Here is a 111,337-nt window from a genome sequence, read left to right as displayed (position 1 = left end):
GGGGTGGTGCCCGCAGCGACCGGAGTTGGGGCCGGTGGCGACAGCGGTCGGGAAAGCGGGGCCGTCCGCGCCGTGATCGACGAGGCGCCGCTCCAGCTCCAGCGCGAGATGGCGTTCGGTACGGCCCACCAGGATCGACTCAAGCAGCTCGCCCAGCGCCTGGTCGGCGATCTCGGCCGCGATCCGCAGGCAGGCGATCTCCTCCTCGTCCTTGACGATCCGCTGCTGCTCGACGGCGCCGCCCAGATCGGTCAGCCGCAGCCGGGGCGCGACGGAGCCGATCGCGCGGTGCCGGGCGACGGTCAGATGGTGCTCCTCCACGGCGAAGGTCCCGGCGGCCGACGAGCCAAGGGTTCCGGCGGCCGCGATCGCGGGGTCGCCGATGGTGTGGGGCAGCACGGTGAGCCGGAGGTGTTCGTCGATCCGCCGCCCCCCGGCGTCGTCGTCCGCGGGGGGACGCGGACAGAACAGCATGTCTCCGTCGGGACCGGGGCCGAGCAGCAGTACGGCACCGGGAGGCGCCCCGCCCGCGAGGTAGCGGACATTGGCGGGGCGGGAGACCAGCGCCGCCGCGTCGCCCGCCGCCGAGCACCGGTCACGCAGCCGCGCGCGGCGCGCCGCATACACGTCTGACATGACCCGAGCGTATGAGCGAGGGCGTCACCCGGCCGGTTCAGCGCGTCCGACCGGGGGGCGTCTCCTTTCCCCGCCCGCGCGCCGCCTGCCGGTCGTCGGACATCACCAGTTGGGCGGGCTCGTGAGGGAACGGGCGAGGATGTCGTCCAGCACCCTGGCCGTGGTCTCCACGTCGTACTTGGTGTTGTCGATGATCGGCAGCCCCGAGCCGTACCAGCCGGCCATCCGGCCATGGATGCCGGCCACCTCCTCGTCGGAAAGCCGGCGGTTGCCGCTGCGCTCGGCGTTGCGCTCCAGCACGATCTCCAGACCCGGCAGCAGGACCACCGGCAGCAGACCGGGGCCGACATGGCGCTTCCAGCCGCCGAGACCGACGACCGGCCGGTCGGGGAAGACCGCGTCGTCCAGGATGCAGGAGATGCCGTTGGCGAGGAAATTGCGCGCGGCGAAGCCGCAGGTACGGCGCGCCAGCCGGTACTGCGCCTCGGAGTGGTCGTTCCATCCGGACTGCGGATCGGCGAAGCCGGAGCAGACCCATTCGCGGACATCGTCGAGGCTGATGTGCGCGGTGGGCACCTGGCGGCTCATCGCCCAGTGCCGGGCCACGGTCGTCTTGCCCGCGCCGGCCGGGCCGATCAGCAGGACGGCGAGAGTCGCCGCCCCGGTGCCGCCGTCGGGGGCGCGGGGCGGCGCGGGCATGGGGACCGGGCCGCCGGGCGGCAGCTGGATGTGTCCGGTGGAGTCCATGGCGGGGGGCCCGGCGGGCGGCCCCTGCGGCGGTACGGGCGCGCTGTGCGGCGCCTGCGCGGGACGCGGCCCGGGTGGCTGGTGGGGACCGGGGGGCTGATGTGGGCCAGGGGTCTGGTGCGAGCCCGGTGGTTGGTGCGAGCCGGGTGGCTGGTGGGGCGCGGGCGCACGGTGCGGCCCGGGGGGCTGATGTGGCGTGGGGGGCTGGTGGGGCAGGGGAGGCTGCCCCGGCCCCTGCCGCGCCCATCCGCCGGATCCGTACCCCGGTCCCTGGGGAGGCGGCAACGGAGCCCCTGCTGAGTGCTGCATCCGGTGCCACTCCGTCTCGTGCGACTGACGCTGGTCGGCGACTCCCTGCCCTGTCGGCCGCGCGCTACCGAACGGTACCGCCCCCGGCCGCCACACTGGCAACGGCCCGGGCGCGCCAACAGTGCCCCGTCAGCCGGACACTTCCTCCGCCAGTGCCCGAAGGGCGAGCCGGTACGAGCCGATACCGAAGCCCGCGACCGTACCGCTGGCGACGGCCGCGACCACCGACGTGTGGCGGAATTCCTCCCGTGCGTACGGATTCGAGATATGCACCTCGATGAGCGGCGCGGTGCGCTGAGCTGCCGCGTCCCGCATTCCGTACGAGTAGTGGGTGAACGCACCGGGGTTGAGAACGACCGGAATTGAACCGTCCGCGGCCTCGTGCAGCCAGCGGATCATCTCCCCCTCGTCGTTCGTCTCACGGACGTCGACCTCGAAGCCGAGCTCCTTGCCGAGCTCACGGCAGGCGTCCACCAGACCCGCGTACGAGGTCGCGCCGTAGACATCGGGCTCGCGCGAGCCGAGACGGCCGAGATTGGGGCCGTTGAGTACGAGGACCCGTCGGCTCACGCCGACACCTCCCCGTACGCGGCGAGCAGCACCGCCGGGTCGGGACCCTCCAGGACGGTCGGCTTGGCGAGCCCGTCCAGCACGATGAAGCGCAGCAGATCGCCGCGGGACTTCTTGTCGACCCTCATCGTCTCCAGCAGCTTGGGCCACTGGTCACCGCGGTAGGTCAGCGGCAGCCCGACGGACTCCAGTACGGAGCGGTGCCGGTCCGCGGTCGCGTCGTCCAGCCGGCCGGCGAGCCGGCCCAGCTCCGCGGCGAAGACCATGCCGACGGAGACCGCGGCGCCGTGCCGCCACTTGTAGCGTTCGTTCTTCTCGATCGCGTGGGCGAGGGTGTGGCCGTAGTTCAGGATCTCGCGCAGCCCGGATTCCTTGAGGTCGTTGGAGACGACCTCGGCCTTCACCCGGATCGAGCGCTCGATCAGCTCGGCGGTGTGCGGGCCGGAGGGCGTACGCGCGCCCTCCGGGTCGGACTCGACGAGATCGAGAATGGCCGGGTCCGCGATGAAACCCGCCTTGATGACCTCGGCCATGCCGCTGACGTAGTCGTGGACGCCCAGCGAGTCCAGCGCGGCGAGGTCGCACAGCACCCCGGCGGGCGGGTGGAAGGCGCCGACGAGGTTCTTGCCCTCGGCGGTGTTGATACCGGTCTTGCCGCCCACCGCCGCGTCGACCATGGCGAGCACCGTGGTCGGTACGGCGATCCAGCGCACCCCGCGCAGCCAGGTCGCGGCGACGAACCCGGCCAGGTCGGTGGTGGCCCCACCGCCGACACCGATGATCACATCGGTACGGGTGAAGCCGGTCTGCCCGAGCGCCTTCCAGCAGTACGCCGCGACCTCGACGGTCTTGGCCTCCTCGGCGTTGGGCACCTGGATCGCGACGGCCTCGTACCCCTGGTCCGCGAGATCCTGGCGCAGTGCCTCGCCCGTACCCTCCAGCGCCTCCGGGTGCACGACCGCGACCCGCTTGGCCTTCGGGCCGACGAGCGCGGGCAACTCCCCCAGCAGCTGCCGGCCGACCAGCACCTCGTACGGGTCGTGTCCGGCGGTGCCGCCGACCTGGATACGGGTGACTGTCTGGTCCGTCATGCGGGGTTCTCCTTGCCGGGGGTCCGGGGTTCTTCTGCCGGGAGGTGCTTGAGCTCCAGCGCGTCGAGGACGGCCTCGGCGACCTCTTCGGGGGTGCGGTCGTCGGTCGGGACCACCACCCGGGCCACATCCGTGTAGTGATGGCGGCGGGCCTCCATCAGCGTCTTCCACTGCTGGCGGGGGTTGACGGCCAGCAGCGGGCGGGCGACGTTCAGCCCGACCCGCTTGACGGCCTCACCGACCTCCATCGACAGATAGACGACGGGGAGCCCGGCGAGCAGTTCCCGCGTGGCGGCGTCGAGGACCGCGCCGCCGCCCAGAGCCAGTACGCCCCCGTGCTCGGCGATCGCCCGCCCCACCGCCTCGTGCTCCAGCTCACGGAAGCGCGGCTCGCCCTCGTCCACGAAGATGTCCGCGATCGACCGTCCCTGGGCCGCGACGATATCGGCGTCGCTGTCGCGGAAGCCGGTGCCCAGACGCTCGGCGAGCAGCTCACCGACGGTGGACTTGCCGACCCCCATCGGCCCTACCAGCACGATGACCGGTGCGCTCACCCGATCCGCCCTCTTCACCGAAGCCGCCTCCCTCACCGGATCCGGCCCGCTCATCGGATCCGGAGGTTGTCGAGGTACGAGCGGACATTGCGCCGTGTCTCGGGCACGCTGTCGCCGCCGAACTTCTCGGCGACCGCGTCCGCGAGGGTCAGCGCGACCATGGCCTCGGCGACGATGCCGGCGGCCGGCACGGCACACACGTCGGAGCGCTGGTGGTGCGCCTTCGTCGCCTCACCGGTGACCACATCGACGGTGGCCAGCGCGCGTGGCACGGTCGCGATGGGCTTCATCGCGGCCCGCACCCGCAGCAGTTCACCGGTCGTCAGCCCGCCCTCGGTGCCGCCGGAGCGGCCGGACGCGCGCCTGATGCCGTCGTCGGTCGCCACGATCTCGTCATGCGCCTGCGATCCCGGCACCCGTGCCAGTCCGAAGCCGTCGCCGATCTCGACGCCCTTGATCGCCTGAATACCCATCAGGGCGGCGGCGAGGCGCGCGTCGAGCCTGCGGTCCCAGTGCACGTGCGAGCCGAGGCCGACGGGCACTCCGTACGCGAGCACCTCGACCACGCCGCCGAGGGTGTCGCCGTCCTTGTGTGCCTGGTCGATCTCCGCGACCATCGCCTCGCTCGCGTCCGCGTCCAGACAGCGCACCGGGTCCGCGTCCAGCTTCGCCACATCGGAGGGCACCGGGTACACGCCGTACGGGGCCTTGGCCGTGGCCAGCTCGACGACATGGGACACGATCTCGATCCCGGCCGTCTCCTTCAGATACGAACGCGCCACCGCGCCGAGCGCGACCCGAGCGGCGGTCTCCCGCGCGCTCGCCCGCTCCAGGACCGGCCGGGCCTCGTCGAAGCCGTACTTCTGCATCCCGGCGAGATCGGCGTGGCCGGGCCGGGGCCTGGTCAGCGGCTCGTTACGGGCCAGTCCCGCCAGCACCTCGGGGTCGACCGGATCGGCCGCCATGACCTGTTCCCACTTGGGCCACTCGGTGTTGCCCACCATGATCGCGACGGGTGATCCCATGGTCAGACCGTGCCGTACACCGCCGAGGAAGGTGACCTCGTCGCGCTCGAACTTCATCCGGGCACCGCGCCCATAGCCGAGGCGCCGCCGGGCCAGGTGGTCCGCCACCATCTCCGTGGTGATGGGCACACCGGCGGGAAGTCCCTCCAGCGTCGCCACGAGTGCGGGGCCGTGGGACTCCCCCGCGGTCAGCCAGCGCAACCTGCTCAACGGTGCTCCTCATACTCGCGCCCGGAACTGCAGCGGCACGACCGGGTGCGCGGCCCTGGCCCGCCTTGTCCGATCCTCCCACGGCCGGGAGGCCGACCGACGACACGGTCCGATACGCGGACAAAGAAGCGCGGAGAGGGGCCTGCCGGACGGAGCGCCCGCTCGTCAGGAAGAGGAGGACGGGGACGGAGAGGACGACGGGGACGGGGGCGAGGACGATCCGGTGGCCTCCCCGTTCCCGCCGAGCGCGGCGTTTCCCGCCGCCCGCATGGCGGCGAGCGGCCCCGGTGAGCGGCCCGTCATCAGTTCCACCTGGAGCACCGCTTGGTGCACCAGCAGATCGAGCCCGCCGATGACCGCCCCGTCGTGCTTCTCCCAGGCCGCCGCGAGCGGTGTCGGCCAGGGCTCGTACAGCACGTCGAAGAGCGTTCCGGCCCCGGCGGGGACGGCGGCGGTCAGCTCGTCGGTGGCACCGGCCGGGGTGGTGGCGATCACGAGAGGGGCGCGCAGAGCCCGGTCCGCCTCCGCCCAGTCGGCGATCCGGACATCGACGGCGAGCCGCTCGGCCCAGCCGCGCATCTCGGCCGCGCGGGTCTCACTGCGTACGTACGCGGTGACCGGGCCCGTGCAGATCAGGGAAAGCGCCGCGACGGCGGACGAGGCGGTCGCGCCCGCGCCGAGGATCGCCGCGGACTCCACCTTCTCGACGCCACGCTCCCGCAGCGCGGCGATCATGCCGGGGATATCGGTGTTGTCGCCGGTACGCCGGCCGTCGTCGCCGAAGACGACGGTATTGACCGCCTCCACCGACGCGGCGGTGCCGGTGATCTCGTCCAGCAGCGGGATCACGGCCCGCTTGAGCGGCATGGTCAGCGAGAGACCGGCCCAGGACGGATCTGCCCGCAGCGTCTCGAAGAAGCCGGGGAGCCCGACCTCTCCGACCTCGAACCGGTCGTACGACCAGGTGTCGAGGCCCAGCGCGTCGTACGCGGCGCGATGCAGCACCGGGGACAGGGAGTGGGCGATGGGCGATCCGAGGACCGCCGCCCGCCGGCTTCTGGTCACGGCTTCTTGCTTTCCTTCTCGTACTGCTGGCGGTTCTCCTCGTGCTCCTCATTGGTGACGGCGAAGAGCGTCTTGTCCGAGGTGACCGAGACGAAGTAGTACCAGGGACCGTCCGCCGGCTCGATCGACGAATTCAGCGCGTCGGCGCCCGGATTTCCGATCGGCCCCGGGGGCAGCCCCTTGATGTCGTACGTGTTGTACGGATCCTTGATCTTCCGGAGATCGTCGACCGCACCGAGATCCAGTCTGCTCTGGGCCTTGATGTAGTTGACCGTGGAGTCGAACTCAAGACGTCCGACGGTCTCCGTGTTCTCCGGCTGGAGGCGGTTGTAGACGACGCGCGCGACCTTGTCGAAGTCGTGCTTGTACTTGCCTTCCGCCTGGACGAGGCTCGCGACCGTGATCAACTGGAGCGGTGATTTCAGTCCGAGCTTCTCGGCCTCGCCCGCGAGGTCCTGCTTGCCGTATTCGGCGTTGGCGCGGGCGACCATCTTCTTGAGGACGGCCTCGGGCGTCATCCCCTTGGCGACCGGATAGCTCGCGGGGAAGAGGAAACCCTCCAGCGGGTCCTTGACCTCGTTGTTGTCGTTCGCCCACTTCGGCAGACCGAGGTTCTTCGCCTCCGCCTTGGCGACAGCGGCGGTCTCGCCCTTCTTGAGTTCGAGCCGCTTGTCGATCTCCTCATAGACCCAGACATTGCGCTTGCCCTCGGGAATGACCAGCGCATTGCGGCTGCTCGGGCTCAGCATTGTCTTCACCGCGTTCGCCGCGGACATTTTCTTGCTGAGCCGGTAGACGCCCGCCTGAATGGTATTTCCCTTGGGATTCGCCTGCTGCGCGGAGACAAAGGCGCGCTGGCTCTTCACCACGCCCTGTTTCACCAGGAGCGCGGCGATCTCATATCCGCCCGCGCCCTGCGGAATCACCACTTCCACCGAGCCGGAGCCGGTGCCGACATAGTCCGGCGGGGGGCCGAATTTCTGCTGCCAGTACTGATAGCCGACATACCCGGCGCCACCGACACCGCCGACCAGCACCGCGGCCACGACAACGCAGGCGACGCCGTTGCGGCCCTTCTTCTTCGTCTTGCCGCGACGGTCTCTGCCACCGCCCCGGCGGCCATCGCCCGGTTCGGCGTCCTCGTCGTCGCCGCCGTCACCGGTGAAGAAGGGGTGGGTCTCCTTCTGCTGCTCTTCCTCCCAGCCGTCACCCTGGTCGGGCGCGGGCTCAGGTTCGGCGCGCCGCTGAGCGGGGGGCTGTGGCGGCGGATACGCGTCGGAGGTGGCGTAGTAATCCTGGTTGTCGCCGTAGCCGGCGGGCTGCTGCGAGTCGTAGGACGTACCGGGCTGTCCGCCGTACGGCATGGTGGCCTGCTGGCCGTTGTCCCAACTGCCGTTGTACTGGGGGTCGTTGTACTGAGGCTGCGGATGCTGCTGATGGGGCTGGCGCGCCTGCTGGGCATGCTGCTGCGGCTGCTGGGCATGCTGTTGTGGCTGCTGGGCATGCTGCTGATGATGGGGATGCTGCTGTTGATCGCCGTACTGCTGGGCCTGGTGGGACTGCTGCGGCTCGCCGTACTGGGGGTTGTGGTACTGCTGCCCGCCGTACTGCGGCTGGTGCCCCTCGTAGTGCGGCTGCCCACCTCGCTGCGGGTGGTACTGCTGCTGGTACGGGTCCTGACCAGCCCCGTACGGTGCCTGCCCCTGCGGGTGCGGCTGCTGCGCGTACTGCTGCTGAGGCTGCCCGGCATAGGGAGCGCTGCCGTCGGTGGCCTGCTGTGCCGCCCACCCCTGGTCCCCGTACAACGGGTCCCCTGGGTGCCACGGTTCGGAGCCGGAGCCCCGGCCATAGTCAGTCATCGATCCCCTTGAGCCGCGAGACGATGATCGCGGTGCGCCGTGGCACCGCGTCCGTTTCGCCTCTTTGCTGTGCGCCGACTGTTCGAACACTGGCGCATCGCGCGGAACGTTACCGTATCGCGATCAGATGACCACTTCGACGCCCTCGCCGGGAGGATTACCTGATACCCGTTCGGCCTCAAGCGCGCTCTGGAGAATGACAACCGCCGCCATTTGGTCGATCACGGACCGGCCCTTCTTCGCCTTCACGCCCGCGGCGCGCAGGCCCTGACCGGCCGTCACTGTGCTCATCCGCTCATCGACCAGTCGTACGGGCAGTGGCGCGATGGACCGCGCCACCTCGTCGGCGAACGTACGTACCTTTACCGCGGCCGGTCCCTCGCCCCCGTTGAGGGAGCGCGGGAGCCCGATCAGCACCTCGATCGGTTCGTACTCCTCGACGATCTGACGCAGCCGCCGGTGGGCGGCCGGGACATCGCGTCCCGGCACGGTCTCCACCGGTGTGGCGAGGATCCCGTCGGGGTCGCACGAGGCGACCCCGATCCGGGCGTCCCCGACATCGATCGCGAGCCGGCGTCCGCGTCGCATACGGCGTCAGGCCGTTTCGGTGACGAGGCGTTCCACGGCGGCGACGGCGTCCCCGATGGCGTCCGGGTTCTGGCCGCCGCCCTGAGCGACGTCCGGCTTGCCGCCACCGCCGCCGCCCAGGGTCTTGGCGGCGGTACGGACCAGGTCACCGGCCTTGAGACCGCGTCCTCGGGCGGCCTCATTGGTGGCGATGACCGTCAGCGGGCGCCCGTTGGCCGTGGTGAACAGCGCCACGACGACCGGCCGGTCGCCCTGGATACGGCCCCGGACATCGAGGACCAGCTTGCGCAGATCGTCGGCCGAGGTGCCGTCCGGGACCTGCCCGGTGACCAGCGCCGTGCCCCGTACGTCCTTGGCGCTCTCGGCGAGTCCGGCGGCGGCGGCGAGCACCTTCTCCGCGCGGAACTTCTCGATCTCCTTCTCGGCGTCCTTCAGCTTGGCCAGCATGCCGGAGATCTTCTCGGGCAGTTCCTCGGAACGGCCCTTGACCAGCTCCTGGAGCTGGGCGACGACGGTGTGCTCCTTGGCGAGGAAGTTGTAGGCGTCCACACCGACCAGAGCCTCGATACGCCGCACCCCGGAGCCGATCGACGACTCGCCGAGCAGCTTCACCAGACCCAACTGGGCGGTGTTGTGGACATGCGTACCGCCGCACAGCTCCTTGGAGAAGTCGCCGATGGTGACGACACGGACGCGCTCGCCGTACTTCTCGCCGAACTCGGCGATGGCGCCCTGCTTCTTGGCCTCGTCGATCGACATGACCTCGGCCTGCACATCCAGCTCGCGGGCCAGGACCTCATTGATCTTCTGCTCGACATCGAGGAGGACCGTGCCGGGTACGGCGGCGGGCGAGCCGAAGTCGAAGCGGAAGCGGCCCGGCGAGTTCTCCGAGCCGGCCTGGGCGGCCGTCGGGCCGAGGGCGTCACGCAGCGCCTGGTGCGTGAGGTGCGTGGCGCTGTGGGCGCGGGCGATGGCGCGGCGGCGGTTGGTGTCGATGGCGGCGTAGGCGGAGGAGCCCACTGTCACCTCGCCGACCTGCACGGAACCCTTGTGCACGGAGACACCGGGGACCGGCTGCTGGACATCGCGGACCTGGATGACGGCACCGGTGTCGAGCTTGATCCGGCCCTGGTCGGCGAGCTGGCCGCCGCCCTCGGCGTAGAAGGGCGTGCGGTCGAGGACGATCTCGACCTCGTCGCCCTCGGTGGCGGCGGGCGACGGCACACCGTCGACGAGCAGGCCGACGATGGTCGACTCACCGGCGGTGGAGGTGTAGCCGGTGAACTCGGTGGAGCCGCTGTTGTCGGCGACGGCACGGTAGGCGGAGAGGTCGGCGTGGCCGGACTTCTTGGCCTTGGCGTCGGCCTTGGCCCGCTCCCGCTGCTCCTTCATGAGCCGCCGGAAGCCGTCCTCGTCCACGGAGAGGCCCTGTTCGGCGGCCATCTCCAGGGTGAGATCGATCGGGAAGCCCCAGGTGTCGTGGAGCAGGAACGCCTTGTCGCCGGAGAGCACCCGGCCGCCGGCGGACTTGGTCTCGGTGACGGCGGTGTCGAGGATGTTCGTGCCGCCCTTGAGGGCCTTGAGGAAGGCGGCCTCCTCGGCGAGGGCCACGGTCTCGATGCGCTTGCGGTCGGTCTCCAGCTCCGGGTACTGCTCCCCCATGGTCTTGATGACCACGTCGATCAGATCGGCGACGACCGGTTCGGTGGCGCCGAGGAGCCGCATATTGCGGATGGCGCGGCGCATGATGCGGCGCAGCACATAGCCGCGGCCCTCGTTGCCGGGGGTGACACCGTCGCCGATGAGCATGGCGGACGTACGGATGTGGTCGGCCACCACGCGCAGGGAGACGTCCGAGCCGTGGTCGGCGCCGTAGCGCACCCCGGTCAGTTCGGTGGCCTTGTCCATGACGACGCGCAGGGTGTCGGTCTCGTACATGTTCTGTACGCCCTGGAGGATCATGGCGAGACGTTCGAGGCCGAGACCGGTGTCGATGTTCTTGGACGGCAGCTCACCGAGGATCTCGAAGTCCTCCTTGCCGGTCCCCTCGCCGCGCTCGAACTCCATGAAGACCAGGTTCCAGATCTCCACATAGCGCTCGTCGTTGACGGCGGGGCCGCCCTCGATCCCGAATTCGGGGCCTCGGTCGTAGTTGATCTCCGAGCAGGGGCCGCAGGGTCCCGGCACACCCATGGACCAGTAGTTGTCCTTCTTGCCCAGCCGCTGGATGCGCTCGGCCGGCACGCCGATCTTCTCGCGCCAGATCTGCTCGGCCTCGTCGTCGTCGAGGTAGACGGTGATCCACAGACGCTCCGGGTCGAGCCCGTAACCGCCGTCGGCCACGGAGCTGGTGAGCAGCTCCCAGGCGTAGGTGATCGCGCCTTCCTTGAAGTAGTCGCCGAAGGAGAAGTTGCCGCACATCTGGAAGAACGTGCCGTGCCGGGTGGTCTTGCCGACCTCTTCGATGTCCGGTGTGCGCACGCACTTCTGCACGCTGGTGGCGCGCGGGGCGGGCGGCTTGACCTCGCCGAGGAAGTACGGCTTGAAGGGCACCATGCCCGCCGGGACCAGCAGCAGAGTCGGGTCGTCCGCGATGAGCGACGCCGAAGGGACGACGGTGTGACCGCGCTCCTCGAAGAAGCTCAGCCAGCGGCGACGAATTTCAGCCGACTCCATCAGTGGTCCTCATTCCGGTTGTGCGAGTCGTAGTGACGCGGGTGGTGGTTCTCGATGGCGGCGAGCCGCCGGGGCGCGGGGAGCGCGGGGTCGAGGGGGGCTTCGAGGCCGAGCGCCTCGCCCAGCTCCGCCTCGCGCCGCACCATTCCCGCCCTGACGTCAACAGCGAATTCCCTGACTTTGTGCCCGGCGTCGATCGCCTTGTTCGCGGCCTGGGCGGCAAGGCTCTCCGGGGTCAGCTGCTTGAGCTTGCGGTGGACCTTGGTGGTGGCCCAGACGCCGGCTGCCGCGCCCGCGGTGAACCAGAACGTACGGCGGAACATCGCTGCGTCAGCCCTTCTTCTTCCTGCGCCGGGCGGACGGCAGCGTGCGCCCGGCGATGACCGTGCGCCGGACGGCCGGCTCGGGCGCCGTGCCGGTGCCGGGTACCGCTCGGCGCCCGAGCGCCTGGCGTACGCCGTAGCCGAACGCCGCGACCTTGACCAGCGGTCCGCCGAAGGTCGAGGCGACCGTCGTGGAGAGCGCCGAGGCGTTGGAGGTGACTTCCTGGACGTCCGTCGCGATCGCGTCCACCCGGTCGAGCTGGGTCTGCGCGGAACGGACCGTCGCCGACGCGTCCGCCAGCAGCGGCACGGCCTGTTCGGTCACCTCCGCCACCAGTCTGGTGGTCGCCTTGAGCGTCTGGGCCAGCCTCACCAGCACCACGGCCAGGAAGGAGACCAGAATGGCCCAGAACACGGCCACCAGGATCCCGGCAACCTCTCCACCGGTCACGCCGCACCGCTCCCTGATCGTCGACGGTCATCTGGAAGGCGACTGGAAAGTCGTCCTCCGACCCTATCGCGCCGGGGGTCGCCTCCCGTACCGCATTAGCGAGGCCCAGGGTGGCGTTCGGCGAGAGATATTGTACGGAGTGCGGCCAGTTGAGTACTCTGCGTGTCCCATGCGACGCCCCTTTCGCTCCGGCCCTCCGTCGGCCGTTCCCGCACCGGCTCCGGGCAATCTCCCCGCCGAGCTGAACCGCTTCGTGGGGCGCGCCGACGAGCTGGCCGCCCTGACGCGGCATCTCGGGGAATCCCGGCTGGTCACGGTGGTGGGGGTCGGCGGAGTCGGCAAGACCCGGCTGGCGCTGAAAGCGGCGGACGCCCTGAAGAAACGCTACTGCGATGGCATTTGGCTCGTCGAGCTCTCCGCGCTCCGCGACCCCGAACTGCTGGAACACGCGCTGGTGGAGGCGCTCGGGCTGACGGACCACAGCAGCAGGCCCACGAGCCGGGTGCTCGCCGGTCATCTCGCCACCCGTCAACTGCTGCTGGTCATCGACGGGTTCGAGCAGCTGATCGACGCCTGCGCCACACTCGTCAGGGAACTGCTGCTCAGGGCACCGGAGTTGCGAGTGCTCGCCGTCGGCAGACGACCGCTCAGGGTGGACGGTGAGCTCACGTTCTCGCTCGCCCCGATGAAGGAGACGGACGCGATCCGGCTCTTCACGGAGCGGGCCGCCGCCGCTTCGCCGGGCCCGCGGCCGGCCGACGCAGGACCCGCCGCCGTACCCGAGCTGTGCCGGCGCCTCGACGGGATCCCGCTCGCACTGGAACTGGCGGCCGGACGGCTCCATGTCCTCTCCGTCGAGCAGATCCTCGACCGCGTCGGGGACCGTTTCCGGGTGCTCACCGCGGGCAGACGGGGCGCGCCGCCGCGCCATCAGACGCTCAGGACCGCGATCGGCTGGAGTCACGAGTTGTGCACCCCGGCCGAACGGCTGCTGTGGGCACGGCTGTCGGTCTTCGCCGGACCGTTCGATCTGGAAGCCGCCGAGTATGTGTGCGGCGGACCGGAACTGCCGGACGAAGAGGTGCTGGACGTACTCGCCGAGCTGATCTCGCAGTCGCTCGTCATCCGCGAGGAGACCCCGGCGGGTACGCGCTACCGGATGCTGGACACGGTCAGGGCGTACGGCGCCGAGTGGCTGGAGGCCCTGGAGGACACCGACCGGATGCGCCGCCGGCACCGCGACTGGTACATGGGGCTGGCGACCTGGTACGAGCTCGACTGGTTCAGCGCGCGCCAGTCCGATGTGGCGGCCGGCACGGAGAGCGCGCTGCCCAATCTGCGCGCGGCGCTCGAACTGTGTCTGGAGAGTCCCGAAGAAGCCCATCTGGGCCAGCATTTGGCGGGCACGCTCTGGTTCTACTGGGCGGGATGCGGCCGGCTGACCGAGGGGCGGCACTGGCTGGTCCGGGCCCTCTCGCTGGACACCCCGTACGACGAGTCACGGCTCAAGGCCCTGTGGGTGCTCGGCTATGTGGCGGTTCTCCAGGGCGACAGCACGGCCGCGGTGGGCGCCCTGCACGAGTGCCGGGAGGAGGCCGCGCGTACCGGCAACGCGCTGGCGCGCGCCTACGCCGTGCACCGGCTGGGCTGTCACGCGCTGCTCACGGATGACATGCCGCGCGCCGAACGGCTGTTGCGCTCGGCGCTCGACACATACCGGGAACTGGGCGAGCTGAACAGCAATGTGCTGATGGGCCAGGTCGAGCTGGCCATGTCACTGATCTTCCAGGACGATCTGGAGGCGGCCGTCGCCCTGTGCGTGGAGGTCCGCGAGATCTGCGAGGACAGCGGCGAGCGCTGGGCCCGGGCGTACGCGCTGTATGTGCTGGCCTACGCGGCCTGGACGCGCGACGCGCACGCCGAGGCGCGGGCGCTGGCCACGGAGTCGATCACCATCCACCATGGTTTCAACGATCTGGTGGGTCTGGTACTGGCCGTCGAGCTGTTGGCGCTGGTGACGGCGAGCGAGGGCGATCCGGCGGAGGCCGCGGTGCTCCAGGGGGCCGCGAGCCGGCTGTGGGAGTCGGTCGGCCCGAAGCTGTTCGGCTCCGGTTTCTTCGGTGCGCCGCGCGCGCTGTGCGAGCGGCGCGCGAGCGAGGCGCTGGGTACGGAGCGGTACGCGGCATGCCAGGGCGAAGGGCTCGGGCTGTCGATCAGCGCGGCCGTGGAGCGTGCGCTCGCCGAGCGCCGGCCCGCCGCCGGGCCCCCGCATCAGCCGGGGGCCTCCCGGCCGGCCCGGAAAACGCGGAGGCCCGCCGGCTCCCCCACGCGGGGCGGGGAAGCGGCGGGCCGAGACGCCTGAAGCCGGGTGGTGTCCGGATCAGCGGGCGTAGTACTCGACGACCAGCTGCTCGTCGCAGATGACCGGGATCTCCTTGCGCTGCGGGTCACGGTCCAGACGGAACGCCAGGGCCTTCAGGTTGACCTGAAGGTAACGCGGGGTCTCGCCGTCCGTGTCGTAGCCACCCTCGCGCGCGACCTGGAAGGGGACCTTGTCGCGGCTGCGCTCGCGGACCATCACGACGTCGTCGGGACGGACGCGGAACGACGGCTTGTCGACCTTGCCACCGTTGACCTCGATGTGGCCGTGCACGACCATCTGGCGGGCCTGGTAGATGGTGCGGGCGATGCCCGACCGCAGGACGAGCGCGTCGAGGCGGCGCTCCAGCTCGACGACCAGGGCCTCACCCGTCTTGCCCTCGGCCTTGCGGGCGCGGTCGTAGGCACGGGCCATCTGGCGCTCGCTGATGTCGTACTGGGCACGCAGGCGCTGCTTCTCCAGCAGACGGACCTTGTAGTCACTGTTCTGCTTGCGTCCACGGCCGTGCTCGCCCGGCGGGTAGGGACGGGCCTCGAAGTACTTGACGGCCTTCGGCGTCAGCGCGATACCGAGCGCGCGAGACTTCTTGACCTTGGGACGCGACTGGTTAGGCACGTTCTCCAGACCTCCGTTGTAGGTTAGGTTAGGCTCACCTTACTTAAGGAGATCGCATGTCTCGCCCTGGGAACACCACGCGCATCACAGACAGCCTCGGCGCACAGAGCGACGATTCGACGGAGGTCCGATCAGCTCATGGTCAGCCGCGTCCCAGCGGGCTTGAAATCGATCGGATGCCGTCAGCAGCCGAGCGCACACGAACTCTCGTACAGAGTACATGCTCGGCAGTACTGATCATTCCGGGCCTGGACGGGGCCAAGCCTCACCAGCTGATGCCCGACACCCGGAGCGTCGGACCGGACGGCGAGGTGTTTCTCGCGTTCCCCGCCGACTCCCCCGCCGTACGCGCCGCGGCGCACGCGCAGGACGACGAGCTGACCGCGGTGCTGGAGATCACGGACGTCGCGCCCGTGTCCGTACCCCACCGTATCCGGGGCCGGGCCTGGCTCTCCGGCTGGCTCACCCGCGCACCCGGCGGGGCGGAGCCCGGGCTGATGACGCTGCGTCTGGAGGTCGGCGAGGTGGGTGTGGACGATCTCTGGGGCGTGGCGACGGTGGAGCCGGAGGACTTCGCGTCGGCCGTGGCCGATCCGCTGGTGGAGCACGAGGCGGAACTGCTCCAGCATCTGCACTCCGCCCACAGCGCGGAGGTCCAGTCGCTGCGCGGGCTGCTCGGCGAGCGGGCCGGGGGCTCCCCGGCGGCCGGGACCGCCGCCGGGACCGTCGCCGTACCTGTCGCGCTCGACCGCTTCGGGCTACGGGTGCGCTTCACCGGAGTGCGGTGCTTCGACGCCCGCTTCGACTTCCCCGACCCGGTGCGGAACGTCAACGAGCTGCGGTACGCGATGCACACGCTCTTCGACGCGGCCGCCGGATAGCCGGCTCAGACGCCGTCCCCACGCAGCCGCTCGCGCACCTTGTCGACCACATCGGCGTAGCGCGCCTCCGCGCCGTACCGCGTGGGCTCGTAGTAGCGCCTGCCCCGCACCTCGTCCGGGAGATACCGCTGGGCCGCGATCCCGCCCGGCACATCGTGCGGATAGATATAGCCCTGGGCATGGCCGAGCTTGGCCGCGCCCTTGTAGTGGCCGTCGCGCAGATGCGCGGGGACCGGCCCCGCCAGCCCCTTCTTCACATCCTCCAGGGCCGCGGAGATGGCGGTCGTGGCCGCGTTCGACTTGGGGGCCAGCGCGAGCGCGATGGTGGCATGGCTCAGGGTGAGGGCGGCCTCCGGGAAACCGATCATGGCCACGGCCTGGGCGGCGGCGACCGCGATCGGCAGGGCGGCCGGATCGGCCAGACCGATGTCCTCGCTCGCCGAGATCATCAGCCGTCTGGCGATGAACCGGGGGTCCTCCCCCGCCTCGATCATCCGGGCCAGATAGTGCAGCGCCGCGTCCACGTCGGAGCCCCGGATGGATTTGATGAGCGCGCTCGCCACGTCGTAGTGCTGATCGCCCTCACGGTCGTAGGCCACCGCCGCCCGGTCGACGGTCTCCTCCACGGTCCGGAGGCTGATCTCCTGCTCGCTCTTGTCGATCGCGGCGCCGGCCGCCGCCTCCAGCGCCGTCAGCGCGCGCCGGGCGTCGCCCCCCGCGATCCGCAGCAGATGCGCCTCGGCGTCGTCGGGGAGGGTGACCGCGCCGCCGAGGCCGCGCTCCTCGGCGAGCGCCCGCCGCAGCAGTCCGCGCAGATCGTCGTCGGTGAGCCGCTCCAGCGTGAGCAGCAGGGAGCGGGAGAGGAGCGGGGAGATCACCGAGAAGTACGGATTCTCGGTGGTGGCGGCGATGAGCGTGACCCAGCGGTTCTCGACGGCGGGCAGCAGGGAGTCCTGCTGGGCCTTGCTGAAGCGGTGGATCTCGTCGAGGAAGAGGACGGTCTCCTTGCCGAAGCCACCGGCCGCGCGGCGGGCCCCGTCGATGACGGCCCTGACCTCCTTGACGCCCGCGGTGATCGCGGACAGCTCCACGAACCGCTTGTTCGTCGCCTTGGAGACGACATACGCGAGGGTCGTCTTGCCCGTGCCCGGCGGGCCCCAGAGGATCACGGACGAAGGACCGGCGGGGCCGCCGTTGCCCTCCCCCACCAGTCTGCGCAGCGGCGATCCCGGCTTCAGCAGATGGCTCTGTCCGACGACCTCGTCGAGGACGCGCGGGCGCATCCGGACGGCCAGCGGGCTGCTGGACGGGTCCTTCTCCTGGCGGTCTTCCGCCGCTGCGGTAAAGAGGTCGGGCTCCACGCGTGAAGCCTATGCCAGACCACTGACAGCGCCGTCGCCGTCGGGGATCGGGGCCCCCGGCCACGGTGACCTCAGCCGGTCCAGAAGTCCCACCAGCGGGTCAGGATGAGCATCCCGATGATCCCGATGTGCAGCACGGGCAGCACCCAGGTGAACTCGCTCAGGAAACCGCGCAGCCAAGGCGGCGCGGGCAGCACGCCGTGGCGGATGTTGTGGGACGTCACGTACCAGAACATCAGGATCGTGGCGACCCAGGCCAGGCAGCACCACAGGCAGAGCGAGTTGATGGTGTACAGCGACTGGTACTGGAGCCAGGTGCAGAATCCGACCCCGAAGAGGGTGCCCGCGTTCAGCCCGAGCCAGAACCAGCGCCGGTAGCGCGCCCCGGCGAGCAGTCCGACCCCGATGGAGATCACCACGGCATAGGTGACGAGTCCGAGCATCGGGTTCGGGAAGCCGAAGACCGACGCCTGGTCGCTCTTCATGATGTTGCCGCAGGAGACCACCGGGTTCAGGCTGCATCCGGGGGTGAAGTTCGGGTCTGCCAGCAGCTTGAACTTGTCGAGAGTGATCACCCAGGCGGCCAGCAGCCCCGCCGCGCCGGTGATGACCAGCAGGAGCGCGAACGCCCGGCTGCCGCCGACCGCGCCCGTGGCCGTCCCCTCCTCCCGGTCGGAGGAGACGTCGTCCACCACTGCTCTCGTCATCATCACCGTTCCCAACACTCAGGGAGTTCCCGCACCCGGGGACCCTCGGGGCAGCCTCATTGTGCCGCACGGGCACCGGGGCCCACCGTTCGACCGGCATAAAGAGAGCGGGGCCCGGACGGTCTCCGTCCAGGCCCCGCACCGTCTCCGGGCGGTCAGCCGAGCCGCTGTGTCAGCTCCGTCACCAGGTCGTCGAGAGCCACCGCCGACTGCTCGCCGCTCTCCATGTCCTTGAGCTGCGCGACACCCTCCGCGAGATCGCGCTCGCCCGCGACGATCGTGTAGCGGGCACCGGACCTGTTGGCGTTCTTCATGGCGCCCTTGAGGCCCTTCGCGCCGTACGAGAAGTCCGCGGGGACCCCGGCCTTGCGCAGCTCGGTGACAACGGCGAACAGCCGCCGCCGCGCCTCCTCGCCGAGCGGTACCGCGAAGACGCTGGTGGCGTTGGGCAGAGCGAGCTCGATCCCCTCGGCCTTCAGCGCCAGCACCGTACGGTCCACGCCGAGCGCCCAGCCGACGGACGGGAGCGGCGGGCCGCCGATCATCTCGGAGAGCCCGTCGTAACGGCCGCCGCCGCCCACCGCGGACTGCGCGCCGAGACCGTCGTGGACGAACTCGAAGGTGGTCCTGGTGTAGTAGTCGAGACCGCGTACGAGCTTCTCGTCGTCCTCGTACGCCACCCCGGCGGCCGTCAGCAGCTCGCGCACCTCCTCGTGGTACGCCTTGCACGCGTCGCACAGATAGTCGCGCAGCATCGGCGCCCCGACGAGCTGCTTCTGTACGTCGGCGCGCTTGTCGTCGAGCACCCGCAGCGGGTTGATCTCGATGCGCCGACGGGTGTCCTCGTCCAGGTCGAGCCCGCGCAGAAAGCCCTGGAGCGCCTCGCGGTAGACGGGGCGGCACTCCTTGTCGCCCAGCGAGTTGAGCAGGATGCGGAAGTCGCGCAGCCCCAGGGAGCGGTACGCCTGGTCGGCCAGGATGATCAGTTCGGCGTCGAGCGCGGGGTCCTCCGTGCCGATCGCCTCCGCCCCCACCTGCGAGAAGTGACGGTAGCGGCCCTTCTGCGGGCGTTCGTAGCGGTAGTACGAGCCGGAGTACCAGAGCTTGACCGGCAGATTCCCGGCCTTGTGCAGATTGGCCTCCAGCGCGGCGCGCAGCACGGAAGCGGTGCCCTCGGGGCGCAGCGCCAGCTTGTCGCCGCCCTTGGTCTCGAAGGCGTACATCTCCTTGGAGACGATGTCGGTGGACTCGCCGACCCCGCGCGCGAACAGCTCGACGTTCTCGAAACCGGGCGTCTCGACATAGCCGTAGCCGGAGTTCCTCAGCGGCGCGGAGATGGCCTCGCGCACCGCGAGATAGACCGCCGAGGCGGGCGGAATCAGATCGTAGGTGCCCTTGGGGGCCTGGAAGGTGCTCATGGAGATCGGTGCTTCACATTCCTCGTCGCGGTGCGGCGGTCGGGCCGCTTCCGTGGCCGGCGGCCAGTTCCCTGAGGTAGGGGTTGGTGGCGCGCTCGCGGCCGATGGTCGTCTGGGGGCCGTGTCCGGACAGCACCACGGTCGAATCGTCGAGCGGCAGGCACACCCGTGCCAGCGACTCCGTCATCTCGGTGTGGTCGCCACCGGGCAGATCGGTGCGTCCGATGGAGCCGGCGAAGAGCAGATCGCCCGAGAAGAGGACCGGCGGGACATCCGCGCCACCGACCGCCTCTGGCGTTCCGAACGTCACCGACCCCTTGGTATGGCCCGGCGCGTGCGCGACGGTGAACTCCAGGCCCGCCAGCCGCAGTTCGGCGCCGTCGGTCAGCTCCTGGATCTCGTCCGGCTCGCCCACGGTCAGCTCGCCCAGCAACGGCATCCCGATCGAGCGGCCGATGCCCTTCTCCGGGTCGCTCATCATGTAGCGGTCCGCGGGGTGGATCCATGCCGGTACGTCATGTGCCCCGCACACGGGGACGACCGAGGCGACATGGTCGATGTGCCCATGGGTCAGGATGACGGCGACGGGCTTGAGCCGGTGCTTGCGCACCGCGTCCTCGACGCCCTGAGCGGCCTGGTGGCCCGGGTCGATGATCACGCACTCCTCGCCCGCGGCGGGGGCGACCAGATAGCAATTGGTCCCCCAGGCCCCGGCGGGGAACCCGGCAATGAGCACGATCGTCCTTATATGTCGTCCGTCGGGAGAATGCAGCAGTTCAGAGACTACCGGCGGTCCTCAAGCCACAGCGAACCCATATCCACAGCGAACCCATATACCGTACGGGCTCGGGCCTGTCTGGCAGGCCCGGAATCAGGCCGGACAGGATCACACACAGATACGAGGAGTGGACCCGGTGGTCAACAGCGATCAGCGGCGGCGGCAGCTCGCCCGGGAGAAGTTCGAGCGGCAGCAGCAGCGCCGGACCGAGGCCCGGCAGAAGGCGAAGCGCCGCAACGTCATCATCGCGTCGGTGCTTGCCGTGGTGGTGCTCGCGGGAGCCGCGGCATACGCCTCGGTCGGTCTGTCGGACGGCGACACCAGCGACAAGGCCGCCAGTCCGGAATCGAGCGCCTCGGCCACCGCCTCGCCCTCGCCGAGCGAGAGCGGCGAGCCCGAGCCGAAGATGACCATCGACAAGAACGCCACGTACACGATGGCGCTCAAGACGAGCCAGGGCGACATCTCCATCGCGATGGACGCCAAGAAGACACCGCACACGGTGAACTCGTTCAAGGCGCTCGCGGACAAGAAGTACTTCGACAACACGAAGTGTCACCGGCTGACCACCGAGGGGATCTTCGTGCTCCAGTGCGGCGACCCGAAGGGCGACGGCACCGGCGGTCCCGGCTACACGATCGAGGACGAGAATCTGACGGCTCTGGGCAAGGCGGGCGCCGACGGCTCGGTCACGTACCCGGCGGGGACGGTCGCGATGGCCAATACCGGCCAGCCGCACACCGGCGGCAGCCAGTTCTTCCTCGTCTACAAGGACACCAAACTCCCGCCCAGCTACACGCCGTTCGGGACCCTGGACGACACCGGCCTGAAGACGGTGGAAGCGGTGGCGAAGGCCGGAGTGGACGGTGGCACGGGCGACGGCGCGCCCAAGAAGACCGTCACCGTGGAGAAGGGCACGGTCGACAAGGCGTGACCCTGTGAATTTCGGCCGTGCTGAGTGCGGACAGCCGGGCGGCCGGTCGCCTAGATTGGCGTTGTGCAGGGCGGGCGCAGCCCGTCCCAGGAAACTGTGGATGATGCCCGGGGGCCATACCCCTCACGGACATCAGGTGGAGGAGGCGCTGTGAGCAGCGACCCGTGGGGCCGTGTCGATGAGACGGGCACCGTGTACGTGCGTACGGCCGACGGCGAGCAGGTCGTCGGATCGTGGCAGGCTGGCTCTCCGGAGGAGGCTCTGGCCTATTTCGAGCGCAAGTACGAGGGCCTGGTTGTCGAGATCGGCCTCCTCGAACGGCGGGTGAAGACCACCGATCTGTCCTCGAAGGATGCGACGACGGCGATCGAGCATCTGCGAGGCCAGGTCGACGAGCACCACGCCGTGGGCGATCTCGAAGCACTGCGCAAGCGGCTCGACGCGCTGGTGGCGACGGTCGATTCGCGCCGTGAGGAGCGCAAGGCGCAGCGGGCGAAGCAGACTGACGAGGCGCGTCACGCCAAGGAGGCGCTGGTCACCGAGGCGGAAGAGCTGGCGCAGAGCGACCAGTGGCGGTCGGCCGGTGAGCGGCTGCGGGCGCTGGTGGACACCTGGAAGGGCCTGCCGAGGCTGGACCGGAAGTCCGACGACGAGCTGTGGCACCGCTTCTCGCACGCCCGTTCCGCGTTCTCCAAGCGCCGCAAGGCCCACTTCGCGGCGCTCGACGCGCAGCGCGAGGACGCCCGTAAGGCCAAGGAGAAGCTGGTCGCGGAGGCCGAATCGCTGTCCGGCTCCACCGACTGGGGCGGTACGGCCGCCCGCTACCGCGAGCTGATGACCGAGTGGAAGGCGGCGGGCCGCGCCCAGCGCGAGGCCGAGGACGAGCTGTGGAACCGCTTCCGCGGCGCCCAGGACGTCTTCTTCGCCGCGCGCGGGGAGGTCTTCGCCGAGCGGGACGCCGAGCAGACCGAGAACCTCAAGATCAAGGAGGATCTCGCGACCGAGGCGGAGCGGCTGGTGCCGGTCACCGACCTCAAGGCGGCCAGGGCCGCGTTCCGGGCGCTCAATGAGCGCTGGGAGGCCGTCGGCCATGTACCGCGTGACGCCCGGCCCAAGGTCGAGGGCCGGATGCACGCGGTGGAGCGGGCGCTTCAGGAGTCCGAGGAGAACGAGTGGCGCCGGACGAACCCGGAGGCGCGGGCACGCGCCGCGGGTCTGACGGGTCAGCTCCAGGGCGCGGTGGACAAGTTGCGTACGCAGATCGACGCGGCGCGCGCGGCGGGCAACAACGCCAAGGCGGACAAGCTCGTCAAGGAGTTGGAGGGCCGGCAGGCCCTGCTGGACCAGGCCCTGAAGGGTCTCCAGGAGTTCGGCGGCTGACCGGACCCGCTCGGCTCGCGTCCGACAGGCGAAGGGGCTCCCCGCATCCGCTGCGGGGAGCCCCTTCGCTGTTGTCCTCTGCACGGCCCATGGCCCATGGCCTGTTCGTACGGCTTACGGCCTGCGCGCCGAGGTGACCCGGTAGACGTCGTAGACGCCCTCCACGCCCCGTACCGCCTTCAATACGTGTCCCAGGTGCTTCGGATCGCCCATCTCGAAGGTGAAACGGGAGGTGGCGACCCGGTCGCGGGAGGTCTGGACGGCCGCGGACAGGATGTTCACATGCTGGTCGGACAGGACGCGGGTGACGTCCGACAGCAGCCGGGAGCGGTCCAGCGCCTCGACCTGGATGGCGACCAGGAAGACCGACGACTGGGTCGGCGCCCACTCGACTTCGAGGATCCGCTCGGGCTGCTGGGAGAGCGAGTCGACATTGACGCAGTCGGCGCGGTGCACCGAGACTCCACTGCCGCGCGTGACGAAGCCGATGATCGGGTCGCCCGGGACCGGCGTACAGCAGCGGGCGAGCTTGACCCAGACGTCCTCGACGCCCTTGACGACCACACCCGGGTCGGCGTTGGCGCGGCGTTTGCCGCGGCCGTGCGAGGGCGGGGCGCTCTCGGCGATGTCCTCGTTGGCCGCCTCCTCGCCGCCGAGGGCCTGCACGAGCTTCTGCACGACGCCCTGCGCGGCCACATGGCCCTCGCCGATCGCCGCGTACAGGGACGAGATGTCGGGATAGCGCATCTCGTGCGCGAGCGTGACCAGCGAGTCGCCGGTGAGGATGCGCTGGATCGGCAGGTTCTGTTTGCGCATGGCCCGCGCGATGGCGTCCTTGCCCTGCTCGATCGCCTCGTCGCGGCGCTCCTTGGAGAACCAGGCGCGGATCTTGTTCCTGGCCCGTGGCGACTTGACGAAGCCGAGCCAGTCCCGCGAGGGACCCGCCCCGGACGCCTTGGAGGTGAAGACCTCCACCAGATCGCCGTTGTCCAGCGTCGATTCGAGCGGTACGAGCCGCCCGTTGACCCGTGCTCCTATGGTGCGGTGGCCGACTTCTGTGTGTACGGCGTACGCGAAGTCGACGGGTGTGGCACCGGCGGGCAGCGCTATGACATCGCCCTTGGGCGTGAAGACGAAGACCTCGTTGCGGGACAGGTCGAAGCGGAGCGACTCCAGGAACTCGCTGGGGTCCTCGGTCTCCTTCTGCCAGTCCAGCAGCTGGCGCAGCCACGCCATGTCGTTGACGGTGTCCTGGCCGGCGCCCTTGCCCGCGTTCTTCGGCACGTCCGTACGCACCTTGGAGGCGCCCGCGACGGCCTCCTGCTTGTACTTCCAGTGCGCGGCGATGCCGTACTCGGCGCGGCGGTGCATGTCGAACGTACGGATCTGGAGCTCGACGGGCTTGCCGTTGGGTCCGATCACCGTCGTGTGCAGCGACTGGTACATGTTGAACTTGGGCATCGCGATGTAGTCCTTGAACCGGCCGGGGACCGGATTCCATCGCGCGTGGACGGTGCCGAGCGCCGCGTAGCAGTCACGGACGGTGTCGACGAGGACGCGAATGCCCACCAGGTCGTAGATCTCCGCGAAGTCCCGGCCGCGGACGATCATCTTCTGGTAGACGCTGTAGTAGTGCTTCGGCCGACCGGTGACGGTGGCCTTGATCCGGGCGGCGCGCAGATCCGACTGGACCTCGTCGGTCACTATGGCCAGATACTCGTCCCGCTTGGGGGCGCGCTCCGCGACGAGCCGGACGATCTCGTCGTACATCTTCGGGTAGAGGATCGCGAAGGCGAGGTCCTCCAGCTCCCACTTGATGGTGTTCATGCCCAGCCGATGGGCCAGGGGCGCGTAGATCTCCAGCGTCTCGCGGGCCTTCTTCTCCTGCTTCTCCCGCTTGAGATAGCGCATGGTGCGCATGTTGTGCAGCCGGTCGGCGAGCTTGATGACCAGGACCCGGGGGTCCTTGGCCATGGCGACGACCATCTTGCGTACGGTCTCCGCCTGCGCCGCCTCGCCGAACTTGACCTTGTCGAGCTTGGTGACGCCGTCGACGAGCAGCGCCACCTGGTCGCCGAAGTCACGGCGCAGGGTGTCGAGCCCGTACTCGGTGTCCTCGACGGTGTCGTGCAGCAGACCCGCCATCAGAGTGGCCGGGTCCATGCCCAGCTCCGCGAGGATCGTCGTCACCGCGAGCGGATGGGTGATGTACGGGTCGCCGCTCTTGCGCTTCTGACCGCGGTGCCAGCGCTCGGCGACCTGGTAGGCGCGCTCGATCTGGCGGAGCGTGGCGGTCTCGATCTTCGGGTCGTTGCCCCGCACGGTCCGCAGGAGCGGTTCGAGCACCGGGTTGTAGGGCGACGAGCGCTGCACCCCGAGCCGGGCGAGCCGGGCCCGTACACGATTGGAGGACCCGCCGGAGCGCGGCGTGGCCGTGGGGCCGGGCTTGGGGGCGCTGACGGGCGTGCCGGGGCGCTCCGAGGGCGCGGTGGGCAGGGGCGCCGGGGACGCACCCGCGGGGAGCGCGTCCGAGGTCTCCGCGGACGCGCGGGCGGCCTTCTCCTCCGCCGCGACCGCGGCCTTGTGCCGCGACACGGCTGATGCCGCCGCTGCCTGCTCGGCGGAGTGATCGGGCGTTGCGGCGGCCAGTGGCTGGACCTCTTCTGGCAAGGGCGCTCCTCGTGCGGATCCAGGTCCCCCGGTCAGGCCCGGAGGTTCCATCGTATCGACCTCGGGCGTACCTCTCGCCCCAGGATCCTGGAGCCCACAGAACGACGGACGGGCACCCGGTTGTTCCCGGGTGCCCGTCCGTACGCCTCACAGGGCCGCTCAGAGCGTGATCAGAGCCTCCAGCGGGGCTCCGCGCAGCGCGGGCTCCAGCCTGGCCCGGCCGCCCAGGAAACCCAGCTCCATCAGGACCGCGACGCCCACCACCTCGGCGCCGGCCCGCCGGACCAGCTCCAGCGAGGCCTCGGCCGTACCGCCGGTGGCCAGCACGTCGTCGATGACGAGAACCCGGTCGTCCTGGTCCAGGTCCTCCGCGTGGACCTCGATCTCCGCGGAGCCGTACTCCAGCTCGTACGCCTGCGACAGCGTCGCGCCGGGGAGCTTGCCCGCCTTGCGTACGGGGATGAAGCCGACGCCTGCCCGGACCGCCACAGGGGCCGCCAGGATGAAGCCGCGGGCCTCCAGGCCCACGATCTTCGTCGCGCCACACCGCGCGCACAGTTCCGCGAGCGCGTCGGTCAGCGCGGTGAAGGCCTTCGGGTCGGCCAGCAGCGGAGTGATGTCCTTGAAGACCACGCCCGGCTCGGGGTAGTCCGCGACATCACGGATGCGGCTGAGAAGCAGCTCCCGCGTACTGGTGTCGGTCACCGACGCCTCCCCGAACCCGACGGGCGGCCACGGCCGCCCCTGCCCCGTTGACCGGCGACAGCGGCCGCCGGTGCCGGTGCTCCCGGAACCGCGTCCTCCGGGCCGTCCTCGACGGCGCCGGCGTCGTCCGAGGACCCCTCGGCCGACTCCTCCTTCGCGGCGGCGGAGGCCCGCTTGGCGAGCACCCGCTTCTTCAGCGCCTTGATCTGCGGGTCGCGTTCCTTCAGGTCGGCGACGAGCGGCGTGGCGATGAAGATCGAGGAGTACGCACCGGCGGCGAGGCCGACGAAGAGCGAGAGCGAGATGTCGTTCAGCATGCCGGCGCCGAGGAAACCGCCGCCGATGAAGAGCAGCCCGGCGACCGGCAGCAGCGCGACCACGGTGGTGTTGATGGAACGCACCAGCGTGCTGTTGATCGAGCGGTTGGCGACCTCGCTGTAGGTCCAGCGGGTCTGCTTGGTGATCCCCTTCGACCCCTCCTTGAGACTGTCGAAGACGACGACGGTGTCGTAGAGGGAGTAACCGAGGATGGTGAGCAGACCGATCACCGTACCCGGGGTGACCTCGAAGCCGACCAGTGCGTACACACCGACGGTGATGGTGAGGTCATGGATCAGCGCGATCAGTGCCGCGACCGCCATGCGCCATTCGAAGGCGATCGCCAGATAGATCACCACGAGGATCATGAAGATCGCCAGGCCCGTCCAGGCCTTGTTGGCGATGGTCGCGCCCCAGCTCGGACCGACGAGGTCGGCGTTGATGTCCGCCTCGTTGACGTCCAGATCCTTGGCGAGCTGCGTCCGCACGCTGTCGGCCTGCTTGGTGTCCAGTTCGGTGACCTGGATCCGCATGCTGCCGTTGCCGAGCTTCTGGACGATCGCGTCATGGCCGGAGGCCTCTTGGGCGTCCGCCCGGGCCTGCGTCACGGAGACGCTCGTGCTCGGGATGGTGAAGACGGCACCCCCCTTGAACTCGATGCCCATGTTGAGGCCGCGCACCATCACGCCCGCGATGGCCGTGATGGTGATCAGGACCGAGAGCGCGTACCAGAACTTGCGCTTCCCGATGAAGTCGTAGCCGACTTCGCCGCGGTAGAGCCGGGCGCCGAGTGCGCCGAGTCGCGACATCTCACGCCTCCTTCGGGTCGGTGTGAGCGCTGACACGGCGGGAGCGGCGCAGCGGGGGCTTGGCGCCGAGCCGCTTCGGGTCCAGTCCGGACCAGGCATGGCCGCTGGCGAAGAACTTCGTGCGAGCCAGGATCGTCATCACCGGCTTGGTGAAGAAGAACACCACGACCACGTCGAGGAGCGTGGTGAGGCCGAGGGTGAACGCGAAGCCCTGGACCTTGCCGACCGTGACGAGGAACAGCACGGCGGCGGCGAGGAACGAAACGAAGTCGGAGACCAGGATCGTGCGCCGGGCGCGCGGCCAGGCCCGTTCGACGGCGGGCCTGAGCGTGCGGCCCTCGCGGATCTCGTCGCGGATGCGCTCGAAGTAGACGATGAACGAGTCCGCGGTGATACCGATGGCGACGATCGCGCCACACACGGCGGGCAGGTTCAGCGCGAAGCCGATACCCGGTCCGAGCAGCGACATGATCGTGTACGTCATGATGCCCGAGGCGCCGAGGCTGACGATCGCGATACCGGCGAGGCCGCGGTAGTAGGCGACCAGATAGATGACCACCAGAGCGAGGCCGATGGCGCCGGCGATCAGGCCCGCCTGGAGCTGCTCACCGCCGAGCGCGGCGGTGACCGTCGTGGCGCTCTGCTCCTGGAAGGTGAGGGGCAGCGCGCCATAGGACAGGATGTTGGCCAGGTCCTGGGCGGACTGCTGGGTGAAGCTGCCCGAGATCTCGGCGCTGCCGCCGAGCGTCTGGCTCACCGAGGGCGCCGAGACGACATTGCCGTCGAGCACGATGGCGAACTGGTTCATCGGCGGCTGCTGCTGGGAGAGCTTGCCGGTGATGGACTGGAACTTCTTCGTACCGCCACTGCTGAAGTCCATCGTGACGATCCACATGCCACGCTGCTGGTCGAGAACGCCCTTGGCGTCGTCGACGTCCGTGCCCTCCAGCTCGGCCGGGCCGAGGATGTACTTCTCCCACTCCCCGCCTGAGTTGGTGCCACAGGCCACGATCGTGTCCTTGGGCGTGGCTCCCTGGTTGGCCTTGGTGCGCGCGGTCTTGTCGGTGCAGTCCAGGTCCGTGAACTTCTTCTCCAGCGCGGCCGTGGCCGGGTCGGCGGAAGGCGTGGCGGCGGGGTCGGGGCTCTCCGTGGAGGCGGGCTTGTCCGAGTCGGACGCGCCCGGGGAGGGCGTCTCGTCCTTCAGTGCGTCCGTGACGGCACGGCCCTGAGCGGTGGAGCTCGCCGACGGGTCGGGGTTACCGGCCGACTCGTCGCTCGACGGGTTGCCCGCGGAGGGAGAAGGGGAGCCGCTCGGAGAACCGCTCGGGGAGCCGCTGGTGGAGGGCGCCGGAGCGGCCGGGCCGCCCGCGGCGACCGTCAGTACCGGCCGGAAGTACAGCTGGGCCGTGGTGCCGACCTGATCGCGGGCCTGCTTCTCGTTCGTCCCCTTGGGGATGTTGACGATGATGTTGCTGCTGCCCTGGGTCTGGACCTCGGCCTCCGAGACACCAAGACCGTTGACACGCCGCTCGATGATGCTGACGGCGGTGTCCATGTTCGTCTTGTTGATCGCGTTCGGCTGGCCCGGCGTGTTCTTCGCCTGGAGCGTGATGCTCGTGCCGCCGGCGAGGTCGATCCCCAGGCGTGGCGTGACATGCCCGGACCAGAACATCCCGCCCGTGAGGGCGACCATGGCAATCAGGAACAGCGCCAGGGTGCGCCCTGGCCTGCCTGGGGACCCCGCTTGCCTGCGGCCCTTATTAGGTGCTGCCACCTTCTCGTTTCTCCCTGTCCAACCGCCCCACGCCGGGTGTGCGCCGGAGCGGCCACGAAGTGTAGTGGGGACCTGCCCCCGCAGAATTCCAGCGCAACCGTACGCCGCGACGGGCCGCGGAGCGGCCCGTCGGCACGGTCGGGACTACTTCGCGCCGGCCTCGCCGTCGGCCTTGCCGTCCTTGGGCTCGGCGTCGTCGGCCTCGGGCTTCTTGCCCAGGTCGATCTTGGCGTCGTCCGGGGTGCCGTCGGCCTCGGTCAGCGAGGAGGCGTCATCCGGGACGACCGGGGCGTCGAGCTTGAGGTCGTCGTCGCCGTGCACGATGCGGTTGTACTCGTCGTCGTCCAGGACGGCGCCGATGGCGTTCTTGGCGTAGACGGCGTGGACGCCTGGAGCGACCTCCAGAAGGACCGTGTCGTCGTGCACCTCCTTGACGGTGGCGTACATGCCCCCGATGGTGCGGACGCCGGTGCCGGGCTGCATTTCGTCGCGCATCTGTGCGGCGGCCTGCTGCTTCTTCTTGGCGGACCGGGTCATCAGGAACATGGCCCCGATGAGCACGATGAAGGGGAGGAGGGTCACGAGACTCACGGGAGGGAACTTCCTTCGCACGACCGCGCTGTCGAGCGGCCTGGTATACGGGGGTGGGCATGCCGGCCCGGAAGGGCGGCATCGGCGGAGTCTAAGCGAGTCCGCTTCGTTGGAACAACGCCCAGCATCGCACCGGGGTTCCTCACCGCGCGAGTGTCGTCGCCCTCACGCCCCGAACAGACCCTGTTGTCCGCTCGCTCCGGGGGCCTGCTGAGGCGGGACGAGCCCCAGGTGTGCCCAGGCGGCGGGGGTGGCGACCCGGCCGCGCGGAGTGCGTGCGAGCAGCCCCTCCCGTACGAGAAAGGGCTCCGCGACCTCCTCGACCGTCTCGCGCTCCTCCCCCACGGCCACCGCCAGGGTCGACAGCCCGACGGGGCCGCCGCCGAAGAGCTTGAGCAGGGCTTTCAGCACGGCGCGGTCGAGCCGGTCGAGGCCGCGGGCGTCGACCTCGTACACCCCGAGGGCCACGGCCGCCACCTCGCGGTTGATGACTCCGTCGGCCTTGACCTGCGCGTAGTCGCGTACGCGCCGCAGCAGCCGGTTGGCGATACGGGGCGTGCCGCGCGAGCGCCCCGCGATCTCCGCCGCGCCCTCGGCATCGATCTCCAGGTCGAGGAGATGGGCGGAGCGGTGGATCACGCGCTCCAGCTCCGCGCTCTCGTAGAACTCCATATGACCGGTGAAACCGAAGCGGTCGCGCAGCGGGGGCGGCAGCAGTCCGGCCCGGGTCGTGGCGCCCACCAGGGTGAACGGTGGCAGCTCCAGCGGGATGGCGGTGGCGCCCGGGCCCTTGCCGACGATGACGTCGACCCGGAAGTCCTCCATCGCCATGTAGAGCATTTCCTCGGCGGGCCGGGACATCCGGTGGATCTCGTCCAGGAAGAGGACCTCGCCCTCCTGGAGGGAGGAGAGGATCGCCGCGAGATCGCCGGCGTGCTGGATGGCGGGCCCCGAGGTGATCCGGATCGGGGCGTTCATCTCGGCGGCGATGATCATGGAAAGGGTGGTCTTGCCGAGCCCGGGGGCGCCGGAGAGCAGCACGTGATCGGCGGTCGCGCCACGCGCCAGGGCGGCCTTCAGCACCAGGTCGAGCTGCTCTCGCACCCGCTCCTGGCCGACGAACTCACCCAGCGACTTGGGCCGCAGCGCCGCCTCGACGGCCTGGTCCTCGCCATCGGCGGACGAGCCGACGAGCCGGTCGGCGAAATCGTCCGGCGGCGTCCCGCCACTGCTGTCGTCCCAGTTCACTCTGTTTCACCTCGGGAAAGGGGCGCGTCGCTGGACGGCCCTTGACGTACGGCGCTGAGGGGCGGGCAGCGCCGGCTCAACGCGTTCTGTTCAGACTCTGGAGCGCGGCCCGCAGCAGTCGCGGCACGGGCGGCTGCGCCCCCTCGGCGAGCGCCGCCTCGGCCTGCGGGGTGACCAGCGCGACCGCGTCGTCGGCCTCGCGGGTGGCATAGCCGAGTCCGATCAGGGCGGCGTGCAGCTGGTCGCTCCAGGAGGCGGTGACGGCGGAGCCGACGCCCTGCCAGCCGACCGTGGCGACCGGCTCGCCGAGCCGGTCCTTCAATTCGAGCAGCAGCTTCTGGGCGCCCTTCTTGCCGATGCCGGGGACCGCCGTCAGCGCCTTCTCGTCGCCCGTGGAGACCGCGACGCGCAGCGCGTCCGGGCTGTGCACGGCGAGCATGGCCTGCGCCAGCCTGGGGCCCACCCCGCTCGCCGTCTGCAACAGCTCGAAGATCTGGCGTTCGTCGTCGTCCGCGAAGCCGTACAGGGTCAGCGAGTCCTCCCGCACGACCAGGGACGTGGCGAGCCTCGCCTCCTGGCCGACGCGCAGCCCGGCGAGCGTGCCGGGCGTGCACTGGACGGCCATGCCGACGCCGCCGACCTCGACCACCGCCGTGGTCGGGGCGAGGGCGGCGACCGGGCCGCTGACGAAAGCGATCATCGCGTGACCTTCCGTACGGATGCGGTGGTGGGGATACGGGAGGGACGGGCCGCCTCCCGCGCCCGCTGAAGCCGGTGCAGCGCGGGGGCACGCCAGATATGGCAGATGGCGAGCGCCAGGGCGTCGGCGGCGTCGGCCGGCTTCGGCGGGGCGTCGAGGCGCAGCAGCCGGGTCACCATCGCACCGACCTGGGCCTTGTCCGCACGGCCACTGCCGGTGATGGCAGCCTTGACCTCGCTGGGGGTGTGCAGCGCCACGGGGATGCCGCGGCGCGCGGCGCAGAGCATGGCGATCGCGCTGGCCTGCGCGGTGCCCATGACCGTACGCACATTGTGCTGGGCGAACACCCGCTCCACCGCGACGAGTTCGGGCCGGTGCTCGTCCAGCCAGGCCTCGATGCCCTGCTCGATGGCGACGAGCCGCTGGCCGGCCTCCGCGTCCGCCGGCGTACGGACCACGCCGACGCCGAGCATGGCCAGCGGACGGCCCGCGACGCCCTCGACGACCCCCACACCGCACCGGGTCAGCCCGGGGTCAACTCCCAGCACCCGCATGGCACCCCCCTCCCTCGGTCACATGTTCCCGCTGATCAGCACAGTATCGGTCGTCACTGACAACGCGACGGGCCGACGGGAAGGCGTGTCCCGTCGGCCCGTCAGATGAAGCCGTGTCAGCCGTGACCGTCAGGCGTCGACCTTCTCCATCACATCGTCGGAGACATCGAAGTTGGCGAAGACGTTCTGTACGTCGTCGCTGTCCTCAAGGGCGTCGATCAGCTTGAAGATCTTGCGCGCACCCTCCTCGTCCAGCTCGACCTGCATGGTCGGGACGAAGTTGGCGTCGGCGGAGTCGTAGTCGATACCCGCCTCCTGGAGCGCGGTGCGGACCGCGACCAGATCGGTCGCCTCGCTGAGCACCTCGAAGGACTCGCCGAGGTCATTGACCTCCTCGGCGCCCGCGTCGAGCACCGCGCCCAGGACATCGTCCTCGCCCAGCTCGCCCTTGGGGACGATCACGACGCCCTTGCGGTTGAAGAGATACGAGACGGAGCCCGGGTCGGCCATCGAGCCACCGTTACGGGTCATGGCGACGCGGACGTCGGAGGCGGCGCGGTTGCGGTTGTCGGTCAGACACTCGATGAGCACCGCGACACCGTTCGGGCCGTATCCCTCGTACATGATCGTCTCGTAGTCGGCGCCACCGGCCTCCAGACCGGCGCCGCGCTTGACGGCCGAGTCGATGTTCTTGTTCGGCACCGAACTCTTCTTCGCCTTCTGGATGGCGTCGAAGAGGGTCGGGTTTCCGTCGACATCGGCGCCCCCCGTACGGGCCGCGACCTCGATGTTCTTGATCAGCTTCGCGAAGAGCTTGCCGCGCTTGGCATCGATCACGGCCTTCTTGTGCTTCGTCGTAGCCCATTTAGAGTGGCCGGACATCTGCCTGTCTCCTTCGCGTAACCCATCCTGCTCCGTTCGGCAGCGATCCTACCGGGATCCGGTCACCGCGCGGAGCGCACCATGTCCGTGAAGAACCGGTGCAGCCTGTGGTCGCCCGTCAGCTCCGGATGGAACGAGGTGGCGAGGGCGTTGCCCTGCCGTACGGCGACGACATGGCCACCGTACTCCGCGAGCACCCGCACCTCCGCGCCGACCGATTCGACCCAGGGGGCCCGGATGAAGACCCCTTCCACGGGACCGCCGTCCACACCGCTGACCTCGACAGCCGCCTCGAAGGACTCGTTCTGCCGGCCGAAGGCGTTCCGTCGGACGATCATGTCGATCCCGCCGACCGTCTCCTGGCCCGAGCGCGGATCGAGGATCTTCTCGGCGAGCATGATCATCCCGGCGCAGGTGCCGTAGACCGGCATCCCGGCCCTCACGCGCTCCCGCAGCGGCTCCAGCATGCCGAAGAGCGCGGCCAGCTTGGACATCGTGGTGGACTCGCCGCCCGGGATCACCAGCCCCTCGACGCCGTCGAGTTCGGTCGGGCGCCTGACGGTCCTGGCCTCGGCTCCCGCCGCCGCCAGGGCCGCCAGATGTTCCCGGACGTCGCCCTGAAGTGCCAGGACGCCGATCACAGGGGTGTTCATCGCGGGTTACCAGCCACGGTTCGCGTAGCGCTCGGCCTCGGGAAGGGTGTCGCAGTTGATGCCGACCATGGCCTCGCCCAAGTCACGGGACGCCTCCGCGATGACCTTCGGGTCGTCGTAGAAGGTGGTGGCCTTCACGATCGCCGCGGCGCGCTTGGCCGGGTCACCGGACTTGAAGATGCCGGACCCGACGAAGACGCCCTCTGCGCCGAGCTGGCGCATCAGCGCGGCGTCGGCGGGGGTGGCGACACCACCCGCGGAGAACAGCACCACCGGCAGCTTGCCGAGCGCCGCGACCTCCTTGACGATCTCGTACGGCGCGCGCAGCTCCTTGGCTGCGGCGTACAGCTCGTTGTCGTCGAACCCGCGCAGCCTGGCGATCTCGTTCTTGATCTGCCGCAGATGCCTGACCGCCTCGACGACATTGCCGGTGCCCGCCTCCCCCTTGGAGCGGATCATGGCGGCGCCCTCGCCGATCCGGCGCAGCGCCTCACCCAGGTTGGTGGCCCCACAGACGAAGGGCGTGGTGAACGCCCACTTGTCGGAGTGGTTGACCTCGTCGGCCGGGGTCAGCACCTCGGACTCGTCGATGTAGTCCACACCGAGCGACTGAAGGACCTGGGCCTCCACGAAGTGGCCGATCCGGGACTTGGCCATCACCGGGATCGAGACCGCGTCGATGATGCCCTCGATCATGTCCGGGTCGGACATCCGGGCAACGCCGCCGTCCTTGCGGATATCGGCGGGCACCCGCTCCAGCGCCATCACGGCGACCGCTCCGGCGTCCTCGGCGATCTTCGCCTGCTCCGGCGTGACGACGTCCATGATCACACCCCCCTTGAGCTGCTCGGCCATACCGCGCTTCACCCGCGCGGTGCCGGTTTCGGGGGACTGGGGAACGGGGGGAAGCGTGGTGGACACGGAGCGACCTCACTGGCTGAAAAGGATGGGGAAGTGCACCCCAAGAAAACGCCCCGCGACCAGTCCACAGCAAGGGCCAATAACCAGGCGGTGGCTCGTTTCGCGGGCTCAGGCCGGCCGGTCGGCCAGCGCGACCGGCGGCTCGTCGTCCATCTCGAACGCGAGCGGAAACGGCGCGTGGCCGGCGAGCCGGAACCAGCGGACCTTGCGGTGCCGCCGCAGGGCGCGGGCCGCGCGTACCGAGTCGTTGTGGAACCGCCGCGCCATGGGTACCCGCCGCACCGCGGCGGCGAGCTCCCCGGCGGCGTCCTCGCCCCCGGGGGCGGCCTGTACCGCCTCCACCTGCGCGGCCTCCCCGAAGACGGCCCGCAGCGCCTGGCTCAACTCGCTCTCCGCGACCTCCCGTTGCTCCTCCTCGGCCTGCCGGGCGGCGTGCGCGGCCTGATAGAGGACGATCGACGCCGCCGGATCGAGCACGCCGGAAGAGGCCAGTTCCTGAGTGATCGAGGCACGCCGCAGCAACTGGGCGTCGAGGGCGGCGCGGGCGGCGTCGATGCGGGCGTGGAGGCGGTCGAGGCGGCCGGCGGTCCAGCTGAGGTAGAGGCCGATCGCGACGACGGCGACGACGATCCAGATAAGGGTCTCGATCACAACGGGCAACGGTATCGCCTTCCGGCGGGGGGTCGTGGTGCGGTGGGCGCCTCCGGCGGGGGTGCGGGTGCGGTGCGTGGGTGGTGGTACCGGGTGCCGGGGTCCGGGGTCCGAGCGGAACGCCCCGCACCCGCGGGGCTATCCGCCCAGGAACAGCGCCTCGTTCGACGACGAGCCGCTCTCCCCACGCCGCCACAAGCGACCCACCAGCCCCGTCCGTTCGTCCGCCGCCACCGACGCCGCCCCGTCCGTCACCGTCTCGTACACCGCCAGGATGTCCGCCGCCACCGTCGACCAGTCGAAGCGCCGCACATGCGCGCTCCCCCGCTCCCGCAGCTCCGCGCGCCGCCCCGTGTCGCCCAGCAGCCGTACCGCCGCCCCCGCCAGCGCGTCCGCGTCCTCGTTCGTGAACAGCTCGCCCGCCGCGCCCTGGTCCAGGACCTGCGCGAACGCGTCCAGATCGCTCGCCAGCACCGCCGCGCCCGCCGACAGCGCCTCGACGAGGATGATGCCGAAGCTCTCGCCGCCCGTGTTGGGCGCGACGTACAGGTCGACGCTGCGCAGCAGCCGCGCCTTGTCCTCGTCGCTGACCATCCCGAGGAATTCGACGCGCTCCCGCATCTCCTTGGGAAGCGACCCCACCGCCTCCTTCTCGTCCCCGCGCCCGGCCACCAGCAGCCGTGTCTCCGGGTAGACGGCGAGGATCTTCGGGAGGGCGTTCATCAGCACGGGCAGGCCCTTGCGCGGCTCGTCGATCCGGCCGATGAAGCCGATGGTCCGCCCCTGCCAGGCCGGATCGACCTCGGCCTTGGCGAAGAAGTCGACGTCGACACCGTTCGGAATGACCACGGCGTCGCCGCCCAGATGCTCGACCAGCGTCCGTCGCGCGTACTCGCTCACCGCGATCCGCGCGCTGATCTTCTCCAGCGCGGGCTGGAGGATCGGGTACGCCGCGATCATCGCGCGCGAGCGGGGGTTCGACGTGTGGAACGTCGCGACGATGGGGCCCTGCGCGGCCCAGCAGGTGAGCAGACCGAGCGAGGGCGCGGTCGGCTCATGGATATGGATCACGTCGAAAGCGCCGTCGTGCAGCCATCGCCGTACCCGTGCCGCCGAGAGGAAACCGAAGTTCAGCCGGGCGACCGAGCCGTTGTACGGGACGGGCACGGCGCGGCCGGCCGAGACGACGTACGGCGGGAGCGGGGTCTCGTCGTCCGCGGGGGCCAGTACGGACACCTCGTGTCCGAGCCCGATCAGATGTTCCGCCAGGTCCCTGATGTGGAACTGGACGCCGCCCGGTACGTCCCAGGAGTACGGGCAGACGATGCCGATCCTCACTCGGGCCCCCGCTCCAGGTCTTTGAGCCACAGTCGCTGCAGCATGTGCCAGTCCTCCGGGTGCTCGGCGATTCCGTCGGCGAAGGCATCGGCCATCGCCTGTGTCATCACAGACGTCTTCTCGGCGCGGGTACCTGTCCCGGGCACCTCGATCGCCGGATACACCCGTCCCCGCATGACCGTCGAATCGTCGAACCAGAGCGCCGCCGGCATCAGCAGCGCCCCGGTCTGCTGGGCGAGCAGCGCGGGACCCGCGGGCATCCGGGTGGCGTCCCCGAAGAAGTCGACCTCGATACCGGACGACGACAGATCGCGGTCGGCGACCAGACAGACCAGACCGCCGCTCCGCAGCCGGCGCGCGAGCCGGCCGAAGGCGGAGCCGCCGGTGTGCGGCAGCACCTCCATGCCCAGGCTCTCGCGGTAGGCGACGAACCGGTCGTACAGCGTCTCGGGCTTGAGCCGCTCGGCGACCGTCGTGAACGGCACGCCCTGGCCGCGGGTGAGCCACGCCCCCGCCAGGTCCCAGTTGGCCATGTGCGGCAGGGCGAGCACGACGCCGCGGCCGGAGGCGAGTCCCTCCATCAGCAGGTGGATGTCCTTGATCTCGACGCTCTCGCGTACCCGTCGCGTGCTCCAGGCGGGCAGCCGGAAGGACTCCATCCAGTAGCGCGTGTACGAGCGCATCCCGGCCTTGGAGAGCGCGGCGAGCCGTTCGGGCCCGGCATCGGGCACCACACGCGCGAGATTGGCTTCGAGGCGCAGTACGCCCGGCCCGCGCCGTTTCCACACGGTGTCGGCGATGGTCCGGCCGAGGGCCGTGGCCACGGGCTCCGGGAGCTTCTTGACCGTGCCCCAGCCGAGCCCGTACAGGGCGTCGGTCACACGGTCGCGCACACCGCTCATGAGGTGGCCCCGCTGTTCCGGGTGGCGGCGTCGGCCTCGGCGGACTCGCGGCGCACCGTGACGACGCGCTGGCCGAGTGTGACGAGGCTGCCCACGGCGACGATCCACAGGGCGATCGGCAGCAGGATGTCGATGCCCGGGACCCCGAAGCCGTGCAGTCCGGCGAGCCCGGCCGCGACCAGCGAGATGACCAGCCGCTCGGCGCGCTCGACCAGTCCGTTGACGGCCACCGGCAGTCCGATGGACTCGCCCCGGGCCTTGGTGTACGAGACGACCTGGCCGCTGGCCAGGCAGAAGATCGCGACGGCGCACAGCGTGTTGTTGTCGCCGGTGCCCGCGTACCAGAGCGCGAAGCCCGCGAAGATCGCGCCGTCCGCGACCCGGTCGAGGGTCGAGTCGAGGAACGCGCCCCAGCGGCTGGAGATCCCCGCCTGCCTGGCCATGTTGCCGTCGATGAGATCGGAGAAGACGAAGAGGGTGATGACGATGGTGCCCCAGAAGAACTCCCCGCGAGGGAAGAAGACCAGCGCTCCCGCCATCACTCCGGCCGTACCGATGAGCGTGACCGCGTCCGGACTTACTCCACGCCGGAGCAGAAACGCGGCGAACGGTGTGAGAACACGCGTGAAGAATGCACGCGCGTACTTGTTCAGCATGGCCTTCCCGAGGTTCGGTGGGCCGAGTGGCCCCGACGGCCACCGGCTGGGCCCTGCCCGGTGGGTCTCCGTGGGCCTTCGGACAGGACCTGGCCCATCGTAGCCAGGACCCCGGCGCCTTACTTCCGGGCACCCGCACCATACGGCCGGGTACGACGTATGGACGCACCATGGCCGGAGTGCGAAGCTCGAAGGACCAGCGCGGGCCTCGCCGGAGCTGCCGCGCGGCTCACCCGGCCCGCTCCTCTCTCCACCGTCCCACCGCGGACGCGTGGACGATCGAGAGGCAGGAATCATGGGCGACAAGGCGCGTATACACCCCGGGGCCGCCGGAAGGGCGCCGACGGCCGACCGGCCCGCGTCCGTACGGAACGTGGTGCTGGTGGGCCACAGCGGTTCGGGAAAGACCACCCTGGTCGAGGCCCTCGCGCTCACCGCCGGAGCGGTGAACCGGGCGGGCCGGGTCGAGGACGGCGCGACGGTCTCCGACTACGACGAGATCGAGCACCGCCAGCAGCGTTCGGTACAACTCTCTCTCGTGCCCCTGGAATGGGGCGGGTACAAGATCAATCTACTGGACACCCCCGGCTACGCGGATTTCGTCGGGGAGCTGAGGGCCGGTCTGCGCGCCGCGGACGCGGCCCTCTTCGTTGTGTCGGCCGCCCAGGAGGCGGAGGCCGTGGCGGGTGCGACCCGTACCGTCTGGGACGAGTGCGCGGCCGTCGGGATGCCGCGCGCGATCGTCGTCACGCATCTGGACACGGCGCGCACCGGCTTCGACGAGATGACCCGGACCTGCGCGCGGATCTTCGGGGGCGACGACCCGGACGCCGTACTGCCCCTGTACCTCCCGGTGCACGGCGCGGAAGGACCGGACGGACACGCTCCGGCCACCGGGCTCGTGGGGCTGCTGTCGCGGAAGATCTTCGACTACGCCACCGGGGAGCGCCGGGAGATCGCGCCGGGACCCGGCGAGCTGCCGCGGATCGAGGAGGCCCGCAACCGGCTGATCGAGGGGATCATCGCGGAGAGCGAGGACGAGACCCTCATGGACAGCTATCTCGGCGGCGGGGAGATCGACGTCAAGACGCTGATCGAGGATCTGGAGAAGGCCGTGGCGCGCGGTGTCTTCCATCCGGTGCTCGCGGCGGCCCCCGCTCCGCCCGGGGCCCGGCAGGGGCTGGGTACGGTCGAGATGCTCGACCTGATCGCCGGCGGCTTCCCGACCCCGCTGGAGCGGCCGGCCCCCGCCGTGACCACGGTGCGGGGCGCCCCGCGCCCGGAGATCCACTGCGATCCGCAGGGCCCACTGGTCGCCGAGGTGGTCAAGACCGCCTCGGACCCGTACGTCGGCAGGATCTCTCTCGTACGGGTCTTCTCCGGCACCCTGCGGCCGGACGAGACAGTCCATGTCTCGGGCCATGGCCTCACCGACCGGGGGCATGAGGACCACGACGTCGACGAGCGGATCGGCGCGCTCTCCTCGCCCTTCGGCAAGCAACAGCGGGTGCTGGCCCACTGTGTCGCCGGTGATCTGGCCTGTGTCGGGAAACTGTCCCGCGCCGAGACCGGGGACACGCTGTCCGCCACGGACGATCCGCTCCTGGTGGAGCCCTGGACCATGCCCGACCCGCTGCTGCCGCTGGCCGTCGAGGCGCACAGCAAGGCCGACGAGGACAAGCTGTCGCAGGGGCTCGCGCGATTGGTCGCGGAGGACCCGACGATGCGGCTCGAACAGAATCAGGACACCCATCAGGTGGTGCTCTGGTGCCTGGGCGAGGCTCATCAGGAGGTCGCGCTCGACCGGCTGCGCGGCCGGTACGGCGTGCAGGTGGACGCCGTACCCTACCGGGTCGCGCTGCGGGAGACCTTCGGCGAGGGTTCGGCGGGGCGCGGCCGGCATGTGAAGCAGTCCGGTGGCCACGGACAGTTCGCGATCTGCGAGATCGAGGTGGATCCGCTGCCGCCCGGGTCCGGGATCGAGTTCGTCGACAAGGTCGTGGGAGGCGCCGTACCGCGGCAGTTCATTCCCTCCGTCGAGAAGGGCATACGCCTCCAGGCGGCGCGCGGGGTCGCGGCGGGGCATCCGCTCGTCGACATCCGGATCACGCTGCTGGACGGCAAGGCCCACTCGGTGGACTCCTCCGACGCCGCTTTCCAGACGGCGGGCGCGCTGGCGCTGCGTGAGGCGGCGGGTGTCGCGTCCATCCATCTGCTGGAGCCGGTCGCCGAGTTGGCGGTCCTCGTCCCCGACGAGTACGTGGGTCCGGTGATGAGCGATCTGTCCGGCAGGCGCGGCCGGGTGATCGGCACCGAACAGGCCGGGCCGGGAAGGACGTTGGTCAAGGCCGAGGTCCCGGAGCTGGAGATCGGACGGTACGCGGTGGACCTGCGGTCGGTCTCGCACGGCACGGGCCGCTTCAGCCGGTCGTACGCGCGCCACGAGCCCATGCCGCCCGGGGTCGCCGACCGACTGCGCGGACAGGAGGAGGTCGGGGTCTGAGCCGACGCCCACACGTCCGTTCCGGCAAGTCCACTCCGAGGCCGGCGAGTTGCCCTGCTCCGGACTCCGGGGGTCCGCGCGTGGCGAAAGAGCGCCAGGTCTCCTGACGCGGAGGGTGCGACCCGGTTACGCTGTGCCCAGCTCAGCAGGTGTGCGGGGTGCGCGCGCCGATAAATCGGCCGCGGCAGCGGATCCTTGTGGCGAAGGGGCGTCAGTGGCGGACGACGTATTCGACTTCGGCCCGGGGGCACAGGTCCCGCTCCTGGGCTCGGCGGGACAGACCGCGGCGACGCATGCCCTCGCCTCGGCCGCGTACCGGGACAGCCCGGTCCAGGAGATCCTCAAGGCCGACAACGAATGGCACAAGTCCTCCGTCTCGAAGGGCAAGTTCTCGCTCTTCGAGCCGAATCTGGGCGAGGCGTTCGCCCGTGCCGTACAGCTGAGGATGCTCGGCGGCGGCCGTGGCGCGCTGATCCAGTCCTTCGGCATGGAGCCTCAGACCGTGGTGGAGCACGCCCTGGCGGCGACGCATATCCGCAAGGAGCGTGATGCCAAACTCACCGCCGTGACCGTGGTGTTCGGAGTGCTGTTCCTGCCCGGACTGCTGCTCTGGCTGGGCGTGTTCCAACTGCGCCGCACGCTGGCCGGGGCCAAGGACAAGCGGGCCGGCATGGTGGGCGGCGCCCTGCTGCTCGGGGTGGCGGTGCTGGCCGTGATCGTCATGGTCGCGCTGCCGTTCAACGGCGTGCTCGGCTGGTATCTGCGCGGCATGATCATCGCGCCCGCCGTCGGCTGGCTGATCGCCAGGCGGATCTGCGAGACGACGGCGAAGGATCTGCGTAGCCGCTGGGACGGTCTCCTCTCGGGCGGCGGCGTGGGGGCCAAGATCCCCGACGCCGTGCCGGGGGACCCTGGCGACGCGACCCGCGAGGCGCTGCGCCAGGGCCTGGAGAAGCTCACCGCCGAGCAGCGGTCCAACATGGTCTTCTATGCCGGTTCCAAGGGCATACTCGGCATGGGCACCCGCTGGGGCAGCTGGCAGCTCGCCGAGGATCTGGTCCCCAAGGACGCGGGCAAGGAGATCCATCAGTTCCGCGCCTACGACGTGATACGGGCGATCCACGACCAGCTGAAGCTGCTGGAGCGAGGCCCGCTCAACTCCGGCGGTTTCCCGACGCCTTCGGTGAAGCACTGGATCGTGTCGGCGGTCGGCGAGGGCGCCGGCTCGGTGTCCCGGCGCGAGGGCCAGGACGTCGAGGCCTTCCAGGTCAAGCCGCACGAGATACAGCGGATCTGCAACCACCAGCAGTTCGGCAGCGGCGACCGGCACTATCTGGGCGTGCAGTTCGTCCTCTGGGACGGCCAGTTGGTGATCACCATGATGATCACGGTCACCGTGCTCCACGAGACCCTGCGCGTCGAGGTCACCGGCCATGCCCTGGGCCCGGTGCACTCCCTGTTCACCACGAAGTCCTCGCCGAAGACGGTCACGGTCGCCAAGACGGTCCGGTTCTGGGAGACGACCTCGCGGACACTGCCCCTGGTCGAGCCGCCCGAGGTGGTGCGGCTCGCGGTCCGCGCGCCCTTCACCTGGTATCCGCCGATCCTGGACTTCCTCGGCGGCAAGCTGTCGCTGCCCGAGCCCTTCGGCCTGCGGCACGCCTGGGCCGATCAGCCCTGGCGCCACCGCTTCATGGCCGACGACGCGATGCGCGCCGCCACCCCGGTGCTGCGGGTGGCACACAACGCCGCGCTGCGGGTGCTGGAGGAGCACGGCGTGGACACCGAGCGCTTCCGGGGCCGCGCGTCCTCGCTGAGCGGCGCGGTGCAGGACCTGTCGCCGAAGAAGGCCGACGCCTACGACGCGTAGCCGCGCTGACGCACCGCCGCACCGCCGCACCGCCGCGCTGCCTACGGGCGGTGCGGCCAGGCGTCGGCCAGCATCGCCCGGGTGTCGGCGAGCAGCTGCGGAAGCACCTTCGTATGTCCGACGACGGGCATGAAGTTGGTGTCGCCGCCCCAGCGCGGCACCACATGCTGGTGCAGATGGGCGGCGATCCCGGCCCCGGCCACCGTGCCCTGGTTCATGCCGATGTTGAAGCCGTGCGCGCCGGACGCCGTACGGAGCGCGGTCATCGCCCGCTTGGTGAACAGTCCCAGCTCGGCGGTCTCCGCCTCGTCCAGCTCCGTGTAGTCGGCGACATGACGGAACGGCACCACCATCAGATGCCCGCCGTTGTACGGGTAGAGGTTCAGCACCGCGTACACCCGCTCGCCGCGCGCGATCACGAGCCCGTCCTCGTCCGACTTGGACGGGATGGAGCAGAAGGGACAGCCGTCCTCGGCGCCCGGCCCGGTGGGCTTGTTCTCGCCCTGGATGTAGGCCATCCGATGGGGCGTCCACAGGCGCTGGAACGCGTCCTGGGTCCCCACTCCGATCTGCTGCTCCGGCTCACTCGTCATGCTGTGCAGCATATGACTTAGGCCCCGTGGAGCGTGTCGCCGGGCCCGCGCCCGACGGGCCCCCGCGATGCTGGGGCGATGCATGTCCGACATGGTGCCGACCGGCAGCTCGGCTGGGAGCGGCGTACGGAGTTGCCGCTGCTCGTGGCCTCGGTGCTGTTCCTCCTCTGCTACGCGGTACGCGTCCTCAACGAAGGCGCCGCTCCGTTCTGGCGCGACCTCGCGACGGCCGTGGCCCTGCTGATCTGGGTGCTCTTCGCGGTGGACTACGGGGTGCGGCTGGTGCTCAGCGGCCAGGGGCTCCGGTTCGTCCGTACGCACTGGCTGGACACCGTCGTACTGGTACTGCCGCTGCTGCGGCCCCTGCGGATGGTGAACACCTATGAGACGCTCCAGCGGCGCCGGGACCGCCCCCGGCTCAATCTGTACGCGCGGGTGATGGCGTACGCCGGGATCACATCCGTCCTGCTGAGCTTCGCCGCCGCCCTCGCCGTCTATCAGCAGGAGCATGACGCCCCGGGGGCCACGATCGTCACGTTCGGGGACTCGGTCTGGTGGGCCTGCTCGGCGATCACCACCGTCGGCTATGGCGATGTGACGCCTGTGACGCCGCTCGGCCGGGTGTTCGCGGTGTTCCTGATGGCGTGCGGGCTGGCGCTGCTCGGCGCGGTGACCGGTTCCTTCTCGTCCTGGCTGATCCAGGTCTTCGCCAGGGAGGACAAGGAGAAACCCCCGGGAAGCGCGGGCTCCCCGGGGGTCTGAGTCCTCGAACCGGACCCCGGACCCCGGACCGGTCCTCGGTCCTCGGTCCTCGGTCCTCCAAGGTCCTGTCAGACCTGGGCGCGCTCGTCGACGATCTTGGCGATCTTCGCGATGGCCTCGTCGACGGGGATCCCGTTCTCCTGCGAACCGTCGCGGTAGCGGAAGGAGACGGCGCCGTTGGCCATGTCCTCGTCACCCGCGATGATCATGAACGGAACCTTCTGCTTCTGCGCGTTCCTGATCTTCTTCTGCATACGGTCGGACGACGAGTCCACCTCGACCCGCAGCCCCCTGGCCCGCGCCGCCTTGGCGAACTCCTGGAGATACGGGATGTGCGCGTCGCCGATCGGAATGCCCGTCGCCTGCACCGGCGCCAGCCACGCCGGGAACGCGCCCGCGTAGTGTTCGAGGAGCACCGCGAAGAAGCGCTCGATCGAGCCGAACAGCGCGCGGTGAATCATGACGGGACGCTGCTTGGACCCGTCCGGCGAGGTGTACTCCAGGTTGAAGCGCTCGGGCAGATTGAAGTCCAGCTGCACGGTCGACATCTGCCACGTACGGCCGATGGCGTCCCGCGCCTGCACCGAGATCTTCGGACCGTAGAACGCGGCGCCGCCCGGGTCGGGGGTCAGCGGCAGGCCCTGCTTCTCGGCCACGGCCCGCAGGACCTCGGTGGCCTCCTCCCACGCCTCGTCCGTGCCGACGAACTTCTCCGGATCCTTGGTGGACAGCTCCAGATAGAAGTCGGTCAGACCGTAGTCGCGCAGCAGGTTCAGCACGAAGGTGAGCGTCGAGTCCAGCTCGTCCGCCATCTGCTCCTTGGTGCAGTAGATGTGCGCGTCGTCCTGGGTGAAGCCGCGGGCCCGGGTCAGTCCGTGCACGACGCCGGACTTCTCGTACCGGTAGACCGTCCCGAACTCGAAGAGCCGCAGCGGCAGCTCACGGTAGGAGCGGCCCCGCGCGTCGAAGACCAGGTTGTGCATCGGGCAGTTCATGGGCTTGAGGTAGTAGTCCACGCCCTCGTCGAGCTGCATGGGCGGGTACATGCCGTCGGCGTACCAGTCCAGGTGCCCGGACTTCTCGAAGAGCTTCCCCTTGGTGGCGTGGGGCGTGTAGACGAACTCGTAGCCCTCCTCCTCGTGCCGGCGGCGCGAGTAGTCCTCCATCGCCCGGCGGATGACGCCGCCCTTGGGGTGGAAGACCGCGAGACCCGAACCGACCTCGTCGGGGAAGGAGAACAGGTCCAGTTCGCTGCCGAGCTTGCGGTGGTCGCGCTTCTCGGCCTCGGCGAGGAACTCCAGATGCGCCTTCAGCTCCTCCTTCGACGGCCACGCGGTGCCGTAGATGCGCTGGAGCATCGGGTTCTTCTCACTGCCACGCCAGTACGCGGCGGCGTTCCGCATCAGCTTGAACGCCGGGATGTTGCGGGTGGTGGGCAGGTGGGGACCGCGGCAGAGGTCCTTCCAGCACAGCTCGCCGGTCTTGGCGTCCAGATTGTCGTAGATGGTCAGCTCGCCGCCGCCCACCTCGACATCCGCGCCGTCGTCGGTGGAGGCGGCGCCCTTGATGCCGATGAGCTCCAGCTTGTACGGCTCGGCGGCCAGCTCCTCGCGGGCCTCCTCGTCGGTGACGACGCGACGCGAGAAGCGCTGCCCGCGCTTCTGGATCTCCTGCATCTTCTTCTCGATGGCCTTGAGGTCATCGGGGGTGAAGGGGGTCGCCACATCGAAGTCGTAGTAGAAGCCGTCCTTGACCGGAGGGCCGATGCCCAGCTTGGCCTCGGGGTGCAGCTCCTGCACGGCCTGCGCCATGACATGCGCGGTGGAGTGGCGCAGAATGGCCAGGCCGTCCTCGGAGGAGATCTCGACGGGCTCGACGACCTCGCCCTCACCGATCTCGTACGCGAGGTCCTTCAGCTCACCGCCCACGCGCGCGGCGATCACGGTGCGCTCACCGGGAAAGAGCTCGGCCGCCGTAGTGCCCGTCGTCACCACGCGCTCTTCCCGCTCGGAATCGCGTTGGATGATCACACGGACGTCTGACACCGGTCTCTCCTGACTCACGGGGCGCGACAGCGGACACTGCGCGTTCTGAATCGTACCGAGCCCGGCGGACCACACGCGAAATGGTTTGCCGCGAGACCGGCGGACGGCCCCGGGCGGCACCGCCCGCCGACCCCGTCACCGTACGGCGCCCACTGGACACGGCGCGTACCGAACGACCTGTCCGGGTATCCCCTTTTCGGGCAGAGCTGGAACATCTGCCGCTCATGCGCGAGGAGTTCGGGAATGACGTGTTGGTACGAAGGGCCGCTGGCCGCATTCGACACCGAGACGACGGGGGTGGACGTCGAGGAGGACCGGATCGTTTCGGCCGCCCTGGTCGTCCAGGACATGGCGGGCGCCCGGCCGAGAGTGACGCGCTGGCTGATCGATCCAGGGGTGCCCGTGCCCCCGGCCGCCACCGAGGTGCACGGGCTCACCGATGATTTCCTGCACCGCAACGGCCGCTGGCCGGCCCCCGCGGTGGAGGAGATGGCGCGGGCGCTGGCCGCGCAGTGCGCGGCGGGCCGGCCGCTCGTGGTGATGGACGCGCCGTTCGATCTGACGGTCCTCGACCGTGAACTGCGCCGCCACCGCGCCTCGTCCCTCGCCGAGTGCTTGCAGAACGTACCGCTGTGTGTGCTCGATCCCCTGGTCCTCGACAGCCATCTGGACCGCTATCGCAAGGGCGGCCGTACGCTCGCCGACCTCTGCGCCCATTACGAGATCGAGCTGGACGGGGTACGGGACGCGACCGGTGGCGAGCTGGCCGCGCAGGCGGCGCTCGACGTCGTGCGGGCGATCGGGAGGCGCTTCTCCGCGCGGATGGAGCGGCTGAGCGCCACGGAGCTGCATACGCTCCAGGCCGTCTGGCACACGGCGGGGGCCCGGGGGCAGCAGACGTGGTTCTCGCGCGGCGAGGATCCGGCGGATCCCGCCTGGCCCCTGCGGCCCGAACTGCCCGCCGAAGCGGCCTGATCCGGCGGGCCGTCCCCTCAGGGGGCCGGAACGCGCGAAGGCCGGTCCGTCATCGACGGACCGGCCTTTCCCGGTGGGCGATACTGGGTTCGAACCAGTGACCTCTTCGGTGTGAACGAAGCGCTCTCCCACTGAGCTAATCGCCCGGGAACGGACTGAACCATACAGGCCCCCGCGGGCTTCCTTCAAACCGAATGGGACGTACTCACCCCCGTATCTGAGTACGCCTACCGATGGCGGACCGTGTGGCGCCGGACACACTCCCTGTCCATGGAGAAGATTCCGCCGCCCGCCCAGGAGCTGGCGATGATCGACCAGGAACTGGTCCGACTCGACGCGCGCAGGGGCCAGTTGCTGGCCCGCAGGGCCCAGTTGGTGAGTCTCCTCGCGCGGTCGGCGCCGCCCACCTGGCCGTCCGCGCCCCCGGCGCCGACGCGCCCGGGGCCGTCATCCGCCCCGCGCTCCGCCGCCACGGAGATACCCCCGCGGAGCGCCCAGAATGTGCTGCTCGCGCTGGGCGGGGTGCTGCTGACCGTCGCCGCGACCGCGTTCACTCTGGTCAGTTGGGGTCAGCTGGGCGTGGGCGGCCGGGCGGCGGTGCTCACGGTCGTCACGGTCGCGGCGCTGGCCGCTCCCGCGCCGCTGCTGCGCCGGGGGCTCGCCTCGACCGCGGAGGCGGTGGCCGCGTTCGGACTGGCGCTGCTGGTGCTGGACGCGTACGCGCTCCACGAGGTGGCGCTGCCCAGGACCGACGGCCTCCCCTACACGGCGGGCGCCGCCGCCGCGCTCGCCGGGCTCTGGGCCGGTTACGGAGCGCTGCTCGGCCGGCTCCGGCTGCCGCTGCCCGCAGCGGTGGTGACAGCCCAACTCCCGCTGTTTCTCGGCTCTCTGGCCGTCGATGCGTCCGCGCTGACGACGGCCTGGGCGCTGCTGGTGACGGCCGCGCTGGACACCGCGCTCGCCGTGCGGCTGAAGCCGGGGGCCGTACGGACCGTCGCGGTCGTCGCCGCCTGTGTGACGTCGGGAGCGGCGCTGCTGACGGGTGGTTCGCTGTCGGTGGCGGCCGGGACACCGCTCGCCGCGGCCGGGCCCGCCGGGCTGCTGCTCGCGACGGCGGCGCTCGGGCTGTTCGCGGCGCGGCGCGTGAACGTGCACCCCATGGCGCCCGCGTGCGCGCTGGTGGCGGGTCTGGCGGCCGTCGCGGCGGCAGGCGGCGCGGTCCGTACGGCCGTGCCGGACGGCTGGGCCGTGCTCGGGTATCTGCTGTGCGGGGTCGCGCTGTTGGCGGTCGTACGGACCCGGCTGCCGCGCGCGGTGGTCCGGGGTCTGGCGGGCGCGGCGGGGGCGGTGACGGCGGCGTCCGTCCTGTGGACGCTGCCCGCTCTCGCCCTAGTGCCGCTGAGCGCGCTGAGCCGGGTCACCACGATCTGGACGGGTGCGCCGGGCGGCGCCCGGGCGGCGCTCGGTATCGATCTTCCCTGGACCCGTCAGCCGGCGGCGCCGCTCGTCCTGCTGATCGCGGCGGCGGCGGCCGCGAGCGCGTACCGCCTGCCGCCGGGCGCGCCGGACTCCGGCGGTGGCCGTCCGTGGCGCGTCCCTGCGCTCTGCGGCGCCGTCGCGCTCGGCTGGGCCGCCGTTGTGGTGGCGCCAACCGCGCTGGACCTCGGGTACCCGGCGGCGCTGGCCGCGCCCCTGGCGCTGACCGCGGCCCTGCTGACGGCCGTCGTGCGCCCGCGCGCTCCGGTGGGTACGGCGGTGACGCTCACCGCGCTGGTCTGCGCCCTCGCGGGCTCGGTCTGCGTGTCGCTGCTCTCCCTCGCCACCAGGACCGCGACGGTGACCGCGCTGGTGGCGCTGTGCGCGCTGTTCACGGGGGCGGCCGTAGCCGGGCAGACCGTACGCGCGCCAGGCGCCGCAGCGGGCGTCCAGGCGGCTTCACGGCCGTCACCGGCGGTGCGCGCACTTCTCGCCTGCGTGGCTGTCGGGTACGCGACCGCGCTGGGGGCCGCGGCCTGCCCGGCCGTCGGGCTGCCCGCCGAGCGCACCGCCCTCGCGCTCCTCGTCGTACCCGGCGCCGTGGCGCTGCTGGGCGCCCGGCTGCGCCGTCATCCGGTGGCGCCGCCGATCGAGCTGACCTCCGCCGGGGCCGCGGTGCTCGCCGTGGTCCTCGCCTCGGACCGGGCGCCCGTACTGGCGCTGGTGCTCGCGCTGTCCGGGGTGATCGCGGCGGGCACAGCGGTACGGCCCGGGCGGCGGCGGGCGGCCGGATACACCGCGACCGCGCTCTTCGTCCTCGCCGCCTGGGTGCGGCTGGCCTCGTCCGACGTGTCGGCCCCCGAGGCGTACACACTGCCGGTGACACTGCCCGCACTCGCCGTCGGGCTGCTGCGGCGCCGGCGCGACCCCGAGGCCTCGTCATGGACGGCGTACGGCCCCGGGCTGGCGGCGACACTGCTGCCGAGCCTGCTGGCGGCCTGGGGCGATCCGGACTGGCCGAGGCCGCTCCTGCTCGGCCTGGCGGCGCTGGCGCTCACGCTCGCCGGGGCCCGGCTGAGGCTCCAGGCGCCGCTGGTGCTCGGCGGTGCGGCGCTCGCCCTGGACGCGCTGCACGAACTGGCGCCCTACGTCGCCCAGATGGTGGGCCTCCTGCCGCGCTGGCTGCCACCGGCCCTCGTCGGGTCGCTGCTCCTCGCGGTGGGGGCGACCTACGAACAGCGTCTGCGGGACGCCCGCCGACTGCGCGGGACGCTGGGCCGGATGCGGTGAGCCGGGGAGACGACCGAGGCTCCGAAGACCTTGCCGGGTCTTCGGAGCCTCGGTTCCGGGTGGGCGATACTGGGTTCGAACCAGTGACCTCTTCGGTGTGAACGAAGCGCTCTCCCACTGAGCTAATCGCCCGGACGCACCGCACACATTACCCCATGTCAGCGGCGTCCCCGGACGCGTTCCGGGTCACTGGTCGATCTTCCACGGCATGACGATCCCGAACTTCCAGAGATAGATCCCGACCAGTACGGCGATGATCACCAGACCGATGGTGGTGAGGATGATGTTGCGCCGCCTGACCTTCGGGTCGAGTGCCTTCTGGGCCGCCTCGCTGACCTTGCGCCGGGTCCAGCGCAGCACCAACTGCGCCCACACGAACTCGGTCGCCCAGATCGCCATTCCGGCGAAGATCACCAACCAGCCGGGCCCCGGCAGCACAAGCATGGAGACGCCCGCGATCACCACCGCGAGTCCGACCACGAACACGCCGACCTGCCAGCTCAGATGGAGCGTCCGCGACTTCTTGATGAATCGCGGCGCACGGGACCCGAGCTCACGCTCCGAGTCCGCCGTGCCACCCTCCGCCACGTCTCCCGCCACGGCCTCCGGCGCGGGCCGCTCGGCCGTCGGCATCACGACATGCCCCCGCTTGTCACTCTCCGCATGCATGAGGCCCAACCTACCGGAATCACCCGCGTCACCGGAATGGCCGTATAACCCGAAGTCACACACGGCCGTACGAGCTACCCGAAGAATCACAAAACAGACAGAGGGGTTTACAACGGCACCGTAGGTGGCATGTCGATTTCGCCGACGTGCGAATCCCCGAGCGCACACTGAGCGAAAGGCCCTGGCGCTTATGAACACCACGGTCAGCTGCGAGCTGCACCTGCGCCTCGTTGTATCGAGCGAGTCCTCACTGCCTGTACCCGCGGGCCTCCGGTATGACACGGCCGATCCCTATGCCGTGCACGCCACCTTCCACACCGGAGCCGAAGAGACGGTCGAGTGGGTCTTCGCCCGCGACCTTCTCGCCGAGGGGCTGCATCGGCCCACCGGCACCGGCGACGTCAGAGTCTGGCCGTCCCGCAGTCACGGTCAGGGCGTCGTCTGCATCGCACTGAGCTCCCCAGAGGGCGAAGCGCTGCTTGAGGCCCCGGCGCGGGCCCTGGAGTCGTTCCTCAAGCGGACCGACGCCGCGGTGCCACCCGGCACCGAGCATCGTCACTTCGATCTCGATACGGAGCTCTCACACATCCTGGCCGAGAGCTGAGCCAGGCAGAGAGCTGCACGGCGCCGTCCGACTCGGGGAGACGGCGCCGCGCGGACAACCGCATACGGAGGACACCGGCGCCGTCGCCGCGGAACCCACCGCGACGACGGCGCCGGTGCGTTCCCTCCGGTGCGTTCCCCGCTGAGCCGAGCCCGTCCGGCGCGGTCAGCGACTAAAGTCGGCGGGATTCGGCGGGCACCGGCCCGCGGCAGGCCAGGGAGCGGATCGTGCTGATTCCACACGACACCCGGATCGCCCTCGACACCGTTGTCGATCTGATGAACACCGCGCCCGAGGAGGATTCGGGCGGCGTCGGCGGTACGGACGGGCTCGGGGACGTCGAGGCGCTGTACGGCTTCGTCAGGACCCATGGCATCAGCGGGGTGGGTGATGATCTCGACAACCGCGATTTGCGGGCCGTACTGGACGTACGGGCCCGGTTCGCCGAGGTCTTCGAGGCGCCGGACGCGCGCTCCGCGGCCGATCTGATCAATCAGCTGGTCGCCGCCGCGGGGACGACGCCGCAGCTGACCGATCACGACGGCTACGACTGGCATGTGCACTACTTCGCGCCGGGCGCCTCCGTCGCCGATCATCTCGCCGCCGACTGCGGCATGGCACTGGCCTTCATGGTCGTGGCCGGGGAACAGGAACGGCTGCGCCGCTGCGAGGCCCCGGACTGCGGGCACGCGTTCGTCGACCTGTCGCGGAACCGCTCGCGCCGTTACTGCGACAGCCGCACCTGCGGCAACCGACTGCATGTGGCCGCGTACCGGGCGCGCCGCAAGGAAGCGGCGGCCGGCTGACGGCGCTCACAGCAGAAAGAGATCGTGCACCGCCGCCATCAGCAGCAGCGAGCCGATCACCGCCAGGAAGATCATCAACGGCGGCTGGGAGAGCGCGAACAGACAACCGCGCTGCTCATCGGTGGGTGCGGGGGGTTCGCCCCGTGAGGTATCGAGCATCTCGGGGCGATCATGACGTACCCCGAACCGGGCTGTTGACCAACACGCGTCCTCGGGGCGGGAGTTCATCATATTCCGTGGAAAACATCCCCGAAATCCCGCCGAATCCCCCCTCACCTGCGATGCTGCCCCGCATTCCGGAATCCGGGAGGGCGCTCAGGTCGGCTCGCCCTAGATGCCGTGCTTCTTGAGGATGGCCTCGATGTCGCTGAAGTCGTCACCCGGCTTCGCCGCGGGCTGCTTGCCCTTGGGCTGAGCGGCCGACCGGGTGCCGGGGCCCAGTGAGGGCGCGGACGCGGCGGGTTCGACCGCGGCTTCCTGGCGTGCCGCCTTCGCCGCGGCCCTGCGCTCCTTGCGCGTACCACCGCGTCGGCGCTCCACCGCCCGGGTCGTCATGAAGAGCAGCCACGCGACCGCGAGGACCGCGAAGCCCGCCCACGCCGTCGGGCTGAACGCCGTGTTGGCGACCCACTTCACGATGCCGGTCATCGCCAGTGCCACCGGCACCAGCGCATAGGCGGCGATGCGCGCCGCGGCGAGGAAGCGCTTCCGGTACGCCGTGACGGCGGCGATACCCAGGCCCGCCGCTGACACCGCTGCGCAAATGGTCTCGGCGATCATCAGGTCCTCCTGAGCAGAGCGCTTTGTCGGCCGAACACTTCTCGTTCTCCATCCTGCACCTCGCGACCCGGTAGGGCCACGGTGCGGGGCGAGGCCGGGCGGATCTGGGGGAGATCTCCGGGACGGGCTCCTCCCCAGGTCCCAGCTCCCGGTCGGTCGGAGTACGGCGAGCTGGGAGACTGGCCCCATGAACGACTCCCCCGCCACCCGCCCCGTCGTCCTCGACGTCTGGTGCGAGCTCCAGTGCCCCGACTGCCACCACGCCCTGGACGACCTGCGCGCGCTGCGCGCCCGTTACGGGGACCGGCTGGAGGTGCGGCTGCGGCATTTCCCGCTGGACAAGCACAAGCACGCGTACGCCGCGGCGCAAGCCGCCGAGGAAGCCGCGGAGCAGGGGCGCGGCTGGCCGTACATCGAAGCCGTACTGGCCAGGACGGCGGAGCTGGCGGCCAAGGGGGAGCCCGTCCTGCTGGAGGTGGCGCGCGAGCTGGGGCTGGACGCCGAGGAGTTCGACACCGCGCTGATCGACGGCAGGCACCTCCTGGCCGTCGACGCCGATCAGGCCGAGGGCAAGGCGATCGGCGTCACCGGCACCCCCACGTATGTCATCGGTGACGAGCGGCTGGACGGCGGCAAGAGCCAGGAGGGGCTGCGCGGGCGCATCGAGGAGATCGCGGACCGGCTGCTGGCGAGGACCTAGGGGTCCGGCCACCCGCTGTCGCCGGGGCGGCGCTCAGAGCAGCTGTTTGAAGAAGTTGAGGTTCGTGGTGGCGTAGTGAAGCGATTCGTACAGCCGGATCGCCGGGGTGTTGTTGGCGAACACGTGCAGCCCCAGCAGGCTGTCCCCGGTCTCCAGCGCCGCCCGCTCGGCGAGCAGCATCAGCGCGCGGCCGTACCCCTTGCCGCGCTGGTCCTCGGACACCGCCACGTCGTACACCCAGGAACCCCACTCGCCGGGCCGCACCTCGCGCGGCCCGACCCACACATGGCCGACGACGGTTCCCGCGTGGACGAGGACGCTGATCGAGACGCCGGGGGTGGCGAGGCGCTCGGGGAGGTTCTCGCGGTGGCTCGCCTCCGCCTTGGCGCGGGCCTGCTCGGGTGTCACACCTCTGGCCATCCAGTTGCGGGCGTAGGCGTCGAGGGTCCCCGCCTCCCAGACCGCGAACTCCGCGTCGTTCATGGCACGGGCCTCGACATCCGCCGGAAGGTCCGGAGCCCGGGACGGTACCGCCTTGTCCATGTTCCGGCTGCGCTCGACGTAGCCCAGGGACTCCAGCATGCGAAGGGCGGGGGTCGCGTCGGGCGGTACGGAGGCCAGCACCTGGCCACAGCCCCAGCCGCGCAGCACCTCCTCGGCGGCGAGCGCGGCGACGGTCCCCCGGCCGCGTCTGCGATCGGGTTCGTCGATGCTCAGGGCCTGGATGGTCCCGGCCGTGTGGCCGAAGCCGGCGTCCGTACCGAGTTCGATCGTGCCGACGCGGCGGCTGTTCACGCAGACCTCGTAGGAGCGTGACTTCCCGCCGTCGTCGGCGTGCTGAAGCGGCCCGGTCGGCCGCAGGGTGGTGGTCATCAGGGGAGTTCTACCCGTCGCACAGAGCGGAGTCATCCGCTTTTCGGACCGGCCGCGCCGCTCACCGGGCCTCAGGGATCCAGGTCGGCGCCGACCCGCTCCTCGAAGACGCGCATCGCCTTGGTGGTCACCGGCCCGGGGGCGGCGGGCAGTTGACGGTCGTCAAGGCGGTGGACCGCCTGTACGTCGCGCAGCGTGGAGGTCAGGAAGATCTCGTCCGCGCGCTCCAGGGCGTCCAGCGGCAGATCCGTCTCATGGGCACCGCACCACTCGACCGTCAGGGCCCGGGTGATGCCCGCGAGACAGCCGGAGGCGAGCGGTGGGGTGTGCAACTCGCCGTCGAGGACGACGAAGACATTGGAGCCCGTGCCCTCACAGAGCGCGCCGACGGTATTGGCGAACAGCGCCTCGCTCGCGCCTTGTTCCCGCGCCCGCGCGAGGGCGACGACATTCTCCGCGTACGAGGTGGTCTTGAGGCCTGTCACCGCGCCGCGTTCGTTGCGCGTCCACGGGACGGTGATGGCCGCCGTGGTGTCGGGGCGGCGCTTCGTCCCGCCGACGGCGACGACCAGGGTCGGGCCCGCCTCGCCCCGGTCGGAGCCGAGCGGGGAGAGTCCGCCGGTGTAGGTGATCCGCAGCCGCCCCAGGTCCACCGGGTTGGCGTCGAGAACGGCCGCGCAGGCGCCGCGTACCTCGTCGAGATCCGGCTCCCGCAGCCCGAGTCCGCGAGCGGAGCGGGCCAGCCTGTCCAGATGGCGGGTGAGGGCGAAGGGCCGGCCCTGGACGGTCTTGACCGTCTCGAAGATGCCGTCCCCCACGGTCAGTCCATGATCGAGCACGGACACAAGGGCGCCTTCGGCCGTGTGCAGTGCGCCGTTGACCCAGATCTTCATCTACCCGGTCCTTCCGCTCGCTTCGTACGCGCCCGACGCTATCGCGAGCAGCCGGGCGGCCTTCAGCTCGGTCTCCGCCCACTCCCCCTCGGGGTCGGATCCCCAGGTGATGCCCGCTCCGGCGCCGAAGCGCAGGACGGCTCTGGGGGCCGTGTCGCGGTCGATCCAGAAGGTACGGATCCCGACCGCGAGCGCCGCCGTGCCGCGGTCGGCGTCGACCCAGCCGATACCGCCGCAGTAGGGGCCGCGCGGGGCGGTCTCCAGCTCCTCGATGATCCGCAGGGCGCTGGACTTGGGGGCGCCGCTGACCGAGCCGGGTGGGAACGTGGCGGACAGCAGCTCCGGCCAGCCCGCCCTGCCGTCGAGTTCGCCCCGTACAGTCGAGACGAGATGGACCAGTCCGGGGTGCGGTTCGACCGCGCAGAGCGCGGGGACCGTCACGGATCCGGTGGCGCAGACGCGGCCCAGGTCATTGCGGACGAGGTCCACGATCATCACGTTCTCGGCGTAGTCCTTGTCCAGCAGCTCGTCGGCGGTACGGGCGGTGCCCTTGATCGGGCCGGACTCGATGGTCCTGCCCGCCGTGCTCAGATACAGCTCGGGCGAGGCGGTCGCGATCTCCACGCCGTGCGCGGGCAGCCGGATCGTTCCGGCGTACGGAGCGGGGTTGTCGCGCGCGAGCAGCGCCGTCAGCGCGTCGACATCGGCCGTGTCGGGAGCGGGCAGCGGCGCCGAGAGCACCCGGCAGAGGTTGACCTGATAGACATCGCCCGCCGCGATGTACTCGCGGATCCGGCGGACGCCCTTCGTGTACCCGTCGCGGTCGAGCGACGACGTCCAGTCACCGGCGGCGGGCCCGCGCCACTGTCCCGGAACCGGCGCGGGCACCGGTTCACTGCGCACCTCATCGAAGCGAGCGCAGGTGAGACGGCCCTCGAAGTCCGCGGCGACGGCCCAGAACCCGGCGGAGTCGAGCGCTTCCGGATCATGGGTGAGATCCCGCAGACCGAAGGCGACAAGGCCGCCGAAGCGGGCCATAGGAGCGAGGTCGTGCACGCTTGCGAGTCTAGAACAGCCTCCGTTGGGCCGCTCCGCGCTGAACGTACGGCGAACGCACCCCAGCACGCTGCGGAAACGCGTTTTTGTGCTGGCCCCGGAATCCGCTAGAGTTCAACACGTCGCCGGGCCGTGCGAACGGGCCGGAAACGATACGCGGACGTAGCTCAGTTGGTAGAGCGCAACCTTGCCAAGGTTGAGGTCGCCAGTTCGAACCTGGTCGTCCGCTCGAATATGGGGGATCCTTCCCGAACCCCCGTACTCCTGGTGGAGTGGCCGAGAGGCGAGGCAACGGCCTGCAAAGCCGTCTACACGGGTTCAAATCCCGTCTCCACCTCCAAGGACGATTAGCTCAGCGGGAGAGCGCTTCCCTGACACGGAAGAGGTCACTGGTTCAATCCCAGTATCGTCCACTGGATCCATCCGGATTCCCCGCGCGATTAGCTCAGCGGGAGAGCGCTTCCCTGACACGGAAGAGGTCACTGGTTCAATCCCAGTATCGCGCACGCAGTGCAGTACACGCGGGTCCCACCTGCGCGATTAGCTCAGCGGGAGAGCGCTTCCCTGACACGGAAGAGGTCACTGGTTCAATCCCAGTATCGCGCACTGCCCGAAGCCCCCGGCCGTCTCCATGGCCGGGGGCTTCGTCATCTTGCTTGCCGTGATCTCGTGTCTTCGTGTCTCAGGAGGAGAAGAGCATCCGTCCGAAGCTCTTCTGGCGGTGGTGCCCGCCGTGGTGGCCTCCGTAATGGCCGCCGCCGTGCTGAGGCGCGCCCCAGGCGGGGGCGGGGGCGGCGGGGTACGCCTGCGGGGGCGGGGGCGGGGCCTGCTGTACGGGCGGCGCCGGCTGCGACCACTGCGACTCCAGGCGGGTCAGGGACTCCAGCTCGCCGTAGTCGAGGAAGATCCCCCGGCAGCCGCTGCACTGCTCGATCTGGACACCATTGCGGTTGTATGTGTGCATCGCCGCGTGGCACTTGGGACACTGCATGGTCTGCTCGCTCCTCGCCATTCGTCAGGCATCGCCGTAACGCGCTCCCGGCGGCCGTGTGTTCATCCTATGCCTCACCCTACGACGACGCCCCGGGCGCCAACTCGGTTGCGAGGTCCGCGATCCGCGCACAGGACTCGATCATCAGCATGTCGGCCTCGTCCGGATCCCGGCCCTCCGCGCTGGACTTGGCGATGGCCAGCGCGGCGGTCTGTACGGTGAGGGCGCGGGCCGGGACATCCAGCCGGGGCCAGGGATCCGCGTCGGGGGCGGCGGGCACGGCGGGGCCGCGTGCGGACCGGTAGGCGCCGAGGAAGCGCAGCCAGGTCTCGGACGGCAGCAGTCCCGCGGCGTACCAGGCGGCCGGGCGGGCCAAGTCCCAGGCCGGGTCGCCGAGTCCGAGGTCATCGACATCGATGAGCAGCCAGGGACCGTCGGGGGCCGGGTGGCGTACGAGCTGGCCCAGATGCAGATCGCCGTGGCAGAGCGCGTACGGTGCCGGCGCTCGCGCCTCACCACGGGCCCAGGCGGGCAGGCGCCGCCAGGCGCGCTCCACGGGTCCGGCGGCGGGGTGCGGTCCCGCGGCGCGCATCCGGGCGATGGCGCGGGCGGCCTTGGCGGGTCCTCGCATGGCCGGGAGCCGGTGGCCGGAGCCCGAGCCGGCCGGGGCGGGCGGGGGTACCGCTCCCGCCGCGGCCTCGGCTCCCGCCGTGACTGCCGCCGCGGCCTCGGCCATGGCTTCGGACAGCGCGGCGAGCGGCAGGGCGTGCAGCCGGGCGATGAGGGTGCCGGCCTGCTCCCAGGGGGCGGCGTCGGGATCGGCGGGGTCGACCGGGGCGCCGTAGGGCCACGCGGTCACCGGCCGGCCGCGCAGTTCCTCGGTCGCGGCCGGCAGCGGCGGCAGGAGAACCCCTGCGAGCAGGGGATGCGCGGCGACGGCGAGCCTGACACGGTGTCCGGCCGGGTCCGTACCGTCGGCGTGGACCTTGGCGACGACCTCGCCGTGCCGTACGACCGTCCCGTCCGGCCGGTCGGCGAGCACCGTGCTCCCCCGGCCGCAGCCCCGGCAGCCCGCCGGGTCCGCGGCGCGCACCGCCGGGTGGGCGGTGTCGCGGGCGACGAGGCCCAGGGCGCGAACGACGGATGTGGTCACGAAGGCCCCCCGGATGCGTGGTGTTCCGTGCCGAGCGTACGGCGGCGAAGCCGGGCCCGGACAGCGCGATGGCCGGTCAGCTCCCCAGCTGACCGGCCAAACGCTGCCGTCCGCCGCACCCCCGTCCCCACGGGGTCGTTGGCCGGATGTCCCCGACCCGGGCCGCTCTCCCGGATCCGAGGCGCCACTCAGCGCCCCAGCATCACGCCCACGGACGACGCCTGTGTCACCACTGCATCCCAGCCGCCGAAGGCGACCACCAGCAGGGCTGCCAGAGGAAGGACCATGGCTGTCGCCACCAGGGGGTGGCGGGTGCCGGACCGGCGCCCGCCGAACGCGGCGAACGCCTTGCGTCCCTGCGAACGGATCAACGCCCGCGATGCCGTGTCCGCCATGGTCCCTCTCCTGTCCCGTTTCGAAAGCGGCGAGTGTCCGACCTCGGGGGACGAGTACCGCACCCGCCGCTTGACCTCAACATTAGGGATCCGAGGGAACCCGGTCGTCATGCCCGCGTACCCATTGCCGGGCCTCCCGGAGGATGAGCCGGACGCCCGTCATGTACTCCCCTGGGTGGAGAGGGGGGTCTGGACCCCCGGGTCATCCCCGAAGGGACGCTCCTCGGAGCGCTCCAAGGACTCCACCCGGGGCATCGGCTGCTCGACCAGCGCGAGCACCCGCGTGGCCATGAACCGCGCCGTTCTGACCACCCCTCCACTGCGGGTGACTTCGCTCACTTCCACCACTCCCCGGCGCACCGCGGTCTCCACCCTGCGGCCCGCCCGGCTCGCCACCACTTCGTAGGTCCGTGTCGTGTCCCCCGCGTCCACGACTATCTCCACCCGGTCACCCTTCACGATCCAATCCCCCTTCTGCGTCAGACCTTTGAGATCACGCACGGGTCGGCGGGTCTGGGCTCCGCCACTCCCCTGACCACTACTCAAGTTTCCCACCCAGCACTGACAATCGGTCGGTGCGCGAGGGCGCGGCCTATGAGCGCGCCGGGGCGCGGGTACGTAAGCTGTGCCACGTCACACGGACGACCGGGCAGCGGGGATGGACATGGCGATGATGCGGCTCCGGCGCGAGGACCCGCGTGTCGTCGGCTCGTTCAGGATCCACCGGCGGCTGGGCGCCGGCGGGATGGGGGTCGTGTATCTGGGCTCCGACCGGCGTGGTCAGCGCGTCGCGTTGAAGGTGATCCGGCCGGATCTGGCCGAGGATCAGGAGTTCCGGTCGCGGTTCGCCCGCGAGGTCTCCGCCGCGCGGCGGATCCGGGGCGGCTGTACGGCACGGCTGGTGGCCGCGGATCTGGACGCGGACCGCCCGTGGTTCGCCACCCAGTATGTGCCGGGCCCCTCGCTGCACGACAAGGTCAACGAGGAGGGTCCGCTCTGCGCGGCCGAGGTCGCCTCGGTGGGCGCCGCGCTCTCCGAGGGGCTGGTGGCCGTCCACGAGGCGGGCGTCGTACACCGTGATCTCAAGCCGTCGAACATCCTGCTCTCCCCCAAGGGCCCGCGCATCATCGACTTCGGCATCGCCTGGGCGACGGGCGCGAGCACGCTGACGCACGTCGGCACGGCGGTCGGGTCGCCCGGCTTCCTCGCGCCGGAGCAGGTGCGCGGCGCGGCGGTCACCCCGGCCACGGACGTGTTCTCGCTGGGCGCCACGCTCGCCTACGCGGCGACCGCCGACTCCCCGTTCGGGCACGGCAGTTCCGAGGTCATGCTCTACCGGGTGGTCCATGAGGAGGCCCACCTCCAAGGGATGCCGGACGCGCTCGCCCCGCTGGTGCGGGCCTGCCTGGCCAAGGACCCGGAGGAACGTCCCAGCACGCTCCAGCTGTCGATGCGCCTCAAGGAGATCGCGGCGCGGGAGGCCCAAGGGCTCTCCGAGAGCCGGCCGCCCATACAGCGCACGCGCAACGGGCAGGAGCTGACGACCGGGCGGCTTACCGAGCGTTATACGGAGCGGGCCGTCGGACCCGGCGCGCCGAGTCGGGCACCGGGAGCCTCCGGCGGCCCCGCGTCGCGTCCGGGGCCCTCCCGGAGCACCGGCTCCTCCCCCCGTACCGGTGGTTCCTCCCCGCGCAACGGTTCACCGCGCCCCCCGCGGTCCGGCGGCGCCCCCCGCACGGGCAGCGGCCGGCCGAAGCCGGGCCCGCGCACGAGTTCGGGCAAGCTACGGCCCGCCAACCCCCGCCTGCTGCGGCAGCGGCTGATCGTCTTCGTCGTCGTGACGCTGATCGTCGCACTGGGCATCGCGGCGGCCCAGCAGCTCTGAGCGGTGTGACCGGTCAGCTCTCCGGGCGGCCCGTCGTGACCGCGTAGAAGGCGACCGCCGCCGCCGCGCCGACGTTCAGCGAGTCCACGCCGTGCGCCATGGGGATCCGGACCCAGGCGTCGGCGGCGCCCAGCGCCCGCCCCGACAGCCCGGCACCCTCCGCGCCCAGCATCAGCGCGACCCGCTCCAGCCGGTGCGGAGCCGCCTCGTCCATCGGGACCGCCCGCTCGTCGGGGGTGAGCGCCAGCAGCCGGAAGCCTGCCGCCCGTACGCCCTCCAGCGCCCGGGGCCAGCCGTCGAGCCGGGCGTACGGCACGGAGAACACCGCGCCCATCGAGACCTTCACCGAGCGGCGGTAGAGCGGATCCGCGCAGTCCGGGGAGAGCAGGACGGCGTCCATGCCGAGAGCCGCGGCGCTGCGGAAGATCGCGCCGATGTTGGTGTGGTCGTTGACCGCCTCCATGACGGCGACGCGGCGTGCCGTACGAAGCACCTCGTCCACCGTGGGCAGCGGCTTACGGGCCATGGAGGCGAGGGCGCCGCGATGCACGTGGTAGCCGGTGACCCGCTCGGCCAGCTCCGGGCCGACCGCGTACACCGGGGCCGTGACCTCGTCGATGATGTCCCGCATGGTGTCGACCCACTTCGCCGAGAGCAGCATCGACCGCATGGGGTAGCCGGCCTGGCCGGCCCGGCGGATGACCTTCTCGCCCTCGGCGATGAACAGCCCTTCGGCCGGCTCGCGCCTGCGGCGCAGCTCGACATCGGTCAGACCGGTGTAATCGCGCAGGCGCGGGTCGTCGGGGTCGTCGATGGTGATGAGTTCAGCCACGGGGTGCCCCCAGGGCGACGACCTCGCCGATCACGATGACGGCCGGGGGCCGGACCTCCTCGCTCCGCACGACCTCCGCGACCGTCGCGAGCGTGGCGTCGACCCGTCGCTGCGAGGCCGTGGTGCCCTCCTGCACCAGGGCGACCGGGGTCTCCGGGGCCCTGCCGTGCGCCACGAGTGCCTGGGCGATCGCGCCGATCTTGTCCACGGCCATCAAGAGCACGAGCGTGCCCCGGAGCCGGGCGAGCGCGGCCCAGTCGACCAGCGAGCGGTCGTCGTCGGGGGCGACATGCCCGCTGACGACGGTGAACTCATGCGCCACCCCACGGTGCGTGACGGGGATTCCGACCGCCCCCGGCACGCTGATGGAGCTGGAGATACCGGGCACGACGGTGCACGGGATACCGGCCGCGGCCAGCGCGTGCGCCTCCTCCATCCCCCGCCCGAACACGAACGGGTCGCCCCCCTTGAGCCGGACCACGGCCTTGCCCGCCTTGGCGTGCTCGATCAGCGCCTCGTTGATCGCCTCCTGGGCCATGGCACGGCCGTACGGAATCTTCGCGGCGTCGATCACCTCGACGTGCGGCGGCAGTTCGTCCAGCAGATCGCGCGGGCCGAGACGGTCGGCGATCACGACATCCGCCTCGGCGAGAAGCCTGCGGCCACGCACGGTGATCAGGTCGGGGTCGCCGGGGCCGCCGCCGACGAGCGCGACGCCGGGGGTACGGCTTCGACGGTGCGGGGCGGCGAGCGTGCCGTCCCGCAGCCCCTCGACGATGGCGTCCCGTACGGCGGCGGAGCGGCGCGGGTCATGCCCGGTGAGCACGGCGACGGTAAGGCCCTCGCTACGGCCGGTGGCGGGCGTCCAGGCGGTGGCGGCGTCCGCGTCGTCGCTGCGTACGCACCAGACACGGAGGCGCTCCGCTTCGGCGGACGCGGTGCGGTTGGCATGCTCATCGCTGGACGCGACGAGGACGTACCAGGCGTCGGCGAGGTCGCCCTCCTCGTAGCGGCGGCGCTCCCAGCGGATCTCGCCGGCCGCCGCCATGGCCTCGACGGAGGGGGTGGCGGACGGCGACACCAGCACGATGTCCGCGCCGGCCGCGATGAGCGCGGGCAGCCGGCGCTGCGCGACCTGCCCGCCGCCGACGACGACGACGCGCCGCCCGGCGAGGCGGAGTCCGACGGGGTAGGCGGGGTGCGGGTGCTCGGCGTGCTCGGGCATGTGGGTGGGGGCTCCTCGGGTGTGACGGGGCTGGTGGGGTGACCAGCTTACGGGCGGGGCGGTTCGCCTCCGGCGGGGTGCGGTGCGCCTACGGCGCGAGGTCGGGGGTGGTGCGGGTGCGGGCGTCGTGGTGCCGGGGGCCGGGGCCTCCAGAGGTCCGTGTCCGGACTGCTTTCCTCACCGTGCTTCGCACGAGCTGCGACGCTTTACGTCCGGACACGCACCTCCTCCGGCCCCGACCCCCTCCGCCCGTGGGCGCCCAGCCCAACTCCGCCGGTATCGGCCCGGCGGTGGGGTGCGGGACGGTGCCACCACCCCGCGCACGGCCGGGCCGCTTGTGCGGGCGGTGAAGGGGGGCGCGCAGGGATCGTGTCCGGGACGTAGAGCGTGATTTGTGGCGCACGAACGCCCGAACCATCGACCGGGCAGAACGCGCCGTAAATCATGCAGTCCAGGACGCGAACCCGGAGCGCACCCCGGCGACAACCCGCACCCGACCCACCGGCCCCCGCCAAAACGGAGCGCACCCCCGCAACGCACCCCGGCAACAACCCGCACCCGGAAACCGGCCCCGCCAAAGCGGAGCGCGGCCCGGAACGCACCGCCGCCGGAGGCGACCCCCTACTTCTCCGTTACCCCCGCCGAGTCGAACGTCGCCACCTCATGCATCGCCCGCGCCGCGCTCTGGACCACCGGGAGCGCCAGCAACGCGCCCGTGCCCTCGCCCAGGCGGAGGTCCAGGTCGACCAAGGGGCGCAGACCGAGTTTGTTGAGGGCCGCGACATGGCCCGGCTCCGCGCTGCGGTGGCCCGCGATGCAGGCCGCCAGCGCCTCCGGGGCGATCGCCCGGGCGACCAGCGCCGCCGCGCCGGCGCTCACGCCGTCCAGGATGACCGGCGTACGCAACGACGCGCCGCCCAGCAGGAATCCGACCAGGGCCGCGTGTTCCAGGCCGCCGATCGAGGCGAGGACGCCGACCGGGTCGGACGGGTCGGGCTGGTGGAGTTCGAGACCCCGGCGGACGACGTCGACCTTGCGGGCGTGCGTCTCGTCGTTGATGCCCGTTCCACGTCCGGTGACCTCCGACGGGTCCTGGCCGGTGTAGACGCAGATCAGCGCGGCCGAGACGGTCGTGTTGGCGATGCCCATCTCTCCGGTGAGCAGGGCCTTGTTGCCCGCGGCCACCAGATCGCGGGCCGTCTCGATGCCGACCTCGATCGCCGCGAGGACCTCCTCGCGACTCAGCGCGGGACCCGTCGTGAAGTCGGCCGTTCCCGCGCGGACCTTGCGGGGCAGCAGGCCCGGCGTCGCCGTGAGTTCGCCCGCGACACCGACGTCGATGACGCAGACCTCCGCGCCCACCTGGGTCGCGAACGCGTTGCACACCGCGCCGCCGCCCAGGAAGTTGGCGACCATCTGGCCGGTCACCTCCTGCGGCCACGGGGTCACCCCCTGCGCGTGCACGCCGTGGTCGCCCGCGAAGATCGCGACGGCTGCCGGTTCCGGGATCGGTGGCGGGCAGAGCCGGGACAATCCGCTCAGCTGGGCGGAGATGATCTCCAGCATGCCGAGCGCGCCGGCGGGCTTGGTCATCCGCTTCTGCCGCTCCCACGCCTCGCCCAGGGCCTTGGCGTCCAGCGGGCGGATTCCGGCGATGGTCTCCTGGAGCAGATCGTGCGGCTCCTCGCCCGGCAGGGCGCGGCGGCCGTAGGTCTCCTCGTGGACGACCCAGGAGAGCGGCCGGCGCTTGGACCAGCCCGCCTGCATCAGCTCGGGCTCGACGGGGAACTCGTCGACGTATCCGACACAGAGATACGCCACGACTTCGAGGTGCTCGGGCAGCCCCAGCGCGCGCACCATCTCGCGCTCGTCGAAGAAGCTGACCCAGCCGACGCCCAGGCCCTCGGCGCGGGCGGCGAGCCACAGGTTCTCCACGGCGAGCGCCGAGGAGTACGGGGCCATCTGCGGCTGAGTGTGCCTGCCGAGGGTGTGCCGGCCGCCGCGCGTGGGGTCCGCGGTGACGACGATGTTCACCGGGGTGTCGAGGATGGCCTCGATCTTCAGTTCCTTGAACTGCTTGGCCCGGCCCTTGGGCAGCGCCTTGGCGTACGCGTCACGCTGACGCTGTGCCAGTTCGTGCATGGACCGCCGGGTCTCGGCGGAGCGGATGACGACGAAGTCCCAGGGCTGGGAGTGGCCGACGCTGGGCGCGGTGTGGGCGGCTTCCAGGACGCGCAGCAGCACGTCGTGCGGGACGGGGTCGGAGCGGAAGCCGTTACGGATGTCCCGGCGTTCGCGCATCACCCGGAGCACGGCGTCGCGTTCGGCGTCGTCGTAACCGGACGGGGCCGCGGTACCCGCCTGCGCGACGGGCTCGGCCTCCGCCTGAGGCTCGGGCTCCGGTACGGCTACGGGTACGGCGAGGGGCTCCGGTGCGGTGGTGGACTCCGCGAGAGGTTCCGGTTCCGGTGTGGGTTCGGGCTCCGGCGCTGGTTCCGGTGCGGACTCCTGGACCGGTACGGGTACGGGTACGGGTTCCGGCTCGGGCGCGGGCTCCGGTTCCGGGGCGGCCACCTGGACCGGCGCGGGCTCCGGCACGGCTTCGGGCGCGGACTCCTGGACCGGTACCGGCTCGGGCTCCGGCGCCGCTTCGGGCGCGGACTCCTGGACCGGTACCGGCTCGGGCGCCGACGCGGCTTCAGGCGCGGACTCCTGAACCGGCTCGGGCTCCGGGGCGACTTCGGACTCCGGGGCCGGTACGGGCGCCGGCTCCTTCGTCGGCCGCTCGATCTGCTCGGCGGCGGGAGCCGACGCTTCCGGCGCTTCGGCCACGGCGGCGGCCGGGCTCTCGGCCACGGGCTCGGGCCGCGGCTCCGGTGTGGGCTCGGGCGGTTGCTCCGCGGCGGGCGGTTCCGGAGCGGGCGGTTCTGGGGCGATCGGCTCGGGAAGCGGTTCCGGCTCGACGGCGGCGGCCTCCGGCTCCGCCGGGACGGGTACCGGGACAGGCTCGGGCTGGGCCTGCGGCTCCGGGACGACCGTTTCCACCGGCGCCACGGCCACGGCCACGGGCTCGGCCGCCCATGGGGCCCCCGCCTGCGGCGGAATCTCGCTCAGCTGCGGTCCCGCCAGGACGGCGGGCTCCTCACGCGGGACATCCAGATACTCCGGGCCCGTGGTGGCCGGTCCCTGGGCCTGGGCGCGTACCCGCACGGCCTGTGTCGGCGCGCCCGCGGGTCCTCGGTCGGCGAGCGAACGCACCACGCCGCCCGTCGGGTCGGGCACCGGCGGACCCATGTGCAGTGGGCGGCGCACCGGCGTCTGGACAGGGACGGGCGCGGGCGCCGGGGCGGCGGCAGGCGTGGCCGCCGGGATGCGTACGCCGGTGAGATCGACCGAGCCGGTGTCCCGGCCACCGGCCTCGTGCGCGCCCGGCTGGTGCGAGGTCTGGACCGGCGCCGGCACGTCGGTCGGCTCTTCGGAGACGGCCGGGACCGCCGGCTCCACGGGGGTGGCCGGTTGCTCGAACGCGGCCTCCACGACCTGAGCGCGCTCCGGCTCGGCGGTGAATTCCGGCTGTGGCTGGTACCCGTCCGGCGTCTCGGCCGGGACCTGTGCCACCGGCTCCTGGATCGGCGCCGGCTGTTCTATGGGCGGCATCTGCTGCTGGATCAGGGCCTGCTCGGGAAGGGCGTATCCCTCGGGCGCGGCCGGGGCGTAGGTCTCCGGCGCGGCGGCGTAGCCGTCGGGCGCGGCGTACCCCTCCGGTGCGGCATAGGCGACGGGTGCCTCGGCGGGCACCACCTGGGGGTCGTTCCAGCCGCCCTGGGCGCTCGGCATGAGCAGGAGGTCTTCTTCCTCGGTGACGGGTGCGGAGGGGGCGAGGTAGGTGTACGCGCCGGGAGCGGGGATGCCCGGCTGCTCCACCATGCCTGCGTTCTCCGGCAGTCCCTCGACCGGGACCTGGCCGGTGTCAGTCATGTGCGTACCCCTCGCCCATTGGTTCTGCTCCTTCAGCCCTTCCGCCGGGGCGCCCGATCCGCGGCGCTTCCGGAGCCCGTCATGAACAACGAGCGTGGGCGCCGGGCGGCACGAAAGGCCCGCGTCGGCCCTGGTGTCTGAGCTCCCGCGGTCTTTCAGGGCCCTGGCGGTGGTATCCGCCACGGCCCGCTGTGGACTGCGCCACGTCGCGCGTCCCCCGGTTCTCGCCGTACCACATCAGGGCCCAAAACGGGCCCCTTTTCCGGACATTGACGAACGAAGTGACGAACGCCCGGCTGCTGTACAACGATCGGCCAGCCTACCTCGCGCGGCGCGGCAGCAGGGTCAGGGGCCGCTTTCCGGACGCTGTCCGGAGACCAGGAAGACGACGGAGCGTTCGCGCTCGGACCAGTCGCCGGTGTCGAGTCCGACGGACTGGAGCAGTGCGCACTCCACCTCATATCCGCCTGCCGCCAGGGCCGTTCCGACGGCTTCCGCCTCGTCCCGGGTGGCCGCGTGGGTGACGATGCGCTCGGGGCGGCGGTCGGCGCAGGCGGTGACCACATCGAGACCGCCGCCGCCGATCCTTACGACATCGGGCTCGGGCAGCCGCTCAAGTACGTGGGGCGCCCGCCCCTCGACGACCTGGAGCTGTACGCAGGCGCGCCGGGCGGCGGCGGCCGTGCTGGCGCAGGCTCCCGGCTCGGCGTCCACCGCGATGACGGCCGCGCCGAAGCGGGCCGCCTCCGCGGCGAGGGCTCCGCTGCCGCAGCCGATGTCCCAGACGAGGTCGCCGGTGCGGGCACCGAGCCGGGCCAGCTGGGCGGCGCGCAGCCAGGTTGACTCGCCCTCGTCCAGCTCGACGCCGTACTCCTCGGTGGGCAGCGCCCAGCCGCGTTCGGCCGGCGGGTATCCGGGGTCGCGGCCGGCGATCCAGCCGCTGCCCGGGGAGGCGGTGGTGCCGACTCCGCCGATGACGATCACCACGTTCGGGTCGCGCCAGACATGGTCCGCGGCCTTGTCCGAGGTGAGGACGGTGACCTGTTCCCGCTCGGTGCCCAGTTCCTCGCAGATGACGAAGGTGCGGTGGATCCCGTCGAGGAGCAGCGCGAGTTCGGCGGGTCCGGCGCCCGGGGAGGTGAGGACGGCGACCTTGGTGTGCGCCCGGCAGACATTGACGGCGCGGCGGAGCGTGCGGCGGTGGGCGACGACGACCTGGGCGTCGTCCCAGGCCATTCCGGCCCGCGCGAAGGCGCCGGCCACGGCGGAGACCGCGGGGACGACCTCGACCTCCAGGCCGTGTTCCGGGGCGCGCAGGGTGCGTACGACGCCGAAGAAGCCGGGGTCGCCGTCGGCGAGGACCACGGCGCTGCCACGGTGTCCGGCGATCCGGCGGGCGGCGAGGTCTATCGAGCCGAGGCGGATGCGCTCGGCGCCGGGCGGCACCTCGGGGAGCGCCAGATGGTGGGCGGCTCCGGCCACCAGAGTGGCCGCGGAGAGCGCGGACTTGGCCGCGGCGGTGAGGGGCGAGCCGTCCCAGCCGATCACCGTGACGCGGTCGGCCATCGTCGTCAGTCTCCGTAAGTCGTCGTGAGCGGGACAGATGCGGGCAGGGTGGGGTCGCTGCCGGTGGTGGATCGCGGTCGTCGCACGGAGCTGTGCCCGTACGGTCGTGAGCGCACGGTGAGAGTACCTGGCCGGGTCGGGAGGCGACCGGGCGGTGGGGGGTGAGCGTCAGTTCCAGTCGGTGAAGGACGCGTAGCCCGTCGCGTCCGCCATCTGTTCTGCGACGCCTTCGAGGTCCTCGGGCAGCAGGCTCCAGACGATCAGGTCGGTGCGGATGTCGGTCCAGCCGCCGTCCTCGGTCTGGGTGCGCGCTATCCAGGCGTTGCGCAGGACGCCCTCGCTGATGCAGCCGATCTTCTGCGCGACCTGCTGGGAAGCGGTGTTGTCGGCGGGGGTGCGCACCTCGATGCGTTCGAACTTCTGGTCGCGGAAGAGCCACTGGGCGACCGCGAGCGCCGATTCGGTGGCGTATCCCTCACCGCGCGCCCAGGGTGCGGTCACATACGCGGCCTCGGTGGAGAGTGCGTGCCAATTGGTTCTGCGCAGCCGCACGATGCCGACGAGTCGCTGGGTGAGGAACTCGGTGACGGCGAACGCGATCCCGCGCCCTTCCAGGCGTTCGGCGGGGGCGATTCTGCCGATCCACTCCTCGGCGTCTCTCCTCGTATACGGATGGGGGACGGAGGTCCAGGCCGTGACCAGCTCGTCATTCATCATCTCGATGTGCGCCGGGATGTCCGCCTGCTCGAAGGGGCGCAGCACCAACCGCTCCGTGCTGATGGAAACGTCCGGAAAGGTGGTAGTCATGCGCAGCTCCATGCCTCAGTCCGCGGTAAATGCACAGCATGCAGCATCGGGTGGCGGATGCGCATGGCCGGGTCCGTACGGCTGCGGAAGCCCCGTACACGACAGGCGTGTACGGGGCTCTCGCCGACAAGAACGTTACTGCGGTGACTACTTGGCCGCACCGAAAGCGGGCACGACCGAGCCTTCGTAGGTGTCCTCGATGTATTTCCTCACCTCGGGCGAGTTCAGGAGCTTCGCGAGCTTCTCCACCCGGGGGTCCTTCTCGGAGCCGCGCTTGACGGCGAGGAAGTTGGCGTACGGATTGCCGTCGGCCTTCTCCAGGGCCAGGGCGTCCTTGGCGGGCTTGAGGTCGGCCTCGATGGCGTAGTTGCCGTTGATGACGGCGGCGTCGACATCGTTCAGGGCACGGGGCAGCGTGGCGGCCTCCAGTTCCTTGAACTCCAGGCCCTTGGCGTCCTTGATGTCGGCGAGGTCGGCGTCGCTGCCCGCGCCGTCGTTGAGCGTGATCACGCCATTGTCCGCGAGCAGCTTGAGCGCGCGGCCCTCGTTGGTGGTGTCGTTGGGGATGGCCACGCTCTGGCCCGCGGTGAGCTCCTTGAGGTCCTTGATCTTCTTGGAGTAGAGGCCGAGGGGCTCCAGTTCGACATTGACGACGGGCACGATGTCGGTGCCCTTCTTCTTGTTGAAGTCGTCCAGATACGGCTTGTGCTGGAAGAAGTTGGCGTCGACCTCGCCGCTCTGGGTGGCGGTGTTCGGCAGGACGTAGTCCGTGAACTCCTTGACCTCCAGCTTGAGGCCTTCCTTGTCCGCCAGGTTCTTCTGGACGAAGTTCAGGATGTCGGCGTGCGGTGTCGGGGACGCGGCGACGACGAGCGGCTTGGAGGTGTCGGCGGAGGCTCCGGCGGCGGACGAGGAGCCCGGGTCGGAGGCGGTGCCGCAGGCGCTGAGGCCGAGGGTGAGGGCGGCGGTGGCGGCGGCTGCCGCGCTGAACTTGATGGTGGTACGCACGAAAAGTGCCTCTTTCTGGTGATGCGGGTGACGCGGCCCGGACAAGGAGTACGGGCCGGAGGGTGGGATCCGGTCAGGTGGCGGTACGGCCGCGGCGGGCCAGCAGCCGTACGACCCCGTCGCCGAGCAGCTGGACCACGGTGACGATCGCGATCAGGACCACGACCGTGGCGATCATGAAGCCGTTCTCGAAGCGCTGGAATCCATAGGTGACGGCCTTGGATCCGAGCCCTTCTCCGCCGACCGCCCCGGCCATGGCCGAGTAGCCGACGAGCACGATGACCGTGGTGGTGACGGCGGACACCAGCGACGGCAGGGCCTGTGGCAGCAGCACCTTGCGGACGATGGTGGGGATCGAGCCGCCCATCGCCTGGACGGCCTCGACCAGCCCGTGGTCGACCTCGCGGATCGCCGTCTCGACGAGCCGCGCGAAGAACGGGATGGCGCCGACCGCCAGCGGCACGATCATCGCGGTGGGGCCGATGAAGGTGCCGACGATCAGCGTGGTGAACGGGATCAGCGCGATCAGCAGGATCATGAACGGCAGCGAGCGGCCGATGTTCACGATCACCCCGACGACCTTGTTGACCACGGTGTTCTGGAGCAGTCCGCCCTTGTCGGTGAGGACCAGCAGGACGCCGAGGGGCAGTCCGCCGACGAGGGTGACGAGCGCGGACCACAGCACCATGTAGAGGGTGTCGATGGTCCCCTGGGACAGCAGTGGCTGCATCTGCGACCAGGTCACTTGGCATCTTCCTTCACAAGTGCGGGGACGGCGGTCACCGCGTCGGAGTCGGTGTCGGCGTCCGTGTCGTCCACGACCTCGGCCTGGAGCCCCTGCTCGCGCAGGAAGCCGATCGGTACGACGTTGTCCTCGTAGGCGCCGGGCAGTTCGATCCGCATCCGGCCGATCTGCCGGCCGCCGACGGTGTCCATCGCGGCGCCCAGGATCGATATGTCGATGTTGTACGTCCGGGCGAGCTGTGAGATCACCGGCTGGGTCGCGGCGGCGCCGTGGAAGGTGACGTCGAGGACCGTACGGCCGGGGCCGGAGGCCGTACCGCCCACCGGGAACAGCTGCTGCGCCAGCGGGGATCCGGGGGTGGCGAGCAGTTCGCCGACCGTGCCCGACTCGACGATCCGGCCCTCGCGCATCAGCGCCGCCGAGTCACAGATCGTCTTCACGACGTCCATCTCGTGCGTGATGAGCAGCACCGTCAGCCCGAGCCGCTGGTTGAGGTCGCGCAGCAGCTGGAGGATCGAGCGGGTGGTCTCCGGGTCCAGGGCGCTCGTCGCCTCGTCGGAGAGCAGGACCTTGGGGTTGCCGGTCAGCGCGCGGGCGATGCCTACGCGCTGCTTCTGGCCGCCGGAGAGCTGGGCCGGATACGCCTTGGCCTTGTCGGCGAGACCGACCAGCTCCAGCAGTTCCAGGGCGCGGCGCGTACGCTCCCGGCCCGCCACTCCAAGGATCTCCAGCGGCAGTTCGACATTGTCCCTGACCGTGCGGGAGGACAGCAGATTGAAGTGCTGGAAGACCATGCCGATCGAACCGCGCGCCCGGCGCAGTTCCTTGCCCGCCCGCCGGCCTCGGCCCGCGAGCGCGGTGAGGTCCTGGCCGTCGACGATGATCGTGCCGGAGGTGGGGCGTTCCAGCAGGTTGACACAGCGGATGAGCGAGGACTTGCCGGCGCCGCTCTGTCCCACGACCCCGAAGACCTCGCCCTCGCGGACATGCAGGTCGACGCCGTCGAGCGCGGTGACCTCGCGGCCGCGCGACTGGGCGGACCGGTAGATCTTCGTCAGGCCCGTTGTAGTGATCACAGGGTTTCCGTCACTGTCGAGTGCGCGGCGAGGGGTCCGCCGGGCACGGGGCATTCGTCATTTGCGACCTGGCACGCTGATGTGGTGGGTGACCGGGGGGCGGTACACGCGGGGCAGGCACGATGCGCCGGCCGGCCTTCGGGCCATGGCTCTCTCATGGCCTTCACGGGGGACGGGCGCGGCTCGGCTGTCGGGTCTCGCTTCGGGGCGCGAGGCTCAGGCAGGGGCCCTCAGTTGGCGCACATTCGACACAGACAACGAGCACCGGGCGCGTGGTTCGCCTCGGTCGCGGGGACGCGGTAGCTCGTTGTGGTCATGCCGTAAGTAAAACAGACGTGAGTAAGGACGCCGACGAGTCGTCCGTATAGCGGACGGCGGGTGGGGACCTCCCCGAGACCGTACGGGCATCCGCCATATCTGCCGTGACCTGCGCGGATACCACGTAGAGCGGAGGGGCGGCACCAGCAGGGGCCCGCTCGGGCGGTCGGGCGCTGTGGTCAAGGCCACGGTCCCGGCGCTCGGCGGCGCCCGCCTCGCGGGGGTGCGCGCGGCGGGCCTTTCGCCCCGTAATACGCTCGGGGCCATGCTTGTCGCCCTGACGGTCGCGGTTTCCGTGGCCGCGCTCGCCCTCGCCGCCTGGTGCGGCTTCGCCGCCTACCGCGACCAGCCCACCAAGGACTGGCACTTCATCGGCATGGCCGTGGTGTCGGTGCTCGCACTGGCGCAGCTGGTGGTGGGGATCGTGCGACTGGCACGCGGCGAGCAGGCCGACGAGGGCTCGGTGATCTTCGTCTCGTATCTGCTGGGCGCGCTGTTCGCGGTGCCCGCCGCCGGATTCCTGTCGCTGAGCGAGCGGACCCGCTGGGGTTCGGTCACGGTCGCCGCCGGAGCGGTCGTCCTGGCCGTGCTGGAAGTACGGCTCCATGACATCTGGGAAGGCTGACGACATGACCACCGAAGGCGCCGACGGGGCACCGGTCCGGCTGGTCCGGGGTCCCGGTCTGCTGCTGGTCTGGCTGTACGGCGTGATGTCGGTCGGCGCGGTCTCCCGGTCGGTCTACCAGATCGCCACGGAGTTCGACCGCGCGCCACTGGCCTACGCGCTCTCCGCAGTCGCCGCCGTGGTCTACGCGTTCATCACCTACACGCTGGTGCGCGGCGGGGAGGCGGCCCGGAAGGCCGCTCTGTTCTGCTGCGCCGCGGAGCTGGTGGGCGTACTGACCATCGGGACATGGACGCTGGCCGATCCGTCGGCCTTCCCGGACGCCACGGTCTGGTCGGACTACGGGATGGGCTATCTCTTCATTCCGGTGCTGCTGCCGGTCACCGGCATTCTCTGGCTGCGCACGTCGCGGCGGTAGGCGCCACCGCACGCCGTACCCCGCACGGCCGCCCGTGCCGGGTGTCCGAGAAGCGGAACCCCCTTCGTACCCCTGAGGCCGTGCCCCTGGGGTCGCGCCGCCGGGGATTCCGCCCCCACGTCAGGCGCTGGCGACGTACGCTCCGACGGCCGCGGCCTCCTTCGAGGCTTCCTTCTCCAGGGTGATGAGTCTCAGTCGGGGGCCCGCCTGCTCCGTCGCCACCGGGGCATAGCCGCGGCTGCGGTAGAGCCGGAGATCGCCCTCGCTGCGATGGCCGGTGAAGAGCTGGAAGCGCTGGGCGGCCGGCTGTCCCGCGAAGTGTGTCTCGATGGCGTCGAGCAGCCGTCCACCCAGGCCATGGCGCCGCATCCGGGGATGGACGATGAGCTTGGCTATCCGGGCGGTGCCCGTCGCGTCGACGCTGCCGCGCACCGACGCCACCACTTCGTCGCCGAGCCTGGCCACCAGGCCATGGCCCTGGGCGAGTTCGGCCCTCAGGTCGTCGAGCGTCTGGGTCAGTGGCTCGATGGTGTAGTCGCCGTACAGCTCGGCCTCGTTCTGGTAGCACAGGTACTGAAGCTTCAGGATCTGTTCCGCGTCCTGCGCGCTCGCCGCTGAGATGGTCACGCTCATGCCCATGTGTGCATGCCTCCCGCTCACTTGGTCCGCCGGTGGTCTATCGCTCCTTTCCCCCGAGTTCAGGAGCCGGAACCTCGGCCGCCAGCATTCTGCGCAGGCATCCCAGGCATCTGGAACGTAACGGTCCCAAACTGCCCTGTGACATACCCAACTCCCCCGCGATCTCGCGGTAGGTGGGATCGTCCGGCGACAGCATCGCGGTCAGGACCCGCGGACAGCGGCCGGGGGTGCGGCCGACCGCCGCACGGAGCGTCCGCCTCCGGTCGGTGCGCAGCGCGGCGCGCTCGGGGTCGGACTCGGGCCCGGCGGCCGGTTCGTAGCCGTACGGGAGTTCGCGGGCGGCGGTGCGCCGTGCGCGGCGGGCCTCGGCCCGTACGACATCCCGGACCCGGCGCGCGGCGTCACCTGGCCAGGGCTCGGCGGCGGGTCGTTCCAGCAGCCGTACCCAGGCGGCCTGTTCGAGGTCTCCCGGCTCGGCCCCGGCCCCCGGCGCCTCCGCCGCCGCCTCCGCGCGCACCAGTGGAAGCAGCGCGTGGACGAGAGCCGACGACCGCCCGGACTCCGAGGGCCGGACGGCCATGGGCGGGCGGTGCGCCGCGGGCTGGGGTGGTCGGGAGGCGGGGAGGGGCCGGGTGGGCCGGACTGATGTCATGCCCGCCGTGACGTCCGCGCGACGACGGGCGGTTGCTCCCCGGCCGGGCGGTCACCCGACCGGGGCACGCGCGGTCAGCGGCTGACGAAGTCCGCCCGCGCCAGCAGCCCGGTGTCCGGGTTGTCGGTGAAGATGCCGTCGATGCCGGTCGCGAAGTACGCCTGGAAGGCGCCGAAGGCGTCGCCGTACGCGTTCGGGTCCGTGCCCCTGCGGAAGTCGGCGGGGAGGAAGGAGTTCTCGTTGCGCATCGTGTACGGGTGGAGGACCAGCCCCTGCGCGTGCGCGTCCCGTACCAGCGTGGTGGGCTTGCCCAGCTTGCCCGTGGCGTCCTTCGGGATGATCAGGTCGAGCGTCGGGCCGAGGCCCTGCGCGTAGGACGCGATCCACTTCAGGCCCTCGGGCTTGACGAGGTCGTCGACCTTGCGCGGGTCGCCCGCCACCTCGAAGTCCCACGGGCGGGTGCCCGCGCCGGAGAGCAGGACGACTCCCGGCGAGGAGACCAGCTTGGCCAGTCGCTGGATGCTGCTCGGCTCGAAGGACTGGAGGAAGATCGCGGAGTCCTTGCGGTCGCGTCCGTAGCGGCGCAGCAGCTTCGCGAGGGGCTCCTCCAGGCCGAGGCCCAGACCGCGGAAGTAGGTGGGGTGCTTGGTCTCGGTGTACAGCCAGATCTTGCGGCCGAGACGGCGGCCCTGGTCGTCCGCCCAGCGCAGGACCTCTTCGAAGGTGGGGATCTCCCAGCGGCCGTCGTAGAGGGTGTTCTGCTGCCGGACGCCCGGGATGCGCTCCTTGGCGCGCAGCGTCTTCAGCTCGGCGAGCGTGAAGTCCTCGGTGAACCAGCCGGTGAGGCTGACGCCGTCGACGCTCTTGGTGGTCTTGCGGCCCGCGAACTCCGGGTGGTCCGCGACATCGGTGGTGCCCGTGATGTCGTTCTCGTGACGGCACACCAGATGGCCGTCCTTGGTGGGCACCAGGTCCTGCTCGATCACATGCGCGCCGAGGTCGAGGGCGAGCTGGTACGAGCCGAGAGTGTGCTCGGGACGGTAGCCGCTGCCTCCGCGGTGGCCGATGATCGTGGGTACGGGCAGCGCCGGCTTCGCCGGTCCGTGGCCGCCCCGCCCGGTCTCGACAGCGCGCTCGGCCGCCTGCGCCGAGGCGGGCAGTGCCACGGCCGCCGAGCCGAGCACCGCCGCTCCCAGTACGGTCCGCCGTCCGGGCGTATTCCGCGCACCCTGTGTCATGAACACTCCTCGATGTGATGTCCCGCACCTGTCAACGACTGCCAAGCGAGGGCCGAGCGTAGGCCGCCACGTCTGCCGTACGGGAGACCCTGGGCGAACGTGACAGAAACTCACGTCAACACCGCGTATCCGGTCGATGAACTCGATGTGCGCTCGTGTGGAGTTGCGAGTACCGTCCTCACCTGCAGAGATTTAGAGGCCGTCGCACAACCTCGCACGAGACCGGAGGACCCGTTGTCCCGCTTCGCGCTCATCAAGGCAGCGCTCGGACCGATCATGCGCCTGATGTTCCGCACCCGTGTGGAAGGCGCCGAGAACATTCCGGGGAGCGGGCCGGTGATCCTCGCCGGCAACCATCTCACCTTCATCGACTCGATGATCCTGCCGCTGGTCTGTGACCGTCAGGTCTTCTTCATCGGCAAGGACGAGTACGTCACCGGCAAGGGCCTCAAGGGCAGGCTGATGGCCTGGTTCTTCACCGGCGTGGGCATGATCCCGGTGGACCGCGACGGCGGCCGGGGCGGGGTCGCGGCGCTGATGACGGGCCGTCGGGTCCTTGAGGAGGGCAATATCTTCGGTATCTATCCGGAGGGCACCCGCTCCCCCGACGGCCGGCTGTACCGGGGCCGTACGGGCATCGCGCGGCTGACGCTGATGACGGGCGCCCCGGTGGTGCCGTTCGCGATGATCGGTACGGACAAGCTCCAGCCGAACGGCTCGGGCATGCCCCGGACCGGCAAGGTGACCGTGCGCTTCGGCAAGCCCATGGAGTTCTCGCGGTACGAGGGCATGGACCGCGACCGCTATGTGCTGCGGGCCGTGACGGACTCGGTGATGACCGAGGTCATGGAGCTGTCCGGGCAGGAGTACGTGGACATGTACGCCACGAAGGCGAAGGCGGCGTAACCCGTCGGGGGTGGCGTGGTGGGGAGCTCGCCCGCCACGCCCGACCTCCCGCCACGCCCGACGCGCCGTCAGCATCTTGCGCCGTCAGCGCCATGCGCCGTCCGTGCCCGAAGCGCCCTCAGTGCTCCACACCCTCCTCCAGCTTCTGGCCGCGCAGCAGGAACCAGGCCGCCAGCGAGGTGGCCAGCAGCACCACGGCGCCCACCCCGGCGGCGACGCGCAGGCCGTCCACGAACGCCTCCTGCGCCGCCGCCACCAGAGCGGCCCCGGAGTGCCCGGGGATCCCGGCGGCGGCCTCCACCGCGCCGCCCAGGGATTCGTGCGCGGCCGAGGCCGCGTCGGCCGGGACACCGGACGGGGTGGGGAAGCCCCGGTAGACGCCGGTGACGATCGAGCCGAGCAGCGCGATCCCGAGCGCCGCGCCCAGTTCGTAGGCCGTCTCCGACACCGCGGAGGCGGAACCGGCGTGTTCCTTGGGGACGCTGGAGAGAATCACATCCGCGGTGACGGTGAAGGAGAAGCCCGCGCCGACGCCGACGATCAGCAGCACGGCGCCGAGCAGCGGATAGCCGGTGGACTGGTCGATCGTGACCAGCGCCGCGAGGGACAGACCGATCGCCGCGAGCCCGCCGGTCACCACCGACCGTACGGAGTAACGGCGTGCGACGGTCCCCGCGAGGAGCCCCGCCGCCACCGCGCCCACGGCGGCGGGCAGTTCGGCCAGCCCCGCTTCCAGCGGCCGGCGGCCCTGCACCAACTGCAGGTACTGCGACAGGAAGAAGACCAGCCCGGAGAGGCCGAGGATGGTCAGCAGGTCGGCCAGTACCGCGCCGGAGAAGCCCCGGTGGTGGAAGAGCCGTATGTCGAGCAGCGGAGCGGGCAGGGTGAGCTGGCGCCGTACGAACCAGTAGAGCGCGCCCACGCCCAGCAGGCCCACGACGACGACGTTCACGCCGGGGCCGTGCGTGGCCCCTTCCTTGATCGCGTAGACCACGCCCACGATGCCGACCAGCGAGAGCAGCACGCTGATCAGGTCCCAGGGGCCGGGCGCGGGGTTCTTCGACTCGGGCAGTGTCCTGATGCCGACGATCACCAGGACGGCCATCACGGGCAGATTGATCAGGAAGACCGAGCCCCACCAGAAGTGCTCCAGCAGGAAGCCGCCGACGACCGGACCGACCGCCGCGCCCGCGGAGGCCATCGCGCCCCAGATACCGATGGCGAGGCTGCGCTCCTTGGGGTCGTGGAAGAGATTGCGGATCAGGGCGAGGGTGGCGGGCATCAGCGTCGCGCCGGCGACACCCAGCAGCGCCCTGGCCACGATCATCATTTCCGGGGTGGTCGCGTAGGCGTTGAGGACGGAGAGTCCACCGAAGGCGACCGCACCCGTCAGCAGCAGCCTCTTGCGGCCGATCCGGTCGCCGAGGCTGCCCATGGAGACCAGCAGACCGGCGATGACGAAGGAGTAGATGTCGCCGATCCAGAGGAGCTGGGCGCCGGTCGGCTTGAGGTCCTCGCTGAGGAACGGTGTGGCGAGGCCCAGTACGGTGGCGTCGACGGCCACCAGCAGCACGGCCAGGACGAGCACGGCGAGTGCGATCCAGCGCCCGGGACGGGGCGTCCGATCGCTTTCCGTCATCGTGAGATGGCTGCTGGTCATGGCGTCACGCTCCGTCGTGCTCCGCCGAGCAGCAGCTCGGCGATCATGTGCTGGAAATCCTTGGGCGCGGCGCGACCGTCCTGGACGGTCCAGGCGCCGGCGCTGATCAGTCCGTAGAGGGCGTCCGTCAGCCAGGCGTGGCTGAGGTCGATCCGAAACACGCCCTCCTCCTGTCCGCGCCGGAAGAGCGCGGAGACCCTGGCATCGGTGCGGCTCCAGCCGTCGTAGACATCGCCTTCGAAGAGCTGGTTCTCGGTGAGGAGGAAGGCGAGCAGCCCGGCGGAGGGCTCGACGCACGCGATGAGCCGCCGCAGCGCCTCGTCCGCCGGGCCCTCGTCCAGCCGGGCCTCGTCGAGGGCCGTCCCCATCTCTCTGAGACCCAGCTCCTCCAGCGCCTTGATCAGCGCGTCCCGCCCGGCGAAATGCCGGTGCAGCGTCGCTCGCCCCATCCCGGCGGACCGGGCGACCTCGTCCATGGTGGCGGTTGCCCTGCGGGTGAGAAGGGCGGCGGCGGTGCGCAGCACCTGTTCACGATCGACCGTCATGAGACGACCATAACCCAATTGAGACACAGATGTCTCACTCAATACAACGTTGAACCACTACCCAGAAGGAACGAACCCGCGTATGAAGTCGCATATGGACTCGCGTATGAGCGCGCGCACGGATTCGCGTACGAAGCCACTGCTGCTGATCGATGTCGACGGTCCGCTGAACCCGTATCTCGCGCTCGCGACCGAGGGGGCGCCGGAGGGCTACGTCAGACACTGGATGCGGCCCTCCGGCTGGCCGCCCGATCAGCCGCTGGCCGTGCTGCTCAACCCGGAGCACGGGGTGGAACTGCTGGCGCTCGCCGACCGGTACGAGCTGGTCTGGGCCACCACCTGGGAGGACGACGCCAATGAGTGGATCGGTCCGGTCCTCGGGCTGCCGGAGCTGCCGTACATCGAGTGGTCCGGCGCGCAGCGGGCGGCCCCTCGCGGGACGTTCTGGAAGACGCCGTACGTACTGGAGTACGCGGCCGGACGGCCCTTCGCCTGGGTCGACGACGAGATCACCTCGTACGACCGCGAGTGGGCCGACCAACGCCACCTCGCCGCCGCCCTGTTGATGCGTATCGATCCCGGGATCGGGCTGATCCGTCCGGACTTCGACACGCTCGCGCGGTGGGCGGCGGCGCTGTAAGAGCCCTGCCCAGGGGCTCCGGGGGGCCGGTAACTTCTTGGCGGTGGTTACCTCTCGGCGGTGGTCACTTCTCGCCCGGTGGTCACTTCTTGGCGTCGGCCCAGGCGTGCTGTATCACCAGATCGGCCTTGACCTCGGAGAGCTGGACGGCGACGGCCGACGGGGCCGTACCGCCCCGGCCGTCACGGGAGGCCAGCGAGCCCGGCACATCGAGCACCGTCCGCACGTCAGGGGTGAGGTGCTCGGAGATCTTGGCGAACTGCTCGTCCGTCAGGTCGGCCAGCTCGATACCGAGCGTCTCGCACTCCTTGACGCACTCCCCCGCGACCTCGTGTGCCACCCGGAACGGCACGCCCTGCCTGACCAGCCACTCGGCGATGTCCGTGGCGAGCGAGAAGCCGGCCGGTGCCAGCTCGGCCATCCGCTCCCGGTTGACGGTGAGCGTGGCCATCATGCCCGTGAAGGCGGGCAGCAGGACCTCCAGCTGGTCGCAGGAGTCGAAGACCGGCTCCTTGTCCTCCTGGAGATCGCGGTTGTACGCGAGCGGCAGCGCCTTCAGCGTGGCCAGCAGTCCGGTCAGATTGCCGATCAGCCGGCCGGACTTGCCACGCGCCAGCTCGGCGATGTCCGGGTTCTTCTTCTGCGGCATGATCGAGGAGCCGGTGGAGAAGGCGTCGTGGAGGGTGACGAAGGAGAACTCCTTCGTGTTCCAGAGAATGATCTCCTCCGCGATCCGCGACAGATTGACGCCGATCATCGCGGTGACGAACGCGAACTCGGCGACGAAGTCGCGGGAGGCCGTGCCGTCGATCGAGTTCCCGACCGAGCCGCGCTCGAAGCCGAGGTCGGCGGCGACCGCCTCCGGGTCGAGCCCGAGCGAGGACCCGGCCAGCGCACCGGAGCCGTAGGGGGAGACCGCCGTGCGCTTGTCCCACTGCCGCAGCCGCTCCGCGTCCCGGGACAGCGACTGCGCGTGCGCCAGCACATGGTGGGCGAAGAGGACGGGCTGGGCGTGCTGGAGGTGCGTACGGCCGGGCATCGCGACATCGGGGTGCGCCTCGGCGAGCCCGACCAGCGCGTCCTGGAGGTCCGCGATCAGTGCGCCGATGATCCGGGCGTGGTCACGGAGGTACATCCGGAAGAGCGTGGCGATCTGGTCGTTGCGGGACCGTCCGGCGCGCAGCTTGCCCCCGAGGTCGGCGCCGAGCCGCTCCAGCAGGCCGCGCTCCAGCGCGGTGTGGACGTCCTCGTCGGCGACCGTGCCGGTGAACGAGCCGTCGGCGACATCGGCCTCCAGCTGGTCGAGACCGGCCAGCATCCGGGTCAGCTCATCGGCGGTGAGCAGCCCGGCCTTGTGCAGCACGCGGGCGTGGGCGCGGGAGCCGGCGATGTCGTACGGCGCGAGCCGCCAGTCGAAGTGGACGGACGCGGACAGGGCCGCCAGCGCCTCCGCCGGACCGTCGGCGAACCGGCCGCCCCAGAGCCGGACATCACCGTTGCTGCTGCTCACTGCTGCTCCTCAGAAGGGATCGGAAAGTACGACCGCCTCCCCGCCGCGGAGGAACGGGGAGGCGGACTGTCAAACGGTTCGGATCAGGCGAGGTCACGCCGTGCGGCGATCTTCGACGAAAGACCGAAGATCTCGATGAAGCCCTGCGCCTTGGACTGGTCGAACGTGTCGCCCGAGTCGTACGTGGCGAGATTGAAGTCGTACAGCGATTCGTCCGACTTCCGGCCGGTGACGACGGCCCGGCCGCCGTGCAGGGTCATCCGGATGTCGCCGGTGACATGCTGGTTGGCCTCGTTGATGAAGCCGTCCAGGGCGCGCTTGAGCGGGGAGAACCACAGGCCGTCGTAGACGATCTCGCCCCAGCGCTGCTCGACCTGCCGCTTGTAGCGGGCCAGCTCGCGCTCGACGGTGACGTTCTCCAGCTCCTGGTGGGCGGTGATCAGCGCGATGGCGCCGGGGGCCTCGTAGATCTCCCGGGACTTGATGCCCACGAGCCGGTCCTCGACCATGTCGATCCGGCCGATGCCCTGGGCGCCGGCCCGCTCGTTGAGCTGCTGGATCGCCTGGAGGACGGTGACGGGCTTGCCATCGATGGCGACAGGCACGCCCTCCTTGAAGGAGATGATGACCTCGTCGGCCTCGCGGGGCGTCGCCGGGTTCGAGGTGTACTCGTACACGTCCTCGATCGGACCGTTCCAGATGTCCTCCAGGAAGCCCGTCTCGACGGCCCGTCCGAAGACGTTCTGGTCGATGGAGTACGGGGACTTCTTGGTGGTCGCGATGGGGAGGTTCTTCTGCTCGCAGAAGGCGATCGCCTTGTCCCGGGTCATCGCGTAGTCGCGGACCGGGGCGATGCACTTCAGATCCGGGCCGAGGGCGGTGATACCGGCCTCGAAACGCACCTGGTCGTTGCCCTTGCCGGTGCAGCCGTGGGCGACGGTGTCCGCGCCGTGCTTCTTCGCGGCGGCGACGAGGTGCTTGACGATCGTCGGCCGGGAGAGCGCGGAGACCAGCGGATAGCGGTCCATGTAGAGGGCGTTGGCCTTGATCGCCGGGAGGCAGTACTCCTCGGCGAACTCGTCCTTCGCGTCCGCGACCTCGGCTTCGACGGCACCGCAGGCGAGCGCGCGCTTGCGGATGACGTCCAGGTCCTCGCCACCCTGGCCGACGTCCACGGCGACGGCGATGACCTCGGCGCCCGTCTCCTCGGCGATCCAGCCGATGGCGACGGAGGTGTCCAGGCCGCCCGAGTAGGCGAGTACGACGCGCTCGGTCACGGGTTTCTCCTTACGGTGCATTCACTGACAGGTATAACTATGCGATGCACCGTATTGTTTTGTCAACGCGCTTCCCCGCGGACCGCCGCGGCGAGCAGCGTGGCATGGCTGTACCGGATGTCCTTGGTGGCCGTGAGCAGGGTGAGCGTGTCCTCGGCTGCCAGTTCGCGCAGCCGGCCGAGCGCCTGCTCAGGACCGGGTCCGGCGAGTTCGGCGGCATACAGACCGGCGAATTCCTCGAACCGCGCCGGATCGTGCCCGTACCACCTGCGCAGCTCCGCCGAGGGCGCGGCGTCCTTCAGCCACTCGTCCAGCGCGGCCTCGCCCTTGGCCAGGCCACGCGGCCAGAGCCGGTCCACCAGGACCCGGGTCCCGTCACCGGGCTCCGGCGCCTCGTACACCCGGCGCACGCGCACCTCGTGTCCCCCGCTGCCGTCCTTCGTCCTCCGTGCCTTCGTCATCGCTCCATCGTGCGGCTCGACGGGCCGTCCCACCCGTTGAGAACAGCCTTCCGTCCAGGCTCTCGGCGTCGATAATCCAGAACATGGGCAAGCGATACGAACGGATCGACGGCCGGATCAGAACCTTCATCGAGGAACAGCCCGTCTTCTTCACCGCCACCGCGCCACTGGCGGACGACGGTCATGTCAATCTCTCGCCCAAGGGGCGGGCCGGGACCCTCGTCGTGATCGACGAGCTGACCCTCGCCTATCTGGACTTCGGCGGCAGTGGCGCCGAGACCATCGCGCATCTGCGCGAGAACGGCCGCATCACGCTGATGTGGTGCGCGTTCAACGGACCGCCCAAGGTGCTGCGGGTGCACGGACAGGGCGAACCGGTCTTCCGGGACGATCCGCGCTGGGGCGAGTACATCGGCCTCTTCGCGGACGCGGACGGGCCCGGCGCCCGCGCGATCATCGTGATCCACGCAGAGCGCGTCAGTGACGCCTGCGGTTTCGCCGTCCCCTTCATGGACTACCGGGAGGAGCGCACCCAGCACGCCGAGCACTTCGGCCGGAAGTCGGACGAGGAGTTCGCCGCGTACTGCGCGAAGAAGGACCATGTCGGGGTGAGCCTGGACGGGCTGCCGGCGCTGCCGCTGCCGCTCCCGGCGCGCGCGGACTGACGGAACACACAGCGGGGCGCGCCGCCGGCGCGCCCCGCCGCACTGCCGCTCCGTGCGGGCGCACCGCCGTTCGGAGCAGCGGGGAGGCCGCCGCTCTCCCGGCGGCATACGGTCCGGGCATGCGCATCGCTCTCGTACTCGGCTCCGTCCTGCTCACCGTCACCACGCTCACGGCCGCCTCTCCCGGCGCGCGGTCGGTCGATGTGCCGCTGCCCGAGCGGATGGCGGACACCGGCGGCGGCAGCCAGCTGATCACCGCGGAGGCCCCGGAGCCCGGAGCCACCACCGGCAGGGTGACCTGGTGGGACCGGCGTGGCGCGCGCTGGGTGGCGGCCGGTTCCGCCAAGGCCCGCTTCGGAGCAGGCGGACTGGTCGAGGGCCGGTCGCGTACGCAGGGCACCTCGACCACCCCGACCGGGATGTTCGACCTGCCGTACGCGTTCGGCCTCGCGTCCGCGCCGGCCGGGACGCGGGTCGGCTACCGCCCGGTGACGGAGCGCTCCTGGTGGTGCCAGGACACCCGGTCGGTGGCGTACAACCGCTGGGTGGAGGGTCTGCCGTCGGACTGCCGGGCGTCGGAGTCCGAGCGTCTGGCCGACTATCCGTCCCAGTACGAACTCGCCCTGGTCATCGGCTTCAACTACGACCAGCCGGTACGCGGCCGGGGCGCCGGGATCTTTCTGCACGTCAATGGCGCGGGACCGACGGCCGGCTGTGTCTCCGTACCGGCCGAGGCGATGAGCGACGTACTGGCGTGGGCCGATCCGGACCGCCGTCCGCATATCGCGATCGGCACGGCCTCGGGGCCGACGGCGATCACCTCCGTGAGGGCGGCCGAAAGCGCCTCCTGACCGGCCCCCGGCCGTGGCGCGGGGTGCGGCCGCTGTACGGCGTCCACGGGCCGCCCCCGCCCCACCCCGCTCTCAGCGGTCGTTCTGGGCCAGCTTCAGCAGATGGTCCGCGAGCGCCTGGCCGCCCGCCGGGTCGCGACTGATCAGCATCAGGGTGTCGTCCCCCGCGATCGTGCCCAGGATGTCGCTCAACTCCGCCTGGTCGATGGCCGAGGCGAGGAACTGCGCCGCGCCCGGCGGCGTGCGCAGGACGACGAGATTGGCCGACGCCTCGGCGGAGATGAGCAGTTCACCGGCGAGCCGGCGCATCCGCTCCTCCTTCGCCGACTCCCCGAGCGGGGCGTGCGGGGTCCGGAAGCCGCCCTCGCTCGGAACCGCGTAGATCAACTCGCCGCCGGTGTTACGGATCTTGACCGCGCCCAGTTCGTCCAGGTCCCGGGAGAGCGTCGCCTGGGTGACGCTCAGCCCGTCGTCCGCGAGCAGCTTGGCCAGCTGGCTCTGCGAGCGCACCGGCTGCCGGTTCAGGATGTCAACGATCCTGCGGTGGCGGGCGGTTCTGGTCTGCGGCACGGACTGCCCGCCGTGCTCGGTGTCCTGGGCGTCGGTCATCGTCGTCTCGTTTCTCAGGATGGTCCGTCCTCTTCGGCCGCGTCGAGAATGCCGGGCAGCGCCTCCAGGAACGCGTCCACCTCGGTGTCGCCGATGATCAGCGGAGGCGTCAGCCGTACGACATCCGGAGCGGGCGCGTTCACGAGGAACCCGGCACCCTGAGCCGCCTGTTGCGCCTGGGGCGCGCGTGGCTCGGTGAGCACGATACCCAGGAGCAGGCCCGAGCCGCGGACGTGGGAGACCAGCGGATGACCAAGGGCCTCGACACCGTTCCGCAGTTTCTCGCCGAGCCGCTTCACCTGGTCCAGGAGTCCGCCCGCGGCGAGCGTGTCGAGTACGGCGAGTCCGGCGGCGCAGGCGACCGGGTTGCCGCCGAACGTCGTACCGTGCTGGCCGGGCCTCAGCAGCTCGGCCGCCGCCCCGAAGGCGACCGCCGCGCCGAGCGGCAGACCGCCGCCGAGCCCCTTGGCGAGGGTGACGACATCGGGCTCGACGCCTTGGTGCGCCTGGTACTCGAACCAGTGCCCCGTCCTGCCGACACCGGTCTGGACCTCGTCGAGCACCAGCAGGGTGCCGGTGGCGCGGGTGATCTCCCTGGCCGCCTCCAGATAGCCCCTGGGCGGGACGACCACGCCGTTCTCGCCCTGGATCGGCTCGATGATCACGAGGGCCGTCTCCTCGGTGACCGCGGCGCGCAGCGCCTCGGCGTCCCCGTACGGGACATGGGTGACATCACCGGGCAGCGGGCGGAAGGGCTCCTGCTTCGCGGGCTGGCCGGTGAGGGCCAGCGCGCCCATCGTGCGGCCGTGGAAGCCGCCGTCGGTGGCGACCATGTGCCGACGGCCCGTCAGTCGGCCGATCTTGAAGGCCGCTTCGTTCGCCTCGGCGCCGGAGTTGCAGAAGAAGACCCGGCCGGGGCGGCCGAAGAGCTGCACCAGCCGCTCGGCGAGCGCGACCGGCGGCTCGGCGATGAAGAGGTTGGAGACATGGCCGAGAGACGCGATCTGGCGGGAGACGGCCTCGACGACGGCGGGGTGCGCGTGACCGAGTGCGTTGACCGCGATGCCGCCGACGAAGTCGGTGTACTCGACGCCGTCCGCGTCCCTGACCCTGGCGCCCTCTCCGTGGACGAGGGACAGCTTCGGCGTACCGTAGTTGTCCGCCATGACGCCCCGCCAGCGCTGTGTGAGCTCCTCGTTGCCGGTCACTTCGTGGGTCCTTCCTGTCCGTCGGGCACGACCATCGTGCCGATGCCCATGTCGGTGAAGATCTCCAGCAGGATCGAGTGCGGGACCCGGCCGTCCAGTACGCGCGCGGTGGTGACGCCGTTGCGTACGGCGAACAGGCAGCCCTCCATCTTCGGCACCATGCCGCTGGACAGCTCGGGCAGCAGCTTCTCCAGCTCGGTGGCGGTGAGCCGGCTGATCACGTCGTCGCTGTTCGGCCAGTCCTCGTACAGCCCCTCGACATCGGTGAGGACCACCAGCGTCTCGGCGCCCAGCGCGGCGGCGAGGGCGGCGGCGGCGGTGTCGGCGTTGACGTTGTAGACATGGCCGTCGTCGACGCTGCGCGCGATGGAGGAGATGACCGGGATCCGGCCGTCCGCCAGCAGCGCTTCGATGGCGCCCGTGTCGATCGCGGTGATCTCGCCGACCCGGCCGATGTCGACCAGCTCTCCGTCGATCCGCGGCGTGAGCCTGGTCGCCGAGATGGTGTGGGCGTCCTCGCCGGTCATTCCGACGGCGAGCGGACCGTGCTGGTTGAGCAGTCCGACCAGCTCGCGCTGGACCTGCCCGGCCAGCACCATCCGTACGACATCCATCGCCTCGGGCGTGGTGACGCGCAGCCCGGCCTTGAACTCGCTGACCAGACCGTGCCGGTCGAGCTGGGCGTTGATCTGCGGGCCGCCGCCGTGCACGACGACCGGCTTGATGCCCGCCTGCCGCAGGAAGACGACGTCCTGCGCGAAGGCGGCCTTCAGCTCCTCGTCGATCATGGCGTTGCCGCCGAATTTGATGACGATCGTCTTGCCGTTGTGCCGGGTGAGCCAGGGCAGCGCCTCGATGAGGATCTGCGCCTTGGGCAGCGCGGTGTGCTTACGGGCGGTCATGAGCTGTACGCGCTGTTCTCATGGACGTACTCGGCGGTGAGGTCGTTGGCCCAGATGACGGCGGAGTCCGTGCCCGCGGCCAGATCGGCGGTGATCCGTACCTCGCGGTACCGCATGTCGACGAGATCGCGGTCCTCTCCGACGGAGCCGTTCCTGCACACCCAGACGTCATTGATGGCGACATTGAGCCGGTCGGGCTCGAAGACCGCGCCGGTGGTGCCGATGGCCGAGAGCACCCGGCCCCAGTTGGGGTCCTCGCCGTGGATGGCGCACTTGAGGAGGTTGTTACGGGCGATGGAGCGGCCCACCTCGACGGCGTCGTCCTCGCTCGCGGCGTTGATCACCTCGATACGGATGTCCTTGGAAGCGCCCTCGGCGTCGCCGATCAGCTGACGCGCCAGATCGTCGCAGACCGCACGCACCGCCTCGGCGAACTCCTCGTGGCCGGGCGTCACCCCGGACGCGCCGGAGGCCAGCAGCAGCACGGTGTCATTGGTGGACATGCAGCCGTCGGAGTCCACGCGGTCGAAGGTGGTACGGGTGGCGGCGCGCAGCGCCGTGTCGAGGGCCGGTGCCTCGATGTCGGCGTCGGTGGTGAGGACGACCAGCATGGTGGCGAGGCCAGGGGCGAGCATGCCGGCGCCCTTGGCCATGCCGCCGACCGTCCAGCCGTCGCCCTGGACCACCGCGGTCTTGTGCACGGTGTCGGTGGTCTTGATGGCGATGGCGGCCTTCTCGCCGCCGTGCGCGGAGAGCTCGGTGGCGGCCTTCTCGATGCCGGGGAGCAGCTTGTCCATGGGGAGGCGCAAGCCGATCAGCCCGGTGGAGGCGACGGCGATCTCTCCCGCGCTGTGACCGTCCGAGCCCTCGGTTTCCACGCCCGTGCCGTCCGCGCCCGTGCCGTCCGAGCCCTCGCCGTCCGCGCTGTACCCGCTCAGGACCTCGGCGGCCTTCTCGGCGGTGGCGTGGGTGTCCTGGAAGCCCTTCGGCCCCGTACAGGCGTTGGCGCCACCGGAGTTGAGGACGACCGCGGTGACCGCGCCGCCCTTGAGGACCTGCTCGGACCAGAGGACGGGGGCGGCCTTGACACGGTTGGAGGTGAAGACGCCCGCGGCGGCGCGGCGCGGACCGTTGTTGACCACGAGGGCCAGGTCCGGGCCGCCGTTCTCCTTGATTCCGGCGGCGATGCCCGCTGCCGTGAATCCCTTCGCTGCGGTGACGCTCAAGGTGCCACTCCGATCGTGGAAAGTCCGGTGTCCTCGGGGAGTCCGAGGGCGATGTTCATGCTCTGCACCGCGCCACCGGCGGTGCCCTTGGTCAGGTTGTCGATGGCGCTGATCGCGATGATGCGGCCCGCGGACTCGTCGTGGGCGACCTGGATCTGTACGGCGTTGGAACCGTAGACGGACGCCGTGGCGGGCCACTGTCCCTCGGGGAGCAGATGGACGAAGGGCTCGTCCGCGAAAGCCTTCTCGTACGCGGCCCTGACGTCCCGCGCCGTGCTGCCGGGCCTCGCCTTGGCGGAGCAGGTGGCGAGGATGCCGCGGGGCATGGGGGCGAGGGTGGGTGTGAAGGAGACCGTGACCCGCTCCCCCGCGGCCTCGCTCAGGTTCTGGATCATCTCGGGGGTGTGCCGGTGTCCGCCGCCGACGCCGTACGGGCTCATGGAGCCCATGACCTCGGAGCCGAGCAGATGCGGCTTGGCCGCCTTGCCCGCGCCCGAGGTGCCGGACGCGGCGGTGATCACGGCCTCGGGCTCGGCAAGCCCCGCCGCGTAGGCCGGGAAGAGCGCGAGCGAGACGGCGGTGGGATAGCAGCCGGGCACCGCGACGCGCTTGGACCCCTCCAGCGCGGCACGGGCACCCGGCAGTTCGGGGAGGCCGTACGGCCAGGTCCCGGCGTGGGCGGAGCCGTAGAACCGTTCCCAGTCCGCGGCGTCCTTCAGCCGGAAGTCGGCGCCCATGTCGACCACCAGCACCTCGTCACCGAGCCGCTCGGCGACGGCCGCGGACTGACCGTGCGGCAGCGCGAGGAAGACGACCTCGTGCCCGGCGAGGACCTCGGGCGTGGTCGCCTCCAGCACCCGGTCGGCCAGCGGCAGCACATGCGGCTGAAGCCCACCGAGCCGCCGGCCCGCGTTGGAGTCGCCGGTGAGGGCTCCGATCTCGATCCCGGGGTGGCCGAGAAGCAGCCTGAGCAGTTCCCCGCCCGCGTACCCACTGGCTCCCGCCACCGCGGCACGCACCGTACGTACAGCCATCGAAAAACCCTCCTCAACGATGGCATGACTATACGTTTCATCGCAGCTTTATGCAATGACGCGGGCTCGCACGGGGCTGCCCCACCGCCGACATCACCGACATCACCGGAGGACCGACAGGCGACGGCCGGCCGGGCACAGGTCACATCCTTCCAGTCTCGTCTTCCCGCTCAGGCGGCGGCGCCGAACCAGGTGGGCAACCGAGTCGTCGACGTCGGAGAGCCGACGCGGCGAGTGCGGGACCGGCCCACCGTTCACACAGCTGACAAGAAGCCGTCACACTCATCGGGATGCGACGGCGGCCCGGGCTGGTTGGCACTCACATGACTGTGGGAGTAGCACTCAACGCGACCGGGCCCGACAATCAGATCGACGCCACCGTGCGGCTGGCGCGGGAGGCCGCCGCGGCCGGGCTGCGGTCCGCGTGGTTCGGGCAGACCTTCGGCGCCGACTCGCCTCAGCTCGCGGCGATCGTCGGGCGTGAGGTTCCGGGCCTCCAGGTGGGTACGTCCGCGATCCCCGTCTTCGGACGCCACCCGCTGGTCGTCTCCGGCCAGGCCCTGACCGCGCAGGCGGCCACGCACGGCCGGTACCACCTCGGGCTCGCGCTCGGCACCAAGCTGCTGACCGAGGGAGGTTTCGGTGTCCCGTTCGCGCGGCCCGTCGCGCGCCTGCGTGAATTCCTCACCGCTCTGCGGCAGTTGACCGAGACCGGCGCCGCCGACTTCAGCGGTGAGCTGATCACCGCACGCACGCCGATCCCCGCGCGAGTGCCGGGCGCCGAGGGCGGTGTGCCGCTGCTCGTCGCCGCGATGGGGCCCCAGGCGCTGCGTGCCAGCGGGGAGCTGGCGGACGGGATCCTGCCCTATCTCGCCGGGCCCCGCGCCCTGGCCGAGCACATCGTCCCCGCCGTCACCGCGGCCGCGCAGGCGGCCGGCCGGCCCGCGCCCCGGATCGTGGCCCTCGTGCCCGGCGTGGTCACCGACGACGTCGACGCCGTACGCGAGAAGGCCGTCGAACAGCTCGCGTTCTACGAGCAGATCCCGTCCTACGCGCGGGTCATCGAACTCTCCGGCGGCGAACGGGCCGCCGATGTGGCCGTGATCGGCGACGAGAAGAAGGTCGCCGCCGAGGTGCGGCGCTACCGGGACGCCGGGGCGACGGAGGTGGTGTTCTCGGGGACGGAGATCGCCGGGGACGTCGCCCGACACCGCACCTGGGCGCTCCTGGGGGAGCTGGCGGGCTGAGTCCGCGACCGGCGGGGACGTCCCGCCTGGTCGCTGACGGTGAGCGGTCAGTCGCACGGGTGAGGTTCCACCGAACCGCTGCGTCCGCCGTGCGGCTGTCGCTACGGTGACCGGCATGGACGCCAAGGACGCGCCCCGCCCTGAGGAGGAGTGGCCGCTGCCTCCTTCCTGGATGTGGAGCTGCCACGAGTGCAACAGGCTGTACAGAGCGATGAAGCGCGCGCCCGAGGTGGTGGAAGCGGCGCGCGCGGCGGGTGAGCCGGGGGTGGATTACGACCCCTTCGACTCGGTGGTGACGACACAGATCCGGCTCGCCCAGCACATCGCCGCCGCACACACCTCGGAGGTGCCCGCGGTCGACCCGGCCTGTGAGCGGTGTGTGTCGGACACGTCGGGTCGGCGGATCCGCGACGAAATGGTCCTGGAGCACCGTGCCCGTCATCTGTTCGCACCACCGCGCATCGTCGGGTTGATGTGACGGGATGACGGGGGTGGGGTGAGCGCGTGACGGGGGTGGCGCGAGAGGGGGCCCGGATGCGGCGCGCGGCTCTTGGCCACCCGTAGAGCGCGGCGACGGAGCCCCACCGGCAGGCCCCGGAAAAATCTTGGAAGATTTCCGGAGGAGCTGTCGATCCGGCCGTATCCCGTTCGACGCAAGGGTGTGAGAGGCGGGGAAAGCCCCCGCCCTCCCTACCGAGGAGTCACCATGCCGCGCTTTCTGACGATGGTCCGCATCGACGAGCGGAATGTCCCCGCCGAAGGCCCCGACCCGGAGTTCGAGGCGCGTATGGGGGCGCTGTTCGAGGAGATCACCAAGGCCGGGGTCATGCTGGAGACCGCCGGACTCACCCCGACCTCCGAGGGCACCCGGATCACCTGGTCCGACGGCAAGCTCAGCTACACCGACGGGCCCTTCACCGAGAGCAAGGAAGTCATCGGCGGCTACTCGCTCACCCGCTGCGCGGACAAGGCGGAGGCCCTGGAATGGGCGAAGCGGTTCCTTGAGGTCCACCCGGAGAACTGGACCGTCAGCGTCGAGGTCCGAGAGATCGCCGAGGGCTGATCGGGCCGCGCTTGCCCCGCCTCGGCACGGCTGCTCTGATGGGTGGTCGTGACATCAGCAAGCGCGACCGAAACGGTCGAGGCGGTCTTCAGGATCGAGTCCGCGCGGATCATCGCCGGCGTCACCCGCATCGTGCGGGACGTGGGCATCGCCGAGGAAATCGCGCAGGACGCTCTGGTCGCCGCGCTGGAGCGGTGGCCGGAGTCGGGTGTCCCGGACAAGCCGGGCGCCTGGCTCATGGCCACCGCCAAGCACCGCGCCATCGATCTCGTACGCCGCAAGGAGACATACGCGCGCAAGCTGGCGGAGGTCGGCCGGGCGCTGGAGGACGTGGCGCCGCCACCCGAGCCCGCCGGCGCGGACGACATCGACGACGATCTGCTGCGGCTGATCTTCACCGCGTGCCATCCCGTGCTGTCGACGGAGGCCAGGGTCGCGCTCACACTGCGGCTGCTGGGCGGGCTGACGACGGACGAGATCGCCCGCGCGTTCCTGGCCCCGGAGCCGACGGTCGCCCAGCGCATCGTCCGCGCGAAACGGGCGCTCGCCAAGGCCGGGGTCCCCTTCGAGGTCCCGGGCGCCGCCGACCGGGCGGGCCGCCTTTCGTCGGTCCTTGAGGTCATCTACCTCATCTTCAACGAGGGCTACGCGGCGACGGCCGGGGACGATCTGCTGCGCCCGGCTCTGTGCGAGGACGCGCTGCGGCTGGCCCGCGTCCTGGCCGCTCTGATGCCCGAGGAGCCCGAGGCCCATGGCCTGGCCGCGCTGCTGGAGCTCCAGGCCTCGCGCACCGCCGCCCGTACGGGTCCCGACGGCGAACCGGTGCTGCTCGCCGACCAGAACCGGCACAAGTGGAACCGCATGCTCATCCTCCGTGGCGTCGAGTCCCTGCGGCGCGCGGGCAACGGCCCGTACTCCGTCCAGGCCGCGATCGCCGCGTGTCACGCGCGGGCGGTGCGCTACGAGGACACGGACTGGACGGCGATCGCGACGCTGTACGGCCGGCTGATGGCGCTGACCCCGTCCCCGGTGGTGGAGCTGAACCGAGCGGTCGCGGTGTCGATGGCGGAGGGCCCCGCGGCCGGCTTGACGCTGGTGGACGCGCTGGCGGAAGGACCGGCCCTCAAGGACTATCACCTGCTGCCGAGCGTCCGGGGAGATCTGCTGGAGCGCCTGGGCCGGGGGCAGGAGGCGCGCGCGGAGTTCGAGCGGGCCGCGTCCCTGACCCGTAACGGACGCGAGCGGGATCTGCTTCTGGAACGGGCCGCCCGAGCCGCCGGAACCCCGGAGTGAATCGCCGCACCCCGCACCCCGCACCCTGCTCGAAATGCCCCACCAGTCCTCAAAAGAGCAAAAAAGGGGGAAAATGGGGCGAGGAGGTTCATCATGCGCAAGGTAGCCGACTGCCGGGATTTCCCGAGCGAGACGAATTGCACCCTCGCCATCTCCGGCGAGGAGGAAGAAGTGGTCCGCGCCGCCAGCGAGCACGCTGTGTCCATGCACGGCCACAAGAGCAGCCCGGAGCTGCGTGAGCAGATCCGCTCCGCGCTCAAGGACGAGATGCCGCAGCACGCCTGAGGCGTGCCCCGCCACCCCGGCCCCGCCCGGCTCGCGTCGCGGGCCGGGCGGGACGCGTCCGGGCAGGGCAGCGGCGGGAGCTACGGCGTGTTCACGAGCCGGGCGCCCACCTCGAAGGCGTTGCCGAAGGGGTCGGTGATCTTCGCCATCCGCGCGTAGATCGTGTCCGAGGGGGTCTCCGCCGTACCGCCCGCCGCCACGGCCCGCTCCACCGCGGCGTCCGTGTCCGTGACCTCGAACAGGGTCTGCCACGCGGCGGACGGCACCTCCGGGGCACCCATGATGCCGCCGATCTCATGACCGTCGGGCCGGCGCAGGAAGGTGAAGTCGACGCCGGGGAGATCGTCGTTACCGTCCAGGGTGAAGTCGAAGACCGCCGGGTAGAACTCCCGCGCCGGTCCCGGGTCCGGGCTGGTCAGGTCGTTGCGGAGCAGGCTGCCCGGCTCGTTCACGGTCTCGCAGCCGACGAGCGCGCGCCCCTCCCAGAGGCCGAACCGGGCACCGGACGAGTCGGTGGCGAGCGACAGCAGGCCCTGGTCCCCGATCTCCACCGGACCCCGCGTCAGGGTGCCGCCCGCGTCGGCGATCCGCTTCGCGGTGGCTTCGGAGTCGTCGGTCGCGAAGTACACGCACCACAGGCCGGGGAGCGTCGCGGCGGGGGAATGGGGCGCGGGGACGTGCCGGAAACCGGCGACCGCACGGCCGCGCAGCCGGCACAGCGTATAGACGTTCTCTCCCGGCTCGAACTCCCAGCCGAACAGGGCGCCGTAGAACTCCTTCGCGCGCCCGGCGTCGGGCACATCGAGGTCGATCCAGGTGGGGGTGCCGACCGGCTGGTTGCGGGTGACATGGCTCATCGTTCGCTCCTGTATCGCTTCATGCCCGGAGGCTTCCTCCGTGCCGGGTCTTCGACGCTAGAGGCGATGCAGGTCAGCACATGTCCTACAGCGAGGCCCCCGGCGAAGATCGCGATCGGCCGGATCGATGTCGGTGGACCCTCGTAGAATCGGCGGATGAGCTCCCCGGAATCCGGCCCCCCTTCCGAAACGCGCCCTGAAGCAGGTCCTGACGCAGGTCCTGAGACGCACCCCGAGACGAGCGAGGCGCTTGAGGTGCTGCGCCGGGTCTTCGGATACGACTCCTTCCGAGGGAGCCAGCGGGAGATCATCGAGCATGTGGTCGCCGGTGGCGACGCGCTCGTCCTCATGCCCACCGGCGGCGGCAAATCGCTCTGCTACCAGATCCCTTCCCTGGTGCGTAAGGGCGTCGGGGTCGTCGTATCCCCCCTCATCGCGCTCATGCAGGACCAGGTCGACGCTCTGCGGGCACTCGGCGTACGGGCCGGATTCCTCAACTCCACCCAGGATCTCGACGAACGACGCCTCGTCGAGGCCGAGTTCCTCGCCGGGGAGCTGGATCTGCTCTATCTGGCGCCGGAACGGCTGCGCGTCGAGTCGACCCTACGGCTGCTGGAGCGCGGCACGATCTCACTGTTCGCCATCGACGAGGCGCACTGCGTCGCCCAGTGGGGGCACGACTTCCGCCCCGACTATCTCGCCCTCTCCTCGCTGCACGAGCGCTGGCCCGATATACCGCGTATCGCGCTGACCGCGACCGCCACCGAAGCCACGCACGCGGAGATCGCCTCCCGGCTCGGTCTCCAGGACGCGCGGCACTTCGTGGCCAGCTTCGACCGGCCCAATATCCAGTACCGCATCGCGCCGAAGAACGACCCGAAGAAGCAGCTGCTCCAGCTGCTGCGCGCGGAACACCCCGGCGACGCGGGCATCGTCTACTGCCTCTCCCGGGCGTCGGTGGAGAAGACCGCCGAGTTCCTGGTGAAGAACGGCGTCGATGCGCTCCCGTACCACGCGGGGCTCGACACCCGTACGCGCGCCGAGAACCAGGCACGCTTCCTGCGGGAGGACGGGATGGTGATGGTCGCGACGATCGCGTTCGGCATGGGCATCGACAAGCCGGACGTACGGTTCGTGGCCCATCTCGATCTGCCGAAGTCCGTCGAGGGCTACTACCAGGAGACCGGCCGCGCCGGACGCGACGGGCTGCCGTCCACGGCCTGGCTGGCGTACGGGCTCCAGGACGTCGTACAGCAGCGCAAGATGATCGACACCTCCGAGGGCGACGACGCGCACCGGCGGCGGCTGAGCGCCCATGTCGACGCCATGCTCGCACTGTGCGAGACCGTCGAATGCCGCCGCGTCCAACTGCTCGCGTACTTCGGGCAGTCCAGCACCGCGTGCGGCAACTGCGACACGTGTCTGACACCCGCGGAGTCCTGGGACGGTACGGTCCCCGCGCAGAAGCTGCTGTCGACCGTGGTCAGGCTGAAGCGCGAGCGCAACCAGAAGTTCGGCGCGGGGCAGATCACCGACATCCTGCTGGGCCGGAAGACGGCCAAGGTCATCCAGTTCGACCATGACGCGCTGAGCGTCTTCGGTATCGGTACGGAGCTGCGCGAGGCCGAGTGGCGGAGCGTGGCGCGGCAGCTGCTGGCACAGGGGCTGATCGCCGTCGAGGGCGACTACGGGACGCTGGTCCTCACCGACGAGAGCGGTGAGGTCCTGGGCGGGCGGCGCCCGGTCGTCCTGCGGCGGGAGCCGGAGAAGGCGGCCAGGCCGGCCCGCGCGGAGAAGTCGTCCAAGCGGCGTTCCGCACCGGTCGATCTGCCGGCGGAGGCCGTGCCGGTGTTCGAGACGCTGCGCGCCTGGCGGGCGGCGTCGGCGAAGGAGCAGGGCGTACCGGCGTATGTCATCTTCCATGACGCCACGCTGCGCGAGATCGCGACGCTGGCGCCGTCGACGCTGGCGGAGCTGGGCACGATCACCGGGGTCGGCGAGAACAAGCTGGCGAAGTACGGGCAGCAGATCCTGGAGACGCTGGGTACGGCGGTCGACACGGCTCTCGATACAGCGGTCGGTACGGCGGAATGAGCCTGCCCGGGACGGCTCACCCGCCCCTGCCGCACGTGCTCTGGATCGGCGGGCCGCCGGCGGCGGGCAAGACGACCGTGGCGCGGCTGATCGCCCGGCGCCACGGACTGCGCTGGTACAACGCCGACGCCCACACCTGGGAGCACCGCGACCGGGCGATCGCCGCCGGGCACCCGGCGGCGATCAGGTTCGAGGCGCTGCCACGCGCGGAGCGCTGGTCCGTGCCGGAGGCGGAGCTGATCGCGATGTCCCTGCACCATGAGCGCGGGCGCATGATCGTGGACGATCTGCGCGCACTGCCGCCGGCCCCGCTGATCATCGCCGAGGGCACCCCGATCACCCCCGCGGTCGTCGCGACGGTCCCCGGGGGTCCGGCCTCGTCCGTCTGGCTCCAGCCGTCGGCCGAGGTGCAGCGGGCCCGGCTGCGGGAACGCGGGCTCTCGGCCGGGCCGCGCACGCTCTACCGGTCCCTCGTCGGCGAGATCGAGGCCGAGGTGGCGGAGTACGGCGCCCGGCGGCTGGTGATCGACGGGGCCGGTGAGGTCGAGGAGACCGTGGAGGCGGTCGAGAAGATCTTCGCCGAGGCCCTGAGCGCGGGACCGGTGGCGCGGACGGCCGACGAGCGCGCGCGACTGCTGCGGTACGCCAACCGGGCCGTGGTCGCGCAGTACGAGGCCTTCTTCGCGCGCCCGTGGTCCCCGGGGGACGCGCGGACGAGCGTCCATGCCTTCGCCTGCGAATGCGGACGGGCGGACTGCCGGGACGACCTCGACCTCGCCATCGCCGACTTCCCGCCGCCGCCCGACGATGCCGCGTCGCCACCGGTCCTGGCCCCGGGGCACCGCCGCGCACCTTAAGGCCCGTCCGGCCGGACGGTTCAGACACCACCGTCCAGCCGCAGACTCCAACGGCCCGGGATGCCCGTCAGGGTGACGGTCGACAGCGGCTGGACGTCCACGTACCAGTACGTCCGCGGCGGCGCTTTGAGCGCGTACACCAGCGCCGCCCGCACGACAGCCGGTTCGGCGACCGCCACGATCGCGGCGATGCCCTGGACGGGCCGGGTGTCCAGCCAGCCCCCTATCCGGGAGATGAAGGCCAGCAGCGTCTCACCGCCGTGCGGGGCGGAGCGCGGGTCGGCGACCCAGGCGTCGACGGCGGCCGGTTCGCGGGCCATCACCTCGGCGAGGGTGAAGCCGCGCCACCGGCCCATGTCGCAGTCGCGCAGGGCGGGTTGCACGAGCGGCGCGTAGCCGAGGGCGTCGCCGGTGCTGCGGCTGCGCGGCGTCGGCGAGCAGTAGCGGAGGTCGGCGGCGGACAGCGGGACGAGGGCATGGGCGACGCGCTGCGTCTCGTACCAGCCGGCCCGGTCGAGGGGGCGCTCGTCGTCGAAGCGCTCATCGAGCAGGTCCGAGCCGCGCGCGGCGGCGACCAAGGTGACCCGAACACTCATGGCCGTGATCGTGGAGCCGAAAGCCGGACCGGTCAAGGGCCGGCCGATGGCGAGGAGGAAACGATTCCGGTTATCCGCCGGGCCTGCCCACCGCGGCCGTCCGGGGGCGGGGCCGGCCGACCGCTTCGTCCCAGGCCGTACGGAGCCGTCGTACTCCCTCGGTGATCTCCGCGGGCCCCGCCACCGCGGCGAAGCTCAGCCGCAGATGGGCGGCGGGCGGTTCGGCGCTGAAATACGAGCGGCCCGGGGCGACCGCGACACCCGCGCGCAGGGCGGCCGGGACGACGGCCTGTTCGTCGGTTCCGTCGGGGAGCCGGAGCCAGAGGTGGTAGCCGCCGGATGGAATGTGCGGGAGCGCCGACTCGGGCAGCTCGGTGCGCAGCGCGGTGGTCAGGGTGTCCCTGCGGGTCTTCAGGGCGGCGGAGACGGAGCGCAGATGGCGGTTCCAGGCAGCGGAGCCGACCAGTTCCAGGGTGGCTTCCTGGAGCGGGCGCGGCACGAAGAAGGTGTCGACGACATGGATGGCGCGCAGCCGTTCGAGGACCGGGCCCCGGGCGGCCAGTGCCCCGACGCGCAGGCTGGGGGAGGTCGCCTTGGTGAGGGAGCAGACATGGACGACGACTCCGTCGGGGTCGTCGGCGGCGAGCGGTCCCGGCAGCGGGCCCGCGTCCTCGTGCACCAACCGCCGTACGAAGTCGTCCTCCACGACGAACGCCCCGGCCTCCCGGGCGATCCGCAGTACTTCGGGTCTGCGGGCCGGGGAGAGCACGGCTCCGGTGGGGTTCTGGAAGAGCGGCTGGCAGACGAAGACCCGGGCGCCGCTGGCCCGGAAGGCGGCGGCGAGCAGATCGGGCCGTACGCCGTCGGGGTCCACCGGGACCGGTACGGGGCGCAGCCCGGCGGCGCGGGCGATCGCCAGCATCCCCGGATAGGTGGGCGATTCGACCAGGACCGGCGCACCGGGCGGGGCGAGTGCGCGCAGCGCGGTGGTCAGCGCGCTCTGGCCTCCTGCCGTGACCAGGACTTCGGCGGCCGTCCAGGTGTCCCCGATGCCCCGTGCGAACCAGTCGCGCAGCTCGGGCAGTCCGTCGATGGGCGGTCTTCCCCAGGCGCCGGGCCGGCTGCCCGCACGCGCCAGCGCCGCCGCCATCGCCCGTTCCGGCTGGAGCGAGGCGTGCAGATAGCCGCCGTTGAGCTCGATGACCCCGGGCGGTGGCGCGGCGAGCGTGACCAGCACTCCGGTGGCGTCGACGGAGCGCGGTACGAGTTCGGTGGCGGCGTCGGCACTGAGAGACACCTCCTGCCAGGAGGTGTCGCCCGGCGGTGGGGTGGCGGCCTTGGCGGGTGCGCGGAAGGCACCGGAGCCGGGGCGGGTGATGACCAGCCCTTCGGCAGCGAGCCTGGCGAGGGCGCGGGAGACGGTCACAGGAGAGACGCGGTAACGGTCGACCAACGCTCTACTGGACGGCAGCTTTCCGCCGGGTGAGTAGCGGTTCAGTTCCTGTCTCAGGGAGTTCGCCAGTTCTGCCACACTGCTACGCTCGTGCATGACAGAGCAGAATAGCGCTACTCCACCCAACTCGATAGCGGTCAGCGGCCCCGCCGACACTCAGGTCAACGGCAGCATCGCGAGCAGGCGGAGCACGCAGAGCAGGCGGAGTACGCGCGGAGGCACGTTCCTCGCCGCGCTGGGCGTCGTCGCCTTCTCGCTCACCTTTCCGTCCACCGTGTGGGGCCTGGAGAGTTTCGGCCCCTGGTCCCTCGTCGCCGTACGCGGCGCGCTCGCCGCGCTCATCGCGGGCGGCTTTCTGCTGGCCCTGCGCGTACCGGTCCCCGAGCGGCGGCACTGGGGCGGACTCGCCATCGTGGCCGGCGGGGTCGTGGTGGGTTTCCCGCTCTTGACGACCCTCGCGCTGGAGACCTCCACCACCTCGCACGCCGCCGTGGTGGTCGGGCTGCTCCCGCTCACCACGGCCGCGTTCGCCGCCGTCCGTACGGGCCGGCGCCCCTCCAGGGCCTTCTGGCTGGCCGCGCTCGCCGGTGCGGCCGTGGTGATCACGTTCGCGGTGTGGCAGAGCGGCGGGGCCCTCTCCGCCGGGGATCTCTATCTCTTCGGCGCCCTGCTGGTGTGCGCGGCGGGCTATACGGAGGGCGGCAGGCTGGCCGGGGTGATGCCCGGCTGGCAGGTGGTGGGCTGGGCGCTGATCGGCTGTCTGCCGCTCGCGGTGGCGGGCGCGGCGGTGGCGCTGTCCTTCGAACCGGCCCGGCTGACGGCCCACGGTGTGATCGGACTCGCCTGGGTCGCCGCGGGCTCGACGTTCTTCGGCCTCTATGTCTGGTACCGGGGCATGGCGTCGATCGGGATCGCCAGGGCGAGCCAGCTCCAGCTCGCCCAGCCGGTCCTCACCCTGGTCTGGTCCGTGCTGCTGCTCGGCGAGCACCTCACACCCGCCGCGCCGGTCGCGGCCGTCGCGGTGCTCGTCTGTATCGCGGTCACCCAGCGGACCGGCACCTGACCGCGACAGCGACACCAACAGGGACAGATACAGGAACCGGGACAGTGACAGGGACCGGGACAGCGACAGCGACAGCGACAAGGACGAGACGACCCGCCGTCGCTCACCTCACCGGGGCACGCTTGCCGTAGTGATCGGTCACCACCCTCGTCATCGCCCCGATCGGATCCGCGCCGACCTCCTTCGCGGAGAAGAAGCAGTGCCCCCGCGCCCCCGCGTACTCCTTGGCGAGGGTCAGATGCCGGGACAGCTCCGCCGGGTCCTGCCAGGCGGCGGGCTGGGCCGGATCGCCCACCTTGTAAAGGGCCTCGCCGATGTACAGCTGGACGCCCGTCCCCCGTACGACGCCGTCCCACCAGCTCAGCAGCTTCGCGTAGTCGGCGGCGGGGAAGCCGATGTTCCAGTACAGCTGCGGGACGATGTAGTCGATCCAGCCCTTCTTGACCCACCCGCGGGTGTCGGCGTGCAGATCGTCGTACGTCTGCACCCCGGCCCGGGTGTCGGAGCCGAGCGGATCCGTGGCCGCGTTGCGCCACACCCCGAACGGGCTGATCCCGAACCGCACCTGCTTCTTGATCTCCCTGATCCGCTCGGCGGTCTCCCGCACCAACCGGTCGGTGTTGTCCCGCCGCCAGGCCGCCTTGTCCGGAAAGCCCGCGCCGTAGCGCTCGAACGCGGCGTCGTCCTCGAAGACCTGTCCGGCGACCGGATACGGATAGAAGTAGTCGTCCCAGTGCACGGCGTCGATGTCGTAGCGCCCGACCGCGTCCAGCATCGCGTCCTGGACGAACGTCCTGACCTCGGGCAGGCCGGGGTTGTAGTAGAGCTTCCCGCCGTACGGCAGCACCCAGTCGGGGTGGACCCGGGCCGGATGTGTCGCGATGAGCCGCGAGGGGTCGGTGTGGTTGGCGACGCGGTACGGGTTGAACCAGGCGTGCAGCTCAAGTCCGCGCGCGTGTGCCTCCCGTACCGCCGTACCCAGCGGGTCCCAGCCGGGGTCCTTGCCCTGGGTGCCGGTGAGGTACTGCGACCAGGGCTCGTACGGCGAGGGCCACAGCGCGTCCGCGGTGGGCCGTACCTGAAAGACGACGGCGTTCAGCCCGCGGGCGACCGCCGTGTCCAGATGCCGGATCAGCTCGGCCTTCTGCCGGTCGGCGGTGAGCCCCGGGGCGGAGGGCCAGTCGCGGTTGACGACGGTCGCGATCCACATCCCGCGCATTTCCCGGCGCGGCGCGTGCCGGCGCGGCACGGACGCGGCGACGGCCGCCACGTCCCCGGCGGCGACCAGCGAGGTCACCACCCCTGTCGCCGCCACCACGAACCCTCTTCTGCCGATCTGCCGCATGCGCCGTCCCCTGTGTCAGGTCCGCGCGGCCGGGTCACCGAAACCCCGCCCGCCGTACGGGCTGAGCATGCCCGCCCCGACACCCCGTCCACACCCCCTGGCGGAGTAACGTCCTGTCCCGGGGCGGGCGCCGGAATCACACGGGGGACCTGCCGGGACACGACCAGCGAAAGGCACGATGTGACCGACACCCTGACCGATATCGCCCGCGTCGGAGTGGTGGGCTGTGGCCAGATGGGCGCAGGCATCGCGGAGGTCGCCGCGCGCAGCGGCCTGGAGGTCAAGGTCGCCGAGACCACCGGCGAGGCCCTGGAGATCGGCCGTACCCGACTGCACAACTCCCTCTCGAAGGCCGCCGAACGCGGCAAGATCACCGAGGCGGAGCGGGACGAGACGCTCGGCAGGCTCAGCTTCACCACGGACCTCGGGGAGTTCGCCGACCGCGATCTCGTCATCGAGGCCGTTGTCGAGAACGAGCAGGTCAAGACCGAGATCTTCCAGGTGCTCGATCAGGTCGTGACGCGTCCGGACGCGATCCTGGCCTCCAACACCTCCTCCATTCCGCTGGTCAAGCTGGCCGTCGCGACCTCACGTCCCGACCAGGTCATCGGGATCCACTTCTTCAACCCGGCGCCGGTGCAGAAGCTGGTGGAGCTGATCCCCGCGCTCACAACCTCCGACGAGACGGTCAAGCGCGCCGAGGCCGTGGTCCAGGGGGTGCTGGGCAAGCACGCGATCCGCGCCCAGGACCGCTCGGGATTCGTGGTGAACGCGCTGTTGATTCCGTATCTGCTCGCCGCGATCCGGATGTTCGAGTCGGGCATCGCGAGCCGCGAGGACATCGACAACGGAATGGAGCTGGGCTGCGCGCATCCGATGGGCCCGCTCAAGCTCTCGGATCTGATCGGTCTGGACACCGTGGCGTCGGTCGCCGATTCGATGTACGCCGAGTTCAAGGAGCCGCTGTACGCGGCGTCCCCGCTGCTCCAGCGGATGGTGGACGCGGGCAGGCTGGGCCGTAAGACGGGCGCGGGCTTCTACTCCTACACGTAAGGGTTACGGAGCGTCGCGAAATTCGCACACCGTGTGCGAAGGGTGCTCGCATATGCCATTCACACACCCTGCTGCCCCGCGCACAAGGGGAGTTGACTCGGTTCCGCTTGGTCCCGGCATCACCGGGGCCGGGCGGAGAACCGTTGGACGACTTTCCCGAACAGGAGCGGATTCGTGACCAGCCCCTCTGACCACTCCGTGGCCGGCGAAGAGTGCGCCGAGTTACGGCGCAGCCTCGACGTCGGTCTCGCCAGGACCGACGGCAGGCTCGCGTTACTGGCCCAGCGCAACGACCAGACCGACAAGGATGTGACCGATCTGGCCGCGCGCGTCGCGGCCCTGGAGCACGCCAGGTGGCCGCTGCCCGCCGTGGCGGCGCTCTGCTCGCTCGGAGCGCTGGCGGTGGCGGTCTGGCAGTCCCTGGGCCGATAGCGGGCCCACGTCCTAGGTCCTGTCCGGACCTAGCCGAGCCTCAAGTGATGGAGCATCAGCAGCCCGGCCGTCATATTGGCGGCCGGGATCTCGCCCCGGGCGATCATGTCGGGTACCAGCTTGAGCGGGATCCACTCCCGGCGCGAGGATTCGAAGTCGTCCTCGGGATGGCCGATGTAGGTGGCGTCCTCCGCCCAGTAGAGATGGTGCCTGGCGTCGGTCAGACCGTTGGACGGCTCGACCGTGAGCAGATGCCGGAGCGGTCCCGGGCGCCACCCGGTCTCCTCCTCCATCTCCCTGGCGGCCGCGGTCTCGATGTCCTCGCCGTCCTCGACGACCCCCGCGGCCAGCTCCCAGCCCCAGCTGTCGGTGATGAAGCGGTGCCGCCAGAGCATCAGCACCTCGTTGGCGGAGTTGACGGCGGTCGCCACGGCGACGGGGCGTAGCCGGATGAGGAAGTGGTCCAGATGCCGGCCGTCAGGGAGTTTGACGTCCGCGAGGTTGACCCGGAACCAGCGGTTCTCGTACACGGTCTGTTCGCTAAGTTTCGTCCACTGCACGTTTCTGCCACCTTCCGACAAGTTGATGGCAATATCGCAGCAGCAGTCTCGGCGAACGGGAACGTGCGGGGGCTCATAAAGGGGCTCACAGAGGAACGCGCAGCGCGCCTTCGATGAGCTCCGCCGTCTCCTCGGCGTCCGTGGATCCGCTGGCCACCAACTGTTCCCGTACGGCGCGCAACCGGTCTCGCAGGCGCTGGGACTCCATCCCCCGTGCGCGCTCGGCCATTTCGGCCGCTGTTCTGGCGGCGCGGTCGGCCTCACCCTGCCGTAGCTCGATATGGCTGAGCATCGCGAGCCGGTGAACCCGGCCACGATCGTGCGCCGGGGTGTCCACGGCCGCCGCCGCGTGCGCCCGCGCGGCGGCCAGATCGCCGAGGCTGAGCAGCGCCTCCGCCACCTGTACGTTCACCAGGCCCGGCTGTACGTAGCCCGTCTCGTCCGGCTCATGGCCCGGCCGGATGCGTTCCGCCTCGGTCTCCGCACGCCGGATACAGCCGAGCGCCCCGGTGCCGTCGCCGAGATGCGCATACGACTTGGCCTGCATCGCGTACAGGTCCGCGGCGAGCGCCGGGGTGATCTGACGCCCGGCCGTCCGCAGCGCCGCCTCGGCGAAGGCGACGGCCTGGCGGTACTCCCCCATGTGCAGCGACTGGTTGACCAGCAGCGCGATCACATAGGCGCCGAGGCCCCGGTCCCCGCTCGCCTTGGCCAGCCGCAGCGCCTGGTGGAAGTAGCGCTGGGCGAGCCCATGGGCGTCCGAGTCATAGGCGCAGATACCGGCCACCGCGACCAGCCCGCCGGTGGCACGGTGCAGTTGGCGGCCCAGCGCGTCGCTGTACCCGCCGCGCAGCAGCGGGGCGGTCTCGGCGTTGAGGAAACGGACGATCCGGGCGCGGGTGGCGACCCCGCCCGCCCGCCGGTACATCAACTCGTAGTGCGCCCTGGCCGACCGCAGCAGTTTGATCTCGGCCGGGCCGACCTTGTTACGGCCGCTGCGGGAGACATCGGCGTCCTCGGGAGGGTTCTCCCACTCCCAGACGGGCATCACGGCGGGCGTGCCGGTGACGGTGGGGGCGCCCACTATGTGCGGACGTTGCTGTTCGTCGGAGCGCCACAGCGCGGTGGCCCGCTCCACGAAACCGGAGAGCGGCGTGCCGTGCGGTACGAAAACCTCCCCCGTCACCCCGAGTCCGATGTCGTCCAGCGTGAGCGAACGGTGCAGCCGCTCGCTCAGCACCGCGCAGATCAGGTCGGGCACTTGGCCGCGCGGCCGCTGTCCCTTCAGCCACCGTGAGACGGCGGTGTGTTCATAGCGCAGGGCGAGGCCTCTGGCCCGGCCCGCCTGGTTGACCCTGGCGGCGAGACCGGCATGGGAGATACCCGCCTCGTCGAGCAGGGAATCGAGCAGAGAATTGGGGTGCATGAGTGCCCCTCCGGTGGCTCGGCCGAACCAGGGTAGTGGAACGGGAAACGCACGGGGTGTGAACGTAATGCCCGAATCCGCGCCCCGTGCACCCTGCCGCCGGGAACTCGGGACCGGTTGACTGAATCGCCTCGCAAAAGAGGCGCCGGGCCACCGGCTCCCCCTCGTACAGTGCGGTGGCTCGCAACCGCGCCGTCCGCCCCGCCGACCTGCCCGACACTCCGCGGCGGAGCGGACGGCGCGTGTACGGACCGGGCGGCCGAGGGCAGCCGTCGGGTCCTTCCCGGCCGGAGGGGAGCCGTCGGAGCCGTCCAGCGGGCCTTCCGGCAAGGGGCGTTCGGCAGGCGTCATCGTTCGGCGCGGGTGGTTCTGCGCGGGTCGTTCGGCACGGGTGGTTCGCCGGGTCATCCCGGGCCGGGCACGCGAGTGGTGGGTTCCCGCGCGGGAACCCGCGTACGGCACAGGCCCGGTCCGCCGGGCTGGGCCGGCACACGTGAGGAATCGCCCACCGGTGGCCGGTCGTTGCGCAGCACGAGCAGCGCCATGTCGTCGGCGATCCGCCCGCCGGTGTGCCGCAGCAACGCCGCGTGGACCTGGCGCACCACGGCGGCGGGTGCCAGCGGCGGGCCCGCCGCGGCCTCCGCGAGCGCTTCCTCCAGGGCGAAGAACCGCCCCGCCGAGTCCCGCGCGTCCTCGGCCCCGTCGGTGTGCAGGAACAGCGCCTCGCCCGGCAGCAGGGGACCGCACTGGTACGGCAGCAGATCGGCGGGCAGCGGAAACGCCCCCAGCGGCGGCAGCGGTTCGCCGGAGGCCAGCCGCGCGGCGCTCCGGCCGAGCCGATAGGGCCAGGGATGGCCGCAGTTGAGCGCCCGTACCTCCGCGTCGGCGCCGATCTCCAGCAGCAGAACGGTGACGAACTCCTCCGCCGACAGGGAGTCCGGCTCCTGGCCCGCGGCGGCGGGCGGCTCCTGGCGTGCCAGTTCCCGCAGATGGCGTTGGTGGGCCCGGTCGAGCCGACGCAGCACACCGTCGAGTCCGGCCTCGTCGTGGGCGGCCTCCCGAAAGCTGCCGAGCACCGCGGCCACCGCCCCGATGGCGGGCAGTCCATGGCCGCGCACATCCCCGATGACGACCCGCACCCCGTAGGCCGTGGCCACCGCCTCGTACAGATCGCCGCCGACATCGGCGCCGCGCGAGGCGGAGAGCTGGCGTGCGGAGAGCGCGAGACCGTCCAGCCGGGGCGGCAGGGTCCGGATCAGCACCTCCTGGGCGGCTCGCGCCACGGCCTTGACCTCCCGCAGCTCCCGCGCCGCCCGCCGCCGTACGCGGATCAGCAGATACGCCACCACCAGCAGGAAGACAACGCAGTTCACGACGCGCGAGAGCAGATCGTCGCGGTCCGCCGCCGGGCGGGTCAGCTCCCAGGTGATCACCGCTGTGAGCAGACCGCCCGGGATCGCGCATTCGACAAGGCCCCAGGAGGCCGGCGCTTCCGCCTGCGCGTCCTCTGTTGCCTTGGTCCGGTTCATCCGTCGGCCTCCCTCGGCCGCCCGGCCGCTAAGCCGTGGGGCGTACGTCGACCGTCTCGGCCGGATCGATTGTGTCGATCACGGAAGCCCCATGACGTGACACGCCCGGACTTCTCACCCGAATGAGTGAGGGGCGCATCCGATGATCCGGATGCGCCCCTCAAGGGCCGAGAGCCAGTACAACGACGGCGCACGGCAGGGTGGTCACGCGCCGCGCAGGACCGCCCCGGTCCGTTCGGCGGCGAGCGAGACGGCCGCGTCACGGGCCGCCGTCGCCTCGTCGACCGTCAGTGTGCGGTCCGTGGCGCGGAACCGCAGGGCGTAGGCGAGGGACTTGTGGCCCTCACCGATCTGCTCGCCGACGAACACGTCGAACAGCCGCAGGGACTCAAGGAGTTCCCCCGCGCCCTCGCGCAGCGCCCGCTCCACCTCGGCGGCCGGGACCTCGCTCGTGACGACCAGCGCGACATCCTGTGTGGCCACCGGATAGGTGGAAATCCGCGGCGCCCTGCTCACGCCGGTGCCCGCGCGCTCCAGCAGATCGAGATCGATCTCCATGGCGCAGGTGCGCTCCGGCAGCCCGAGCGCCTTCACGACGCGCGGATGCAGCTCTCCCGCGTGGCCGAGCAGTGTCTCCTCGCCGTCCACCGCGGCGAACAGCGCCGCGCAGCGGCCGGGGTGCCACGGCTCGTACTGCCCGGACCGTACGGTCAGTTCGGCACCGGCCTCCCGGGCGACGGTACGGGCCGCCTCGACGGCGTCCGCCCAATCGGCCGGGCGTCCCTTGCCCCACCAGCCGGCCAGCTCGCGCGCCCCGGCCAGCACGACGGCGGCGTGCCGCGGCTGGCGCGGCAGCGCGGCGTCGAGCGCGGCCACCTCCTCGTCGGTCGGCCGCCGGTCGACGGGCAGCCGGGCCGGCACGGTCTCGTGGCCGGTGTGAAGGAAGACGAGTCCGGTCTCGAAGAGCGCCAGATCGTGCGACCCGCGGCCGTCGTTGCGCCGCAGCGCCGTGAGCAGGCCCGGCAGCAGCGTGGTACGCAGCGCGGGCTCCTCGTCGGAGAGCGGGTTGACGAGCGTGACCGTACGGCGGCGGTCGTCGTCGGCGGGCAGCCCGAGGGCGTCGAGCGCCGCTTCGCCGAGGAACGGGTAGTTCAGCGCCTCGACGAATCCGGCGCCCGCCAGGGCGCGACCGACGCGGCGGTGCAGCCGCTGGCGCTCGGTGAGCCCGCGGCCGGACGGCGGGGTGGGCAGCGTCGAGGGAAGGTTCTCGTATCCCTCCAGCCGGATGACCTCCTCGGCGAGGTCGTTCGGCGCGCCGAGGTCGGGCCGCCAGGACGGCACGGTGACGACCAGCTCGTCCTGGCCGTAGACGTCGCAGCCGATCTGCTGGAGCCGCCGTACGACGATCTCCCGGCCGTACTCGACACCGGCGACCCGGTCGGGGTGGTCGGCGGGCATGGTGATGGTGCCCGGCGCGGAGGGCGCGACGATCTCGGTGACCCCGGCCCCGGCGGAGCCGCCGGCGAGCAGCACCAGCAGGTCGACGGTCCGCTGCGCGGCGGCGGCCGCGGCCTGCGGGTCGACGCCGCGCTCGAAGCGCTTGGACGCCTCGGAGGCCAGCTTGTGGCGGCGCGCGGTACGGGCGATGGAGATCGGGTCGAAGTGCGCGGCCTCGATCACCACGTCGGTGGTGCCCTGGGCCTCACCCGTCTCGGGATGGGCCGTGGTGTCGGCGATCTCGGTGTTGGCGCCGCCCATCACTCCCGCGAGGCCGATGGGACCGCGATCGTCGGTGATGACCAGGTCCTGGGCGTCCAGCACCCGCTGGACACCGTCGAGCGTGGTGATCTTCTCGCCCGCCTGGGCGCGGCGGACGCCGATCGCGCCCTCCAGCCGGGAGCGGTCGTACGCGTGCAGCGGCTGGCCCAGCTCAAGCATCACGTAGTTGGTGATGTCGACCGCGAGCGAGATCGGCCGCATCCCGGCCTTCTGGAGCCGGCGGCGCAGCCAGATGGGGCTGTGTGCCTCCGGGTCGAGGCCGGTGACCGTACGGGCCGTGAAGCGGTCGCAGCCCCTCGGGTCGGCGATCTTCACCGCGTGGCCGTACGAGTTCGGCGCGGGCACATCGAGCAGCGCGGGGTCGCGCAGGGTCAGTCCGTACGCGATGGCGGTCTCGCGGGCGACTCCGCGCAGCGAGAGGCAGTAGCCGCGATCGGGAGTGACGGCGATGTCCAGGACCTCGTCCACCAGCTCCAGGAGCGCGATGGCGTCGGTGCCGGCCTCGTGCTCGGGCGGGAGCACGATGATGCCGCCCTCGCCCCAACCGGAACCGGCGCCCATGCCCAGCTCGTCGCCGGAGCAGATCATGCCGTGCGAGGTCTTGCCGTAGGTCTTGCGCGCGGCGATCGCGAAGTCGCCCGGCAGGACCGCGCCGGGCAGGACCACGACGACCTTGTCGCCGACGGAGAAGTTCCGCGCGCCGCAGACGATCTCCTGCGGCTCGCCGGTGCCGTTGGCCGTGCCGACATCCACCGTGCAGAAGCGGATGGGCTTCTTGAAGCCCTCCAGCTCCTCGATCGTGAGCACCTTGCCGACGACGAGGGGGCCCTTGAGGCCGGCGCCGAGCTGCTCGACGGTCTCGACCTCCAGACCGGCGGCGACGAGCCTGGCCTGGACGTCACGGCCGGTCTCGGTCGCCGGCAGGTCGACATACTCCCGCAGCCAGGAAAGCGGGACGCGCATCAGATCTCCATCCCGAACGGCCGGGTGAACCGGACGTCACCCTCGACCATGTCTCGCATGTCTTCGACGTTGTGGCGGAACATCAGCATCCGTTCGATCCCGAACCCGAAGGCGAATCCGCTGTACTTCTCGGGGTCGACGCCGCAGGCGACAAGCACCTTGGGGTTGACCATGCCGCAGCCGCCCAGCTCGATCCAGCCCTCACTGCCGCAGGTGCGGCAGGGCCGGTCGGGGTTGCCGACCGAGGCGCCCCGGCACACGTAACAGACCATGTCCATCTCGGCGGACGGCTCGGTGAAGGGGAAGAAGTTCGGACGGAGCCGGGTCTTCATGTCCGCGCCGAAGAGCGCCTGGACCATGTGGTCCAGGGTGCCCTTGAGGTCGGCCATGGTCAGGCCCTCGTCGACGGCGAGCAGCTCGATCTGGTGGAAGACCGGGGTGTGCGTGGCGTCCAGCTCGTCGGTGCGGTAGACCCGCCCCGGGCAGACGATGTACACGGGCGGCTCACGGTCGAGCAGGGCGCGCGCCTGGACCGGCGAGGTGTGGGTACGGAGCACCACACCCGACTCGTCCCCCGACCCCGCGGCGGAGCCGCCGCCGGACTCCGCCGTGGGGCCCTGGACGAAGAAGGTGTCCTGCATCTGGCGCGCCGGGTGGTCGGGCACGAAGTTGAGGGCGTCGAAGTTGAACCACTCCGCCTCGGCCTCGGGGCCCTCGGCGACCTCGTAGCCCATGGCCACGAAGACATCCGCGACCCGCTCCATGAAGCCGGTCAGCGGATGGCGGGCGCCGGGCGGGGTGCGGTCGTACGGCAGCGTGACATCCACCGCCTCCTCGACCAGCACCCGGGCGTCCCGCTCCGCCTCCAGCTCGCTCTGGCGGGCGGCCAGGGCCTTGCTGACGACGCCGCGGGCCTGGCCCACGCGCTTGCCCGCCTCGGCCTTTGCCTGCGGGGGCAGGGCGCCGATCTCCCGGTTGGCGAGGGCGAGCGGCGAGGTGCCCCCGGTGTGCGCGGTCTTCGCGTGGGCGAGCGCGTCGAGATCACCGGCGGCGGCGAAGGCGGCGAGCGCCTCGTCCCGCATCCGCTCGATCTCTTCCGGTTTCAGTGCCTCGACCTCGACTGGGTCGTACGACTTGTTGGGTGCCGACATCTCTTCCGTACTTCCGTTTGGCTGGCGAAACGACCCTGCTCGATCACTGGGGAGCGCGAAGGCGCGAAGGTGCCAAAAGTCGAGTCTAAAGGTCGTACGAAGGTGAAGAAGCCCGTGGGCCGCTCAGGACAGGTAGGCCGGAGCGCCGACGGGCAGGATAAATCGGAACTCGGCACCGCCGCCGGGTCCGCGGCCGACGGTGATCGTCCCGCCGTGCGCCTCGACGATGCCCTTGACGATATACAGGCCCAGGCCGGTCCCGCCGCGCTTGCTCCCCCGCCAGAAGCGGGTGAAGACACGGCCCATCGACTCCTCGGGGATGCCGGGACCCTCGTCGCACACGGTGACGGCCGTTCCCTTCTCTGTCTCCGTCTCGGTTTCCGGCCGCTCCGCGTGGCTGAGTGTCGCGGCCGCCACCTCAATCGTGACGGTTCCCTCCCCGTGGCGCACCGCGTTTTCGAGCAGATTGCCGAGCACCTGATCGATTTTGTCGGGATCCGCCCACAGGTCGGGCAGCGGCTGCTGTATCCGTACGAGGAACCGGTCGGGCGACTGGCCCGCGGCCGTGTGCGACTGGACATGGCGCCCGACGGCCGCGCCGATGTCCACCGGCTGCCTGCGCACCTCCAGCCGGCCCGAATCGATCCGGGAGATGTCCAGCAGCTCCGCGATCAGCCGGGTGACCCGGTTGGCGTCGGCGTCCACGGTCTCCAGCATCAGCCGCTTCTGGTCGTCGGTGAACCGCTCCCACTTGGCGAGCAGCGTCGCCGTGAACCCCTTCACGGAGGTGAGCGGGGAGCGCAGTTCATGGGCGACGGTCGCGATCAGCTCCGCGTGGCTCAGTTCGGTACGGCGCCGCGCCTCCGTCCCCCGGATGGAGATGACCAGCCGGCGTACGGGTCCGGTCGGGTACGCGCGTACGTAGCGGGCGGAGACCAGGACCTCCCGGCCGCCCGGCAGCAGCAGATTGCGCTCGGGCTGGCCGACCCGGGTGGCGAGCCCGCCGTACGGATCGGTCAGCGTCCACCAGCGGCGGCCCTTCAGGTCCTCCAGCGGCAGCGCCCGGTCCAGCGGGCGGCCGAGGGCGGCCGCGCACGGGACGGCGGTGATCCGGGCGGCGGCGGCGTTGAAGCAGATCACCCGGCCGGTCTCATCGGCGACGACCAGCCCGTCGGGCAGCTCGTCGGGGTGGATCCCCCCGTCGCCCGTGCCGATCCGCTCATCCATACCGGTCCGCTCGTCCGCGCCGGACGGCTGGGCCGCGCCGGTCCCGTACGGGGGCGGTAAGGCTCCCTGGACCGCGGCGGGTCCGCTCGCGCCGACACTCATCCCCGCATCCCACCTCTTCCGCAGTAGCTCAGTGGGCCCCAGAAAGCGCAACAGTACTAGCTGAACGTGACGGAGCGGGACCCCCTCAGCAC

General features: G+C 71.0%; 105 protein-coding genes and 7 tRNA genes (2 of these 112 cut by a window edge). 34 read left to right on the top strand and 78 right to left on the bottom strand.

Features of this window, described 5'->3' with window-relative positions; all coding sequences use genetic code 11:
- The 12 genes from ABTZ59_RS06255 to ABTZ59_RS06200 form a co-directional block, all read right to left on the bottom strand.
- Nucleotides 1-636: the 5' portion of an aminopeptidase P family protein gene (locus tag ABTZ59_RS06255; protein ID WP_351391482.1), read on the bottom strand. It extends 480 nt beyond the left edge of the window; the window shows 636 of its 1,116 coding nt (coding positions 1-636); its start codon is at nt 634-636; its stop codon lies off the left edge, out of view.
- A gap of 102 nt (nt 637-738) precedes the next feature.
- Complete coding sequence (locus ABTZ59_RS06250) at nt 739-1,692, bottom strand: AAA family ATPase (RefSeq protein ID WP_351391479.1); 954 nt, start codon at nt 1,690-1,692, stop codon at nt 739-741.
- 129 nt (nt 1,693-1,821) lie between these two features.
- Nucleotides 1,822-2,262 (bottom strand): type II 3-dehydroquinate dehydratase, encoded by a 441-nt coding sequence (aroQ, locus tag ABTZ59_RS06245; RefSeq protein WP_249951024.1) that lies wholly within the window; start codon nt 2,260-2,262, stop codon nt 1,822-1,824.
- Nucleotides 2,259-3,353, bottom strand: coding sequence for a 3-dehydroquinate synthase (aroB, locus tag ABTZ59_RS06240; RefSeq protein WP_351391474.1), 1,095 nt, complete (start codon nt 3,351-3,353; stop codon nt 2,259-2,261). The genes aroQ and aroB overlap by 4 nt, the downstream gene beginning before the upstream one ends.
- Nucleotides 3,350-3,874, bottom strand: a complete 525-nt coding sequence (locus tag ABTZ59_RS06235; RefSeq protein ID WP_351391730.1) for a shikimate kinase — start codon at nt 3,872-3,874, stop codon at nt 3,350-3,352. Before ABTZ59_RS06235 ends, aroB begins: the two co-directional genes overlap by 4 nt.
- A gap of 83 nt (nt 3,875-3,957) precedes the next feature.
- A complete protein-coding gene (gene aroC / locus ABTZ59_RS06230; RefSeq protein ID WP_351391472.1) occupies nt 3,958-5,142 on the bottom strand; it encodes a chorismate synthase in 1,185 nt (394 codons plus the stop codon).
- Nucleotides 5,143-5,307: 165 nt separating this feature from the next.
- Nucleotides 5,308-6,207, bottom strand: coding sequence for a shikimate dehydrogenase (locus tag ABTZ59_RS06225; protein WP_351391469.1), 900 nt, complete (start codon nt 6,205-6,207; stop codon nt 5,308-5,310).
- Nucleotides 6,204-8,066, bottom strand: coding sequence for an endolytic transglycosylase MltG (mltG, locus tag ABTZ59_RS06220; RefSeq protein WP_351391466.1), 1,863 nt, complete (start codon nt 8,064-8,066; stop codon nt 6,204-6,206). The genes ABTZ59_RS06225 and mltG overlap by 4 nt, the downstream gene beginning before the upstream one ends.
- Nucleotides 8,067-8,189: 123 nt before the next feature.
- Entirely contained in the window at nt 8,190-8,654 is a 465-nt protein-coding gene (gene ruvX / locus ABTZ59_RS06215; protein ID WP_351391463.1) for a Holliday junction resolvase RuvX, read from the bottom strand.
- 6 nt (nt 8,655-8,660) lie between these two features.
- Complete coding sequence (alaS, locus tag ABTZ59_RS06210) at nt 8,661-11,330, bottom strand: alanine--tRNA ligase (RefSeq protein ID WP_351391460.1); 2,670 nt, start codon at nt 11,328-11,330, stop codon at nt 8,661-8,663.
- Entirely contained in the window at nt 11,330-11,653 is a 324-nt protein-coding gene (locus ABTZ59_RS06205; RefSeq protein ID WP_351391457.1) for a DUF6167 family protein, read from the bottom strand. Before ABTZ59_RS06205 ends, alaS begins: the two co-directional genes overlap by 1 nt.
- A 7-nt stretch (nt 11,654-11,660) precedes the next feature.
- The gene (locus tag ABTZ59_RS06200) at nt 11,661-12,104 is read right to left on the bottom strand and encodes a DUF948 domain-containing protein (protein ID WP_351391454.1); all 444 of its coding nucleotides are present in this window, start codon (nt 12,102-12,104) and stop codon (nt 11,661-11,663) included.
- 169 nt (nt 12,105-12,273) lie between these two features.
- Between ABTZ59_RS06200 and ABTZ59_RS06195 the strand changes: the two genes are divergently transcribed.
- The gene (locus tag ABTZ59_RS06195) at nt 12,274-14,466 is read left to right on the top strand and encodes an ATP-binding protein (protein ID WP_351391450.1); all 2,193 of its coding nucleotides are present in this window, start codon (nt 12,274-12,276) and stop codon (nt 14,464-14,466) included.
- 18 nt (nt 14,467-14,484) lie between these two features.
- Here the strand turns inward: ABTZ59_RS06195 and rpsD are convergent, their stop codons facing one another.
- Nucleotides 14,485-15,099, bottom strand: coding sequence for a 30S ribosomal protein S4 (gene rpsD / locus ABTZ59_RS06190; RefSeq protein ID WP_249951035.1), 615 nt, complete (start codon nt 15,097-15,099; stop codon nt 14,485-14,487).
- A 176-nt stretch (nt 15,100-15,275) separates the two neighbouring features.
- On the opposite strand from rpsD, the gene ABTZ59_RS06185 reads away from it, so the two are divergent.
- Nucleotides 15,276-15,980, top strand: a complete 705-nt coding sequence (locus tag ABTZ59_RS06185) for a DUF2470 domain-containing protein (protein WP_351391446.1) — start codon at nt 15,276-15,278, stop codon at nt 15,978-15,980.
- Nucleotides 15,981-15,985: 5 nt separating this feature from the next.
- Here ABTZ59_RS06185 and ABTZ59_RS06180 read toward each other — a convergent pair whose 3' ends face one another.
- From ABTZ59_RS06180 to ABTZ59_RS06165, 4 genes are all read right to left on the bottom strand, one after another.
- Entirely contained in the window at nt 15,986-17,341 is a 1,356-nt protein-coding gene (locus tag ABTZ59_RS06180) for a replication-associated recombination protein A (RefSeq protein WP_351391442.1), read from the bottom strand.
- Between the two features lie 71 nt (nt 17,342-17,412).
- Nucleotides 17,413-18,051 carry a vitamin K epoxide reductase family protein gene (locus ABTZ59_RS06175; RefSeq protein WP_351391437.1) on the bottom strand — a complete coding sequence of 213 codons (639 nt, stop codon included), beginning with the start codon at nt 18,049-18,051 and terminating at the stop codon, nt 17,413-17,415.
- A gap of 152 nt (nt 18,052-18,203) precedes the next feature.
- Complete coding sequence (hisS, locus tag ABTZ59_RS06170; RefSeq protein WP_351391434.1) at nt 18,204-19,466, bottom strand: histidine--tRNA ligase; 1,263 nt, start codon at nt 19,464-19,466, stop codon at nt 18,204-18,206.
- Between the two features lie 13 nt (nt 19,467-19,479).
- The gene (locus ABTZ59_RS06165; protein ID WP_351391431.1) at nt 19,480-20,202 is read right to left on the bottom strand and encodes an MBL fold metallo-hydrolase; all 723 of its coding nucleotides are present in this window, start codon (nt 20,200-20,202) and stop codon (nt 19,480-19,482) included.
- A 178-nt stretch (nt 20,203-20,380) separates the two neighbouring features.
- On the opposite strand from ABTZ59_RS06165, the gene ABTZ59_RS06160 reads away from it, so the two are divergent.
- Both ABTZ59_RS06160 and ABTZ59_RS06155 read left to right on the top strand, forming a co-directional pair.
- Complete coding sequence (locus tag ABTZ59_RS06160; protein ID WP_351391428.1) at nt 20,381-21,178, top strand: peptidylprolyl isomerase; 798 nt, start codon at nt 20,381-20,383, stop codon at nt 21,176-21,178.
- A 150-nt stretch (nt 21,179-21,328) separates the two neighbouring features.
- Nucleotides 21,329-22,558, top strand: coding sequence for a DUF349 domain-containing protein (locus ABTZ59_RS06155; RefSeq protein WP_351391425.1), 1,230 nt, complete (start codon nt 21,329-21,331; stop codon nt 22,556-22,558).
- Between the two features lie 114 nt (nt 22,559-22,672).
- Here ABTZ59_RS06155 and ABTZ59_RS06150 read toward each other — a convergent pair whose 3' ends face one another.
- From ABTZ59_RS06150 to pgsA, 15 genes are all read right to left on the bottom strand, one after another.
- Complete coding sequence (locus tag ABTZ59_RS06150) at nt 22,673-25,228, bottom strand: RelA/SpoT family protein (protein ID WP_351391422.1); 2,556 nt, start codon at nt 25,226-25,228, stop codon at nt 22,673-22,675.
- Between the two features lie 159 nt (nt 25,229-25,387).
- A complete protein-coding gene (locus ABTZ59_RS06145; protein WP_351391419.1) occupies nt 25,388-25,933 on the bottom strand; it encodes an adenine phosphoribosyltransferase in 546 nt (181 codons plus the stop codon).
- Complete coding sequence (secF, locus tag ABTZ59_RS06140) at nt 25,930-27,060, bottom strand: protein translocase subunit SecF (protein WP_351391416.1); 1,131 nt, start codon at nt 27,058-27,060, stop codon at nt 25,930-25,932. Before secF ends, ABTZ59_RS06145 begins: the two co-directional genes overlap by 4 nt.
- A gap of 1 nt (nt 27,061) precedes the next feature.
- Complete coding sequence (secD, locus tag ABTZ59_RS06135; protein ID WP_351391413.1) at nt 27,062-28,834, bottom strand: protein translocase subunit SecD; 1,773 nt, start codon at nt 28,832-28,834, stop codon at nt 27,062-27,064.
- A 144-nt stretch (nt 28,835-28,978) separates the two neighbouring features.
- On the bottom strand, nt 28,979-29,425 hold the full coding sequence (yajC, locus tag ABTZ59_RS06130) for a preprotein translocase subunit YajC (protein WP_351391410.1): 447 nt from the start codon (nt 29,423-29,425) through the stop codon (nt 28,979-28,981).
- Between the two features lie 165 nt (nt 29,426-29,590).
- The gene (ruvB, locus tag ABTZ59_RS06125) at nt 29,591-30,673 is read right to left on the bottom strand and encodes a Holliday junction branch migration DNA helicase RuvB (RefSeq protein WP_351391407.1); all 1,083 of its coding nucleotides are present in this window, start codon (nt 30,671-30,673) and stop codon (nt 29,591-29,593) included.
- 76 nt (nt 30,674-30,749) lie between these two features.
- Nucleotides 30,750-31,373, bottom strand: a complete 624-nt coding sequence (ruvA, locus tag ABTZ59_RS06120) for a Holliday junction branch migration protein RuvA (RefSeq protein ID WP_351391404.1) — start codon at nt 31,371-31,373, stop codon at nt 30,750-30,752.
- A complete protein-coding gene (gene ruvC, locus ABTZ59_RS06115; protein WP_351391401.1) occupies nt 31,370-31,927 on the bottom strand; it encodes a crossover junction endodeoxyribonuclease RuvC in 558 nt (185 codons plus the stop codon). Before ruvC ends, ruvA begins: the two co-directional genes overlap by 4 nt.
- Nucleotides 31,928-32,056: 129 nt before the next feature.
- Nucleotides 32,057-32,809, bottom strand: a complete 753-nt coding sequence (locus tag ABTZ59_RS06110) for a YebC/PmpR family DNA-binding transcriptional regulator (RefSeq protein WP_249951051.1) — start codon at nt 32,807-32,809, stop codon at nt 32,057-32,059.
- A gap of 62 nt (nt 32,810-32,871) precedes the next feature.
- Nucleotides 32,872-33,462 (bottom strand): pyridoxal 5'-phosphate synthase glutaminase subunit PdxT, encoded by a 591-nt coding sequence (gene pdxT, locus ABTZ59_RS06105; RefSeq protein ID WP_351391397.1) that lies wholly within the window; start codon nt 33,460-33,462, stop codon nt 32,872-32,874.
- A 6-nt stretch (nt 33,463-33,468) separates the two neighbouring features.
- Nucleotides 33,469-34,383, bottom strand: coding sequence for a pyridoxal 5'-phosphate synthase lyase subunit PdxS (gene pdxS / locus ABTZ59_RS06100; protein ID WP_351391394.1), 915 nt, complete (start codon nt 34,381-34,383; stop codon nt 33,469-33,471).
- A gap of 108 nt (nt 34,384-34,491) precedes the next feature.
- On the bottom strand, nt 34,492-35,034 hold the full coding sequence (locus ABTZ59_RS06095; RefSeq protein WP_351391391.1) for a hypothetical protein: 543 nt from the start codon (nt 35,032-35,034) through the stop codon (nt 34,492-34,494).
- 138 nt (nt 35,035-35,172) lie between these two features.
- Nucleotides 35,173-36,372, bottom strand: coding sequence for a glycosyltransferase family 4 protein (locus ABTZ59_RS06090; RefSeq protein ID WP_351391388.1), 1,200 nt, complete (start codon nt 36,370-36,372; stop codon nt 35,173-35,175).
- The gene (locus tag ABTZ59_RS06085; RefSeq protein ID WP_351391385.1) at nt 36,369-37,274 is read right to left on the bottom strand and encodes a phosphatidylinositol mannoside acyltransferase; all 906 of its coding nucleotides are present in this window, start codon (nt 37,272-37,274) and stop codon (nt 36,369-36,371) included. Before ABTZ59_RS06085 ends, ABTZ59_RS06090 begins: the two co-directional genes overlap by 4 nt.
- Complete coding sequence (pgsA, locus tag ABTZ59_RS06080; protein WP_351391382.1) at nt 37,271-37,930, bottom strand: phosphatidylinositol phosphate synthase; 660 nt, start codon at nt 37,928-37,930, stop codon at nt 37,271-37,273. Before pgsA ends, ABTZ59_RS06085 begins: the two co-directional genes overlap by 4 nt.
- Before the next feature lie 295 nt (nt 37,931-38,225).
- Between pgsA and ABTZ59_RS06075 the strand changes: the two genes are divergently transcribed.
- Together ABTZ59_RS06075 and ABTZ59_RS06070 are read left to right on the top strand one after the other, a co-directional pair.
- Nucleotides 38,226-40,433 carry an elongation factor G-like protein EF-G2 gene (locus tag ABTZ59_RS06075; RefSeq protein ID WP_351391378.1) on the top strand — a complete coding sequence of 736 codons (2,208 nt, stop codon included), beginning with the start codon at nt 38,226-38,228 and terminating at the stop codon, nt 40,431-40,433.
- A gap of 214 nt (nt 40,434-40,647) precedes the next feature.
- Nucleotides 40,648-42,303, top strand: a complete 1,656-nt coding sequence (locus tag ABTZ59_RS06070) for an AbeC-like domain-containing protein (protein WP_351391374.1) — start codon at nt 40,648-40,650, stop codon at nt 42,301-42,303.
- Nucleotides 42,304-42,344: 41 nt separating this feature from the next.
- Here ABTZ59_RS06070 and ABTZ59_RS06065 read toward each other — a convergent pair whose 3' ends face one another.
- Entirely contained in the window at nt 42,345-42,908 is a 564-nt protein-coding gene (locus tag ABTZ59_RS06065) for an HIT family protein (protein WP_326612928.1), read from the bottom strand.
- A 66-nt stretch (nt 42,909-42,974) separates the two neighbouring features.
- On the opposite strand from ABTZ59_RS06065, the gene ABTZ59_RS06060 reads away from it, so the two are divergent.
- Nucleotides 42,975-43,658 carry a potassium channel family protein gene (locus ABTZ59_RS06060; RefSeq protein WP_351391371.1) on the top strand — a complete coding sequence of 228 codons (684 nt, stop codon included), beginning with the start codon at nt 42,975-42,977 and terminating at the stop codon, nt 43,656-43,658.
- A gap of 68 nt (nt 43,659-43,726) precedes the next feature.
- Here the strand turns inward: ABTZ59_RS06060 and thrS are convergent, their stop codons facing one another.
- Nucleotides 43,727-45,703, bottom strand: coding sequence for a threonine--tRNA ligase (gene thrS / locus ABTZ59_RS06055; protein ID WP_351391370.1), 1,977 nt, complete (start codon nt 45,701-45,703; stop codon nt 43,727-43,729).
- A gap of 243 nt (nt 45,704-45,946) precedes the next feature.
- On the opposite strand from thrS, the gene ABTZ59_RS06050 reads away from it, so the two are divergent.
- Nucleotides 45,947-46,678 (top strand): exonuclease domain-containing protein, encoded by a 732-nt coding sequence (locus ABTZ59_RS06050; RefSeq protein ID WP_351391368.1) that lies wholly within the window; start codon nt 45,947-45,949, stop codon nt 46,676-46,678.
- Between the two features lie 74 nt (nt 46,679-46,752).
- Here ABTZ59_RS06050 and ABTZ59_RS06045 read toward each other — a convergent pair.
- Nucleotides 46,753-46,824, bottom strand: a tRNA-Val gene (locus ABTZ59_RS06045).
- A 124-nt stretch (nt 46,825-46,948) separates the two neighbouring features.
- Between ABTZ59_RS06045 and ABTZ59_RS06040 the strand changes: the two genes are divergently transcribed.
- The gene (locus ABTZ59_RS06040; protein WP_351391363.1) at nt 46,949-49,444 is read left to right on the top strand and encodes an SCO7613 C-terminal domain-containing membrane protein; all 2,496 of its coding nucleotides are present in this window, start codon (nt 46,949-46,951) and stop codon (nt 49,442-49,444) included.
- A gap of 60 nt (nt 49,445-49,504) precedes the next feature.
- On the opposite strand, the gene ABTZ59_RS06035 is transcribed toward ABTZ59_RS06040, so the two are convergent.
- Both ABTZ59_RS06035 and ABTZ59_RS06030 read right to left on the bottom strand, forming a co-directional pair.
- A tRNA-Val gene (locus ABTZ59_RS06035) sits at nt 49,505-49,576 on the bottom strand.
- 54 nt (nt 49,577-49,630) lie between these two features.
- Nucleotides 49,631-50,113, bottom strand: a complete 483-nt coding sequence (locus ABTZ59_RS06030) for a TIGR02611 family protein (RefSeq protein WP_351391360.1) — start codon at nt 50,111-50,113, stop codon at nt 49,631-49,633.
- Between the two features lie 190 nt (nt 50,114-50,303).
- On the opposite strand from ABTZ59_RS06030, the gene ABTZ59_RS06025 reads away from it, so the two are divergent.
- Complete coding sequence (locus tag ABTZ59_RS06025) at nt 50,304-50,717, top strand: SsgA family sporulation/cell division regulator (protein ID WP_003959770.1); 414 nt, start codon at nt 50,304-50,306, stop codon at nt 50,715-50,717.
- A gap of 227 nt (nt 50,718-50,944) precedes the next feature.
- Nucleotides 50,945-51,523: a CGNR zinc finger domain-containing protein gene (locus tag ABTZ59_RS06020; RefSeq protein ID WP_351391357.1), complete on the top strand. Its 579-nt coding sequence runs from the start codon at nt 50,945-50,947 to the stop codon at nt 51,521-51,523.
- Between the two features lie 6 nt (nt 51,524-51,529).
- On the opposite strand, the gene ABTZ59_RS06015 is transcribed toward ABTZ59_RS06020, so the two are convergent.
- Nucleotides 51,530-51,682 (bottom strand): hypothetical protein, encoded by a 153-nt coding sequence (locus tag ABTZ59_RS06015; protein WP_249951066.1) that lies wholly within the window; start codon nt 51,680-51,682, stop codon nt 51,530-51,532.
- Nucleotides 51,683-51,853: 171 nt separating this feature from the next.
- Nucleotides 51,854-52,303: a hypothetical protein gene (locus tag ABTZ59_RS06010; RefSeq protein ID WP_351391354.1), complete on the bottom strand. Its 450-nt coding sequence runs from the start codon at nt 52,301-52,303 to the stop codon at nt 51,854-51,856.
- 187 nt (nt 52,304-52,490) lie between these two features.
- Here ABTZ59_RS06010 and ABTZ59_RS06005 point away from each other — a divergent pair, with 187 nt between their 5' ends.
- Complete coding sequence (locus ABTZ59_RS06005) at nt 52,491-53,003, top strand: DsbA family protein (RefSeq protein WP_351391351.1); 513 nt, start codon at nt 52,491-52,493, stop codon at nt 53,001-53,003.
- 33 nt (nt 53,004-53,036) lie between these two features.
- On the opposite strand, the gene ABTZ59_RS06000 is transcribed toward ABTZ59_RS06005, so the two are convergent.
- The 3 genes from ABTZ59_RS06000 to ABTZ59_RS05990 form a co-directional block, all read right to left on the bottom strand.
- On the bottom strand, nt 53,037-53,876 hold the full coding sequence (locus ABTZ59_RS06000; RefSeq protein ID WP_351391348.1) for a GNAT family N-acetyltransferase: 840 nt from the start codon (nt 53,874-53,876) through the stop codon (nt 53,037-53,039).
- Nucleotides 53,877-53,947: 71 nt separating this feature from the next.
- On the bottom strand, nt 53,948-54,769 hold the full coding sequence (locus tag ABTZ59_RS05995) for an aminotransferase class IV (RefSeq protein WP_351391345.1): 822 nt from the start codon (nt 54,767-54,769) through the stop codon (nt 53,948-53,950).
- On the bottom strand, nt 54,770-55,825 hold the full coding sequence (locus ABTZ59_RS05990) for a chorismate-binding protein (protein WP_351391342.1): 1,056 nt from the start codon (nt 55,823-55,825) through the stop codon (nt 54,770-54,772).
- A 156-nt stretch (nt 55,826-55,981) separates the two neighbouring features.
- Between ABTZ59_RS05990 and ABTZ59_RS05985 the strand changes: the two genes are divergently transcribed.
- The 5 genes from ABTZ59_RS05985 (at nt 55,982) to ABTZ59_RS05965 (ending at nt 56,431) form a co-directional block, all read left to right on the top strand.
- Nucleotides 55,982-56,054: transfer RNA gene (locus ABTZ59_RS05985), tRNA-Gly, on the top strand.
- 37 nt (nt 56,055-56,091) lie between these two features.
- Nucleotides 56,092-56,165 (top strand) — tRNA-Cys (locus ABTZ59_RS05980).
- Between the two features lies 1 nt (nt 56,166).
- Nucleotides 56,167-56,238, top strand: a tRNA-Val gene (locus ABTZ59_RS05975).
- Between the two features lie 21 nt (nt 56,239-56,259).
- Nucleotides 56,260-56,331 (top strand) — tRNA-Val (locus tag ABTZ59_RS05970).
- A 28-nt stretch (nt 56,332-56,359) separates the two neighbouring features.
- Nucleotides 56,360-56,431, top strand: a tRNA-Val gene (locus tag ABTZ59_RS05965).
- A gap of 76 nt (nt 56,432-56,507) precedes the next feature.
- Here ABTZ59_RS05965 and ABTZ59_RS05960 read toward each other — a convergent pair.
- The 4 genes from ABTZ59_RS05960 to ABTZ59_RS05945 all read right to left on the bottom strand — a co-directional run bounded on the left by ABTZ59_RS05960 (nt 56,508) and on the right by ABTZ59_RS05945 (nt 58,823).
- Entirely contained in the window at nt 56,508-56,816 is a 309-nt protein-coding gene (locus ABTZ59_RS05960; RefSeq protein ID WP_351391339.1) for a TFIIB-type zinc ribbon-containing protein, read from the bottom strand.
- A 79-nt stretch (nt 56,817-56,895) separates the two neighbouring features.
- Nucleotides 56,896-57,969, bottom strand: coding sequence for a phosphotransferase (locus ABTZ59_RS05955; RefSeq protein ID WP_503002157.1), 1,074 nt, complete (start codon nt 57,967-57,969; stop codon nt 56,896-56,898).
- Nucleotides 57,970-58,157: 188 nt separating this feature from the next.
- The gene (locus ABTZ59_RS05950; RefSeq protein ID WP_351391336.1) at nt 58,158-58,364 is read right to left on the bottom strand and encodes a hypothetical protein; all 207 of its coding nucleotides are present in this window, start codon (nt 58,362-58,364) and stop codon (nt 58,158-58,160) included.
- A 159-nt stretch (nt 58,365-58,523) separates the two neighbouring features.
- A complete protein-coding gene (locus tag ABTZ59_RS05945) occupies nt 58,524-58,823 on the bottom strand; it encodes a DUF8836 family protein (RefSeq protein WP_351391333.1) in 300 nt (99 codons plus the stop codon).
- A 205-nt stretch (nt 58,824-59,028) separates the two neighbouring features.
- On the opposite strand from ABTZ59_RS05945, the gene ABTZ59_RS05940 reads away from it, so the two are divergent.
- Nucleotides 59,029-60,249, top strand: a complete 1,221-nt coding sequence (locus ABTZ59_RS05940) for a serine/threonine-protein kinase (protein WP_351391725.1) — start codon at nt 59,029-59,031, stop codon at nt 60,247-60,249.
- A 13-nt stretch (nt 60,250-60,262) separates the two neighbouring features.
- On the opposite strand, the gene ABTZ59_RS05935 is transcribed toward ABTZ59_RS05940, so the two are convergent.
- The 8 genes from ABTZ59_RS05935 to ABTZ59_RS05900 all read right to left on the bottom strand — a co-directional run bounded on the left by ABTZ59_RS05935 (nt 60,263) and on the right by ABTZ59_RS05900 (nt 71,486).
- Nucleotides 60,263-61,081, bottom strand: coding sequence for a TrmH family RNA methyltransferase (locus ABTZ59_RS05935; protein ID WP_351391329.1), 819 nt, complete (start codon nt 61,079-61,081; stop codon nt 60,263-60,265).
- Nucleotides 61,074-62,306 (bottom strand): uroporphyrinogen-III C-methyltransferase, encoded by a 1,233-nt coding sequence (cobA, locus tag ABTZ59_RS05930; protein WP_351391326.1) that lies wholly within the window; start codon nt 62,304-62,306, stop codon nt 61,074-61,076. Before cobA ends, ABTZ59_RS05935 begins: the two co-directional genes overlap by 8 nt.
- Before the next feature lie 621 nt (nt 62,307-62,927).
- Complete coding sequence (cobT, locus tag ABTZ59_RS05925) at nt 62,928-66,284, bottom strand: nicotinate-nucleotide--dimethylbenzimidazole phosphoribosyltransferase (RefSeq protein ID WP_351391323.1); 3,357 nt, start codon at nt 66,282-66,284, stop codon at nt 62,928-62,930.
- 345 nt (nt 66,285-66,629) lie between these two features.
- Nucleotides 66,630-67,850, bottom strand: coding sequence for a precorrin-6y C5,15-methyltransferase (decarboxylating) subunit CbiE (cbiE, locus tag ABTZ59_RS05920; RefSeq protein ID WP_351391320.1), 1,221 nt, complete (start codon nt 67,848-67,850; stop codon nt 66,630-66,632).
- Nucleotides 67,851-68,018: 168 nt separating this feature from the next.
- The gene (locus tag ABTZ59_RS05915; protein ID WP_249951076.1) at nt 68,019-68,657 is read right to left on the bottom strand and encodes a GNAT family N-acetyltransferase; all 639 of its coding nucleotides are present in this window, start codon (nt 68,655-68,657) and stop codon (nt 68,019-68,021) included.
- 147 nt (nt 68,658-68,804) lie between these two features.
- Complete coding sequence (locus ABTZ59_RS05910) at nt 68,805-69,665, bottom strand: MetQ/NlpA family ABC transporter substrate-binding protein (protein WP_351391317.1); 861 nt, start codon at nt 69,663-69,665, stop codon at nt 68,805-68,807.
- A gap of 73 nt (nt 69,666-69,738) precedes the next feature.
- Nucleotides 69,739-70,410, bottom strand: coding sequence for a methionine ABC transporter permease (locus ABTZ59_RS05905; RefSeq protein ID WP_351391314.1), 672 nt, complete (start codon nt 70,408-70,410; stop codon nt 69,739-69,741).
- Nucleotides 70,407-71,486 carry a methionine ABC transporter ATP-binding protein gene (locus tag ABTZ59_RS05900; RefSeq protein WP_351391311.1) on the bottom strand — a complete coding sequence of 360 codons (1,080 nt, stop codon included), beginning with the start codon at nt 71,484-71,486 and terminating at the stop codon, nt 70,407-70,409. The genes ABTZ59_RS05905 and ABTZ59_RS05900 overlap by 4 nt, the downstream gene beginning before the upstream one ends.
- A gap of 583 nt (nt 71,487-72,069) precedes the next feature.
- Between ABTZ59_RS05900 and ABTZ59_RS05895 the strand changes: the two genes are divergently transcribed.
- Both ABTZ59_RS05895 and ABTZ59_RS05890 read left to right on the top strand, forming a co-directional pair.
- Nucleotides 72,070-72,429, top strand: a complete 360-nt coding sequence (locus ABTZ59_RS05895) for a hypothetical protein (RefSeq protein WP_249951080.1) — start codon at nt 72,070-72,072, stop codon at nt 72,427-72,429.
- A 4-nt stretch (nt 72,430-72,433) separates the two neighbouring features.
- Entirely contained in the window at nt 72,434-72,847 is a 414-nt protein-coding gene (locus tag ABTZ59_RS05890) for a hypothetical protein (RefSeq protein WP_351391306.1), read from the top strand.
- A gap of 120 nt (nt 72,848-72,967) precedes the next feature.
- Here ABTZ59_RS05890 and ABTZ59_RS05885 read toward each other — a convergent pair whose 3' ends face one another.
- The 3 genes from ABTZ59_RS05885 to ABTZ59_RS05875 all read right to left on the bottom strand — a co-directional run bounded on the left by ABTZ59_RS05885 (nt 72,968) and on the right by ABTZ59_RS05875 (nt 75,376).
- Nucleotides 72,968-73,486: a GNAT family N-acetyltransferase gene (locus ABTZ59_RS05885; protein ID WP_351391303.1), complete on the bottom strand. Its 519-nt coding sequence runs from the start codon at nt 73,484-73,486 to the stop codon at nt 72,968-72,970.
- 37 nt (nt 73,487-73,523) lie between these two features.
- Entirely contained in the window at nt 73,524-74,066 is a 543-nt protein-coding gene (locus ABTZ59_RS05880) for an RNA polymerase sigma factor (protein ID WP_351391300.1), read from the bottom strand.
- Nucleotides 74,067-74,212: 146 nt separating this feature from the next.
- Nucleotides 74,213-75,376: a glycerophosphodiester phosphodiesterase gene (locus ABTZ59_RS05875; protein ID WP_351391297.1), complete on the bottom strand. Its 1,164-nt coding sequence runs from the start codon at nt 75,374-75,376 to the stop codon at nt 74,213-74,215.
- Between the two features lie 276 nt (nt 75,377-75,652).
- Here ABTZ59_RS05875 and ABTZ59_RS05870 point away from each other — a divergent pair, with 276 nt between their 5' ends.
- The gene (locus ABTZ59_RS05870; protein ID WP_351391720.1) at nt 75,653-76,282 is read left to right on the top strand and encodes a lysophospholipid acyltransferase family protein; all 630 of its coding nucleotides are present in this window, start codon (nt 75,653-75,655) and stop codon (nt 76,280-76,282) included.
- 118 nt (nt 76,283-76,400) lie between these two features.
- Here the strand turns inward: ABTZ59_RS05870 and ABTZ59_RS05865 are convergent, their stop codons facing one another.
- On the bottom strand, nt 76,401-77,942 hold the full coding sequence (locus ABTZ59_RS05865; protein ID WP_351391295.1) for an MFS transporter: 1,542 nt from the start codon (nt 77,940-77,942) through the stop codon (nt 76,401-76,403).
- Nucleotides 77,939-78,487, bottom strand: a complete 549-nt coding sequence (locus tag ABTZ59_RS05860) for a TetR/AcrR family transcriptional regulator (RefSeq protein WP_351391292.1) — start codon at nt 78,485-78,487, stop codon at nt 77,939-77,941. The genes ABTZ59_RS05865 and ABTZ59_RS05860 overlap by 4 nt, the downstream gene beginning before the upstream one ends.
- A 106-nt stretch (nt 78,488-78,593) precedes the next feature.
- Here ABTZ59_RS05860 and ABTZ59_RS05855 point away from each other — a divergent pair, with 106 nt between their 5' ends.
- Nucleotides 78,594-79,127: a hypothetical protein gene (locus ABTZ59_RS05855; RefSeq protein WP_351391289.1), complete on the top strand. Its 534-nt coding sequence runs from the start codon at nt 78,594-78,596 to the stop codon at nt 79,125-79,127.
- A gap of 82 nt (nt 79,128-79,209) precedes the next feature.
- Here the strand turns inward: ABTZ59_RS05855 and argH are convergent, their stop codons facing one another.
- From argH to ABTZ59_RS05840, 3 genes are all read right to left on the bottom strand, one after another.
- Entirely contained in the window at nt 79,210-80,637 is a 1,428-nt protein-coding gene (gene argH / locus ABTZ59_RS05850; protein ID WP_351391286.1) for an argininosuccinate lyase, read from the bottom strand.
- 83 nt (nt 80,638-80,720) lie between these two features.
- Nucleotides 80,721-81,914, bottom strand: a complete 1,194-nt coding sequence (locus ABTZ59_RS05845) for an argininosuccinate synthase (protein ID WP_351391283.1) — start codon at nt 81,912-81,914, stop codon at nt 80,721-80,723.
- 62 nt (nt 81,915-81,976) lie between these two features.
- Nucleotides 81,977-82,375 (bottom strand): DUF488 domain-containing protein, encoded by a 399-nt coding sequence (locus ABTZ59_RS05840; RefSeq protein ID WP_351391280.1) that lies wholly within the window; start codon nt 82,373-82,375, stop codon nt 81,977-81,979.
- Between the two features lie 83 nt (nt 82,376-82,458).
- Here ABTZ59_RS05840 and ABTZ59_RS05835 point away from each other — a divergent pair, with 83 nt between their 5' ends.
- Nucleotides 82,459-83,040 (top strand): pyridoxamine 5'-phosphate oxidase family protein, encoded by a 582-nt coding sequence (locus tag ABTZ59_RS05835; RefSeq protein WP_351391277.1) that lies wholly within the window; start codon nt 82,459-82,461, stop codon nt 83,038-83,040.
- 119 nt (nt 83,041-83,159) lie between these two features.
- A complete protein-coding gene (locus ABTZ59_RS05830) occupies nt 83,160-83,891 on the top strand; it encodes a L,D-transpeptidase family protein (RefSeq protein WP_351391274.1) in 732 nt (243 codons plus the stop codon).
- Between the two features lie 72 nt (nt 83,892-83,963).
- Here ABTZ59_RS05830 and ABTZ59_RS05825 read toward each other — a convergent pair whose 3' ends face one another.
- From ABTZ59_RS05825 to argC, 5 genes are read right to left on the bottom strand one after another with little or no spacing between them, the layout of a single operon-like run.
- Entirely contained in the window at nt 83,964-84,500 is a 537-nt protein-coding gene (locus ABTZ59_RS05825) for an arginine repressor (RefSeq protein WP_351391271.1), read from the bottom strand.
- 14 nt (nt 84,501-84,514) lie between these two features.
- Nucleotides 84,515-85,666, bottom strand: a complete 1,152-nt coding sequence (locus ABTZ59_RS05820) for an acetylornithine transaminase (protein WP_351391717.1) — start codon at nt 85,664-85,666, stop codon at nt 84,515-84,517.
- A gap of 38 nt (nt 85,667-85,704) precedes the next feature.
- Nucleotides 85,705-86,610, bottom strand: coding sequence for an acetylglutamate kinase (gene argB, locus ABTZ59_RS05815; RefSeq protein ID WP_351391268.1), 906 nt, complete (start codon nt 86,608-86,610; stop codon nt 85,705-85,707).
- Nucleotides 86,607-87,836, bottom strand: a complete 1,230-nt coding sequence (gene argJ, locus ABTZ59_RS05810) for a bifunctional glutamate N-acetyltransferase/amino-acid acetyltransferase ArgJ (RefSeq protein WP_351391263.1) — start codon at nt 87,834-87,836, stop codon at nt 86,607-86,609. Before argJ ends, argB begins: the two co-directional genes overlap by 4 nt.
- Nucleotides 87,833-88,870: an N-acetyl-gamma-glutamyl-phosphate reductase gene (gene argC / locus ABTZ59_RS05805; protein WP_351391260.1), complete on the bottom strand. Its 1,038-nt coding sequence runs from the start codon at nt 88,868-88,870 to the stop codon at nt 87,833-87,835. Before argC ends, argJ begins: the two co-directional genes overlap by 4 nt.
- Before the next feature lie 323 nt (nt 88,871-89,193).
- Here argC and ABTZ59_RS05800 point away from each other — a divergent pair, with 323 nt between their 5' ends.
- From ABTZ59_RS05800 to ABTZ59_RS05780, 5 genes are all read left to right on the top strand, one after another.
- On the top strand, nt 89,194-90,117 hold the full coding sequence (locus tag ABTZ59_RS05800; RefSeq protein ID WP_351391257.1) for an LLM class F420-dependent oxidoreductase: 924 nt from the start codon (nt 89,194-89,196) through the stop codon (nt 90,115-90,117).
- A 115-nt stretch (nt 90,118-90,232) separates the two neighbouring features.
- Nucleotides 90,233-90,595 (top strand): hypothetical protein, encoded by a 363-nt coding sequence (locus ABTZ59_RS05795; protein WP_351391254.1) that lies wholly within the window; start codon nt 90,233-90,235, stop codon nt 90,593-90,595.
- A 228-nt stretch (nt 90,596-90,823) separates the two neighbouring features.
- Nucleotides 90,824-91,180, top strand: coding sequence for a YciI family protein (locus ABTZ59_RS05790; RefSeq protein WP_351391252.1), 357 nt, complete (start codon nt 90,824-90,826; stop codon nt 91,178-91,180).
- Nucleotides 91,181-91,222: 42 nt separating this feature from the next.
- Nucleotides 91,223-92,473, top strand: a complete 1,251-nt coding sequence (locus tag ABTZ59_RS05785) for an RNA polymerase sigma factor (RefSeq protein WP_503002143.1) — start codon at nt 91,223-91,225, stop codon at nt 92,471-92,473.
- A 93-nt stretch (nt 92,474-92,566) separates the two neighbouring features.
- Nucleotides 92,567-92,758 (top strand): DUF1059 domain-containing protein, encoded by a 192-nt coding sequence (locus tag ABTZ59_RS05780; protein WP_249951105.1) that lies wholly within the window; start codon nt 92,567-92,569, stop codon nt 92,756-92,758.
- Nucleotides 92,759-92,838: 80 nt separating this feature from the next.
- Here the strand turns inward: ABTZ59_RS05780 and ABTZ59_RS05775 are convergent, their stop codons facing one another.
- Entirely contained in the window at nt 92,839-93,615 is a 777-nt protein-coding gene (locus ABTZ59_RS05775) for a VOC family protein (RefSeq protein ID WP_351391246.1), read from the bottom strand.
- A 156-nt stretch (nt 93,616-93,771) separates the two neighbouring features.
- On the opposite strand from ABTZ59_RS05775, the gene recQ reads away from it, so the two are divergent.
- Together recQ and ABTZ59_RS05765 are read left to right on the top strand one after the other, a co-directional pair.
- Nucleotides 93,772-95,709, top strand: coding sequence for a DNA helicase RecQ (gene recQ, locus ABTZ59_RS05770; RefSeq protein WP_351391243.1), 1,938 nt, complete (start codon nt 93,772-93,774; stop codon nt 95,707-95,709).
- Nucleotides 95,706-96,566: a hypothetical protein gene (locus tag ABTZ59_RS05765; protein ID WP_351391240.1), complete on the top strand. Its 861-nt coding sequence runs from the start codon at nt 95,706-95,708 to the stop codon at nt 96,564-96,566. Before recQ ends, ABTZ59_RS05765 begins: the two co-directional genes overlap by 4 nt.
- Nucleotides 96,567-96,586: 20 nt before the next feature.
- Here ABTZ59_RS05765 and ABTZ59_RS05760 read toward each other — a convergent pair whose 3' ends face one another.
- Nucleotides 96,587-97,162 carry a histidine phosphatase family protein gene (locus ABTZ59_RS05760; protein ID WP_351391238.1) on the bottom strand — a complete coding sequence of 192 codons (576 nt, stop codon included), beginning with the start codon at nt 97,160-97,162 and terminating at the stop codon, nt 96,587-96,589.
- 70 nt (nt 97,163-97,232) lie between these two features.
- Entirely contained in the window at nt 97,233-98,711 is a 1,479-nt protein-coding gene (locus tag ABTZ59_RS05755; RefSeq protein ID WP_351391235.1) for an aminotransferase-like domain-containing protein, read from the bottom strand.
- On the opposite strand from ABTZ59_RS05755, the gene ABTZ59_RS05750 reads away from it, so the two are divergent.
- Nucleotides 98,710-99,678, top strand: coding sequence for a DMT family transporter (locus ABTZ59_RS05750; protein ID WP_351391231.1), 969 nt, complete (start codon nt 98,710-98,712; stop codon nt 99,676-99,678). The two genes, ABTZ59_RS05755 and ABTZ59_RS05750, sit on opposite strands and share 2 nt — an antisense overlap.
- 103 nt (nt 99,679-99,781) lie before the next feature.
- On the opposite strand, the gene ABTZ59_RS05745 is transcribed toward ABTZ59_RS05750, so the two are convergent.
- Nucleotides 99,782-101,023, bottom strand: a complete 1,242-nt coding sequence (locus tag ABTZ59_RS05745; RefSeq protein WP_351391228.1) for a glycoside hydrolase family 10-like protein — start codon at nt 101,021-101,023, stop codon at nt 99,782-99,784.
- 192 nt (nt 101,024-101,215) lie between these two features.
- Here ABTZ59_RS05745 and ABTZ59_RS05740 point away from each other — a divergent pair, with 192 nt between their 5' ends.
- Together ABTZ59_RS05740 and ABTZ59_RS05735 are read left to right on the top strand one after the other, a co-directional pair.
- Nucleotides 101,216-102,076 carry a 3-hydroxybutyryl-CoA dehydrogenase gene (locus ABTZ59_RS05740; protein WP_351391713.1) on the top strand — a complete coding sequence of 287 codons (861 nt, stop codon included), beginning with the start codon at nt 101,216-101,218 and terminating at the stop codon, nt 102,074-102,076.
- A 174-nt stretch (nt 102,077-102,250) separates the two neighbouring features.
- Nucleotides 102,251-102,508: a hypothetical protein gene (locus ABTZ59_RS05735; protein ID WP_351391225.1), complete on the top strand. Its 258-nt coding sequence runs from the start codon at nt 102,251-102,253 to the stop codon at nt 102,506-102,508.
- Between the two features lie 29 nt (nt 102,509-102,537).
- On the opposite strand, the gene ABTZ59_RS05730 is transcribed toward ABTZ59_RS05735, so the two are convergent.
- The 7 genes from ABTZ59_RS05730 to ABTZ59_RS05700 form a co-directional block, all read right to left on the bottom strand.
- Complete coding sequence (locus tag ABTZ59_RS05730) at nt 102,538-103,068, bottom strand: NUDIX hydrolase (RefSeq protein WP_249951113.1); 531 nt, start codon at nt 103,066-103,068, stop codon at nt 102,538-102,540.
- Between the two features lie 85 nt (nt 103,069-103,153).
- Nucleotides 103,154-104,494 carry an NsdA family TPR-like regulatory protein gene (locus ABTZ59_RS05725; RefSeq protein ID WP_351391221.1) on the bottom strand — a complete coding sequence of 447 codons (1,341 nt, stop codon included), beginning with the start codon at nt 104,492-104,494 and terminating at the stop codon, nt 103,154-103,156.
- A gap of 404 nt (nt 104,495-104,898) precedes the next feature.
- Complete coding sequence (locus ABTZ59_RS05720; protein ID WP_351391218.1) at nt 104,899-106,023, bottom strand: PP2C family protein-serine/threonine phosphatase; 1,125 nt, start codon at nt 106,021-106,023, stop codon at nt 104,899-104,901.
- A gap of 204 nt (nt 106,024-106,227) precedes the next feature.
- Nucleotides 106,228-108,765 (bottom strand): phenylalanine--tRNA ligase subunit beta, encoded by a 2,538-nt coding sequence (pheT, locus tag ABTZ59_RS05715; RefSeq protein ID WP_351391215.1) that lies wholly within the window; start codon nt 108,763-108,765, stop codon nt 106,228-106,230.
- Nucleotides 108,765-109,916: a phenylalanine--tRNA ligase subunit alpha gene (gene pheS, locus ABTZ59_RS05710; RefSeq protein WP_351391212.1), complete on the bottom strand. Its 1,152-nt coding sequence runs from the start codon at nt 109,914-109,916 to the stop codon at nt 108,765-108,767. Before pheS ends, pheT begins: the two co-directional genes overlap by 1 nt.
- Before the next feature lie 123 nt (nt 109,917-110,039).
- Nucleotides 110,040-111,143, bottom strand: a complete 1,104-nt coding sequence (locus ABTZ59_RS05705) for a sensor histidine kinase (protein WP_351391710.1) — start codon at nt 111,141-111,143, stop codon at nt 110,040-110,042.
- Nucleotides 111,144-111,330: 187 nt separating this feature from the next.
- Nucleotides 111,331-111,337 carry the end of a TrmH family RNA methyltransferase gene (locus ABTZ59_RS05700; protein WP_351391207.1) on the bottom strand. Its footprint extends 833 nt past the window's final position, so only the last 7 of its 840 coding nucleotides appear in the window; its start codon lies beyond the right edge, outside the window — the gene reads right to left on this strand; its stop codon occupies nt 111,331-111,333.

It is taken from the genome of Streptomyces sp. NPDC094034, from assembly GCF_040303865.1.
Taxonomy (GTDB): domain Bacteria; phylum Actinomycetota; class Actinomycetes; order Streptomycetales; family Streptomycetaceae; genus Streptomyces.
The sequence above is the reverse complement of the archived record's forward strand: the minus strand, read 5'-3'. Positions and strand labels throughout refer to the sequence as shown.

Bases quoted from the DNA above. Each gene is read 5' to 3' on its own strand.
- recQ (WP_351391243.1), top strand. From the start codon at position 93,772: ATGAGCTCCCCGGAATCCGGCCCCCCTTCCGAAACGCGCCCTGAAGCA.
- ABTZ59_RS05960 (WP_351391339.1), bottom strand. From the start codon at position 56,816: ATGCAGTGTCCCAAGTGCCACGCGGCGATGCACACATACAACCGCAAT.
- ABTZ59_RS05915 (WP_249951076.1), bottom strand. From the start codon at position 68,657: ATGACTACCACCTTTCCGGACGTTTCCATCAGCACGGAGCGGTTGGTG.
- ABTZ59_RS05870 (WP_351391720.1), top strand. From the start codon at position 75,653: ATGCGCCTGATGTTCCGCACCCGTGTGGAAGGCGCCGAGAACATTCCG.
- ABTZ59_RS05865 (WP_351391295.1), bottom strand. From the start codon at position 77,942: ATGACCAGCAGCCATCTCACGATGACGGAAAGCGATCGGACGCCCCGT.
- ABTZ59_RS05755 (WP_351391235.1), bottom strand. From the start codon at position 98,711: ATGCACGAGCGTAGCAGTGTGGCAGAACTGGCGAACTCCCTGAGACAG.
- ruvX (WP_351391463.1), bottom strand. From the start codon at position 8,654: ATGCGACGCGGACGCCGGCTCGCGATCGATGTCGGGGACGCCCGGATC.
- ABTZ59_RS05830 (WP_351391274.1), top strand. From the start codon at position 83,160: ATGCGCATCGCTCTCGTACTCGGCTCCGTCCTGCTCACCGTCACCACG.
- ABTZ59_RS05835 (WP_351391277.1), top strand. From the start codon at position 82,459: ATGGGCAAGCGATACGAACGGATCGACGGCCGGATCAGAACCTTCATC.
- ABTZ59_RS06110 (WP_249951051.1), bottom strand. From the start codon at position 32,809: ATGTCCGGCCACTCTAAATGGGCTACGACGAAGCACAAGAAGGCCGTG.
- mltG (WP_351391466.1), bottom strand. From the start codon at position 8,066: ATGACTGACTATGGCCGGGGCTCCGGCTCCGAACCGTGGCACCCAGGG.
- ABTZ59_RS06175 (WP_351391437.1), bottom strand. From the start codon at position 18,051: ATGATGACGAGAGCAGTGGTGGACGACGTCTCCTCCGACCGGGAGGAG.
- ruvC (WP_351391401.1), bottom strand. From the start codon at position 31,927: ATGCGGGTGCTGGGAGTTGACCCCGGGCTGACCCGGTGCGGTGTGGGG.
- ABTZ59_RS05825 (WP_351391271.1), bottom strand. From the start codon at position 84,500: ATGACCGACGCCCAGGACACCGAGCACGGCGGGCAGTCCGTGCCGCAG.
- ABTZ59_RS05885 (WP_351391303.1), bottom strand. From the start codon at position 73,486: ATGGGCATGAGCGTGACCATCTCAGCGGCGAGCGCGCAGGACGCGGAA.
- ABTZ59_RS05780 (WP_249951105.1), top strand. From the start codon at position 92,567: ATGCGCAAGGTAGCCGACTGCCGGGATTTCCCGAGCGAGACGAATTGC.
- ABTZ59_RS05880 (WP_351391300.1), bottom strand. From the start codon at position 74,066: ATGGCCGTCCGGCCCTCGGAGTCCGGGCGGTCGTCGGCTCTCGTCCAC.
- alaS (WP_351391460.1), bottom strand. From the start codon at position 11,330: ATGGAGTCGGCTGAAATTCGTCGCCGCTGGCTGAGCTTCTTCGAGGAG.
- ABTZ59_RS05765 (WP_351391240.1), top strand. From the start codon at position 95,706: ATGAGCCTGCCCGGGACGGCTCACCCGCCCCTGCCGCACGTGCTCTGG.
- ABTZ59_RS05720 (WP_351391218.1), bottom strand. From the start codon at position 106,023: ATGAACCGGACCAAGGCAACAGAGGACGCGCAGGCGGAAGCGCCGGCC.
- ABTZ59_RS05860 (WP_351391292.1), bottom strand. From the start codon at position 78,487: ATGACGGTCGATCGTGAACAGGTGCTGCGCACCGCCGCCGCCCTTCTC.
- ABTZ59_RS06195 (WP_351391450.1), top strand. From the start codon at position 12,274: ATGCGACGCCCCTTTCGCTCCGGCCCTCCGTCGGCCGTTCCCGCACCG.
- ABTZ59_RS05725 (WP_351391221.1), bottom strand. From the start codon at position 104,494: ATGCACCCCAATTCTCTGCTCGATTCCCTGCTCGACGAGGCGGGTATC.
- ABTZ59_RS06185 (WP_351391446.1), top strand. From the start codon at position 15,276: ATGCCGTCAGCAGCCGAGCGCACACGAACTCTCGTACAGAGTACATGC.
- hisS (WP_351391434.1), bottom strand. From the start codon at position 19,466: ATGAGCACCTTCCAGGCCCCCAAGGGCACCTACGATCTGATTCCGCCC.
- ABTZ59_RS05790 (WP_351391252.1), top strand. From the start codon at position 90,824: ATGCCGCGCTTTCTGACGATGGTCCGCATCGACGAGCGGAATGTCCCC.
- ABTZ59_RS05855 (WP_351391289.1), top strand. From the start codon at position 78,594: ATGAGCGCGCGCACGGATTCGCGTACGAAGCCACTGCTGCTGATCGAT.
- ABTZ59_RS05795 (WP_351391254.1), top strand. From the start codon at position 90,233: ATGGACGCCAAGGACGCGCCCCGCCCTGAGGAGGAGTGGCCGCTGCCT.
- ABTZ59_RS05800 (WP_351391257.1), top strand. From the start codon at position 89,194: ATGACTGTGGGAGTAGCACTCAACGCGACCGGGCCCGACAATCAGATC.
- ABTZ59_RS06030 (WP_351391360.1), bottom strand. From the start codon at position 50,113: ATGCATGCGGAGAGTGACAAGCGGGGGCATGTCGTGATGCCGACGGCC.
- ABTZ59_RS05875 (WP_351391297.1), bottom strand. From the start codon at position 75,376: ATGACACAGGGTGCGCGGAATACGCCCGGACGGCGGACCGTACTGGGA.
- ABTZ59_RS06025 (WP_003959770.1), top strand. From the start codon at position 50,304: ATGAACACCACGGTCAGCTGCGAGCTGCACCTGCGCCTCGTTGTATCG.
- ABTZ59_RS05750 (WP_351391231.1), top strand. From the start codon at position 98,710: ATGACAGAGCAGAATAGCGCTACTCCACCCAACTCGATAGCGGTCAGC.
- ABTZ59_RS05705 (WP_351391710.1), bottom strand. From the start codon at position 111,143: ATGGATGAGCGGATCGGCACGGGCGACGGGGGGATCCACCCCGACGAG.
- ABTZ59_RS05775 (WP_351391246.1), bottom strand. From the start codon at position 93,615: ATGAGCCATGTCACCCGCAACCAGCCGGTCGGCACCCCCACCTGGATC.
- ABTZ59_RS06005 (WP_351391351.1), top strand. From the start codon at position 52,491: ATGAACGACTCCCCCGCCACCCGCCCCGTCGTCCTCGACGTCTGGTGC.
- pheT (WP_351391215.1), bottom strand. From the start codon at position 108,765: ATGCGCGTCCCGCTTTCCTGGCTGCGGGAGTATGTCGACCTGCCGGCG.
- ABTZ59_RS05890 (WP_351391306.1), top strand. From the start codon at position 72,434: ATGACCACCGAAGGCGCCGACGGGGCACCGGTCCGGCTGGTCCGGGGT.
- ABTZ59_RS06085 (WP_351391385.1), bottom strand. From the start codon at position 37,274: ATGAGCGGTGTGCGCGACCGTGTGACCGACGCCCTGTACGGGCTCGGC.
- cbiE (WP_351391320.1), bottom strand. From the start codon at position 67,850: ATGGCCGACCGCGTCACGGTGATCGGCTGGGACGGCTCGCCCCTCACC.
- cobT (WP_351391323.1), bottom strand. From the start codon at position 66,284: ATGACTGACACCGGCCAGGTCCCGGTCGAGGGACTGCCGGAGAACGCA.
- ABTZ59_RS06000 (WP_351391348.1), bottom strand. From the start codon at position 53,876: ATGACCACCACCCTGCGGCCGACCGGGCCGCTTCAGCACGCCGACGAC.
- ABTZ59_RS05995 (WP_351391345.1), bottom strand. From the start codon at position 54,769: ATGAAGATCTGGGTCAACGGCGCACTGCACACGGCCGAAGGCGCCCTT.
- aroB (WP_351391474.1), bottom strand. From the start codon at position 3,353: ATGACGGACCAGACAGTCACCCGTATCCAGGTCGGCGGCACCGCCGGA.
- ABTZ59_RS05895 (WP_249951080.1), top strand. From the start codon at position 72,070: ATGCTTGTCGCCCTGACGGTCGCGGTTTCCGTGGCCGCGCTCGCCCTC.
- ABTZ59_RS06075 (WP_351391378.1), top strand. From the start codon at position 38,226: ATGGGCGACAAGGCGCGTATACACCCCGGGGCCGCCGGAAGGGCGCCG.
- argC (WP_351391260.1), bottom strand. From the start codon at position 88,870: ATGGCTGTACGTACGGTGCGTGCCGCGGTGGCGGGAGCCAGTGGGTAC.
- ABTZ59_RS06015 (WP_249951066.1), bottom strand. From the start codon at position 51,682: ATGCTCGATACCTCACGGGGCGAACCCCCCGCACCCACCGATGAGCAG.
- pdxT (WP_351391397.1), bottom strand. From the start codon at position 33,462: ATGAACACCCCTGTGATCGGCGTCCTGGCACTTCAGGGCGACGTCCGG.
- cobA (WP_351391326.1), bottom strand. From the start codon at position 62,306: ATGCCCGAGCACGCCGAGCACCCGCACCCCGCCTACCCCGTCGGACTC.
- ABTZ59_RS06235 (WP_351391730.1), bottom strand. From the start codon at position 3,874: ATGGGGGTCGGCAAGTCCACCGTCGGTGAGCTGCTCGCCGAGCGTCTG.
- pheS (WP_351391212.1), bottom strand. From the start codon at position 109,916: ATGTCGGCACCCAACAAGTCGTACGACCCAGTCGAGGTCGAGGCACTG.
- ABTZ59_RS05760 (WP_351391238.1), bottom strand. From the start codon at position 97,162: ATGAGTGTTCGGGTCACCTTGGTCGCCGCCGCGCGCGGCTCGGACCTG.
- ABTZ59_RS05840 (WP_351391280.1), bottom strand. From the start codon at position 82,375: ATGACGAAGGCACGGAGGACGAAGGACGGCAGCGGGGGACACGAGGTG.
- secF (WP_351391416.1), bottom strand. From the start codon at position 27,060: ATGTCGCGACTCGGCGCACTCGGCGCCCGGCTCTACCGCGGCGAAGTC.
- ABTZ59_RS05940 (WP_351391725.1), top strand. From the start codon at position 59,029: ATGGCGATGATGCGGCTCCGGCGCGAGGACCCGCGTGTCGTCGGCTCG.
- ABTZ59_RS06040 (WP_351391363.1), top strand. From the start codon at position 46,949: ATGGAGAAGATTCCGCCGCCCGCCCAGGAGCTGGCGATGATCGACCAG.
- ruvA (WP_351391404.1), bottom strand. From the start codon at position 31,373: ATGATCGCTTTCGTCAGCGGCCCGGTCGCCGCCCTCGCCCCGACCACG.
- pgsA (WP_351391382.1), bottom strand. From the start codon at position 37,930: ATGCTGAACAAGTACGCGCGTGCATTCTTCACGCGTGTTCTCACACCG.
- ABTZ59_RS06060 (WP_351391371.1), top strand. From the start codon at position 42,975: ATGCATGTCCGACATGGTGCCGACCGGCAGCTCGGCTGGGAGCGGCGT.
- ABTZ59_RS05950 (WP_351391336.1), bottom strand. From the start codon at position 58,364: ATGGCGGACACGGCATCGCGGGCGTTGATCCGTTCGCAGGGACGCAAG.
- argB (WP_351391268.1), bottom strand. From the start codon at position 86,610: ATGACCGCCCGTAAGCACACCGCGCTGCCCAAGGCGCAGATCCTCATC.
- ABTZ59_RS06010 (WP_351391354.1), bottom strand. From the start codon at position 52,303: ATGATCGCCGAGACCATTTGCGCAGCGGTGTCAGCGGCGGGCCTGGGT.
- ABTZ59_RS06250 (WP_351391479.1), bottom strand. From the start codon at position 1,692: ATGCAGCACTCAGCAGGGGCTCCGTTGCCGCCTCCCCAGGGACCGGGG.
- ABTZ59_RS06205 (WP_351391457.1), bottom strand. From the start codon at position 11,653: ATGTTCCGCCGTACGTTCTGGTTCACCGCGGGCGCGGCAGCCGGCGTC.
- ABTZ59_RS05745 (WP_351391228.1), bottom strand. From the start codon at position 101,023: ATGCGGCAGATCGGCAGAAGAGGGTTCGTGGTGGCGGCGACAGGGGTG.
- ABTZ59_RS06050 (WP_351391368.1), top strand. From the start codon at position 45,947: ATGACGTGTTGGTACGAAGGGCCGCTGGCCGCATTCGACACCGAGACG.
- ABTZ59_RS05820 (WP_351391717.1), bottom strand. From the start codon at position 85,666: ATGGCGGACAACTACGGTACGCCGAAGCTGTCCCTCGTCCACGGAGAG.
- ABTZ59_RS06065 (WP_326612928.1), bottom strand. From the start codon at position 42,908: ATGCTGCACAGCATGACGAGTGAGCCGGAGCAGCAGATCGGAGTGGGG.